The 95,408-nt window shown below is 65.8% G+C and carries 96 protein-coding genes (1 of these 96 only partly in view); 61 read left to right on the top strand and 35 right to left on the bottom strand.

Annotation, left to right across the window (positions count from 1 at the left end; all coding sequences use genetic code 11):
* Positions 1-115: 115 nt before the first annotated feature.
* Positions 116-1,048, bottom strand: a complete 933-nt coding sequence (locus QO010_RS20510) for a hypothetical protein (RefSeq protein WP_307352327.1) — start codon at positions 1,046-1,048, stop codon at positions 116-118.
* A gap of 169 nt (positions 1,049-1,217) precedes the next feature.
* Between QO010_RS20510 and obgE the strand changes: the two genes are divergently transcribed.
* The 12 genes from obgE to QO010_RS20450 all read left to right on the top strand — a co-directional run bounded on the left by obgE (position 1,218) and on the right by QO010_RS20450 (position 12,306).
* Complete coding sequence (obgE, locus tag QO010_RS20505; protein WP_307352326.1) at positions 1,218-2,255, top strand: GTPase ObgE; 1,038 nt, start codon at positions 1,218-1,220, stop codon at positions 2,253-2,255.
* Positions 2,256-2,271: 16 nt separating this feature from the next.
* Positions 2,272-2,721 (top strand): hypothetical protein, encoded by a 450-nt coding sequence (locus QO010_RS20500; protein ID WP_307352324.1) that lies wholly within the window; start codon positions 2,272-2,274, stop codon positions 2,719-2,721.
* Positions 2,721-3,890: a glutamate 5-kinase gene (gene proB / locus QO010_RS20495; protein ID WP_307352323.1), complete on the top strand. Its 1,170-nt coding sequence runs from the start codon at positions 2,721-2,723 to the stop codon at positions 3,888-3,890. Before QO010_RS20500 ends, proB begins: the two co-directional genes overlap by 1 nt.
* Before the next feature lie 63 nt (positions 3,891-3,953).
* Positions 3,954-5,195, top strand: a complete 1,242-nt coding sequence (locus QO010_RS20490) for a glutamate-5-semialdehyde dehydrogenase (RefSeq protein WP_307352331.1) — start codon at positions 3,954-3,956, stop codon at positions 5,193-5,195.
* Positions 5,192-5,860, top strand: coding sequence for a nicotinate-nucleotide adenylyltransferase (locus QO010_RS20485; RefSeq protein ID WP_370873805.1), 669 nt, complete (start codon positions 5,192-5,194; stop codon positions 5,858-5,860). Before QO010_RS20490 ends, QO010_RS20485 begins: the two co-directional genes overlap by 4 nt.
* A 15-nt stretch (positions 5,861-5,875) precedes the next feature.
* Complete coding sequence (gene rsfS, locus QO010_RS20480) at positions 5,876-6,337, top strand: ribosome silencing factor (RefSeq protein ID WP_370873804.1); 462 nt, start codon at positions 5,876-5,878, stop codon at positions 6,335-6,337.
* 159 nt (positions 6,338-6,496) lie between these two features.
* Positions 6,497-6,961 carry a 23S rRNA (pseudouridine(1915)-N(3))-methyltransferase RlmH gene (gene rlmH, locus QO010_RS20475; RefSeq protein WP_307352322.1) on the top strand — a complete coding sequence of 155 codons (465 nt, stop codon included), beginning with the start codon at positions 6,497-6,499 and terminating at the stop codon, positions 6,959-6,961.
* Positions 6,962-7,005: 44 nt separating this feature from the next.
* The gene (locus QO010_RS20470; protein WP_307352320.1) at positions 7,006-8,109 is read left to right on the top strand and encodes a murein hydrolase activator EnvC family protein; all 1,104 of its coding nucleotides are present in this window, start codon (positions 7,006-7,008) and stop codon (positions 8,107-8,109) included.
* An 89-nt stretch (positions 8,110-8,198) separates the two neighbouring features.
* Positions 8,199-9,581, top strand: a complete 1,383-nt coding sequence (locus tag QO010_RS20465) for a S41 family peptidase (protein WP_307352328.1) — start codon at positions 8,199-8,201, stop codon at positions 9,579-9,581.
* Between the two features lie 302 nt (positions 9,582-9,883).
* Entirely contained in the window at positions 9,884-11,029 is a 1,146-nt protein-coding gene (locus QO010_RS20460; RefSeq protein ID WP_307352319.1) for a divergent polysaccharide deacetylase family protein, read from the top strand.
* A 42-nt stretch (positions 11,030-11,071) separates the two neighbouring features.
* Positions 11,072-11,551, top strand: a complete 480-nt coding sequence (locus QO010_RS20455; protein WP_307352318.1) for an RNA pyrophosphohydrolase — start codon at positions 11,072-11,074, stop codon at positions 11,549-11,551.
* Complete coding sequence (locus QO010_RS20450) at positions 11,548-12,306, top strand: alpha/beta fold hydrolase (RefSeq protein WP_307352316.1); 759 nt, start codon at positions 11,548-11,550, stop codon at positions 12,304-12,306. The genes QO010_RS20455 and QO010_RS20450 overlap by 4 nt, the downstream gene beginning before the upstream one ends.
* Here QO010_RS20450 and QO010_RS20445 read toward each other — a convergent pair.
* Positions 12,303-13,718, bottom strand: coding sequence for a peptide MFS transporter (locus tag QO010_RS20445; RefSeq protein WP_307352314.1), 1,416 nt, complete (start codon positions 13,716-13,718; stop codon positions 12,303-12,305). The genes QO010_RS20450 and QO010_RS20445 overlap by 4 nt on opposite strands.
* Positions 13,719-13,999: 281 nt before the next feature.
* Here QO010_RS20445 and QO010_RS20440 point away from each other — a divergent pair, with 281 nt between their 5' ends.
* A complete protein-coding gene (locus tag QO010_RS20440; protein ID WP_307352312.1) occupies positions 14,000-14,395 on the top strand; it encodes a VOC family protein in 396 nt (131 codons plus the stop codon).
* Here the strand turns inward: QO010_RS20440 and QO010_RS20435 are convergent.
* The 7 genes from QO010_RS20435 to QO010_RS20405 all read right to left on the bottom strand — a co-directional run bounded on the left by QO010_RS20435 (position 14,392) and on the right by QO010_RS20405 (position 20,412).
* Positions 14,392-14,637 carry a CBU_0592 family membrane protein gene (locus QO010_RS20435; protein ID WP_307352310.1) on the bottom strand — a complete coding sequence of 82 codons (246 nt, stop codon included), beginning with the start codon at positions 14,635-14,637 and terminating at the stop codon, positions 14,392-14,394. The genes QO010_RS20440 and QO010_RS20435 overlap by 4 nt on opposite strands.
* Positions 14,638-14,706: 69 nt before the next feature.
* On the bottom strand, positions 14,707-15,417 hold the full coding sequence (locus QO010_RS20430) for a hypothetical protein (RefSeq protein WP_307352308.1): 711 nt from the start codon (positions 15,415-15,417) through the stop codon (positions 14,707-14,709).
* A 117-nt stretch (positions 15,418-15,534) separates the two neighbouring features.
* Positions 15,535-15,801 carry an ATP synthase F1 subunit epsilon gene (locus QO010_RS20425; RefSeq protein WP_307352306.1) on the bottom strand — a complete coding sequence of 89 codons (267 nt, stop codon included), beginning with the start codon at positions 15,799-15,801 and terminating at the stop codon, positions 15,535-15,537.
* Positions 15,802-17,391 (bottom strand): F0F1 ATP synthase subunit beta, encoded by a 1,590-nt coding sequence (gene atpD, locus QO010_RS20420; RefSeq protein ID WP_307352305.1) that lies wholly within the window; start codon positions 17,389-17,391, stop codon positions 15,802-15,804.
* Between the two features lie 25 nt (positions 17,392-17,416).
* Entirely contained in the window at positions 17,417-18,289 is an 873-nt protein-coding gene (locus QO010_RS20415) for a F0F1 ATP synthase subunit gamma (protein ID WP_307352304.1), read from the bottom strand.
* A 27-nt stretch (positions 18,290-18,316) separates the two neighbouring features.
* A complete protein-coding gene (atpA, locus tag QO010_RS20410; protein ID WP_307352302.1) occupies positions 18,317-19,852 on the bottom strand; it encodes a F0F1 ATP synthase subunit alpha in 1,536 nt (511 codons plus the stop codon).
* A 5-nt stretch (positions 19,853-19,857) separates the two neighbouring features.
* Complete coding sequence (locus tag QO010_RS20405; RefSeq protein WP_307352299.1) at positions 19,858-20,412, bottom strand: F0F1 ATP synthase subunit delta; 555 nt, start codon at positions 20,410-20,412, stop codon at positions 19,858-19,860.
* Between the two features lie 233 nt (positions 20,413-20,645).
* Between QO010_RS20405 and QO010_RS20400 the strand changes: the two genes are divergently transcribed.
* On the top strand, positions 20,646-21,557 hold the full coding sequence (locus QO010_RS20400) for a hypothetical protein (RefSeq protein WP_307352298.1): 912 nt from the start codon (positions 20,646-20,648) through the stop codon (positions 21,555-21,557).
* A gap of 7 nt (positions 21,558-21,564) precedes the next feature.
* On the opposite strand, the gene bla is transcribed toward QO010_RS20400, so the two are convergent.
* Entirely contained in the window at positions 21,565-22,401 is an 837-nt protein-coding gene (bla, locus tag QO010_RS20395) for a class A beta-lactamase (protein WP_307352296.1), read from the bottom strand.
* Positions 22,402-22,532: 131 nt separating this feature from the next.
* The gene (locus QO010_RS20390) at positions 22,533-22,856 is read right to left on the bottom strand and encodes a DUF8200 family protein (RefSeq protein ID WP_307352292.1); all 324 of its coding nucleotides are present in this window, start codon (positions 22,854-22,856) and stop codon (positions 22,533-22,535) included.
* Positions 22,857-23,203: 347 nt separating this feature from the next.
* Here QO010_RS20390 and QO010_RS20385 point away from each other — a divergent pair, with 347 nt between their 5' ends.
* The gene (locus QO010_RS20385) at positions 23,204-24,496 is read left to right on the top strand and encodes an acyl-CoA dehydrogenase family protein (protein ID WP_307352290.1); all 1,293 of its coding nucleotides are present in this window, start codon (positions 23,204-23,206) and stop codon (positions 24,494-24,496) included.
* Positions 24,493-24,891: a GFA family protein gene (locus tag QO010_RS20380; protein ID WP_307352288.1), complete on the top strand. Its 399-nt coding sequence runs from the start codon at positions 24,493-24,495 to the stop codon at positions 24,889-24,891. Before QO010_RS20385 ends, QO010_RS20380 begins: the two co-directional genes overlap by 4 nt.
* Here QO010_RS20380 and QO010_RS20375 read toward each other — a convergent pair.
* Both QO010_RS20375 and QO010_RS20370 read right to left on the bottom strand, forming a co-directional pair.
* A complete protein-coding gene (locus QO010_RS20375; RefSeq protein WP_307352285.1) occupies positions 24,888-26,027 on the bottom strand; it encodes an alpha/beta hydrolase in 1,140 nt (379 codons plus the stop codon). The genes QO010_RS20380 and QO010_RS20375 overlap by 4 nt on opposite strands.
* A gap of 66 nt (positions 26,028-26,093) precedes the next feature.
* Positions 26,094-26,714 carry a TetR/AcrR family transcriptional regulator gene (locus tag QO010_RS20370; protein WP_307352283.1) on the bottom strand — a complete coding sequence of 207 codons (621 nt, stop codon included), beginning with the start codon at positions 26,712-26,714 and terminating at the stop codon, positions 26,094-26,096.
* Positions 26,715-26,840: 126 nt separating this feature from the next.
* Between QO010_RS20370 and QO010_RS20365 the strand changes: the two genes are divergently transcribed.
* Together QO010_RS20365 and QO010_RS20360 are read left to right on the top strand one after the other, a co-directional pair.
* Positions 26,841-27,659 carry a UDP-2,3-diacylglucosamine diphosphatase gene (locus QO010_RS20365; protein ID WP_307352281.1) on the top strand — a complete coding sequence of 273 codons (819 nt, stop codon included), beginning with the start codon at positions 26,841-26,843 and terminating at the stop codon, positions 27,657-27,659.
* The gene (locus QO010_RS20360; protein WP_307352279.1) at positions 27,659-28,753 is read left to right on the top strand and encodes a glycosyltransferase family 4 protein; all 1,095 of its coding nucleotides are present in this window, start codon (positions 27,659-27,661) and stop codon (positions 28,751-28,753) included. The genes QO010_RS20365 and QO010_RS20360 overlap by 1 nt, the downstream gene beginning before the upstream one ends.
* 189 nt (positions 28,754-28,942) lie before the next feature.
* On the opposite strand, the gene phnE is transcribed toward QO010_RS20360, so the two are convergent.
* Genes phnE through phnC form a run of 3 tightly spaced genes read right to left on the bottom strand, consistent with a single transcriptional unit; the run spans position 28,943 to position 31,588 of the window.
* Positions 28,943-29,779, bottom strand: coding sequence for a phosphonate ABC transporter, permease protein PhnE (gene phnE, locus QO010_RS20355; protein WP_307352277.1), 837 nt, complete (start codon positions 29,777-29,779; stop codon positions 28,943-28,945).
* A 7-nt stretch (positions 29,780-29,786) separates the two neighbouring features.
* Positions 29,787-30,797 (bottom strand): phosphate/phosphite/phosphonate ABC transporter substrate-binding protein, encoded by a 1,011-nt coding sequence (phnD, locus tag QO010_RS20350; RefSeq protein ID WP_307352275.1) that lies wholly within the window; start codon positions 30,795-30,797, stop codon positions 29,787-29,789.
* The gene (phnC, locus tag QO010_RS20345) at positions 30,794-31,588 is read right to left on the bottom strand and encodes a phosphonate ABC transporter ATP-binding protein (protein ID WP_307352274.1); all 795 of its coding nucleotides are present in this window, start codon (positions 31,586-31,588) and stop codon (positions 30,794-30,796) included. The genes phnD and phnC overlap by 4 nt, the downstream gene beginning before the upstream one ends.
* A 335-nt stretch (positions 31,589-31,923) precedes the next feature.
* On the opposite strand from phnC, the gene QO010_RS20340 reads away from it, so the two are divergent.
* The 7 genes from QO010_RS20340 (at position 31,924) to QO010_RS20310 (ending at position 37,665) form a co-directional block, all read left to right on the top strand.
* The gene (locus QO010_RS20340; protein ID WP_307352272.1) at positions 31,924-33,180 is read left to right on the top strand and encodes a type III PLP-dependent enzyme; all 1,257 of its coding nucleotides are present in this window, start codon (positions 31,924-31,926) and stop codon (positions 33,178-33,180) included.
* A 98-nt stretch (positions 33,181-33,278) separates the two neighbouring features.
* Entirely contained in the window at positions 33,279-34,328 is a 1,050-nt protein-coding gene (locus QO010_RS20335; protein ID WP_307352270.1) for a 1,9-bis(guanidino)-5-aza-nonane synthase, read from the top strand.
* Positions 34,329-34,393: 65 nt separating this feature from the next.
* Positions 34,394-34,807 (top strand): hypothetical protein, encoded by a 414-nt coding sequence (locus QO010_RS20330; protein WP_307352268.1) that lies wholly within the window; start codon positions 34,394-34,396, stop codon positions 34,805-34,807.
* Between the two features lie 3 nt (positions 34,808-34,810).
* Positions 34,811-35,299, top strand: coding sequence for a hypothetical protein (locus QO010_RS20325; protein WP_307352266.1), 489 nt, complete (start codon positions 34,811-34,813; stop codon positions 35,297-35,299).
* 75 nt (positions 35,300-35,374) lie between these two features.
* A complete protein-coding gene (locus QO010_RS20320) occupies positions 35,375-36,151 on the top strand; it encodes an acid phosphatase (protein WP_307352261.1) in 777 nt (258 codons plus the stop codon).
* Between the two features lie 99 nt (positions 36,152-36,250).
* Complete coding sequence (locus QO010_RS20315; protein WP_307352260.1) at positions 36,251-36,730, top strand: transcriptional repressor; 480 nt, start codon at positions 36,251-36,253, stop codon at positions 36,728-36,730.
* Positions 36,727-37,665, top strand: coding sequence for a thioesterase family protein (locus QO010_RS20310; RefSeq protein WP_307352257.1), 939 nt, complete (start codon positions 36,727-36,729; stop codon positions 37,663-37,665). The genes QO010_RS20315 and QO010_RS20310 overlap by 4 nt, the downstream gene beginning before the upstream one ends.
* Positions 37,666-37,790: 125 nt before the next feature.
* On the opposite strand, the gene QO010_RS20305 is transcribed toward QO010_RS20310, so the two are convergent.
* Positions 37,791-38,648 carry an alpha/beta fold hydrolase gene (locus tag QO010_RS20305; RefSeq protein WP_307352255.1) on the bottom strand — a complete coding sequence of 286 codons (858 nt, stop codon included), beginning with the start codon at positions 38,646-38,648 and terminating at the stop codon, positions 37,791-37,793.
* A 285-nt stretch (positions 38,649-38,933) separates the two neighbouring features.
* Between QO010_RS20305 and QO010_RS20300 the strand changes: the two genes are divergently transcribed.
* The gene (locus tag QO010_RS20300; RefSeq protein WP_307352253.1) at positions 38,934-39,794 is read left to right on the top strand and encodes a crotonase/enoyl-CoA hydratase family protein; all 861 of its coding nucleotides are present in this window, start codon (positions 38,934-38,936) and stop codon (positions 39,792-39,794) included.
* A gap of 216 nt (positions 39,795-40,010) precedes the next feature.
* On the opposite strand, the gene QO010_RS20295 is transcribed toward QO010_RS20300, so the two are convergent.
* From QO010_RS20295 to QO010_RS20280, 4 genes are all read right to left on the bottom strand, one after another.
* A complete protein-coding gene (locus QO010_RS20295) occupies positions 40,011-41,219 on the bottom strand; it encodes a pentapeptide repeat-containing protein (RefSeq protein WP_307352251.1) in 1,209 nt (402 codons plus the stop codon).
* Positions 41,220-41,333: 114 nt separating this feature from the next.
* Positions 41,334-42,293, bottom strand: coding sequence for a magnesium transporter CorA family protein (locus QO010_RS20290; protein ID WP_307352249.1), 960 nt, complete (start codon positions 42,291-42,293; stop codon positions 41,334-41,336).
* A gap of 67 nt (positions 42,294-42,360) precedes the next feature.
* Positions 42,361-43,044, bottom strand: coding sequence for a CHAP domain-containing protein (locus QO010_RS20285; RefSeq protein ID WP_307352247.1), 684 nt, complete (start codon positions 43,042-43,044; stop codon positions 42,361-42,363).
* Between the two features lie 75 nt (positions 43,045-43,119).
* On the bottom strand, positions 43,120-44,211 hold the full coding sequence (locus QO010_RS20280; RefSeq protein ID WP_307352245.1) for an acyltransferase family protein: 1,092 nt from the start codon (positions 44,209-44,211) through the stop codon (positions 43,120-43,122).
* Between the two features lie 140 nt (positions 44,212-44,351).
* Here QO010_RS20280 and QO010_RS20275 point away from each other — a divergent pair, with 140 nt between their 5' ends.
* The gene (locus QO010_RS20275) at positions 44,352-45,149 is read left to right on the top strand and encodes a TerC family protein (RefSeq protein WP_307352243.1); all 798 of its coding nucleotides are present in this window, start codon (positions 44,352-44,354) and stop codon (positions 45,147-45,149) included.
* A gap of 289 nt (positions 45,150-45,438) precedes the next feature.
* On the opposite strand, the gene QO010_RS20270 is transcribed toward QO010_RS20275, so the two are convergent.
* Positions 45,439-47,598 (bottom strand): primosomal protein N', encoded by a 2,160-nt coding sequence (locus QO010_RS20270; RefSeq protein ID WP_307352241.1) that lies wholly within the window; start codon positions 47,596-47,598, stop codon positions 45,439-45,441.
* Between the two features lie 261 nt (positions 47,599-47,859).
* Here QO010_RS20270 and fsa point away from each other — a divergent pair, with 261 nt between their 5' ends.
* The 3 genes from fsa to QO010_RS20255 are packed head-to-tail and all read left to right on the top strand — an operon-like array spanning position 47,860 to position 50,120.
* Positions 47,860-48,513, top strand: a complete 654-nt coding sequence (gene fsa / locus QO010_RS20265) for a fructose-6-phosphate aldolase (RefSeq protein WP_307352239.1) — start codon at positions 47,860-47,862, stop codon at positions 48,511-48,513.
* Positions 48,514-48,525: 12 nt separating this feature from the next.
* Positions 48,526-49,206 (top strand): DUF484 family protein, encoded by a 681-nt coding sequence (locus QO010_RS20260; protein ID WP_307352237.1) that lies wholly within the window; start codon positions 48,526-48,528, stop codon positions 49,204-49,206.
* A 14-nt stretch (positions 49,207-49,220) separates the two neighbouring features.
* On the top strand, positions 49,221-50,120 hold the full coding sequence (locus QO010_RS20255) for a tyrosine recombinase XerC (protein WP_370873806.1): 900 nt from the start codon (positions 49,221-49,223) through the stop codon (positions 50,118-50,120).
* Here the strand turns inward: QO010_RS20255 and QO010_RS20250 are convergent.
* Positions 50,117-50,491 carry a VOC family protein gene (locus QO010_RS20250; RefSeq protein ID WP_307352233.1) on the bottom strand — a complete coding sequence of 125 codons (375 nt, stop codon included), beginning with the start codon at positions 50,489-50,491 and terminating at the stop codon, positions 50,117-50,119. The two genes, QO010_RS20255 and QO010_RS20250, sit on opposite strands and share 4 nt — an antisense overlap.
* Positions 50,492-50,614: 123 nt before the next feature.
* Between QO010_RS20250 and QO010_RS20245 the strand changes: the two genes are divergently transcribed.
* Together QO010_RS20245 and QO010_RS20240 are read left to right on the top strand one after the other, a co-directional pair.
* Positions 50,615-51,055: a hypothetical protein gene (locus tag QO010_RS20245; RefSeq protein ID WP_307352231.1), complete on the top strand. Its 441-nt coding sequence runs from the start codon at positions 50,615-50,617 to the stop codon at positions 51,053-51,055.
* Between the two features lie 2 nt (positions 51,056-51,057).
* A complete protein-coding gene (locus QO010_RS20240) occupies positions 51,058-51,435 on the top strand; it encodes a GFA family protein (RefSeq protein ID WP_307352230.1) in 378 nt (125 codons plus the stop codon).
* On the opposite strand, the gene QO010_RS20235 is transcribed toward QO010_RS20240, so the two are convergent.
* A complete protein-coding gene (locus QO010_RS20235) occupies positions 51,432-52,043 on the bottom strand; it encodes a TetR family transcriptional regulator (RefSeq protein ID WP_307352229.1) in 612 nt (203 codons plus the stop codon). The genes QO010_RS20240 and QO010_RS20235 overlap by 4 nt on opposite strands.
* 74 nt (positions 52,044-52,117) lie before the next feature.
* On the opposite strand from QO010_RS20235, the gene QO010_RS20230 reads away from it, so the two are divergent.
* Positions 52,118-53,320, top strand: a complete 1,203-nt coding sequence (locus QO010_RS20230) for a serine hydrolase domain-containing protein (RefSeq protein WP_307352227.1) — start codon at positions 52,118-52,120, stop codon at positions 53,318-53,320.
* A 230-nt stretch (positions 53,321-53,550) separates the two neighbouring features.
* On the opposite strand, the gene QO010_RS20225 is transcribed toward QO010_RS20230, so the two are convergent.
* Both QO010_RS20225 and QO010_RS20220 read right to left on the bottom strand, forming a co-directional pair.
* Positions 53,551-54,174, bottom strand: a complete 624-nt coding sequence (locus QO010_RS20225; RefSeq protein WP_307352226.1) for a hypothetical protein — start codon at positions 54,172-54,174, stop codon at positions 53,551-53,553.
* A gap of 47 nt (positions 54,175-54,221) precedes the next feature.
* The gene (locus QO010_RS20220) at positions 54,222-54,830 is read right to left on the bottom strand and encodes a hypothetical protein (protein ID WP_307352224.1); all 609 of its coding nucleotides are present in this window, start codon (positions 54,828-54,830) and stop codon (positions 54,222-54,224) included.
* Positions 54,831-54,858: 28 nt separating this feature from the next.
* Here QO010_RS20220 and QO010_RS20215 point away from each other — a divergent pair, with 28 nt between their 5' ends.
* Positions 54,859-55,308 (top strand): GFA family protein, encoded by a 450-nt coding sequence (locus QO010_RS20215; RefSeq protein ID WP_307352222.1) that lies wholly within the window; start codon positions 54,859-54,861, stop codon positions 55,306-55,308.
* A gap of 104 nt (positions 55,309-55,412) precedes the next feature.
* Entirely contained in the window at positions 55,413-55,748 is a 336-nt protein-coding gene (locus QO010_RS20210) for an EF-hand domain-containing protein (RefSeq protein WP_307352220.1), read from the top strand.
* Here QO010_RS20210 and lepB read toward each other — a convergent pair.
* Entirely contained in the window at positions 55,745-56,530 is a 786-nt protein-coding gene (gene lepB / locus QO010_RS20205) for a signal peptidase I (protein ID WP_307352218.1), read from the bottom strand. The genes QO010_RS20210 and lepB overlap by 4 nt on opposite strands.
* 244 nt (positions 56,531-56,774) lie before the next feature.
* Here lepB and QO010_RS20200 point away from each other — a divergent pair, with 244 nt between their 5' ends.
* Complete coding sequence (locus tag QO010_RS20200) at positions 56,775-59,006, top strand: ATP-binding protein (RefSeq protein WP_307352217.1); 2,232 nt, start codon at positions 56,775-56,777, stop codon at positions 59,004-59,006.
* Between the two features lie 372 nt (positions 59,007-59,378).
* Here QO010_RS20200 and QO010_RS20195 read toward each other — a convergent pair whose 3' ends face one another.
* The 3 genes from QO010_RS20195 to QO010_RS20185 all read right to left on the bottom strand — a co-directional run bounded on the left by QO010_RS20195 (position 59,379) and on the right by QO010_RS20185 (position 62,283).
* A complete protein-coding gene (locus QO010_RS20195) occupies positions 59,379-60,377 on the bottom strand; it encodes a GlxA family transcriptional regulator (protein ID WP_307352216.1) in 999 nt (332 codons plus the stop codon).
* A gap of 13 nt (positions 60,378-60,390) precedes the next feature.
* Positions 60,391-60,663, bottom strand: coding sequence for a DUF4242 domain-containing protein (locus tag QO010_RS20190; protein ID WP_307352215.1), 273 nt, complete (start codon positions 60,661-60,663; stop codon positions 60,391-60,393).
* A gap of 105 nt (positions 60,664-60,768) precedes the next feature.
* The gene (locus QO010_RS20185; RefSeq protein WP_307352213.1) at positions 60,769-62,283 is read right to left on the bottom strand and encodes a recombinase family protein; all 1,515 of its coding nucleotides are present in this window, start codon (positions 62,281-62,283) and stop codon (positions 60,769-60,771) included.
* Between the two features lie 176 nt (positions 62,284-62,459).
* On the opposite strand from QO010_RS20185, the gene QO010_RS20180 reads away from it, so the two are divergent.
* Positions 62,460-63,200 carry a hypothetical protein gene (locus QO010_RS20180; RefSeq protein ID WP_307352212.1) on the top strand — a complete coding sequence of 247 codons (741 nt, stop codon included), beginning with the start codon at positions 62,460-62,462 and terminating at the stop codon, positions 63,198-63,200.
* Between the two features lie 55 nt (positions 63,201-63,255).
* Here QO010_RS20180 and QO010_RS20175 read toward each other — a convergent pair whose 3' ends face one another.
* The 3 genes from QO010_RS20175 to QO010_RS20165 form a co-directional block, all read right to left on the bottom strand.
* The gene (locus tag QO010_RS20175; protein WP_307352210.1) at positions 63,256-63,789 is read right to left on the bottom strand and encodes a hypothetical protein; all 534 of its coding nucleotides are present in this window, start codon (positions 63,787-63,789) and stop codon (positions 63,256-63,258) included.
* Positions 63,786-64,139: a helix-turn-helix domain-containing protein gene (locus tag QO010_RS20170; RefSeq protein WP_307352208.1), complete on the bottom strand. Its 354-nt coding sequence runs from the start codon at positions 64,137-64,139 to the stop codon at positions 63,786-63,788. The genes QO010_RS20175 and QO010_RS20170 overlap by 4 nt, the downstream gene beginning before the upstream one ends.
* 71 nt (positions 64,140-64,210) lie before the next feature.
* Complete coding sequence (locus tag QO010_RS20165; RefSeq protein ID WP_307352206.1) at positions 64,211-65,539, bottom strand: hypothetical protein; 1,329 nt, start codon at positions 65,537-65,539, stop codon at positions 64,211-64,213.
* A 277-nt stretch (positions 65,540-65,816) separates the two neighbouring features.
* Here QO010_RS20165 and QO010_RS20160 point away from each other — a divergent pair, with 277 nt between their 5' ends.
* Complete coding sequence (locus QO010_RS20160; protein WP_307352204.1) at positions 65,817-67,454, top strand: recombinase family protein; 1,638 nt, start codon at positions 65,817-65,819, stop codon at positions 67,452-67,454.
* Positions 67,455-67,774: 320 nt separating this feature from the next.
* On the opposite strand, the gene QO010_RS20155 is transcribed toward QO010_RS20160, so the two are convergent.
* The gene (locus QO010_RS20155; protein WP_307352202.1) at positions 67,775-68,044 is read right to left on the bottom strand and encodes a hypothetical protein; all 270 of its coding nucleotides are present in this window, start codon (positions 68,042-68,044) and stop codon (positions 67,775-67,777) included.
* 547 nt (positions 68,045-68,591) lie between these two features.
* On the opposite strand from QO010_RS20155, the gene QO010_RS20150 reads away from it, so the two are divergent.
* The 6 genes from QO010_RS20150 to QO010_RS20125 all read left to right on the top strand — a co-directional run bounded on the left by QO010_RS20150 (position 68,592) and on the right by QO010_RS20125 (position 76,757).
* Complete coding sequence (locus QO010_RS20150) at positions 68,592-69,929, top strand: metallophosphoesterase (protein WP_307352200.1); 1,338 nt, start codon at positions 68,592-68,594, stop codon at positions 69,927-69,929.
* Complete coding sequence (locus tag QO010_RS20145; RefSeq protein WP_307352198.1) at positions 69,922-70,950, top strand: GTPase-associated system all-helical protein GASH; 1,029 nt, start codon at positions 69,922-69,924, stop codon at positions 70,948-70,950. Before QO010_RS20150 ends, QO010_RS20145 begins: the two co-directional genes overlap by 8 nt.
* Complete coding sequence (locus QO010_RS20140) at positions 70,951-71,949, top strand: TRAFAC clade GTPase domain-containing protein (protein ID WP_307352196.1); 999 nt, start codon at positions 70,951-70,953, stop codon at positions 71,947-71,949. It abuts the gene before it with no gap.
* Complete coding sequence (locus tag QO010_RS20135) at positions 71,942-72,817, top strand: TRAFAC clade GTPase domain-containing protein (RefSeq protein WP_307352194.1); 876 nt, start codon at positions 71,942-71,944, stop codon at positions 72,815-72,817. Before QO010_RS20140 ends, QO010_RS20135 begins: the two co-directional genes overlap by 8 nt.
* Complete coding sequence (locus tag QO010_RS20130; protein WP_307352191.1) at positions 72,814-75,498, top strand: GAP1-N1 domain-containing protein; 2,685 nt, start codon at positions 72,814-72,816, stop codon at positions 75,496-75,498. Before QO010_RS20135 ends, QO010_RS20130 begins: the two co-directional genes overlap by 4 nt.
* A gap of 338 nt (positions 75,499-75,836) precedes the next feature.
* On the top strand, positions 75,837-76,757 hold the full coding sequence (locus tag QO010_RS20125; protein ID WP_307352189.1) for an ArdC family protein: 921 nt from the start codon (positions 75,837-75,839) through the stop codon (positions 76,755-76,757).
* An 89-nt stretch (positions 76,758-76,846) separates the two neighbouring features.
* On the opposite strand, the gene QO010_RS20120 is transcribed toward QO010_RS20125, so the two are convergent.
* A complete protein-coding gene (locus tag QO010_RS20120; RefSeq protein WP_307352187.1) occupies positions 76,847-77,104 on the bottom strand; it encodes a helix-turn-helix domain-containing protein in 258 nt (85 codons plus the stop codon).
* A 100-nt stretch (positions 77,105-77,204) separates the two neighbouring features.
* On the opposite strand from QO010_RS20120, the gene QO010_RS20115 reads away from it, so the two are divergent.
* The 17 genes from QO010_RS20115 to QO010_RS20040 all read left to right on the top strand — a co-directional run.
* On the top strand, positions 77,205-78,017 hold the full coding sequence (locus QO010_RS20115; protein ID WP_307352186.1) for a hypothetical protein: 813 nt from the start codon (positions 77,205-77,207) through the stop codon (positions 78,015-78,017).
* A gap of 71 nt (positions 78,018-78,088) precedes the next feature.
* On the top strand, positions 78,089-78,595 hold the full coding sequence (locus QO010_RS20110; protein WP_307352184.1) for a hypothetical protein: 507 nt from the start codon (positions 78,089-78,091) through the stop codon (positions 78,593-78,595).
* Positions 78,596-79,031: 436 nt separating this feature from the next.
* Positions 79,032-80,687 (top strand): sensor histidine kinase, encoded by a 1,656-nt coding sequence (locus tag QO010_RS20105; protein ID WP_307352182.1) that lies wholly within the window; start codon positions 79,032-79,034, stop codon positions 80,685-80,687.
* 242 nt (positions 80,688-80,929) lie between these two features.
* Entirely contained in the window at positions 80,930-82,081 is a 1,152-nt protein-coding gene (locus QO010_RS20100) for a trans-sulfuration enzyme family protein (RefSeq protein WP_307352180.1), read from the top strand.
* A 233-nt stretch (positions 82,082-82,314) separates the two neighbouring features.
* Positions 82,315-82,746 carry a GlcG/HbpS family heme-binding protein gene (locus QO010_RS20095; RefSeq protein ID WP_307352179.1) on the top strand — a complete coding sequence of 144 codons (432 nt, stop codon included), beginning with the start codon at positions 82,315-82,317 and terminating at the stop codon, positions 82,744-82,746.
* Positions 82,747-82,824: 78 nt separating this feature from the next.
* Complete coding sequence (locus QO010_RS20090) at positions 82,825-83,778, top strand: 2-phosphosulfolactate phosphatase (RefSeq protein WP_307352178.1); 954 nt, start codon at positions 82,825-82,827, stop codon at positions 83,776-83,778.
* On the top strand, positions 83,775-85,379 hold the full coding sequence (locus QO010_RS20085; RefSeq protein ID WP_307352177.1) for a flavin monoamine oxidase family protein: 1,605 nt from the start codon (positions 83,775-83,777) through the stop codon (positions 85,377-85,379). The genes QO010_RS20090 and QO010_RS20085 overlap by 4 nt, the downstream gene beginning before the upstream one ends.
* Positions 85,380-85,400: 21 nt before the next feature.
* On the top strand, positions 85,401-86,063 hold the full coding sequence (locus QO010_RS20080; RefSeq protein WP_307352175.1) for a GntR family transcriptional regulator: 663 nt from the start codon (positions 85,401-85,403) through the stop codon (positions 86,061-86,063).
* A gap of 11 nt (positions 86,064-86,074) precedes the next feature.
* Positions 86,075-86,542: a RidA family protein gene (locus QO010_RS20075; RefSeq protein WP_307352173.1), complete on the top strand. Its 468-nt coding sequence runs from the start codon at positions 86,075-86,077 to the stop codon at positions 86,540-86,542.
* 113 nt (positions 86,543-86,655) lie between these two features.
* The gene (locus QO010_RS20070) at positions 86,656-87,033 is read left to right on the top strand and encodes a hypothetical protein (RefSeq protein ID WP_307352172.1); all 378 of its coding nucleotides are present in this window, start codon (positions 86,656-86,658) and stop codon (positions 87,031-87,033) included.
* A gap of 4 nt (positions 87,034-87,037) precedes the next feature.
* Positions 87,038-89,713 carry a type IV secretory system conjugative DNA transfer family protein gene (locus QO010_RS20065; protein WP_307352170.1) on the top strand — a complete coding sequence of 892 codons (2,676 nt, stop codon included), beginning with the start codon at positions 87,038-87,040 and terminating at the stop codon, positions 89,711-89,713.
* Between the two features lie 100 nt (positions 89,714-89,813).
* Positions 89,814-90,056, top strand: coding sequence for a hypothetical protein (locus tag QO010_RS20060; RefSeq protein WP_307352169.1), 243 nt, complete (start codon positions 89,814-89,816; stop codon positions 90,054-90,056).
* A 318-nt stretch (positions 90,057-90,374) separates the two neighbouring features.
* On the top strand, positions 90,375-90,653 hold the full coding sequence (locus QO010_RS20055) for a hypothetical protein (protein ID WP_307352167.1): 279 nt from the start codon (positions 90,375-90,377) through the stop codon (positions 90,651-90,653).
* Positions 90,654-91,177: 524 nt separating this feature from the next.
* A complete protein-coding gene (locus QO010_RS20050; protein ID WP_307352166.1) occupies positions 91,178-92,401 on the top strand; it encodes a radical SAM protein in 1,224 nt (407 codons plus the stop codon).
* Positions 92,402-92,413: 12 nt separating this feature from the next.
* Positions 92,414-92,950 (top strand): beta-barrel domain-containing protein, encoded by a 537-nt coding sequence (locus QO010_RS24075; protein ID WP_503128611.1) that lies wholly within the window; start codon positions 92,414-92,416, stop codon positions 92,948-92,950.
* The gene (locus QO010_RS20045) at positions 92,947-95,037 is read left to right on the top strand and encodes a peptidase domain-containing ABC transporter (protein ID WP_307352164.1); all 2,091 of its coding nucleotides are present in this window, start codon (positions 92,947-92,949) and stop codon (positions 95,035-95,037) included. The genes QO010_RS24075 and QO010_RS20045 overlap by 4 nt, the downstream gene beginning before the upstream one ends.
* A gap of 43 nt (positions 95,038-95,080) precedes the next feature.
* Positions 95,081-95,408, top strand: partial view of a hypothetical protein gene (locus QO010_RS20040; protein WP_307352162.1) — the start only. 1,604 nt of this gene lie beyond the right edge of the window; the window shows 328 of its 1,932 coding nt (coding positions 1-328); the start codon lies at positions 95,081-95,083; the stop codon falls past the right edge of the window.

The raw sequence follows: 95,408 nt of genomic DNA, 5'->3' as shown, positions 1-95,408 counted from the left end.
CCGCCAACCTCGTCCTCAGCCGAGGCCAGCCATGGGTCACCCAAATGACAGCCACAACATAGTTGCTCCGTCGGCTTCGCCGCCACCTCGCCCAACGGGCGAGGAATTTGTGAACCTAAGCCGCCTTGGCGCCCTGTTTGGCGGCGGGGGCCGCGGGCAGACGGAAGCGGCGTTCGGCGGCGACCACGCGGTCGTGCAGGGCGTCGAGGTCCGACAGCAGCGAGTAGCTGGCGTAGATGGGGATTTCCAGCAGGGCCACCTGGGCCCGGCTCATGAAGTCGCAATAGCGGTTCCAGGCCGGGTGGGCGTCTCTGGCCCTCGTCGCCCGGTCGCCCAGCGGCTGCCACAGGCTCTCGGAAATCAGCTGGTCGCGGGATTCCCGCATCATCTGCAGAGCGCTGTAGAGAAACAGGAAGGCCGGGGTTGCGGCCCGGCTGAACGAGGGCTGGACCTGCAGGTGCCACATGCGGAAGGCCTGCAGGAAGGTCTTGCGGCGCTCGGGATCCGGCGGCAGCCAGTCGGCCTTTTCGTTGATCACCTCATCGGCCGAGGCGGCGCGCTTGACCAGCTCGTCGGGCGAGCGGCCGGCCGCCAGCACCTTGGCCAGCGCCGAGGGCGGCAGGTTCAGACGCTTGGCGACGTCGGTGTAGCTCACGGTCTGGCCGCCCAGCGAGGTCCACTGGCCATAGGAGCTCTGGGGGGTCTGGCCCCGGCGGGCGCGCAGGGCGGCGGCCTCTTCCAGGATGCGCTGCTGCTCGGCGGCCTTGGCCTGCATCTGGCGGTCGAAGGCGACGATGTGCTGCGCCTCTTCCTCGTCGTTCAGCCACTGGGCGCGGCCGGGACCGAAGGTGCGTTCGAAACGGTTGAGCAGGACCAGGCGATGGTCGGGGCTGGGCCTGGGACCCAGGTCCATCAGGAAGCGGCCAAAGTCGCGCCATTCCGCGGCGAGACCGACGCCGCGTTGCATGAGGATGTTGCGATGGGCGCGCGCCTCGACCTCGAACTTTTGATGGAGTTCGCGCGGCGTCAGGCCACGGATCTCGATCATAAGCCGCGCTCGGGCTTCTTCGTCAGGAACCAAAGCTGCCACTCCCCGATAACCCATTCTGGGTTCTCTGCACTATTGGTGGCAGAGGGAGGCTAACAAACTGTGAGGCTTGCGAAAAAATCGCCGTCTCGCCTCGACTTTGCCGCCGCCTGTGGACAAAACACCCCTCATGAAGTTCCTCGACCAGTGCAAGGTCTATATCCGCTCCGGCAACGGCGGCGGCGGCGCCGTGTCGTTCCGGCGCGAGAAGTATATCGAGTTCGGCGGCCCCGACGGCGGCGACGGCGGCCGGGGCGGCGATGTCTGGATCGAGGCGGTCGAGGGGCTGAACACCCTGATCGACTATCGCTACCAGCAGCATTTCAAGGCCGGCACCGGCATCCACGGCATGGGCCGCAACCGCCACGGCGCGGCCGGCGACGACATCGTCATGAAGGTGCCGGTCGGCACCCAGGTGCTGGAAGAGGACAAGGAAACCCTGATCGCCGATCTGGATACGGCCGGGACGCGGGTGCTGCTGGCCAAGGGCGGCAACGGCGGCTGGGGCAACGACCGCTTCAAGGGCCCGATCAACCAGGCCCCCACCCACGCCAATCCCGGCCAGGAGGGCGTCGAGAAATGGGTCTGGCTGCGGCTCAAGCTGATCGCCGACGCCGGCCTGGTCGGCCTGCCCAACGCCGGCAAGTCGACCTTCCTGGCGGCGGTCTCGGCGGCCCGACCCAAGATCGCCGACTATCCCTTCACCACCCTGGCCCCCAACCTCGGCGTCGTCGACCTTTCCCCCAACGAGCGCTTCGTGCTGGCCGATATCCCCGGCCTGATCGAGGGGGCTTCGGAAGGCGCAGGGCTGGGCACCCGGTTCCTGGGCCATGTCGAGCGCAGCGCCGTGCTGATCCATCTGGTCGACGCCACCCAGGACGACGTGGTCGGCGCCTGGCGCACCATCCGCGGCGAGCTGGAGGCCTATGGCGAGGGCCTGGCCGACCGCGAGGAGGTGCTGGGGCTCAACAAGGTCGACGCCCTCGATCCCGAGACCCGCGAACTGAAGGCCGCCGAACTGGCCGAGGCGGCCGGGGTCCAGCCCCTGCTGGTGTCGGGCGTTTCGGGAGAAGGCGTGACTCAGCTGCTGCGCGCCGCCTATCGTCAGATCGCCGCCTCGCGCCAGACCGGCGCGGCCGACGACGAGGCCGGCTGGGCGCCGGTTTGAGCCTGGAGTCGCACCGATGATCCTTCTGGCCCTGACGATCCTGGCCGCCGCCGCCCTGCCGCCCCCACCGGCTTCGGCGCCGCCTGTGGCGCCCCCCGCTCCGGCCTCGCCGCCGCCGGCCGCCGCGCCCGATCCCGCCATCGCCGCGGTCAGCGCCAAGGTCGATGCGATGATGGCCGACTACAAGGGCAAGCCGCTGCTCAAGCTGGTCCAGCGGCTGGGCCCGGTCGAAACCACCCGCACGGCCAGCGACGGCCAGGTGGTCTTCTGGCGCACCCGCACCGAGCCGGGCACCAAATGCGGCCTGAACCCCGCCTCCGGCGCCTTCAGCTGCAGCCCCGTCTGGGGCAAGGAATGCCTGCTGGCCGTGGCCGTCAATGTGCCGGGCGATGTGGTGGCCTGGAAGCTGACCGGCGAGGTCGCCGCCTGCGAGCTGTTCCTGAAGCCCCCGCCGCCGCCCGCCTGATGGCTGCTGCCGACACGCCCGCCGCCCGGACTCCCGCAGGGTGTCTGGCCGCCGCCCGCCGGGTGGTGGTCAAGGTCGGCTCGTCCCTGCTGATCGATGGGGAGACGGGCGCCGCCGACCGGGCCTGGCTGACCAGCTTCGCCGCCGACGCCGCCATGCTGCGCGAGCGGGGCCAGCAGCTGCTCGTCGTCTCGTCCGGCGCCGTGGCCCTGGGCCGCCGGCGTTTGAACCTCACCCGCCGCGCCCTGACCCTGGCCGAGAAACAGGCCGCCGCCGCCGCCGGCCAGTCGCTGCTGATGCGGGCCTGGGAGGAGGCCTTCGAGCCGCACGGCGTCCCCGCCGCCCAGGTGCTGCTGACGAGAGACGACACCGAGGTGCGCCGCCGCTGGCTGAACGCCCGGGCCACCACCGAGACCCTGCTGGCCCTGGGCGCCCTGCCCGTCGTCAACGAGAACGACACCGTGGTCACCGAGGAGATCCGCTACGGCGACAACGACCGCCTGGCCGCCCGGGTGGCCCAGATGATCGGCGCAGACCTCTTGATCCTGCTCTCCGACATCGACGGCCTCTACACCGCCGACCCACGCCGCGACCCCACCGCCCGCCATCTGGACTATGTCGCCAGCCTCACCCCCGAGATCGAGGCCATGGCCGGCGGGGCCAATGCCGGCGCCGGGGTGGGGACCGGCGGCATGGCCACCAAGCTGGCGGCCGCCCGCATCGCCCAGGGCGCCGGCTGCGCCACCGTCATTACGCTTGGGAGCCGCCCCTCGCCGCTGGCCGCCATCGCCGCGGGCGAGGCCGCCACCCTGGTCGGGGCCGCCACATCGGTCGCCGCCGCCTACAAGAACTGGATCGCCGGCTCGCTGGCCCCGGCCGGCAAGCTGAAGGTCGACGCCGGGGCCGCCACGGCGCTTGGCCAGGGCAAGAGCCTGCTGGCGGCGGGCGTGAAGGCCATCGAGGGCCGTTTCGACAAGGGCGATGCGGTGCTGATCGTCGGCCCCGACGGCCGCGAGGTTGGCCGCGGCCTGACCCGCTACGACGCCCAGGACGCCGCCCGCATCGCCGGTCTTCGGTCCGACGCCATCGAACCCGCCCTGGGCTACACCGCCGGGCCCATGGTGCATGCGGACGATCTCGCCCTGTCCAGCCGCCCGGAAAGCGGTTAAGGCTCAAACTGAGCATAACGGGAGGCGGACTTGGACGGCTCTGTCCAGGATCTCAAAGCCGACATGGCGGCGATGGGGCGGGCGGCGCGCGAGGGCGCGAAAGCCCTGCGCCTCGCCACGGCTGAGCAGCGCTCGGCCGCCATCCTGGCCATGGCCGCCGCCATCCGCGCCGACTCTGAAGCCATCCTGGCCGCCAACGCCCGCGACGTCGCCAAGGCCAAGACAGCCGGCCTGACCCCCGCCCTCACCGACCGCCTGGCCCTCGACCCCGAACGGCTGGAGGCGGTCGCCCAGGCCGTCGCCGACATCGCCGCCATTCCCGATCCGGTCGGGGCCGAGATGGCCCGCTGGACCCGGCCCAACGGCCTGGACATCGCCCGCGTCCGCACCCCCATCGGCGTCATCGCCATGATCTATGAGAGCCGGCCCAACGTCACCGCCGACGCGGCCGCCCTTTGCGTGCGCTCGGGCAACGCGGTGATCTTGCGCGGCGGCTCCGAATGCCTGGCCAGCAACCTGGCCCTGCACGCCGCCGTGGTGAAGGGCCTGAAAGCCGCCGGCCTGCCCGCCTCCGCCGTCCAGGCCGTGCGCACCGCCGACCGCGCCGCCGTGGGCGAGATCCTGGCCGGGCTGGACGGCCAGATCGACCTGATCATCCCCCGGGGCGGCAAGAGCCTGGTCGCCCGGGTGCAGGCCGAGGCCCGCGCGCCAGTGCTCGGCCACCTCGAAGGCCTCTGCCACGTCTTCGTCCATGCCGGCGCGGACCTGGCCAAGGCCCGCGACATCGTCGTCAACGCCAAGATGCGCCGCGTCTCGGTCTGCGGCTCGGCCGAGACCCTGCTGATCGACCGCGCCGCCGCCGAGCGCCTGCTGCCCCCCATCGCCGACGCCCTGATCCAGGCCCGCTGCGAACTGCGGGGCGATGCCGCCGCCAGGGCCATCGAGCCCAGCATGGCCAAGGCCACCACCGCCGACTGGACCACCGAATACCTCGCCCCCATCCTCGCCGTGGCCATCGTCGACGGGGTCGAGGGCGCCGCCGCCCATATCGCCGCCTACGGCTCCGGGCACACCGACGCCATCGTCACCGAGGACGCCGCCGCCGCCGAGCGCTTCGTCGCCCTGGTCGATTCCGCCATCGTGCTGGTCAACGCCTCCACCCAGTTCGCCGACGGCGGCGAGTTCGGCTTCGGCGCCGAGATCGGCATCGCCACCGACCGCCTGCATGCGCGGGGCCCGGTGGGCGCCGAGCAGCTGACCACGTTCAAATACGTGGTGCGCGGCACGGGCCAGATCCGGGCTTGAGCCGCGCCGCCACCTTCGCCGGCCTGGCCAAGCGCGCTCCGGGCGTGCGCCACGGCGCCCTGCGTCTGGGCTTCGACCTCCAGCCCGGCATGACCGTCGGCCTCTACGGCGGCTCGTTCAATCCGGCCCATGAAGGCCACGCCCATGTCGCCGAGACGGCGATGACCCAGCTGGGGCTGGACCGGGTGATCTGGCTGGTCTCGCCGCAGAACCCCTTGAAGTCCAACCACGAGACCGCGCCTCTGGCCGAGCGGCTGGCCGGGGCGGCGAGGATGGCCAAGGGGCCGGGGATGATCATCTCCGACGCCGAGAGCCGCATCGGGGCCCAGTACACCCTCGACACCGTCACCTTCCTGCGGGCCCGCTTCCCAAGAGTGCATTTCGTCTGGATCATGGGGGCCGACAGCCTGGCCAGCTTCCACCGCTGGAAGGGCTGGACCCAGATCATGCGCACCCTGCCGGTCGCCGTGGTCTCGCGGCCCTGGGCGGCCCTGAAGGCCCGGGGATCGCCCACCGCCCGCCGGTTCGCGGCGGCCCGGCATCCCGCCAGGGAGGGGCCGATCCTGGCCCGGATGACCGCCCCGGCCTGGGTCTATCTGCGCGGGCCGTTCAACTTCGCCTCCTCTACCGCCCTGCGCGAGCGGCTACGCCAAGGGGACCGCTGACGGATCGGCCAGAACGTGCTATGGGTCCTTTTGCGTGACCATCCTAGGAGCACTCCGCTGAACCGCGAGTCCGCGCCCACGGCGCACGAAGCGTCGGCCGCCGCCGATACTTCTTCCCCGACCGGCCCCCTCAACCAGGGCAGCGTCGAAGACCTGATCATGGCCCGGCTTGACGACGACAAGGCCCAGGACATCGTTCTCATCGATCTGAAGGGCAAGAGCCCGGTGGCCGACAGCATGATCATTGCGTCGGGCCGCTCGCACCGTCACGTCGGCGCCCTGGCCGACCACATCCTGCGCGCCCTCAAGGACGCCGGCTGCGGTCGCGCGCGGGTCGAGGGCCTGCCGCATTGCGACTGGGTGCTGATCGACACCGGCGACCTGATCATCCACCTGTTCCGGCCCGAAGTGCGCAGCTTCTACAACATCGAGAAGATCTGGGCGGTCGATAGCCCGCACCGAGTCAGCGCCAACTAAGCTCAGTACCGGCCCTCAATTCCGCTCATCCCCGCGAAAGCGGGGACCCAGGCTTTTTGCTGTTCGGGGCGGTTCGGACAGGTCTGGGCGGTGGCAAGGCTGAAACGAAAAACACCTGGGTCCCCGCTTTCGCGGGGATGAGCGGTTTTAGGGTAGCCGTTGAAAATCGTCCTCCTCACCGTTGGGAAACTGGGCCGCTCACCGGAGGCGGAGCTTGCGCGAGACTACGCCCAGCGCGCCACCGCGACCGGCCGCGCCCTGGGCCTGGGGCCGGTCGAGGTCGTCGAGGTCGAGGCCCGCAAGAGCGGCAAGGCCGCCGAAGCCGAGGTGCTCGGCCCCCACCTGGCCGAAGCCTACGTCATCGCCTGCGACGAGGGCGGAACCGCCCGCCGCTCCCGCGACTTCGCCGCCCATATCGCCCGGCTGCGGGACGATGGGGTGCGCAAGGTCGTGATCGTGGTGGGCGGCGCCGACGGCCTCGACCCCACCATCCTGGCCGCCGCCCGCGAGAAGATGGCCTTCGGGGTGCAGACCTGGCCCCACGCCCTGGTCCGCGTCATGCTGGCCGAGCAGACCTACCGCGCCTGCACGATCCTGGCCGGAACCCCCTACCACCGCGACTGAGTCCCCTGACGCGCGAAGCCAGGTCTGCTAGGACGTGTGCTGACATGCGCCTGCGCTCCCTCGCCCTGCTGACCTTGCTCGCCACCGCCGCGACGGCCGGCATGCTGTGGGCGCAGGAGCCGGCCGATGCGCCCTCGCCGCGGCTGATGGCCATCTATGCCGGCTCGCCCGAGGACGCCGTCGGCCAGAGCGAGGCCCGGCGCGAGATCGAGGCCCTGCGCGAGGAGTTGCGGCGCCTCGCCAGCCGCCAGGCGCTCAGCGCCCGCGACCTGGCCTCGGCCCGCGACCGCCTCTCCATCCTGCATATCCGCGAGACCTCGCTGCTGACCGAGCTGGGCCAGGACCGGGGCCGGCTGTCGCGACTGCTGGGCGCCCTGCAGTTGTTCCGCCGCGACCCGCCGCCGGCCCTGCTGGTCCGGCCGGGCGACGCCCGCGACGCGGTGCGGGCCGCCATCCTGATCCGCGCCATGACCCCGGAGCTGAAGCGCCGGGCCGATCTGCTGGCCGGGGAGAGCCGCGAGATCGCCGCGCTTCGCCGCCAAGCCGCCGCCGCCAACGCCGACCTGTTCAGCGCCGAGAGTCTGGTCGCCGACCGCCGCAGCGATATCGACCGGCTGATGGCCCAGCAGGCCGATATCGAAACCCGCTATGCCGACCAGGCCGACACCGCCGGCCGCGCCCTCGGCAGCCCCGGCAATCTGATCGACAGCTTTCCCCGCGCCGCGACCGCCACAGGCCAGGGACCAGGCCGGCTGCTGCGGCCCCTGGAGGGAGCGGTCATCGGCCGGTTCGGGGCCAGCCTGCCGGCCGGGGGTGCCTCCACCGGGCTCTCCATCCGTGCCGGCCCTAATGCAAACGGGGGCGCCCAGGTCGCCAGTCCCGCTCAAGGGGTGGTTGAATTCGCTGGGCCGGTGACCGGCTGGGGGGTCATCCTGATCCTGAGGATCGGCGGCGACTACCATCTGGTGCTGGGCGGGCTCAGCGAAGTCACCGTCGGCCCCGGACAATCGGTCGCGGCCGGCGCGCCGGTCGGGCGCATGGGGAAGTCGGGCGGGGAGCTGTATATGGAGCTTCGGCTGAACGGCGCGCCGGTCGATCCGGCGCCCTGGTTGGGGGCAAAAACGACCCGGATCGCATCGGGTCGTTAAACTTTGTTCCGCGATCCTGGCGGGGGTCGCAACCGGAAACGAAAGCGGCCATGCTGGCGCCGCATTGGGAGTCTTGAGTTCAGGCCATGATCAAGAAGAATCTGCTCGTTGGCGCCTGCGCCTTTGTCCTTGGCGCCGGCACGATGGCCTATATCGGCCAGACCGCCCAGGCGGACCAGCCCAGAGCCAAAACCTACCGCATGCTGCAGCTGTTCGGCGACGTGCTCGACATCGTCGACCACCAGTATGTCACCGAGGTCGATGACACCAAGCTGATCCAGTCGGCGCTGGACGGCATGCTGACCTCGCTCGACCCGCACAGCGGCTTCCTGGCCCCCGACAGCTTCGAGGACATGCAGGACACCACCCGCGGCGAATACGGCGGGCTGGGCATCGAAATCACGTCCGAGGACGGGGTGGTCAAGATCATCTCGCCGATGGACGGCACCCCCGCCGCCCGGGCCGGCCTGCAGCCGGGCGACTACATCACCGCCGTCAACGGCCAGAGCGTGCTGGGCCTGCCGGTCAACGAGGCGGTCAAGCAGATGCGCGGCCTGGCCGGCGAGAAGGTCACCCTGACCATCGCCCGGGACAAGACCGATCCCTTCGACGTCACCATGACCCGCGAGGTCATCAAGCCCAAGTCCGTCACCGCCCGCATGGAAGGCGACTATGGCTATGTTCGCCTGTCGGGCTTCAACGAGAAGGCCACCGACGAGGTCGTCGCCGCCATCAAGGACCTGCAGGCCAAGAACCCCAAGATGAAGGGCCTGGTCTTCGACCTGCGCAACAATCCGGGCGGCCTGCTCGACCAGGCGGTCGGCGTGGCCGACATCTTCCTGGACGGCGGCGAGGTGGTCAGTCAGCGCGGCCGCGATCCGCGCGACATCGAACGCTACAACGCCAAGCCGGGCGACATGCTCAATGGCCTGCCGGTGGTGGTGCTGGTCAATACCGGCTCCGCCTCCGCCGCCGAGATCGTCGCCGGCGCCCTGAAGGACCGCAAGCGGGCCGAGGTCGTGGGCCTGACCAGCTTCGGCAAGGGCTCGGTGCAGACCGTCATCCCGCTGCGCGGCGGGGCCGACGGGGCGGTCAAGCTGACCACGGCGCGCTACTACACGCCCTCGGGCCGCTCGATCCAGAAGATCGGCATCGAACCAGACCTGGAAGTGGCCCAGAGCCAGCAGCAGGCCGAACTGATCGCCACCCAGAGCTTCCAGTTCAGCGAGGCCAGCTTCCGCACCGCCCTGGACAGCCAGGACGGCGCCGAGCGCAAGGGCATGCACCAGCCGGCCGAAGCGCCGCCGGCCGGCTTCGACATCAAGAAGGGCGACTTCCAGCTCAGCCGCGCCCTCGACGTGCTGAAATACGGCTCGGTCGCCGCCACGCCCAAGCTGCCCAAGGTGATGCCCAAGATCGCCTCGGTCATCGACCCGTCGAAGAAGCCGACGGTCGCGCCGGCGCCGAAGTAAGGGACGGAGCGCCAATTCCTCGCCCGTTGGGCGAGGTGGCGGCGAAGCCGACGGAGTGGGCCGTGGAACACACGGCGTTTCCGGATTGAGCGCTGTCGGAGTGGGCGTGCCTGAAACTTGGGTGCAGTCCCAAGAGCCCACTCCACCACTTCGTGGTCCCCCTCGCCCAATGGGCGAGGAATTTAGAAAGCTCGGACCCACCAGTAATCCCTTCATTAACCATACCGCGCCACCCTGCGCCCGTGTTCTCAAAGCGCCAGATTCCCTCGTATCCCCAGGCCCGTGCGGCTACGCCCGACCGCATGGCGTCCGCGCGCGCCCTGGCGGCGCAGGTGGCGGCCAATCCGTTCCTGAGCGCCGGCGGGGCGGGGCTGCTGTTCCTGACCAGCCTGGTGCTGCTGATCACCCTCACGGGCGATCCCAAGGCCGGCGTGCCGCTGGTGCGGCTGTCGCTGGCCCCGGCCGCGGCCAAGGGCGGCGCCCTGCCCGGCTGGCGCGAGGGCCTGGCTCCCGAACCGACCGGCGAGGCTCCGCTGGTCACCGACGTCATCGACCTCTCCACCGGCGCCCTGCCCGGCGACCTGGCCCCGGTCAGCGGCCAGGCGGTCATCACCCTGCCGGGCGGCGGGATGAGCGCCGCGGCCGACCCGGCCCTCTCGGTCGGCGTCAACTCGCCCCTCGCCCCCGCCCCCATCGCCGGCCTCTTCCAGCCCGGCCCCGGCGGCGGCCTGCTACCGATCGTCGGCGCCAACGGCCTGACCCCGGCCCAGGCCTATGCCCGCCCCTTCACCGCCGACGGCCGGCCCAGGGTGGCCCTGATCGTCAGCGGCCTTGGCCTCAACGCCGCCAACACCCGCCGCGCCATCGAGGAACTGCCGCCCGAGATCACCCTCTCCTTCTACCCCTATGCCGAGGGGCTGCAGGCCTGGATCGACATGGCCCGGGCCAACGGCCATGAGGTGCTGCTCGAAGTCCCCATGGAGCCGCCGGACTATCCGGCCAACGATCCGGGCCCCTACACCCTGCTGTCGACCGGCTCGGCCAGCGAGATCACCAAGCAGCTCGACTGGGTGCTGTCACGGGCCACCGGCTATTTCGGCCTGACCAACTATCAGGGCGGCCGCTTCATGGCCCAGCCCGCGGCCATGACCACCTTCGCTTCCCAGCTCAAGCAGCGGGGCCTGGGCTTCATCGACGACGGCAAGGGCGCCCGCCGCGGCATGGGTCCGCCCCGCGCCTCGGCCGACCGCATCGTCGACGAGGACATGTCGGCCGCCAGCACGGGCCAGCAGCTGGCCGCGCTGGAGGACATGGCGCGCTCGGGCGGCCAGGCCCTGGGCTCGGGGCTCTGCTTCCCGGTGACCATCGACGTCGCCAAGACCTGGGCCCGCACCCTGGGCCAGCGCGGCTTCCAGCTGGCTCCGGCCTCGGCGCTGATGAAGCGTTGATCCCGGCTTGCTTCGGGGGCGTCGGGCGTGGTGTCTGACCCCATGGATTCGCCTGACGATTTTCCCGAACACCGGCCCAATGTCGGGGTCGTGCTGTTCAATGCGCAGGGCCTGGTCTGGCAGGGTCACCGCGAGGGCGATCCCGACCCCAATCTCTGGCAGTTCCCGCAGGGGGGCGTGGACGACGGCGAAGACCTGGAGACCGCCGCCCGCCGCGAGCTGGCCGAGGAGACCGGCGTCACCTCCGTCAGCCTGCTGGGTCGCACCGACGGCTGGCTGGCCTACGACTTCCCGGCCGGCTACCAGCCCCACCGCAAGCAGTCCTGGCGCGGCCAGAAACAGGCCTGGTTCGCCTTCCGCTTCGAGGGCGAGGACGACGAGGTGAAACTGGACCAGCATCACAGCATCGAGTTCGACGCCTGGCGCTGGGGTCCGCTGGCCAGCGCCCCGGACCTGGTGATCCCCTTCAAGCGGGCGGTCTATCTCCAGGTCGCCGCCGCCTTCAGCCGGTTCGCCGCATGAGGCCGGTGATCATGATCCATGGGGCGTTCTGCGGCGGCTGGATATTCGACAGCTTCCGCCAGCCCTTCGAGGGCGCGGGCCTGACCGTGCTGACCCCCGACCTGCCCGGCCACGCGGCCGGCGACAGCCGCTCGGTCGTGGCCGGCAAGTCGATGAGCGACTATGCCAAGGCCGTCGCCGATCTCTGCCGGTCCTGCGAGAGCCCGCCCATCCTGATCGGCCATTCCATGGGCGGTCTGGTCGCCCAGATGGCGGCGGCGAAGGCGCCGGTCGGCGGCCTGATCCTGCTGGCGCCCTCGCCCGGCTGGGGGATCGGCGGCTCGACCATGGAAGAGGCGGTTTCGGCCATGAGCCTCTACGCCCTGGGGCCCTTCTGGCTGCAGGCCATCGAGCCCGACCACGGCCTGGCGGCCGCCTACAGCCTGGACCGCTTCGAGCCGGGCACGCGGCGGGCGGTCACCGAGCGCATGGTCCCCGAGAGCGGCCGGGCCCTGTGGGAAGTGCTGAACTGGTGGCTGGACCCCTTCATGACCACAGCCGTCACTCCGACCAAGGTCCCGGCCCTGGTCCTCTCCGGCGAGAACGACGTCATCCACCCGCCCAGCACCGTGCGCCAGGCGGCCCAGAAGCTGGGGGCCGAATTCCGCGCCCTGCCCGGCATGAGCCACTGGCTGCCCGGCGAGCCCGGCTGGCAGGACGTCGCCGCCGCCAGCCTGCGCTGGATGGCGGAGACCGTGGACATGGAAGCCGCCTAGGGCGCGACCGGCGCCGGCCCGCCGCCGACCTGGTCGGTGTGGAGCAGCCGGGCAAACACCCGGCCGACCAGCAGGAAGACCACGAAGGCCCCGCCGGCTATGGCCGCGTGCATCAGCCAGAACTGGGTGGCCGGCATCTTTTCCAAAAGCCCGCCCAGGATGCCGACCGTCTGGTTGCCGGCGAACAGGTGCAGGTAATAGATGCCGATGATCGAGGCCTGGGCGGCCTTGGGCGCGGCCCGGGCATAGAGGGCCAGCGACACCGGCAGCATGTTGGCGAAGGCGATGCTGTTGAGCACGTGGAAGCCCACGCACCACAGGATGTCGACCTTGGTCCCGGTGGCGGCGGCCTGGGCGGCGCCGGCCGCCAGGCACAGGACGCCCAGGACCGAGATGCCGGTCCCGATGGTCAGCTTGCCCAGTTCGTCCGGCTCTTTGAACCTGGTCTTCCAGACGCGCCAGAACACCACCATCCCGGCCAGGAAGGACACCGAGACGATGGCGTCCAGGGTGATCAGCCAGGTGGTCGGGACCTTCTCGCCGTTGAACTCGAGGTTCACGGCGGTGTCCGCCCAGCTGAGATAGGCGTTGAAGATCTGCTGGTTGCACAGCACCGAGGCGGTCAGCACCGGCAGCAGCAGCACCAAGAGGCCAATGGTGCGCCAGTCGCGGGCGGACATCGTCGGCTTGGCGGGCGCGTCGGCCCCCATTCCAACCTGGGCTTTGCGCGGCGGGTCCATCGGCAGGTGGCGGCGGCCGAACAGATAGATGACCAGCGCCAGCAGCATGCCCACGCCCGCAACCCCGAAGCCGTAGTGCCAGCCGACCTTCTCGCCCAGGGTGCCGGCGATCAGCGGCGCGGCGATCACCCCGGCGTTGATGCCCAGGTAGAAGATCTGGAAGGCGTCGGCCCGGCGCAGGTCGCCGTCGGGATAGAGGGAACTGACCTGGCCGGCGATATTGCCCTTGAAGCAGCCCGTGCCCAGCATCAGGCAGGCCAGGGCCAGCAGGAAGCTCTGGTCGAAGGCCATCAGGAAGTGGCCGGCGGCCATCAGCACCGCCCCCAGGATGACCGTGCGGGTCTTGCCCAGCACATTGTCAGCCAGCAGCCCGCCGAAGAACGGGGTGAAATAGACCAGGCTGGTATAGAGGCCGAAGATCGCCGAGGCGGTCGCCTGGGTCGAGGCGCCCGGGTGGTAGAGCCACTCGATGAAGCCGTGGAAGACGCTGTAGCCGCCAATGTTCTCGACATGCGGGGTCAGCAGCAATTGCTTGGTCATGTAGAGGACCAGCAGGGACTGCATGCCGTAGTAGGAGAACCGCTCCCACGCCTCGGTGAAGGCCAGATAGCCCAGGCCCTTGGGATGGCCGATGAACGCGCGATCGCTCTTGTCGGCGGTGACAGCTGTCATACGATTTTCAACTCCCCGCGGCGGACCCCTCCGCCGTTCGATCATTCGTGGCCGAAGCACGTCGCGCCGCAGCCCGGCGACATTAGAAGAAACTCGCGCGGAGGGAAGAGGCAAGCGGGGCAGGAATTGGCCAGGTTCCCGCCGATCGTGGGACAGGCTTGCGGCAGCCAGCGCCCGGCTCGGGGCGGGCGCACCCAATTATTTCGGCCAATCACCCTTTCGGGCGATAGGCAGCCCGCCTCCGGGGGCTATACCGGACCGGCATCCAGGGAGGATTTCACATGTCGAAGCTCGATCTCGCAACGTCCGGCAAGCCGGTGACCTATGTCTATGTCACCGATGTCGACCGCGGCCTGGCCTTCTATCGCGACACCCTGGGCCTGAGCGTGGTCGAAGGCAGCGCCGATCCCTATGGCTGCTTCCTCGACCTGCCCGGCGGCCTGCTGCGGCTGACCAAGATGGGCGACCATCAGCCCTCGCCGCACCCCGTGCTGGGCTTCGAGGTCGCCGACATCGCCGGGACCGTCGCCGGCCTGCGCGGGCGCGGGGTGACGATGGACATGTTCGAGGGCTTCGGCCAGGACGCCGACGGGGTCGCCACCATGCCCGATGGCATGAAACTGGCCTTCTTCAAGGACGCCGACGGGAATGCGCTGACGCTGTCGCAGCCGGCCTAGCTGCGCCGCTTCCACAACAGTCGCGTCAGGCCGAACAGCGAGATCAGCGCCCAGGCGCCCTCGACGATCGCGGCGGACATGTTCCAGGCCTGGGTCAGGCTGAGCAGGATCAGGCCCGAGCCGACGCCGTTGGCCGTCAGGGCCGGGGCCTTCTGCGGGTCGAGCCGGCCGGTGGAAGTCAGCCCGTAAGCGATCAGGATAGTGGCCGTCCCGATCACCCCCACAATGTCGTACCAAGCCATGCGGCAGCTCCCCAAAAGCAAACGCCCTCCCGCGAGGGAGGGCGCGCCATGTCTTCGATCCCGACGCCCTTAAGAGGCGGGCGGGCTGGCCTTGTAGCGGTAGAGCAGTTCGGTGTGGTCGGTCCTGCCGGTCATCGGCTTGCCGCCGGGCTTGCGGACGGTGATCAGGACGATGGCCTCGCTGGTCTCGGGCGTGTCGTAGGTCCAGGAGCGGGTCGTGCGCTCCAGGCCTTCGTCATACTTGTCGTTGCGATACAGGTTCCAGTTCCGGGCCATGGCCCAGTTGTGCAGGTCGATGATCACGTCGGTGATGCCGTCGATCGGATGGTCGATATCGACATTGCAGACGCCGGGATTGGAGCCGACCGGGTGGACGGTGATGGTGTAGCCGCCCTTGGCGTACTGCTGGACCCAGTTGTCCTTCTTCAGCTTGAAGCCCAGCGGCTTGGCCAGCTGGGCCAGGTCGCCGCCCTTGGCCAGCGGCAGGCAGACGCGCTCGAGCACATTCAGCACGGCCAGCGAGGTGGCGTCGGTGGGGGTGCGCGGCGGCGGGGGAGGCGGCGCTTCGGGCGCGGGAGGCGGCGCCGGCGCGGGCGGCGGGGCCACCGCTTCCATGGTGGGGGGCGGCGCCTGGGCCGGGTCCGACACCGGCGGCGGCGGCGCGGGCGGCGCGGGTTCAGCCGGCATCGGCATGGGCGCCGGCGCGGGCGCGTCCTGGGCGATGGCGGTGGAGCCGACAGCGGCTCCCAGGGCGATCAGGCTGATCAGCGCAGCGCGCATGGTCTGGTGGTCCTTCATCTCAAGACGAGCGGCATGAAAGACCGCCCAGCGTTCCCTCGCAACCCGTCTTAGAGCGGATTTGCGGCTCAGTTGCGGCAGAGTCGCAACTATCTCAGCTTAGGCGGTTACCAGCGTGGCCTGCTCGGCCAGGATGGTCAGGCCCAGCGGCGTGACGTCGGCGAAGCCGCCTTCGACGTCATAGACCGTCTTGGCGCCGTCGTTGGTGACCACGACCTTGCCGGGGCGCAGCGCCGTCATGAACGGCGCATGGCCGGCCAGGACGCCGAAGTCGCCTTCGGCGCCCGAGGCGTCGACCTGGTCGACGAGGCCGGAGAAGACCTCGCGCTCAGGGGCGACCAGGGCGAAGTGGAGCTTTTCCGCCACCTAGGCCTCCATGGCCAGTTGCTCGCCCTTGGCCAGGGCTTCGTCGAAATTGCCGACCATGTAGAAGGCGGCTTCCGGCAGGTGGTCGCCTTCGCCGTCGCAGACCTTCTTGAAGGAGGCGATGGTTTCTTCCAGCGGCACGAACTTGCCTTCCTGGCCGGTGAACTGCGAGGCCACGAAGAAGGGCTGCGACAGGAAGCGGCTGATCTTCCGCGCGCGGGCGACGGTCAGCTTGTCCTCTTCCGACAGCTCGTCCATCCCCAGGATGGCGATGATGTCCTTCAGCGAACGATAGGCCTGCAGGATTTCCTGCACCCGGCGGGCGACCTGGTAGTGCTCCTGGCCGACGACCAGCGGGTCGAGGATGCGGCTGGTGGAGTCCAGCGGGTCCACGGCCGGAAAGATGCCCTGGGCCGAGATATCGCGGCTCAGCACGGTGGTGGCGTCCAGGTGGGCGAACGAGGTGGCCGGCGCGGGGTCGGTCAGGTCGTCGGCGGGCACGTAGATGGCCTGGACCGAGGTGATCGAGCCCTTGTTGGTCGAGGTGATGCGCTCCTGCAGGTTGCCCATCTCGGTGGCCAGGGTGGGCTGATAGCCCACGGCCGAGGGGATGCGGCCCAGCAGAGCCGACACTTCCGAGCCGGCCTGGGTGAAGCGGAAGATGTTGTCGATGAAGAGCAGCACGTCCTTGCCCTCTTCGTCGCGGAAATACTCGGCCTGAGCCAGACCCGTCAGGGCGACGCGGGCGCGGGCGCCCGGGGGCTCGTTCATCTGGCCGTAGACCAGGGTGCAGCGGCTGCCTTCGGTCGTGCCGGTCTTGGGATCGACGTTGACGTTGGACTCGATCATCTCGTGATAGAGGTCGTTGCCTTCGCGGGTGCGTTCACCCACCCCCGCCAGCACCGAATAGCCGCCATAGGCCTTGGCGATGTTGTTGATCAGCTCCTGCATGGTCACGGTCTTGCCCACGCCCGCGCCACCGAACAGGCCGATCTTGCCGCCCTTGGTGTAGGGGCAGAGCAGGTCGATGACCTTGATCCCGGTGACCAGCACCTCGGCCGAGGTCGACTGCTCGGCGAACGAGGGGGCCTCGGCGTGGATCGGGCGGTAGAAGGGGGTGTCGATGGGGCCGGCTTCGTCGATCGGCGCGCCGATGACGTTCATGATGCGGCCGAGCGTCGCCGGGCCGACCGGCACGGTGATGACGCTGCCGGTGTCGATGACGTCCTGGCCGCGGACCAGGCCCTCGGTGGTGTCCATGGCGATGGTGCGGACGATGTTCTCACCCAGGTGCTGGGCCACTTCCAGCACCAGGCGGAAGGCTTCGCCGGTCCGCTGGTCGGTGTTGGTGGTTTCAAGGGCCGAGAGGATGGCCGGCAGGTGGCCGTCGAACTCGACGTCGACCACGGCGCCGATGACCTGGCTGATGCGGCCCTTGCCGGCGATGGTCTTGGGCGCGGCGGCGGTGGTCGCCTTGGCGGCGACCTTGGGCGCAGCGGCAGCCTTCTTGGCGGCGGCGGGAGCCTTAGCGGCGGCGGCCTTCGGAGCGGCGGCCTTGGTCGCGGCGGGCTTCTTGGGGGCGGTGGCCATTGTCTATTTCACTCTTCTCGTATCGTCAGAGGGCTTCGGCGCCGGAGATGATCTCGATCAGCTCCTTGGTGATCTGCGCCTGGCGGGTGCGGTTGTACTGGATGGTGTAGCCATTGATCATGTCGCCGGCGTTGCGCGTGGCGTTGTCCATGGCCGTCATCTGGGCGGCGAAGAAGCCGGCCTGATTTTCCAGCATGGCCGAGAGCAGCTGCACGGTGATGTTCCGCGGCAGCAGTTCCTCGAGGATGCCCTCGGCGTCGGGTTCGTATTCATAGGCGGCGCCCTTGAGGTCGATGACCGGCGCGCCGGCGTCGACCTGGGCGGGGATCAGCTGCTTGCCCGTCGGGACCTGGGTCACGACCGACTGGAAGCGGCTGTAGAACAGGGTGGCGACATCGGCCTGGCCGGACTCGAACAGGCCGGCGATTTCCTCGCCGATCTCGCGGGCGACCGCCATGGAGGGGGCGGGCCCGACCAGGTGGCTGGAGATGATCCGCTCACCGAACAGCCGCTTGAGCGGCGGCACGGCCTTGCGGCCGATGGTGATGATCTTGACGTCCTTGCCCTCGGCGATGAGCCTGGCGATGAAGTCGCGCGCCGCGCGGGTGATCGAGGAGTTGAAGCCCCCGGCCAGACCGCGGTCCGAGGTCGCCACGATCACCAGCTGCTTCTGGCTCGAACCGGTGCCGACCAGCAGCTTGGGCGCGCCGTCGCCGGAGACGCCGGCCGCCAGGTTGGCGATCACGGCGGCCATGCGGGTGGCATAGGGACGCGCGCTTTCGGCCGAGTCCTGCGAACGGCGCAGCTTGGCGGCGGCGACCATCTGCATGGCCTTGGTGATCTTCTGCGTCGCCTTAACGCTGGCGATGCGGTTGCGCATCTCCTTGAGGCTAGCCATGTCGCGTGCTCCGGACCCCGACCTCTATCAAGCGAAGGTCTTGGTGAGGTCTTCGAGGACGCCCTTGAGCTCGGCTTCGAGCTCGTTGGACAGCGCCTTCTCGGTGCGGATCGCATCCAGCAGCTTCTGGTGCTTGGTGTGCAGGCGGGCCAGCAGCTCCTGCTCGAAGCGACCCACCGAAGCGGTGGGAATGCCGTCGAGATAGCCGCGGGTGCCGGCGTAGATCGAGCAGACCTGCTCTTCCACGGCCAGAGGCGAATATTGGGGCTGCTTGAGCAGTTCGGTCAGGCGCTCGCCGCGGGCCAGCAGGCGCTGGGTCGAGGCGTCCAGGTCCGAGCCGAACTTGGCGAAGGCGGCCATTTCGCGGTACTGGGCCAGCTCGCCCTTGATCGGGCCGGCGACGGTCTTCATCGCCTTGATCTGGGCCGAGGAGCCCACGCGCGACACCGAGATGCCGACGTTCACGGCCGGGCGGATGCCCTGGAAGAACAGGTCGGTTTCCAGGAAGATCTGGCCGTCGGTGATCGAGATCACGTTGGTCGGGATATAGGCCGAGACGTCGTTGGCCTGGGTTTCGATGACCGGCAGGGCGGTCAGCGAGCCGGAGCCATTGTCTTCGTTCAGCTTGGCGGCGCGTTCCAGCAGGCGGGAATGCAGATAGAAGACGTCGCCCGGATAGGCTTCGCGGCCCGGCGGACGGCGCAGCAGCAGCGACATCTGGCGATAGGCGACGGCCTGCTTGGACAGGTCGTCATAGATGATCAGGGCGTGCATGCCGTTGTCACGGAACCACTCGCCCATGGCGCAGCCGGCGAACGGGGCCAGGAACTGCAGCGGGGCCGGCTCGGAAGCCGTGGCGGCGACGACGATGGTGTAGTCCAGGGCGCCGTTTTCTTCGAGCGTCTTGACGATCTGGGCGACGGTCGAGCGCTTCTGGCCGATGGCGACATAGATGCAGTAGAGCTTGGCGCTCTCGTCACCCGTCGCATTGACCGACTTCTGGTTCAGGATGGCGTCGATGGCCACGGCGGTCTTGCCGGTCTGGCGGTCGCCAATGATCAGTTCGCGCTGGCCGCGGCCGATCGGGATCAGGGTGTCGATGGCCTTGAGGCCGGTCTGCACCGGCTCATGCACCGACTTGCGCGGGATGATGCCCGGAGCCTTGACGTCCACGCGGCGGCGTTCGGCGACGTTGGTCAGCGGACCCTTGCCGTCGATCGGCTCGCCCAGCGGGTTGACGACCCGGCCCAGCATGCCCCGGCCGACCGGCACGTCCACGATCTCGGCCAGGCGGCGGACTTCGTCGCCTTCCTTGATCTGGGCGTCGGAGCCGAAGATCACGACCCCGACGTTGTCGCGTTCGAGGTTCAGGGCCATGCCCTTCACCCCGGCGCCCGGGAACTCGACCATTTCACCGGCCTGGACATTGTCCAGACCGTAGACGCGGGCGATGCCGTCACCGACGGACAGGACCTGCCCAACGTCGGAAACGTCGGCTTCCTCGCCGAAGCTGGCGATCTGGGACTTGAGGATGGCCGAAATTTCGGCGGCGCGGATATCCATCGTGGCTACGCTCTCTTGAGGGCGAATTTCAGGGAATCGAGTTTGGACTTCAGGGACGCGTCGAACAGGCGCGACCCGACCCGCACCTTGATCCCGCCGAGAATGGCGGGGTCGACGCGGGTGGAGATTTCAGGATCCTTGCCCAGGGCGGTGCGCAGGGCGGCGGCGACGCCGCTGGCCTGGGCGGCGCTGAGGGGAACGGCCGAGACGACTTCGGCGGAGACGACGCCGCGGTGCTTGGCCGACAGTTCGATAAAGGCGCCGATGACGCTGACCAGTTCGCGGGCGCGGCCGTGGGCCGACAGAAGGCCCAGGAACTTGACGGTGGTCGGATTGAACCTGGCTTTCAGGGCGACGGCCTTGAGGCCCTTGCCCTTGTCGTCGGCAGTGAAGGCCGGCGAGGCCAGCAGCCGGCGCAGGTCGGCGCTGTCGGCAATCATGCTCTTGAGCGACTTGAGGTCGCCCTCGACGGCGGCCAGGGCCTTGCCGTCGTTCGCCAGATCGAACAGGGCCTTCGCGTAGCGCTGGCCTGCTTCGGTCGCCTTGCTGTCGTCCGCCACTCTAAGAATCCGTCCGGTGCGTCGTGGGCGCCGCAGGCAGAGGAACTCTACCGCGACTTTAAAGGCTTGAATGCGCTCGAGAAAAGCACGTGGGCGTCAAGGTGCGTCTGCACCCCTCACCCGAAGCCGCGCGCCTGATAGCATGCGTTGTTGTGCACCGCAACGCCGGGGGGACAGGACAGGGCGGCGCAGCGAAGATAAGCTGGCGTCCTGGTGCGATTTCGGGGGCTGCGATGCGGCGTTTCCTTTACCTGCTGGCCGCCCTGGCGGTGTTCGCGACCCCGCTCGCTCAAGCCCAGCAGCGGGCCAACCCCAAGGCGGATGTCAGCGTCGCCAGGCCCACCTGGCCGACCGGGACCGGGCCGCGCGTGGTCATCGACGCCGGCCACGCCAACTTCCACCAGGTCGACGGCCGCTACGCCCCCTTCGCGGCCCTGCTGCGCAACGACGGCTTCCGGGTCGAGGGTCAGGACAAGCCCTTCACCACCGAATCGCTGGCCGGGATCGACGTGCTGGTGGTGGTCAACGCCATCAACCCCCTTACTAAGAAGGAGGGCCGGCCGCTCAGCGCCTTCACCGACGACGAGATCGCCGCCGCGAAGACCTGGGTCGAAGGCGGCGGGCGCCTGCTGCTGGTCGCCGACCACATGCCCTTCGCCTACGCCTCCGCCAAGCTGGGCGCGGCGTTCGGGGTCACCGAATGGGACGACGGCTTCGCGATGCAGAACAACAAGGCTCTCGACCTCTTCGACCGCTCGTCAGGCCTGGCTGACCAGCCGATCACGCGCGGGGCCGGCGGGGATTCGCCGGTGACCAAGATCCGCACCTTCACCGGCTCGGCCTTCGTGGCGCCGGGCGCGACGCCGCTGATCGTGCTGGACAAGCGCTTCGAGGTGCTGACCCCCGACAAACCCTGGGACTTCCAGCCATCGACCCCGCACATCCCCGCCGATGGGCTGCTGCAGGGCGCTTCGCTGACATTGGGCAAGGGCCGGGTGGTGCTACTCGGCGAGGCGGCCTTCATGACCTCGCAGCTCAAGGCCGACACCGGCGAGGTGGCCGGGTTCGGGGCCGAGGGGGCCGAGCAGAATCCGCAGTTCGTGCTCAACATGATGCACTGGCTGGCGGGGGCGCCAGGGTACTAGGCGGCGGCTATTGGGCCCAGGCCGCCACGATCCGTCCGACATCGGCCAGGACGTCCTCGGGCGAGCGGGGCGGGTTGGTGGGCTCATGATAATAGGCGGCGATGAGGATCGGCTTGCGGCCCGGCGGGCGGACGATGGCCAGGTCGTTGGTCTGATCGGGCCCGCCGCCGGCCTTGGTCCCCACCACCCAGTCCTTGGGCAGGCCGGCGCGCAGGCGCCTGGCGCCCGGAGTGGAGGTTTGCATCCAGTTCTCGAGCCGGAAGCGGGAGACCGCTGAAAGCGACTTGCCGAGCAGCAGGCTCTTTAGAGACCGGGCCATGGCGCGGGGCGTGGTGGTGTCGAGATCGCCGCTGCGCAGGTTGAGTTCGGTTTCGCGGCGGTCCAGGCGGAAGGCCTTGTCGCCCAACGACCGGGCGAAGGCGGTGACGGCGGGCGGGCCGCCCAGGCTGTCCATCACCAGGTTGGCGGCGGTGTTGTCGCTGGCCTGGATCATGGCCGCGCAGAGGTCTTCCACGGTCATCCTGCCCTCGCCGACCCTGGCGGTGGTCACCGGCGAATAGGGCAGCAGGTCGGCCTGTCCGAAGGCGATGCGGCGGTCCAGCGATTCGGCCCGGCGGTCGACCCGGGCCAGCACGGCGCCGACCGCCAGCACCTTGAAGGTCGAGCACATCAGGGCCCGCTGGTCGGCTCTATAAGAGAGCGTGCGGCCCGAGCCGGTGTCCAGGACGAAGACCTGCAGGGTTCCACCGCCATCCAGGGCGGCGAAGTCGGGAGCGGCCAGGGCTGGGCTGGCGGTAAGCGCCAGAAGACCGGCGGCAGCGGAGCGGCGCGTGAGATGAGCCATGCGCCGAGCTTGTCAGACTCTACGGCCAACAAAAAGATCGGCCGGCGGATGTCTCCGCCGGCCGGGTGCGCAATTGGCGAGTGTGCTCGAGGAAACAAGCCGGACCGATAAGCGTCCGGGGGGTAGAAGACTTAGTTGGCGGCGACCGACTGGCCGGCGATGCCGTTGCACTTGGCCAGGTTGGCGTCCGACAGCGACTTGGCGCCGCCGAAGGCGCTGACGGCGCCCACGGACTTGACCAGATCCTTGCAGCCGGCGGTGGTCACGGTGCGGTCCGAGGTGGCCAGGGCGGTGCAGGTGACGCCTTCGCAGGTGAAGACGGCGCCGCCGGCCAGAACCTTGGTCTTGGCGGCCACGGGGGCCTGCAGGGTGACGGTGACCTTGCCTTCGGCGAAAGCCGTGCCGGCGAAGGCGAGCGAGAGAGCGGCGACGGCCGCGAGAGTTTGGAGCTTCATGGGAGAGCCCTCCAGAAAGTCGAGGAAAAAGGTGACGCTTGGATCGAGTTACTTTTTGGCTGCCCGGCCCGCCCCCTTTGGATGCATCCCCCGGTATCCCCACCGAACGACACAGGACGAACTAAGCAGCGTTAGGATATCAACGGTAATCTAGAGCGCAAGCGGAATCTTTGCAGTGTTTAGATAATTTGCGAATTGGTCGCATGGGGGCTTTCAGAACGCTGTTCGCCCACCCATATGACGGGGTCGCCTCCCGCGATATCGACCACGCCTGACGCCGGGTCACGGTTGAAGGCCCTGTCGGTCGGCGCATACTGCTCCCAACGAACGAGATTGGGAGAGACGCCGTGGACTTCGCCCTGGACCAGAAGCTGGTCGACTATCTGGCCGAGCTGGACGCCTTCATCGAGGCGGAAATCATGCCCATCCAGCGCCGTGACGACAACGAGCGCTTCTTCGACCACCGCCGCGAGCACGCCCGCACCGACTGGGACAACAACGGCCTGCCCCGCAAGGAGTGGGAGGAACTGCTGGCCGAGGCCCGGGCCGTCGCCGACAAGGCCGGCCACCTGCGCTACGCCTGGCCCGAGGACATGGGTGGCAAGGCCGGCACCAACCTCGACATGGCCGTCATCCGCGAGCACCTGGCCGCCAAGGGGCTGGGCCTCTTCAACGACCTGCAGACCGAGCACAGCATCGTCGGCAACAACCCCTTCATCCTGATGTTCAAGGAGTTCGCCACCCCCGAGCAGATGGAGCGGGACGGCGAGAAGGTCCGCAGCGGCAAGATGCGCACCATCTTCGGCCTGACCGAGCCCAACCACGGCTCGGACGCCACCTTCATGGAGACCCGGGCGGTCCCGCACGTGAAGGACGGCAAGCCCGGCTGGCTGATCAACGGCGAGAAGATGTGGTCGACCGGCATGCATGTGGCGACCCACGGCATGATCTTCGCCCGCACCAGCGGCAAGGACGGCGATGCGCTGGGCATCACCTGCTTCATCGTCCCCGCCGACCAGATCAAGGTCGAGGAGTGGATGTGGACCTTCAACATGCCCACCGACCACCCCCGCGTCTCGCTGACCGACGTCTGGATTCCCGAGGACAGCTACTGGGGCCAGATCGACCGGGGCCTGGGCCTGGGTCAGTCCTTCGTCCACCAGAACCGCATCCGCCAGGCGGCCTCGAGCCTGGGCGCCGCCGTCTACTGCATAGAAGAGAGCGTCAAATACGCCCGCAAGCGCAAGCCGTTCGGCAAGCCGCTCAGCGACAACCAGGCCATCCAGTTCCCGCTCGTCGAGCTGGCCACCCAGTGCGAGATGCTGCGCCTCTTGATCCGCCAGACCGCCTGGCAGATGGACCGCATGGAGCACAAGCAGGTCGAGAAGGAACTCTCCGACAAGGTCTCGATGTGCAACTACTGGGGCAACCGCCTCTGCTGCGAGGCCGCCGACCGGGCCATGCAGGTGCATGGCGGCATGGGCTACAGCCGCCACAAGGCCTTCGAGCACATCTACCGCCACCACCGCCGCTACCGGATCACCGAGGGCTCGGAAGAGATTCAGATCCGTAAGGTCGCCGCCTTCCTGTTCGGCTATCTTGGCCCCAGGAAGAAACAGTTCGCGGAGCTGGGACTATGATCGAGGGTGGATGCCTTTGCGGGGCGGTGCGCTACACCGCGCCCGATCCCGTCATGCAGGCGGTCTGTCACTGCAAGAACTGCCAGAAGCAGGCGGGGACGGCCTATTCGGTGGTGATCGGCGTGCCCCGCGACGGGCTGAAGATCACCGGCGAGCCGAAGGTCTACGAGGATACCGGCGACAGCGGCGCCAAGGTGCTGCGCAAGTTCTGTCCCAATTGCGGCTCGCCCATCGTTTCCGAACCGTCGCCGGACTCGCCCCTGGTCTTCCTCAAGGCCGGGACGCTCGACGACACCAGCGCGGTGGCGCCGGGCGTCCATATCTACACCCGCAGCGCCATGGCCTGCACGGTGATCCCGGAGGGGACGCCGAAGTTCGAGACGATGCCGGGCTAGGTCAGACTCTCCAGCCAGCCCAGAATTCTCGGGGCCGCTCGCAGGATCGAGCCGTTGTGGTCGACGGGTCCGACATCGATGGCCCGCGCGTCGGCGCCTGACGCCTGGAACATCCGCGCCGTGGTCAGGGATTCCTGCGGAGCGACATCGCGATCGGCCGCGCCGTGGAAGAAGCGGACCGGCGCGCGCGGGGTGAAGTGGCTGACCTCGTTGGCCGCCAGCGCCTCCAGCAGCCAGTGCCGGCCGTCATGGTCGAAGGCGTCCAGGAAGCCGGGGCTGAACAGCTCGCGCGGGTTGGCGGGCAGGGCCGCGACGATGGCGTCCGGCTTGTGGGGCTGGTCATAGAGGCTGCGGGTCAGGGCCGCCATCGGCCCGGTCAGGGCGCTCTCCAGCGGCTGGCCGTAGCGGGCGGCCATGCCGCGGGCCAGATAGGACAGATAGAGCGAACACTGCGGCGCCCCGCCCTTCAGCGCCGCCCCCAGGCTGATGGTGCGCAGGTTGAAGGCGCCGGCGACCGGGGCGCTGCCCAGCACCGCCCGCCCGGCCGCTTCCAGCGCCTGCTGAGCCGCCAGGCAGGCATGGCCGCCCTGAGAGAAGCCGGTCAGGAACGGCGGCCTGTCCGGAACCCCGGCGATCCCCCGCGTGGCGTCCAGCAGGTCGATCACCGCCCGGGCGGTATCGTCGGCGGCATAGTAGGTGTGGGTCAGGCCCGACTGCCCCAGCCCCAGATAGTCCGGCGCCACGGTTGCGAAGCCATTGCCGGCGCAGAGGATGGCGGCCGCCACGCCCTCGGTGGAAAGGTTCGAGGGCACGTCGGCCCGTGTGGTGGTCGTGCCGTGCTGCCAACTCACCCGGCCCCGCGCCGGCCCGCCGCGCGGCAGGGCCAGCAGGCCGCTGAGCCGGATCGGCGTCCCCCGCGCGTCATGCGAGCCATAGCCGACCCGATAGCAGTCCACGGCATGGCGAACCCCCACCCCCTTGACCCCGGCCAGTTTCAGCAACGCCACGCTCTGCAGCCGGGAATAGGATTTCAGCGGGGTCAGGGCGACGTCGGACGGTGCGGTCAGGGACGGCGGCCTCGCGCAGCCCGCCAGGCCAGCCGCCGCCAATCCCGACAGGAAAGTCCTGCGCCGCATGAGATCACCCCCGCGCTAGTCCGGGGCAATCTGCTGACCCGCGGGGATTGGGTCAATTGCCAGCCGCTACTCCTCCCACAGCCCCGTCACCCCGCCCTTGCGGTTCAGCATGTGGGTGGCCCGCTTGATCACCTCCAGCAGCCGCCCGACCCGCTCCTCGCGGTCATAGGTGAAGTTCGCCCGCGCCATCCCTTCCAACAGGAACCGCGCCAGGTCCCGGCTGGCCTGGAACCTCGGCCCCGCCCCGGCGTGCAGCATCTTGAGGAAGTGATCGCCGATCTGCCCCCGGTCGAACTCGGCCTGGGCCGGGGCCAGCAACTCCGCCACCAGACGGTCCGACCGCGCCGCCGCCTCCAGCTCGGCGAAGGCGACGAAGACCGGCCTTTGCAGCAGGTCCCAGTAGGTCTCGATGGCGTGCTCGGTCACGTCGTTGCCGGGCGGCAGGCTGTCGGTGGCCTGGCGGAACAGCAGCGAGCGCTGGGCCTGGATGTGGGCGATCACCGCCGCCACCAGGGCCTCGCGGGTTTCGAAATGGTAGAGCATGGCCCCGCGGGTGATCCCCACGGCGTCGGCGACGGCGGCGTTGGTCAGGACCAGATAACCGGAGCGGGCGATCAGACTCACCGCCTCGTCGAGGATGCGGGCGCGGGTTCGGCGCGATTTGGGCGTGTCTCTCGGCTCAGCCATCCCCCTCGACTTAGGGGCCGCGATGTTGCGCCGCAACGCAAACCTCCCCCGTTTCATCAAAGCGACATGCAATCAGCCTAGCGCACGAGCCATCCGCGCCGGGGAGGCGCCCTCTGGGGGAAGCGCATGACCGACCAGGTCCGCCGCTATCGCACCGTCTTCATCTCCGACATCCATCTGGGCACGAAGGGCTGCCAGGCCGAACTGCTCCTCGACTTCATCAGGTCGATCGAATGCGAGACCCTCTATCTGGTCGGCGACATCATCGACGGCTGGAAGCTGAAGGGCGGCTGGTTCTGGCCCCAGGCCCATAACGACGTGGTCCAGAAGGTGCTGCGCCTGGCCCGCAAGGGGACCAAGGTCATCTATGTGCCGGGCAACCATGACGAATTCGGCCGCGGCTTCGCCGGCATGAAGTTCGGCGGCGTCACCGTGGTCAAGGACGCCATCCACAAGACCGCCGACGGCCGCCGCTTCCTGGTCACCCATGGCGACGAGTTCGACGGGGTGGTGATGCACGCCCGCTGGCTCGCCTTCGTCGGCGATTGGGCCTATAGAACCCTCCTGATGCTGAACACCTTGCTGAACCGGATTCGGCGACGCATGGGGCTGGGCTACTGGAGTTTGTCGGCCTATCTGAAGGTCAAGGTGAAGAACGCGCTTCAGTTCATCGAGAACTATGAAGAGGCCATTGCTGAAGAGGCCCGCCGCCGGCGCGTCGACGGCGTGGTCTGCGGGCATATTCACAAGGCCGAGATGCGCGATATCGGGGGCGTCCTCTACATGAACGACGGCGATTGGGTGGAAAGCTGCACGGCCCTGGTCGAGCACGCTGACGGCCGGATGGAAATCCTGCACTGGGCCAAGGAGCGATCCTGGTCGACCATCGACCGCAGGATGCCAATTCCTGCCGGGTCTGGCCTGGCGGAGCCCGCCGCCGCCTGATGCGCATACTGATTGCTACAGACGCCTGGGAGCCCCAGGTCAACGGCGTGGTCCGCACCCTCACCCGGGTGGTCGCCGAGATGCGCGAGGCCGGTCACGAGGTCGAGGTGATCCACCCCGAGCAGTTCCACACCGTGCCCCTGCCCACCTACAGCGAGATCAAGCTGGCGCTCGGCGCCTACGAGCCGGTGCAGGAACGCCTCAAGAGCTTCGAGCCCGAGGCCATCCATATCGCCACCGAAGGGCCCATCGGCCTGGCGGCCCGGCGCATCTGCCTGGAATGGAAGCTGCCCTTCACCACCAGCTACCACACCCGCTTCCCGGAATACGTCTCAGCCCGCCTGCCGCTGCCCCTGGCGGCCGGCTACGCCTACATGAAGTGGTTCCACAAGCCGTCCGGCCGGCTGATGGTGGCGACCCCGACCATGCAGGAGGAGCTGGAAAGCCACGGCTTTCGCAACATCTCGCCCTGGTCGCGGGGTGTGGACACCGAGCTCTTCCATCCGAAACTACGCGAGCCCGATATCTTCAAGGACCTGGCCCGTCCGATCTTCCTCAATGTCGGCCGGGTGGCCGTGGAGAAGAATATCGAGGCCTTCGCCAAGCTGGACCTGCCCGGCACCAAGGTCATCGTCGGCGACGGTCCCCAGCGCGAGGAACTGGCCGCCAAATATCCCGAAGTGGTGTTCACCGGCGCCAAGTTCGGCGAGGAGCTGGCCCGGCATTTCGCCTGCGCCGACGTCTTCGTCTTCCCCTCGCTGACCGACACCTTCGGCCTGGTGATCCTGGAAGCCATGGGCGCGGGCACCCCCGTCGCCGGCTTCTCGGCCCCGGGGCCCATCGACATCATCCCGGGTTCGAATGCGGGGGCCCTGGCGCCCGGCAAGGTCGACGGTCTGGCCGAAGCCTGCCTGGAATGCCTGAAACTGGACCGGGCGGTCGTGCGCAAATTCGCCGAGGGCTACAGCTGGAAGAGCTGCGCCGAGGAGTTCGTCAAGAACCTGCAGCCCTATCCCGAGCCGGAAAAAACCCGGTTCTGGCGGCGGCTGAGAAGGCTGGCGCGGTTGCGGCGGAAACCGAAAGCCGCCGCGTAACTCCTCTCCCTCTGGGAGAGGTCGACTCTGAGCGCGGTAGCGCGAAGAGCGGGTGAGGGCCTACCTGCAGCGAATGCCGGTGAACGCAGCAGCGGCTGAACCGCCGCAAGGCTCCCCCTCCGTGGGACACCGCCTTCGGCGTGTCCCTCGCTCCTCCTCGCAAGCGAGGAGGAGAGGCGCGAACCGCCCCTACAGCAACCGCGTCCGGATCGCCTGGCTCAGCAGGTCGATCCCCGACACCGCCACCACGATGACCAGCACGATGCAGCCGGTCTGGTCGTAGGCGAAGCTGTTGGTGGAATCGATCAGCACCTGGCCGATACCGCCGGCCCCGATCAGGCCGAGCACCGTGGCGGCGCGGCTGTTGCTCTCGAAGCGGTAGAGGGCGTAGCCGGTCCACAGCGGGGCCACCTGCGGCAGGACCCCCCAGGCGATTTCCTGCAGCTTCACCGCGCCGGTCGCCCGCACGCCCTCGACCGGACCCTTGTCGATGGATTCCACCGCCTCGGCGAACAGCTTGGCCAGCACGCCGCCGGTGTTGAACATCATCGCCATCACCCCGGCAAAGGGGCCCAGGCCCACGGCGGTGATGAAGATGACCGCCAGCACCAGGTCGGGAATCGACCGCACCAGGTCCAGAACCCGGCGCACGGGCTGCTGAATCCACACCGGCGTGATGTTACGGGCGCCCAGCAGGCCCAGCGGCACCGCCACTACGATGGCCAGGAAGGTGCCCCACAGCGCCATCTGGATCGTCTCCCACATCTTGGCGATGTAGAGCGGCCATTTGGCGGTCAGCAGCGCTTCCGGGAAGTCCGCGCGCATGGGGTTGAAGGGCGCGAAGAACTCCTTGGCGAAGCTCTGCATGTTGCCTGACCCGGAGAGCAGGTCAGGGAACTTGTTGATTTCGGCCGGTCCGAAGCTGACGATCAGCAGGACAGCCAGGCCGCCCCAGATCAGGACATCGAAGCCCCGGGCCGAAAGCGAGCGGGTGGGCGGAGAAAGGGCGGTCGTTTCCTGAGTCATGGCCGGCTCAGTTGGTCCCGCCCGGCGCCTTGGCGGCGGCGGCCGCGGCCTCGGCGTTGACGGCGTCCAGCGCCTTCTGAGCGGCGGCGACCCTGACCGGATCCTTGGCCTTCTGCGCCAGGCCCAGCTCCTCGCCGGCCTCCATCTTGCGGACGAACAGCAGGTGGGTGTCGTCGGCCGGTTTGAAGCCGCCGATGCTCAGCCTCTTCATGTTCTCGCGCTGCTTGGCGGCTTCCGGGGTGTCGCCCTGGCCGTAGGTCAGGAAGAACTGCCGCAGCTTCTCCTTCACCGCCGGGTCGAGGTCCTTGCGCCAGACGATGGGATCTTCCGGCAGGGTCTCGGACTGCCAGATCACCTTGAGCATGCCGGTCTGCTTGTCGCCGCGCGCCAGGCTCAGCTGCAGGGCGGTCGAGTTGCTGACCGCGACATCCAGCTTGCCATTGGCGACCGCGAACATGTTGGCCTGGTAGTTGGTGGCGGTCAGCACGGTCTTGAAGCACTCGGACGGATCGATGCCCGCCGGGGTGAAGAACAGCGCCATCGGGGCCAGATTGCCGGACGTCGACTTCACGTCACCCATGCCCAGGGTAAATTTCTTGTCGCACTTGAGCAGGTCGGCCGCCGTGATCGGGCTGTCCTTGCGCACGACGATGATCGAGCGGTAGCCGTCCGTCCCGGAGTCGTCGAAGGTGCGGGCGAACACCTCGCCGTTGGACCGGCGCACCGCGTCCAGCCCGGACCGGTTCGAGAACCAGCCCAGGTCGGTCTGCTTGAAGCGCATGGCCTCGATCAGCGCGCTGTAGCTGGAGGAGAAGAAGGGCTTCACCTTCAGGCCCGTCGACTTCTCCATGTCCAGCAGGATCGGATGCCAGTAGCTCTCCATGTTCTGGGCAGACTCGGTGGAGAGGATCGAGAAGGTCACCTCGTTCTTGGCGGCGGGCTTTTCGCCGCCGCCACAGCCCATCAGGACGGCGATCGACAGGGCGGCGGTGACGCCAAGCAGGGCGCGACGGATCATTGCGGGGCTCCTTCCCAGAAGACGTCTTCGAATTCCGGGCCGTAGATTTCAATCAGTTGGGTCTTGCCGAGGCTCGCCGGCGGACCGTCATAGACGATCTTGCCCGCCTTCAGCGCCACCACCCGGTCGCAGTAGCGCAGGGCGTAGTCGACCTGGTGCAGGGTGACGATGACGGTCAGGCCGTCTTCCCGGTTCAGGGCGCGCAGGATGTCCATCACCTTGCGGGCCGAGACGGGGTCCAGGCTGGCCACGGGCTCGTCGGCCAGAATGATCTTGGCCTTCTGAACCAGGGCCCGGGCGATGGCGCCGCGCTGCTGCTGGCCGCCCGACAGGGTGTTGGCCCGCTGGCCGGCATAGTCGGAGACCCCGACCCGGTGCAGGGCCTGCATGGCCGCGGCCTTGGTCTCGGCCGGCCACTGGCCCAGCATGCCGCGCCAGAAGCCGATCCGGCCCAGCGAGCCCAGGGCCACATTGCTGAACAGGGTCAGCCGGCCGACCAGGTTGAACTGCTGGGCGATGAAGCCGATGCGGATGCGGGCGTCGCGCACCTTGTCGCTGACCCGGCCCCGGTGCTGGACCTTGCCGCCGAACACGTCGATGGCGCCGTCGCCGCCGTCGATGGTCTGCAGACCGTCGATCGAGCGCAGCAGGGTGGATTTGCCGGACCCCGAGGGCCCGATCAGGGCGATCATCTCGCCCTTGGCGACGCTCAAGCTGACCTTGTCCAGCGCCCGGCGCTGGCCAAAGGTCTTGGAGATGTCGCGTATGGATAGGACGGCTTCCGACGTCATGGCTTTGCTGGAGACAACCCTTGCAGCGTGCGCGCCGCCAGGAGCGGCGAGGCGGGTGGACCTGTGTTCTTCGCATCGACGGACGGCTGTTAAGCCACTCTGTCCGATGGCGCTCTAGCACACAAGCAGGCCCCTGATGAAAGAGGCATGCGACGGTTTGATGACGCTGAGGGCCAGTGAGGCGAAATGTGGCGGGCCCGGCCCACAAACTGTCACATAAAAAAACTTTACATTGGGGGCCCCGACCCCTATTTCGCACGGCTCCGGCGGACCCCGTGTCCTATCTGCGCTGCTAACGCCGGTCTGGGTTCAACAATCTATGGGGGTTACGTGAATTGCACACGTACCATAAACCCCTGGACCTGGTCCGTGAGCGGTCTCCGGAACGTCCCGTCGCCCTTGTGCGACGAGATGCCGTAGCCGCAGCGGCGCGCTGGTTCCAGGACAAGTTTAAAGGCGAGATCCTCTATGCCGTGAAGGCGAACCCTTCACCGTGGGCGATCGAGACCTTGTACGCCAACGGCGTCACCGGATTCGACGTCGCGTCGGTTCCGGAAGTGAAGATCGTGGCCGAGCACGCCCCCGGCGCGCGCATGGCCTTCATGCATCCGGTCAAGAGCCGGCGGGCGATCTCGGAAGCCTATTTCGATTACGGCGTCCGCACCTTCGCCCTCGATACGCATGAAGAGCTGGCCAAGATCCTCGACGCCACGGGCGGCGCCAAGGACCTCAACCTCATGGTCCGCATGGCGGTCGATGCGGAAGGGGCCAACTTCTCGCTGTCCGGCAAGTTCGGCGTCGACGCCTTCCACGCCCCTGCCCTGCTGATGGCCACGCGCCGCGCGACCCAGGAGCTGATGGGCGTCTCCTTCCACGTCGGCAGCCAATGCATGCGCCCGACTGCCTACCAGGCCGCGATGGCCCAGGTCAGCCGCAGCCTCGTGCGCGCCGGCGTCTTCGCCGACGTGGTCGATGTCGGCGGCGGCTTCCCGAGCGTCTATCCCGGCATGATCCCGCCGGACATGGACGACTATTTCGCGGCCATCGAGCGCGGCTTCAACGAGATGCCCGTGTCGGAAACCACCGAGCTGTGGTGCGAGCCCGGCCGGGCCCTGGTCGCCGAATCGACTTCGCTGCTGACCAAGGTCGAGCTGCGCAAGGGTGACGCGCTCTATCTCAACGACGGCAGCTACGGCTCGCTGTTCGACGCCGCGCACGTCAAATGGCCCTTCCCGGTCAAGCTCTACCGCGGCGACGGCGAAGACGCCCATGAAGTCGAGGGCGAGCTGAAGCCCTACCGCTTCTACGGCCCGACTTGCGATTCGCTGGACCATATGCCGGGCCCGTTCTGGCTGCCCGGCGATGTGCAGGAAGGCGATTACATCGAGATCGGCATGATGGGCGCCTATGGCGTGGCCATGTCGAGCCGCTTCAACGGCTTTGGCGACACCGAGACCGTCGAGGTCCAGGACGCGCCGATGGCCTCGATGTTCGGCTTGGCCCGCCGTTCGATCCCGGCCCCGAAGACCGCGCAGCGCAGCAATGTCGTGCGGCTGTCGCGTCCCAAGGGCGGGAAACGTCGCCGCAAGTAGGCGTTTACAAGCTTAGAGATCCTCCAGGCCCGTCGCTCCGTCCGGGCCTGGAGTGATATTTTGGACGGGCGCTCATATCCAAAGGGAAACCTGAAGCGATGAACGCTCCCGTTCGCAACAACATCAAGGCCGAGCTGCTCTCCAACGTCGTCGAGCATGTCGACATCACCGCCTATGACGCCCGGCCGGTCATCGACGCCATGCGCAAGATGAGCTTCACCAGCCGCGACACCGCCCGCGCCGCCGACATCCTCAACATGGCCCTGGAAGACAGGACCTGCTCGCCCTGGCTGATCCTGGCCGGCTCGACCAGCGCCGGCGGCTGCATGCATGTCTACCGCGACATGGTGAAGTTCGGGATGATCGACGCGGTGGTCGCCACCGGCGCCTCGATCATCGACATGGATTTCTTCGAGGCCCTGGGCTTCAAGCACTATCAGGCCGCCGGCCCGGTCGACGACAACGTGCTGCGCGAGAACTATATCGACCGCATCTACGACACCTATATCGACGAGGAAGAGCTCCAGGCCTGCGACCACACCATCCTGGAGATCGCCAACCGCCTCGAGCCGCGCGGCTATTCCAGCCGCGAGTTCATCTGGGAAATCGGCAAGTGGCTCTCGGAAGGCAACGCCAAGAAGCCCGGCAGCCTGATCCAGACCGCCTATGAAGAGGGCGTGCCGATCTTCTGCCCCGCCTTCGTCGACTCATCGGCCGGCTTTGGCCTGGTCAAGCACCAGAAGGAGCGGGCCGCCGCCAGGCAGCCCTACCTGATGATCGACGCCGTGGCCGACTTCCGCGAACTGACCGACATCAAGATCGCCGCCGGCACGACGGGCCTCTTCATGGTCGGCGGCGGGGTTCCGAAGAACTTCGCCCAGGACACCGTGGTCTGCGCCGAGATCCTGGGCGTCGAGGCCGAGATGCACAAATACGCCGTGCAGATCACCGTCGCCGACGTCCGCGACGGCGCCTGTTCTTCCTCGACGCTGAAGGAGGCCGCGAGCTGGGGCAAGGTGGACACCACCTTCGAACAGATGGTCTTCGCCGAGGCCACCACGGTCGTGCCGCTGATCGGCTCGGACGCCTATCACCGGGGCGCCTGGAAGACCCGCGAGAAGCGCCGCTGGAACAAGCTGTTCGCGTAAAAGCCATCTGGCATAGCCCGAGCGCTTGGGCTTAGGCTGGGGTCCTCTTCGTGGGGGACCCCAGCATGCGCACCGCTCTCATCGCCACCCTGGCCGCCCTGGCCCTGACCGCCTGTGTTCCCAAGGTCGAGACCGAGGGCGGCGCCGCGGCCACCGCCGCCGCGGCGGCCCTGCCGGCCTACGCACCCGCCTATCCGGGCGCGACGATCGTCACGGCTTCCAAGACCACCGTCGGCGGCGTCCAGGCCGTGGGGGTCAGCTTCGCCACCACCGACACGCCCGAACAGGTCGTCGCCTTCTACAAGGGCAAGCTGGGGGCCAGCGGGCTGGGCCCGGTCAAGGAAATGAACCTGGGCATGGGCCAGATGCTCGTCGTCCAGGACGCCGCCACCGGCAAGAGCGTCCAGGTCATGGCCATGAAGGCCGGCGACCAGACCAGCATCCAGGTCACCCAATCCTCCGCCAAGCCGGAGAGCTGACCCATGCGCGCCCCCTTCGCCCTCTGCGCCGCCCTGCTCGCGGCAAGCCTCGCCGCCTGCGGCAAGCCGCCCGCCAAGGCGCCGGCCGCCACGGTCGCCGCCGGAACCGAGAGCGGCCAGGTGACGGTCAAGACCCCCGACGGCCAGGTCGCCGTCATCAAGGGCGGCGCGGCGGCCGTCGCCGCGGCGCCGGGCCGGGCCCCGCCGGCCTACGCCCCGACCTATCCGGGCGCGGCCGTCCTCTCGCGGATCGAAACCGGCGATGTCACCATCCTGCGCTTCACCACCAAGGACGCGCCCGACCAGGTCATGGCCTTCTATCGGGACGCCGCGGCCAAGGCCAAGGTGCCGGTCTCGGCCGACATGGACATGGGCGGCAGCAAGATGTTCGCCGCCGAGGAGGAGGGCGGGGCCCGCGGCATGCAGCTGACCGCCGCTGCGGCGAACGGCCTGACGACGGTGCAGCTGACCTACCACGCGCCCAAGGGGTGAGGGGTCACACAGGCATGGTTGATCCCCGGGGGTGACTTCCGGCATGGTCGCCGCCTGCCTCGGGAGGGAGCCGCCATGACGCCGCGCAACACCATCGCCACCATCGCCGCCGTAGTCCTGCTCGCCGGGGGTGGCGTCTGGGCGGCCTTCGCGGCCGACGCGCCCCCCGCCAGCTATCTGCCGGCCCCCCTGGACACCACCCACATCCTGCCCCCGGCCCCGACGGCGGGGACCAGCCGCTACGAGGCCGACCGCACCATCTTCCTGCAGACCCGGTCGCTGAAGGGCAGCGACCGCTGGACGATGGCCATCGGCGACGCCGATTCGGCCAGTATCCTGCAGCAGTTCAGCTGCTCGGCCGGGGTGACGCTGGACAAGGATACGGCGCCCAGGCTGGCCGCCCTGCTGCTGCACATCCGCAAGGACGTCGGCGATTCCACCAACGCCGCCAAGGACTTCTACAAGCGCCAGCGCCCCTTCCGGATCGACGAGGGCGAGACCTGTGTCGCCAAGCCCGACAGCCTGGACTATCCGTCCGGCCACGTGACCTGGGGCTGGTCGGTGGGGCTGATCCTGGCCGAGCTGCTGCCCGATCGCACGCCACAGATCCTGCTGCGGGCCCGGGCCATCGGCGAGAGCCGGGTGGTCTGCGGGGTGCACAACGCCAGCGCCGCCGAAGCCGGCCGCACCAACGCCTCGGCCGTGGTGGCCGCCCTGCACGGCCAGGACGCCTTCCGCAAGGACCTGGACGGGGTGCGCAAGGAGATCGCCGCCCTGCGCAAGACCGGCGCGGCGCCGGACGCCGGGATCTGCAAGGCCGAGGCCGACCTGCTGGCCAAAGACCCCTACTGATTCCTGATGGTCGCGCGCTAGCCGCCGCAACCGGTTCCCACTTGCGGCTATCGCGCTCCGCAACTTGCCTAGGGGGCCGCGCATCTCTACCTGAAGGGCATGGCGCACGACTGCGAGCATGAGCACGACGCCCGGGGGCTGGCTGGGGCCGCCCTCGGCCACGCCCTGCAGGACGCCGATGTCCGCTGCTCCACGGCCGGCGAGCGGCTGACCGCCCCGCGCAAACGGGTGCTGGAGCTGCTGCTGGCGGCCGGCCAGCCGGTGAAGGCCTACGACCTGATCGCCGCCTTCGGGGCCGACGGCGCCCCGGCCAAGCCGCCGACCGTCTACCGGGCCCTGGACTTCCTCTCCAAGCAGGGCTTCGCCCATCGCATCGAGAGCCTCAACGCCTATGTCGCCTGCCGGCGCGAGGCGGACGGGCACGCCGCCGCCTTCCTGATCTGCGACTGCTGCGGGGCGACCCGCGAAATCGAGCCGGCCGGCCTGGGCGAGATCCAATCCATCGCCGGTGAGGCTGGCTACGCCCTCTCCGGCGTCACGGTCGAGGCCCATGGCCTCTGCGGAGACTGCCGCACGTGACGACCTGGCCAGGCGTCGAGGTCTGGCGCGGGGGCGTCAACACCTGGGAATGCGACGAGATGGGGCACATGAATGTGCGCTTCTACGGCGTCGCGGCCATGCAGGGGCTGGCGGGACTGGCCGCCGAGCTGGGCATGCCCCAGGCCTTCGCCGCCGACGCCGGGGCCACCCTGATGGTCCGCGAGCAGCATATCCGCTTCATGCGCGAGGCCCGGGCCGGGGCGGCCCTCTACATGACCGCCGGGGTGGTCGAGATGGGCAAGGACGAGGCGCGGTTGCTGCTGCTGCTGGTCCATGCCGACACCGGCGCCCTGGCCGCCAGCTTCCAGATCGTGGTCGCCCATGTCACCGCCCGCGACGCCCGCCCCTTCCCCTGGCCGGCCCGCACCCGTGAGCGGGCGGCGGCCCTGACCGTCGCCGTGCCGAAAGAGGCCCAGGCCCGCGGCCTCTCGCTCGATCCGGTCAGGTCCAGGGCCAGCGTAGCCCGGGCCGACGAACTGGACCTCACCCGCATCGGCCTGGGCGCCTTCGCCCCGCAGGACTGCGACGTCTTCGGCCGGGCCGGGGCCGAGCAGTTCATCGGCAAGGTCTCCGACGGCGTCGGGACCCTGGTCCACGGCTTCCGCGCCACCGTGGTCGAACACGCCCCGCCCACCTCCGGCGAGATCGGCGGGGCGGTGGTGGAATACCGCCTGCTCTATCTGGACTGGCCCCGGGCCGGCGCCCGCTTCGACATCCGCTCGGGCCTGGTGGGGGCGAACGACAAGGTCATGCGCATGGTCCACTGGATGCTCGACCCCCAGAGCGGCAGGCCCTGGGGCGTCAGCGAGGTGGTGGCGGTGACGTTCGATCTGCAGACGCGCAAGGTGATCCCGATCACCGAGGCGGCGCATGCGGTGCTGATGGGGCAGGCGAAGGTCGGGCTGGCGCTCTAACCTGCCGGGGAAGCTGCGCCGGTCAGGGTAATTTCGGTGACAGTTTACTTTATTCGCCCTTGGATCACGGTCAGGCGTGAGGGGGCTCAGAGCGAATAAAGTAAACTGTCACCGAAATAGGCCGCCTACAGGGATGCCGCCTCCGTCAGTGCGTCGCGCACCAGATCCGGCCGTTCCATCGGCAGGAAGTGGCTGGTCCCTTCGATCGTCTCGATCCGCACATTGCCCGGCAGCCCCGCCGCCCGCTCGCCGATGTTGAAGGTCGAACCCGTTTCCGCCCGCAGGATGTGGATCGGGACGGTGATCTTCCCGAACGCGCTGAACACATTCCCCTGGGGCGAGGAGAAGTTGGCCGCCTCCCAGCCCGGGGTGCAGGTCAGGCCCACGCCCTCGGTGTTCTCCGTAAAGCCGTCCTGGACATAGTCGACCAGCATCGCCTCGGACCAGGTCTTGAACGCCCCGCGTCCCCGATAGGACTCCACGACATCCTGCCGACTGGCGAACTGGCCGCGCCGCCGCAGCGCCCCTCTAGCCAGCGGCGTATCCCGCAGGATCTCGGCCGAGACCGTCGCTGGCATCAGCACCGGATCGAACAGGGCCAGCGCCTTGACCGCTCCCGGCCGCTCGGCAGCGGCCATCAGGCTGGCCGCCCCGCCCATGGAATGGCCGCCCAGCACCAGGGGCGGGGCGTCCAGGGCGTCCAGGAGCGCGATCAGGTCGTCGCGGAAGCCGTACCAGCTGTTCTGGGCGCTCGGATCGGCCGGCAGGCTGGTCAGGCCGTGGCCGCGCTGGTCGACCGACAGGATGCGGTAGTCCTTGGCCAGCGGGGCCAGGATGGAGCGGTAGGTCAGGGCGTTGAAGCCGTTGGCGTGCAGGAAGAGGATGTCCAGCGGTCGCTCTTCGGGGCCCAGCTCGATGCCGGCGATCTCCCCGCCCGAAATGGCGATACGGCGGCGCCGATACGGAATCTGGTCGGCGTCCATGGCCATCCCCTCGTCTGGCCTTCGTCATGGCCGAACTGACGCGGCGTCAGCAACCCCAAACCCGTCATCCTGGGCCTTGTGCCCAGGATCCCGTGTTCCGCTCGCTGCAAAAGTAGCGGTTGAAACGCCGCGCTGGACGGCTGTCTGATCGTGCGGCGGAGAGCGGGATTCTAGGCACAAGGCCTAGAATGACGACGGAGGAGGAGCGAGCGCGGCGTCCCTTCCCCACTCTTGCCTTCCCCGGCGTCCAGCGCGGATGATGCAGGCAACGAGAGGAAACCACCGATGAACGCCATCACCGCCACCACCGAATTCACCTGTTTCGACGTTACGATCGAGGCCGGGGTCGCCCACATCGTCATGAAGCGGGCCGCCGAGATGAACACCATGAACAGGGCGTTCTGGAACGAGCTGCCGGTCATCGTGCGCGACATCAGCGACAATGCCCTGGCCCGCTGCATCGTCATCTCCTCGACCGGCAAGCATTTCAGCGCCGGCATGGACCTGTCGGTGTTCGACGGGGTCGGGGACAGCAGCGGCCGGCCGAAGGACCCGCACGTGGCCGGCGAGATGTTCCGCCGTCATGTCCATCAGCTGCAGGACGTCTTCTCGGTCCTGGACGAGGCCCGCATGCCGGTGATCGCCGCCATCCACGGCGCCTGTATCGGCGGGGCGGTCGACATGACCAGCGCCTGCGACATCCGCTACTGCAGCGCCGACGCCTATTTCTGCATCATGGAGATCAATATCGGCATGACCGCCGATGTCGGCACCTTCCCGCGCCTCTGCAAGCTGATCCCCGAGGGCTGGGTGCGCGAACTCGCCTATACCGGCCGGCGCCTGCCCGCCGAGCAGGCCAAGGCCATCGGCCTGGTCAACGAGGTGCTGCCCGACCACGACGCCGTGGTCGCCCACGCCCTGGCCACGGCCCGCGAGATCGCGTCCAAGTCGCCCCTGGCCGTCGCCGGTTCGAAGGTGATGATCAACTACGCCCGCGATCACACCATCAAGGACGGGCTGGACTATATCGCCGTCTGGCAGACCGGCATGTTCAGCGGCCCGCACATGGCCGAGACCTTCAAGGCCAAGGCCGAAAAGCGCGAGCCGGTCTTCCCGGACCTGATGCCGCTGCGCAAAGGCATGTAATCCCCAAGACCGATGCGGCCGAAACTGCAGCAAGGTTTTTGTCCACGAACAACACGAACAACACGAACAAGCTGAGCCGATCCCGCGCCCGACCCGGAGGGTCCTCAGATTCGATAGGCCTTCGGCCGAAGCCGCCTATGGCTCCGTTCGTGTTGTTCGTGTTGTTCGTGGACAAATCTTAAAAGGCAGAGACCCACCCGCAGCGCAGGCCGCAGATCAGACCTCCATCTCCGCCCCGCGCAGGTCGGCGCCGTCGAGCCTGGCCATGGCCAGGTCGGCTTCGAACAGCCGCACCCGGCGCAGGTCCGCGCCGCGCAGGTCGGCCCGGGCCAGGCGCGCGCCGGTCATGTCGGTGCGCAGGTAGCGGCCCTCGGCGATCATCAGCGGGCCGAGATTGGCCTCGCGCAGGTCGGCCCGGTCGAGCTGGGCCCGCATCAGCTTGGCGCCGCGCAGGTCGGCGCCCTTGAGGTTGACCCCGCGCAGGTCGGCCCCGGTGAGGTCGGCCCCCTGCAGATGGGCCCCCTCCATGTTCAGGCCGAAGAACACCGCCCCCGGCGCGGCCAGCCCTGTCAGCCGGCGGCCACGCAGCGTGCGGGCGGGGCGGAAATCGATGCCGACGGCCTTGGCGGCCTCGCCCTCGGCCCCGTCGGTGACGCAGAACCGCTCATGGGCGTCCAGCACGTCGCCCAGCGGCCGGTCGTCGACATAGACCACCGGCGGCGGACCGTGCAGGCTGCCGGTCAGGTCGGCCTTTTCGAGATTGGCCCCTTCCAGCTCGAGATCGACCAGAATGGCCCGGCGCAGCGAGGCGCCGCCCAGGTCGGTGTTGAACAGGCTCGCGCCGGTCATGTCGGCGCCGTCCAGGATCGCCTTGACCAGTCGCGCCCCGCCCAGCCGGGCGCCCTTGAGGTTGGCGTCCGACAGGTCGACGGCGATGGACTCGGAGGTCTGCACCCCGGTCAGGTTGGCCCCCTCCATCACCGCATAGTCCAGCTCGCCCTTGCGCCGGTCGTGGCGCAGGATGCGAAAGCCGTTGGTCATGTCCTGGGTGGCGATCAGCCCCTCGCGCAGGTCGGCGCCCGAGAGGTCGGCGCAGGAGAGGTTGGCGCCGCGCAGGCAGGCGCCGCGCAGGTCGGTCTTCAAGAGGCTGGCGTTGCGCAGGTCGGCGTCGCGCAGGTCGGCCCCGAACAGCACCGCCCCGTTCAGCCGCGCGCCGGAAAGATCGACGGCGTTCAGCCGGGCGGCGGTCAGGTCGGCCTCGGAAAGGTCGACCCCGGCCAGGACGAAGTTGCTGAGATCCGCATGGGCCAGATGCGCCCGCCGGCCGCCGGCCCGGCCGGTCAGATAGCGGCTATGGCCCTCGAGAACCTCCTTGAGGCCCGCATGGTCGAAGTTTCGAGACAGGCTGGCGGAGGTGGATGACATAGGGCGGAGAGGATGGCTCCTGCCCCTTAAAGAACGGTTCTTTTTCCAGAGACCAAAGGGGTGAATCGGTCCGGAACCGCTGTTTTTGGCACGGTAAACGCCGAAACCTCGCGGCTACAGCCAGCCCTTGCGCTTGAACCACCACAGCGGGATCAGCATCGAGACCAGCATCAGCCCGATGGCGAACGGATAGCCGCCCATCCAGTTCAGCTCGGGCATGTGTTTGAAGTTCATGCCGTAGATCGAGGCCACCAGGGTCGGCGGCAGGAAGACCACCGAGGCCACCGAGAAGATCTTGATGATGGCGTTCTGCTCGACATTGATCAGGCCGAGCGCCGCGTCGAGCAGGAAGGTGATGTCCCCCGACAACCGCCCGCCATGGTCGGCCAGGGACTGCACGTCCCGCTGCAGCGAGCGCAGCCGGCCGCGCTGCTCCTTGTCGCCCTCGAAGGCGTCGACCAGGCCGCTGTAGCCCAGGATGCGGGTCAGGCTGATCAGCGAGGCGCGGGTCTTGCCGTCCACCGACTGGGCCCGGCCCAGGCGCGTCAGCAGGGCCGAGAAGGCCTCGGTCTTGCCGGGCCGGCGGAAGATCTCCTGCGAGACCAGCTCCACCTCGGCCGAGGTCTCCTCCAGGATGTCGGCGACGCGGTCGATGATGGCGTCCAGCAGGCCCAGGAATACGCCGGTCCCGTCCTGGCAGACCTCGGGCTCGCGGCCCAGCTGGGCGGCGAACAGCTCGAAGGCGCCGGGCCGGTCGTAGCGGATGGTGATCAGCCGGCCCTTGAACAGCACGAAGGTCACCGGCGCCAGCACGGGGTTGTCGCTGGCGTGGGCCAGGACCACGGCGGTCATGAAGCTGGCCCCATGATCCTGATAGAGGCGTGAGGAGGTCTCGATCTCCTGCATGTCGTGCTGGGTGGGCAGCAGCAGGCTGGTGGCCGCCTCGATGGCCAGCTCCTCGTCGCGGGTCGGATTGACCAGGTCCAGCCAGACCGTATCGGCCGGCATGGCCCAGGAGGGGCCGACCTCGACCGGTTCGATCCGCGCCTGGCCGCGGCGCAGCAGGGTCAGCATGGAACAGCCTCTCGCATCCGCCGGACATGGCCCGGCGGCGTGTTGGCGTCAATCGCTGGAAGGAATCCTACTTGTCCGACTTGTCCGACTTGTCGCCGCCGCCGGTGGCCGCCTGGATCAGGGCGGCGAGGGCGTCGGTGGTGTCGGCCGCCTGGTTCAGGATTTGCATCGGCGCGGCGGACTGCACCACCTGGCTGGCGGCGGACTGCACGGCGGCGAAGGCGTTGTTCTGGGTGACGGCCAGGCGGGCGTTGAGCTGGGCCATCTGCAGGGCCTGGGCGTTCGGATAGATGAAGCCGTAGGTCGGGTAGGTGGTGGTGCCCAGATCGCGGATCGGGTCGTACCAGACCTTGACCTGGCTCCAGTCGCCGCCCGGCGAGACGTCGATGACGGTGACGTCCTTCTCGACCTGGCCCCGGGCGCCGCCGATCATCGACCAGTTGGCGTGGGTGATCTGGATGACGCGGTCGGTGACGATGCGGCTGACCACGGCCACGTGGCCCAGCTTCATGCGGTCGGTGGGACGGAAGCAGAGCACCGAGCCGACCTTGGGCGCGAAGCCCTTATCGTAGACGCCCGTCGCCTGGTCCCACCAGGTGCGGGCGTCGCCGAAGATCTGAATGCCGGACATCAGGCGCGCGAACGGCACGCACTGCCAATAGACGCCGGCGGCGGCCTGGGCAGCGGGAATGAGACTGAGCACCAATGCGGCGGCCAGGGAACCGATCTGGGTTCTGGTCCGTTGACGCATGCTGGTGGGCTCCCCCTGTTTCCGACGCAAGGGGGATACCCCTACTACGGCCGAATGAAAAGACTCTTTAAGCCGTCAGACGGCGACCGACTGTCGCGTCTTCCAGGCCCCGGCAATGAGTTTCATACGCTCCCGGGCCGGCTTCTCGACCAGATGATACGACAGCGCCGACAGTGGAACGATAGCTGCGAGGAAGATCAGCCACACGGGCAGTGGCAGTCTATCCCCTTCGAGATTCAACAGTCGGGCAGCGAGATTAACGAATAGAATCTTCCAGGGCACGCAGATCATGTAGGTCGAGTAGCTGATCTCACCCAGATACACGAAGACCGGCTGCGATCCGAAAGTCGAACCGTGCTGGGCCAGGCCCGCCAGGAAGAGGATCAGCCCGCCAAAACCGGCCACCATCAGGGGTCCGGGCGCTCCAAAAGAGGCGCCGATCAGCAATCCGGCGCCCATCAAAGCGGCGCCCAGGGCGGCCGAACGGGCGCTGCGGACCGCGCCGGCTCGCCATAATGTGAACATCGCGCAGCCCAGGGCGAAGCAGGGCACGATGCGCAGCGCGCCCCAACGAATCGTCGCCTCGGTCAGCGGAAACCCGGCCAGGGCCTGGAACAGCGGATAAAGGACGGCCAGGAAGGCCAGCGTCAGGCCCAGGGCCAGCCACGGCCTGTGGCGCAGCCGCCAGAAGGCCCAGGCGAAGGCCGGGAAGGTGACATAGGCGAACCACTCGGCCGAGATCGACCAGGCCGGATGGTTGAAGGCCGCGTCGGGGGCCAGGCCCCAGGCCTGCAGCATGAGCAGGTTGGCGGGCAGCGAGCGCCAGGACAGCAGGTTGTCGTCGACCGCGATACCGGCCGCCGTCGCCGCCACGGCCAGGGCGATCAGCCCGAACAGGGTGACGATGTGCAGCGGATAGACCCGCGCCAGCCGGTTCCACAGGAACGATCCATAGCGGAAACGGCCCTCGCCGAAGCTGGTCAGATAGACATGGCTCAGAATGAAACCCGACAGCACGAAGAACAGCTCGACCCCCAGCCCGCCCCGGGTGACGAAGGCCGGCGTGGCCGTCGTGGCCAGGTTTTCCCAGTAGGTGAACAGCACCACCCACAGCGCCGCGAAGAAGCGCAGCGAGGTCAGCGGACGGATATTGGCGGCGTCAGGCATGGCGGCCCCGTTTCATTTTCGGCCAGTTCCGCCGGACCCCAGCAAATCGCGCGCCACGCGAAATTTGCGAGAAGGCTTCAACCGTTCGCCCGATCCCCTAGATAGAGGGGTCATGCGTCAAAGGAGCCTCGCAGGAATTGATGGACAGTCTGTTGCATCTGGTCGCCGATCCCGCCGCCTGGCTCGCCCTGGTCACCCTGGTGGTCCTGGAGGTGGTGCTGGGGATCGACAACCTGGTCTTCGTGGCCATCCTCTCCAACAAGCTGCCCGAGCATCAGCGCACCAAGGCCCGGCGGATCGGTATCTCCCTGGCCCTGGTCATGCGGATCGTCCTGCTCTCGACCCTGGTCTGGCTGACCGCCCTGACCAAGCCGGTGTTCGATCTGGGCCTGACCGGACCGACCCATGACGGCGGCCACCCGACCTTCGAGACCGCCTTTTCCTGGCGCGACCTGATCCTCATCGCCGGCGGCCTCTTCCTGCTCTGGAAGGCCACGCGGGAAATCCACCATGCCGTCGACCCCGCGCCGCAGGAGGGCGACCCGGGGTTCACCAAGGCGGTGGTCCAGAACTTCGGCGCGGCCATCGTCCAGATCCTCATGCTGGACATCGTCTTCTCGATCGACTCGATCCTCACGGCCGTGGGCATGACCGACGACCTGCCGATCATGATCACCGCGGTGATCCTGGCGGTGATCATGATGCTGATCGCCGCCGACCCGCTGTCGAACTTCATCAACGCCAACCCGACCGTGGTCATGCTGGCCCTGGGGTTCCTGCTGATGATCGGCGCGGTGCTGATCGCCGACGGTTTCGGCGTGCATGTCCCCAAGGGCTACATCTACGCGGCGATGGCGTTTTCAGGCGGGGTGGAAGGGCTGAACATGTTGGCGAGGGCAAGGCGGGCGAAGGCGGCGCAGGATCCGACGGAGCTGTAGAAGCCTTCCCCCTCGATGGGAGGCTATCGCGCCTGGAATTTCGATGAGCCGGTCCGCGAAAATCCTCCCCCGGAGGGGGAGGGGGACCATGCGGAGCATGGTGGAGGGGGTTTACGCTGCCGCTGAGCGTCAGGAGAGAATGCGGCGGATCGGCTGAGGACTTGCTTTCGGGCGTGGTCGGCGGCGGCAACCCCCTCCACCACCCTCCGGGCGGTCCCCCTCCCCCTCCGGGGGAGGATTTGCGGAGAACCTCTCGGCCCGTTCTCCATGCGCTCTTGGATGGGAAGCGCTAGAGGAAGCTGTAGGGATCCACGTCAAACACCGCCCGCACCGAACTCGGGACCTTCACCCGCGCCCGCCAGGCCGACAAAAACGCCTGCAGGTCCACCGACCGGTCGGCCCGCACCAGCAGCCGCTTCCTACGCCGCCCCCGCACCAACGCCAGAGGCGCATCGGCCGGGCCGAACACCTCAACTCCCTCGGCATTGGGAACCGCCGCCGCCAGGGCCCGCACATAGTCCTCCAGCACCACCGGATCGGTTCCCGAGGCGATCACCGCCGCCAGCCTCCCGAACGGCGGCAACCCCGACAGCTCCCGCGCCGTCATCTCGGCCTCGATGAAGGCGTCGCGGTCCTGGGCCGCCAGGGCCTGCATGACCGGGTGGTCCGGGGCATAGGTCTGCAGCATGGCCCGGCCCGGCCGTTCCTTGCGCCCCGCCCGGCCCGAGGCCTGGGCCAGCAGCTGGAAGGTCCGCTCTCCGGCCCGCAAATCCCCGCCGCGCAGGCCGAGGTCCGCGTCCACCACCCCCACCAGGGTCAGGTTCGGGAAGTTGTGGCCCTTGGCCGCCGCCTGGGTGGCCACCAGGATGTCGATCCGCCCATCCTCCATCGCCCCGACCAGCTCACGCGCCGCCTCGGCGCTCTCGACGGTGTCGGAGCTGAAGACGGCGATGCGGGCGTCGGGGAAAAGGCTGCGCGCCTCTTCCTCCACCCGCTCCACGCCCGGTCCCACGGCGACCAGGCTGTCCTGCGCCCCGCAATGGGGGCAGCGGTCGGGCTTGGGCATGGAAAAGCCGGTCAGGTGGCAGACCAGCCGGCCGGTATAGCGGTGCTCGACCAGCCAGCTGTCGGTGTCCGGCGCGGTCATCCGCTCGCCGCAGGCCCGGCACAGCACCAGCGGCGCATAGCCCCGGCGGTTGAGGAACAGCAGCACCTGCTCGCCGCGCTCCAGGGTCTCGATCATGGCGTGGACCAGCGGCGCCGACAGCCAGCGGCCGGTCTCGGGCGGGGTCTCGCGCAGGTCGATCAGCGACACGTCCGGCATCTGGGCCACGCCGTGCCGCTGGTTCAGCTTCAGCCAGCGATAGCGGCCCTGCTGGGCGTTCCACAGGCTCTCCAGCGAGGGCGTCGCCGAGGCCAGGATAATGGCCGCCTTCTCCAGATGGGCCCGGGCCACCGCCAGGTCGCGGGCCTGGTAGATGAAGCCCTCCTCCTGCTTGAAGGAGGCGTCGTGCTCCTCGTCGACCACGATCAGCTTCAGATGCGCGAAGGGCAGGAACAGCGCCGACCGCGCCCCGACCACGATCCGGCAGCGGTTCGCCTGCACCGCTTCCCAGGTCCGCCGGCGGCGGGGCGGGGGCACGGCGCTGTGCCACTCGGCCGGGGCGACCCCGAACCGCTGCTCAAAGCGGGCCAATACCGCCTGGGTCAGGGCGATCTCGGGCAGCAGCACCAGCACCTGGGCGTCGGGGTCAGCGGCCAGAACGGCGGCGACGGCCTCCAGATAGACCTCGGTCTTGCCCGACCCGGTCACCCCGTCGAGCAGGGCGGCCTGGAAGCCGCCCTCTGCGATCATCCCGGTGAGGGCGTCGGCGGCGGCCCGCTGGCTGGGGTTCAATGTCGCGCCGGGCAGGCCAAGGTCGGGCGGGTCGAAGGCCGCGGGCGTCTCGACCAACCGCAGTTCCAGCACCCCTTCCTCGACCAGTCCCTTGATCACCCCGGCCGAGACACCGGCCGCGGCAGCCAGGGCCGGCGGGGCCAGATGATCCTGGGCCGCGTCCAGCACCCGCTGGCGGGCGGGCGTCATCCGGGCCGGCTGGGTTCCGGTCAGGACCAGCTGCTTCTCAGGCTTGGGCTTGGGCGCCCTTAGCCCCCGCAGCGCCATGGCCAGCGGCCAGGCCGGGGCGTCGACCGCATAGCGCGCCGCCCACTGCACGAAGGCCAGGGTGCTGGCCGGCAGGGGCGGATCGGCCAGCTTCTCGATCACCGGCTTGAGCGGCCGGTTATGCCCCGCGCCGTCTCGCACCGAGACCACCACGCCCCGCATCACCCGGGGCCCCAGCGGCACGGCCACCTGGTCGCCGACCTCCAGGCCCATGCCCTCCGGCTCGGCATAGTCGAACGGTTCGGGGAGCGGCATGGGGATGAGGACGGCGGCTATGCGGGGCATGGCTGCCCCTTGCTTCTCCCTTCCTCCTCGATGGAGGAAGGGCGGGGATGGTGGTGGTGGCAGTGCGCTTCCGGAAGAATGCGGGGAGGCGACCACGCCACCCCCCACTTTTCGCCCATGTCCCGAGCCCTCACCACCAACCCTGCCCTTCCTCCATCGAGGAGGAAGGGTTCCGGTGCGGCTGTCGCTGATTCGCCAAGAAGGTGGCTCCCGCTTCTCCGAACCGCTAAAACCCCCAGCCCAACCCCAAAGGCCCGACCGATGCAGCTCTTCCTCGACACCACCGACACCGCCGTCCTCGCCGAGCTGGCGAAAACCGGTCTGGTGGACGGCGTGACCACCAATCCTACGCTGATCGCCAAGTCGGGACGTCCCATGCTGGAGGTCATCGCCGAGATTTGCGGTCTCGTCGAGGGCCCGGTGAGCGCCGAGGTCGCCGCCATGGACGCCCCGACCATGCTGGAGGAGGGCCGCAAGCTCGCCGCGGTCGCCACCAATGTGGTGGTCAAGGTGCCGCTGACCAAGGAAGGCCTGATCGCCACGGCCGAATTCGCCCGCGAAGGCATCCAGACCAACGTCACCCTCTGCTTCTCGGCCGCCCAGGCCCTGCTGGCCGCCAAGGCCGGCGCCACCTACATCTCGCCCTTCCTGGGCCGGCTGGACGACCACGGGGCCGACGGCATGGGGCTGATCCAGGAGATCCGCACCATCTACGACAACTACGATTTCGACACCGAAATCCTCGCCGCCTCGATCCGCACCGCGCAACACGTCACCCAGGCGGCCCTGCTGGGCGCCGACTGCGCCACCATCCCGCCGGCGACTTTCGACGCCCTCTTCAAGCACCCGTTAACCGACAAGGGTCTTGAACAGTTCATGGCGGACTGGGCCAAGACGGGTCAGTCCATCCTCTAGGAGGGACTCACCATGTCGGATGCGGCCAAGGCTCGGATCGAGCGCGACGAGGCCATCCGCGACATCCGCGACTTCCTGCGGGCTCATCCCGAGACGTTGCGCCAGGACGAAGCCCTGCTGTCCGAGCTGGGCCTGAGGCTCGACGCCGCCAATCTCGTCGATTTCGGCCCGGCCGCCATCGCCAAGGTCAGCGCCGCCCACAGGCGCGAATCGGGGGTGCGCAAGCAGCTCGAGGCGCTCGCGAAAGCCAACTTCGCCGCCCAGGCCCAGACGCATGCGGCGGTCATCGACCTCCTGGAAGCCAGGAACCATTCCGATCTGGCAAGACGCGTCGACGAACTGGCCACGCTCAGGCTTGGCCTGGCCGGCGCCTCGGTCGCCCTGGAGGGCCCCGCCCGCATTCCCGCCGGCTGGGTCGCCCTGGCCGAGGGCCAGGTCGATCTGGTCCTGGGCCCGCAGAAGGTCGCCCGCATGGGCTTCCACGCTCCCGCCCTGCCGCTGTTCGGCGAGCGGGCCGGCTCGGTCAAGTCCATGGCCCTGGTCCGCCTGGGCCTCTGGTCCCCCAGCCGCCAGGGCATCCTGGCCTTCGGCTCGCCCGATGCCCAGGGCTTCACCTCGGACATGGGCTCGGAGCTTGTGGCCTTCCTGGCCCGGGTGTTCGAGCGCACGGCCGAACGCTGGCCAGTCCTGTGACTCCGCGCCAGGCCATGGAAGCCTGGCTGCAACACCTGACGCATGAGCGCCGGGCCTCGCCCCGCACGGTCGAGGCCTATGCCGGCGCCGTCGGCCCCTATCTCGCCTTCCTCGACCGTCATCGCGGCGAATCCCTCACGCTGGCCGACTATGGGACCCTGACCGCCGGCGACATCCGCGCCTACCTGGCCTGGCGCCGCTCAGGCGATCACCCGCTGTCGGCCCGCTCGCTCAGCCAGGCCCTGTCGGCGGTGCGCGGTTTCCACGGTTTTCTCGACCGACGCCTGGGCACACCCTGCCCCGCCCTGACCCTGGTGCGCGGCCCCAAGGTCCGCCCCGGCGCCCCTCGCCCGGTCAGCGAGGACCAGGCGCGCGGCATGCTGGAAGAGGCCGGGACCGATGACGACCTGGCCCCCTGGGAACGCGCCCGCGACGAAGCAGTGCTGACCCTGCTCTGGGGCTGCGGCCTGCGGATCTCGGAAGCCCTCAGCCTGCGCCGCGCCGACGCCCCGCTGGCCGACACCTTGCGGATCACCGGCAAGGGCGGCAAGACCCGCCTGGTCCCGGCCCTGCCCGTGGTGCGAGCGGCGGTCGACGCCTATCTCAAGGCCCTGCCCTTCATTGGCCTGGACCCCGACGAGCCCCTCTTCCGCGCCAGACGCGGCGGCCCCTTAAGCCCCCGCCACGTCCAGGCCACCGTTCAGCTCCTGCGCGGGCGCCTGGGCCTCTCCGACCGCGCCACCCCCCACGCCCTGCGCCACAGCTTCGCCACCCACCTGCTGGGGGCCGGCGCCGACCTGCGCTCGATCCAGGAACTGCTGGGCCACGCCTCGCTGTCGACCACCCAGCGCTATACCCAGGTCGACGCGGCGGCGCTGATGGGGGCCTATGCCAAGGCCCACCCGCGGGCCTAGCCCAGCCTGTATCCACACAGCTTGTTGCCATCCGGGTCGCGGAAATAGGCGAAATAGGCCGTCGCCCCGCGCGGCCCCGGCGCGCCCTCGTCGGTTCCGCCCAGTTCCAGCGCCTTGGCGTGGAAGGCGGCGACCTCTTCGGGCGTGTCGAAGCTGAAACCGCCCATCACCCCGTTGCCGACATTGGCCTTGCCGCCGTCATGGGGGTTGAGCACCCCGAACATCCCGGTTCCCCGGCCGGCATAGAGCCGCCCGCCCTGGGCCGGCTCGTGCACGCCGCGCATGCCGATCGAGCCCAGCAGGGCGTCGTAGAAGGTCTTGGCCCGTTCCAGATCGTTGGTGCCGACCGTGATGTAGCTGACTGCCGCCATGGCGTCCTCCCGTTGTGGCTTTGGGGTAAGTTTATCATCAAAACGGACTCCGACAACGGCCGACGAAGCCCTGGACCCCGCCACCGTCCGGCGCCAAGCTGGCGGCCTGTCGGGGGCCGCGCCATGAAGATCCTGTCCATCGTCTTCGCCGGGCTGACCCTGGTGGTCGCCGGCCTGGTGTTCTGGCTGAGCAAGGTGGCGGGCGGCGGCTTATCCTTGCTGGACCTGTTCCTCGACGCCTTCGCCGTGGTCAAGCTGACCCTGATCCTGCTGGTCCCGGTCCTGATCCTCGCCGTCTTCCTGCCCAACGGCCGGGGTCAGGCCGGCGGGGTCCTGAAGGTGCTGATGTGGAGCGCCCTTGGCCTGGCGGCGCTGGTCACCGCGGAGCGGGTCCTGAACATCCAAAACGCCGTGCAACGCACCCACACCACCAACCTGCAGGTCGTCGCTCCCAGCCTGGCCGAGAGCCTGATGCCGCTGGTCCTGGGTCTGCTGATCGCCGCCATCGCCGCCTGGAAGATCGCCTCGGCGCGCCCGCCCTCGCCGGCGCCTGCGTTCGACTGATCATGACGATCGAAAGCTCCTGCCACTGCGGCGCGGTCAAACTGACCTGCACCCTCGCCCCGGCCGAGGTCACCGACTGCAACTGCTCGATCTGCCGGCGCTACGGGACGCTCTGGGCCTACTACTCGCCGCGCAATGTGACGATCGAGCCGGCCCAGGACGCCACCGACATATACATGTGGGACGATCGCTCCATCGAGTTCCACCGCTGCAGGACCTGCGGCTGCGTCACCCACTGGGCGCCGGTCGACCGGACCCATGACCGCATGGGCGTCAACGCCCGGCTGATGCCGCTGGAGACGGTGGCGGCGGCGCGGGTGCGCCGGCTGGATGGGGCGGGGACCGAGCGCTACGTCGATGAGGATGGGGGCGAGAACTAGTTTTCGGCGGCTCGCCGGCCCGCCAGCGCCGCGAAGGCCGCCCGGATGGTGTCGTCCGGCATCAGATCCGGGGTCAGGAAGCGCTGGAACAGCAGGCCCTCGATCAGGGCGTTGATCACCCGCACCAGCTGGTCCAGCGGCATCGGCGCCTCGTCCGGCTCCAGCTGGGTGGCCAGCCAGGCCGCGCCCAGTTCGAAGCCCGAGGCCATGGCGTCGTGGAACCGCTGGCCCACCTCTGCATGGGTCAGGGCGTAGGCGCGGAAGGTCAGGGCCCCCACCGCCGCCGCCCGCCGTTCGGGAATGGCGGCGATCACCGCCTCGGCCACCGCCGCCATCTTGTCGGCGAAGCTGGAGCCGGGCGCGAAGACCGGCCGGATGGGGCCCCACTGCCGCTCGGCCAGGGCCATGTAGAGGCCGTCGCGGTTCCTGAAGTTGCCGTAGATGGCCCCGGTGGTCATGCCGGCCCTGCGGGCGATGTCCTGCAGGCTGGTGCGTTCGAAGCCCTGCTCGCGGGTCAGGGCCAGGGCGGCGTCCAGCAGGGCGGCGCGGGTGCGCTCGCGCTTGTCGCCCTTGGGCCGGCGGCGGGGGTTTGCGGAGTCCGCGGTCATCCGACGCATTCTAGTGGCTTGCTATTTTATAATCGATCTATTTTATAGCGCCGAAATTCTCCGGGACGGACGGCATGACGACGCAGGACTCCATCACCAAGGCCATTGAGGCCTATGTCGCGGCCGAGGAAGTGGCCGGGGCCGCCGCCCTGGTCTGGCGGAATGGCGCGGTGGCCCAACTGGCCACGGTCGGCTGGCGCGACCGCGAGGCGGGCCTGCCGGTCGAGCGCGACACCCTCTTCCGCATCGCCTCGATGACCAAGCCGATCACCTCGCTGGCGGCCCTGATCGTTCTGGAGGAAAAGGGCATCGGGCTCGATACCCCGATCGCCAGCGTGGCCCCCGAGTTCGCCGCCATGCGGGTGCTGCGCGCGCCGGGGGGGCCGCTGGACCAGACTGACCCCGCCGCGCGGCCGATCACCTTCGACGACCTGCTGACCCACCGCTCGGGCCTCACCTATGGCGGCGTCTACCCTGGCCCCCTCTCCGACGCCTACGCCCAGGCCCTGGGCGGCGACATCGACAGCCCTGTGAAACCCGACGACTGGATCGCGGGCCTGGCCGCCCTGCCGCTGATCGCCCAGCCGGGGACGGCCTTCAACTACGGCTATTCCACCGACCTGCTGGGCCAGCTGATCGCCCGCATCGACGGGGCGCCGCTGGGCGAAGTGCTGAAACGGCGGGTCTTCGAGCCGCTGGGCATGAAGGACACCGGCTTCACCGCCCCGGCCGACCGCCGCGCCACGCTCTATGGCTGCGACGAGACCGGCAGGCTGGTGCGCCGCCTCACCGCCGCCGGCGGCTCGACCCTGCCCGAGCGGCCGGCCGACATGGAATACTGCTCGGGCGGCCAGGGCCTGTGGTCGACCCTGGACGACTATCTGGCCTTCGCCCGGCTGTTCATCGGCGAGGGGCCACAGCTGCTCCGGCCGCAAACCCTGAAGCTGATGACCACCAACCGTCTGACCGACGACCAGCGTCTGGGAGCCCAGATGTTCGGCATGCCGACCTTCGGGACCGGCCACGGCTTTGGCCTGGGCCTGGCGACGGTGATCGACCCCGCCACCGCCTCGTACACGCGCGGCAAGGGCGGCATCGGTACGGTCAGCTGGCCGGGCGCGTTCGGCGGCTGGTGGCAGGCCGATCCCACCGACGGCTCGGTGATGATCTTCCTGGTCCACAACATCATGGAGCCGGCCCTGATGGCCCAGGGGATCGGGCTGAACGTCTATGGCCTGATCGCCCAGGTCCACGCCCTGGGCTCGGCCAAGGCCTAAGTCCGATCGACATTCATCGATCCCTGAGATTCACACTCCCACCTAAATTCCGTCATGGCCGGCCAAAGTGCCTGCCACCCATAGACTCGGTGCGTCAAGCCGCTACCGGACAGCGCCGCCGCCAACCGTCATTGCCGGTGTTTATGGGTCGCCGGGACAAGCCCGGCGATGACGGTTGAAGGGTGGTTTGGAGCTATCCCACCTGAATGTCGACCGATCCTAGCCGGCCGTCAGGGCCGCCAGCCCGTGGGCAGGTCGGCCAGCTCGCCGGAACTGGCCCAGTGGCGGTCGCGGATGGCGCCGGTTTCGCCGGCGGTCTGGATCCGCAGCACCCGGCCGTCCGGCGCCAGCCACCAGCCGACACAGCCTCCCCGGGCGCCGTTCATGCAGATCTCGATCTCGGGGAACTGCACCAGCGCGCCCCAGCAGGCGTCGACGGATGGCTCCGGCCCCCGGCATTCCGGCGGCGCCACGCGCGCGGGCTTGAAGCCCCTGGCCAGCAGCTGCCGCCGCGCCTTGCGGTAGTCCCCGCCGGTCTCGGGCATGTCGGCGACCGCGACCAGGGGCGCGGCGGTTGGCTCTGGCGCCGGCCGGGGGTTGGAAACCCTGGCGGAGGTCTTGGCCGGCTTGCCGACGGAGGTTGGCGCAGCGGCCTCCCTGGGATGGGCGATCCGGGGCTCGGAGATGCGGGCGGGGGGCGGCGCTGACGCCTCGGCTTCCACCGGCGCGGCCGCCGGCGATCCGCCGGGCGTCAGCAGGGTCATGGTCACCAGACCCAGGGTCAGCAGGACCTGGGCCAGCAGGACCAGGTCAAGATGGCGGGCGGGCAGGGCCATGCCGAAGAGCGGTTTCATGCCGCCAAGAAGGCCGCATTCGCCGCGCCGGGACAAGCCCGACGGGCCTATTTCCGCAAGGCCGGCTTGACGGCCCAGGCCTCATCGGCCGCCGCCTGCGGGTCGCCGGCGACATCGCGGCGGGACAGGGAAAGGCCTTCCAGCTCGAGCCTGGCGGGGCGCAGCAGGCGGGACTTGAGGTTGAAGCCGACGAAATACAGGGCCCGGTCGGTGCGGGTCTGGCCATCGGCGACATAGACCGTCTGCACCACGACCGGCAGGCGGCCGCGCCTGAGATCGGTCTTGCGCAGGCCGGACTCGAGCCATTCGGACTGCAGGCGCGGATTGCCGGTGGTCTCGGCCGGGGCGCGGCGGATCTGGGCGGGGAACCACAGGGTCTGGGTCTGGATGACCTGATCGGGATTGGCCGAGGCCAGCCGCAGCCGCGCGCCGTCCTCCTCCGGCTCGGCGATCATCAGGAAGCTTGCCTTAAGCACCTGGGCCTTGGCCTCCGCCTGGCGTTCGGCCCGGGCGGCGGCCCGTTCGCGGTCCTCCTGGGTGCGCTCGCGATGCGAATCCCAGTAACCCAGCCCCGCGATCAGCAGCGCCGCGACCCCCACGATCTCGGCCAGGGTCAGCCAGCGGAGCCGCAGGCGGTTGAGGAAGTTATCCTTCATGATTACCGGAATCGCAAAGGAGACCCCGATGAGTCAACCAAGCCTCCCTTGGGCCGGCGGCTGCCGCTGCGGCCAGGTCCGGTTCCAGATCACCGCCCCGCCGATGCTGACCATGGCCTGCCACTGCACCGGCTGCCAGCGGATGACCGCCAGCGCCTTTTCCCTGAGCCTCGCCGTCCCCGGCCCGGGGTTCGCGGTGACAGAGGGCCAGCCGGCGATCGGCGGGCTGCATGGCGAGGTCCGGCACTTCTTCTGCCCCCACTGCATGAGCTGGATGTTCACCCGCCCGCCCAGCCTGGACCTGGTCAATGTCCGCGCCACCCTGCTGGACGAGGCCGGCTGGTTTACGCCCTTCATCGAGACCTACACCAGCGAGGCCCTGCCCTGGGCCAGGACCCCGGCGGTCCACAGCTTCACCCACTTCCCGCCGCTGGAGGCCTATCAGGGCCTGATGGCCGAGTTCGGCGCCGGGGCTTAGGGCCGGCGAAATGGCGTGTCTGGACAGGAATTCACTTGTCCCGCGCCGGCGGTTTGGGTTTGGCTGCCGAAGTTAAGTCCCATTGCCGACCCCAAGGTCTTGCCATGACTGCCGCCCGCGCCCCGAAGAAGAGCGAATCCCTCGAGATCCGTATCCCCTATCCGACCAAGCAGGCCTTCATGGCCCGCTGTCAGGCCGATGGCCGCACGGCCAGCGAGGCGCTGCGCGACTTCATCGACCAGCACCTGGACGCCCCGGCCCGCCGCCGGCCCGTGAGCCGCAGAGCCCATTGGATCGCCGGCGCCGTGATCGCCGCGGCGATGGTCGGCGTGGCGGTTCCCTCGCTCGCCCTGCCCGCGCTCAGCCACAACGCCAGCTTCGAGAAGCTCGACGCCAACCATGACGGCGTGCTGAGCCGGGCCGAGTTCGAACGGCGCTAGCCCACCCCCTTCAGCAGCCGGTTCCAGCGCAGGTCCAGCCAGGTCCAGGGCTTGAAGATCGACGCCCCGTCGTTCCACGAGACCATGACGATCCGCGCCTTGCCGGCCAGGTTCTCGGCGGGGATGAAGCCGACGCCGACCGATGACGGCCAGCGGCTGTCCAGCGAGTTGTCGCGGTTGTCGCCCATGGCGAAATACATCCCGGCCGGCACGACATAGACCCCGGTGTCGTCGCCCGGATGGCCGGGGCCCTGGTCGAAGGTCATGTAGCTCTTGCCGTCGGCCTTGGTCTCGCGCTCGCGCATGACGGTCAGGCCGATCATGCCGGGATCCTGGGTCGGGCCGGCCTGGACGCGGGGAATGGCCTTGCCGTTGACGAAGACCACGCCGTTGCGAACCTGCACCCGGTCGCCGGGCAGGCCGATGATCCGCTTGATGTAGGCGACGGACGTGTCGCGCGGCAGCTGGAACACCGCCACGTCGCCACGCCTGGGATCGCGCCCGAACAGCCGGCCCTTGGGCAGCGGCGGGCCGAACGGGATCGAGAACCGGCTCCAGCCGTAGTCGAACTTGGTGATGACGATGTAGTCGCCCTTCAACAGGCCCGGCTCCATCGACTCCGAGGGGATGGTGTAGGGCTGGAACAGGATCACCCGCACCACCAGGGCGATCAGCAGGGCGATCCCCACGGTCTTGGCGAGGTCGATCAGCTCGGCGGTGGCGGTCTTCGCGGTCGCCTCGGAAGGCTTGGTCTCGAGACCCTGGGCGGCGTCGTCGGTCATGGTCGGTCCTTGCGGCGATGGGAGGCCCCAGGCTCGCGGCGGCCAGGCCGCACCGCAATCGAAGGCCTGTCGGGACGGGGCGGCCATCGTGTCCGGACAGCGGGCGCCGGCGATTTCCCGCCAGGCGGGCCAAGTAACCGTCCAGATGTCGCGACCTTTTGCCGCTGGTCGCTACAGTCTTCCTTAAGCGCGCGCCGGCAGAATGGGCCACCTCGCAGACGAGCGGAACCGCCAGCGCCAGCCGATGCCGAAAACGTCCACGTCCCTGACCCTGGATGACTTGCCGATCGCCATGGCCATGCTCGACGCCCGCCACGTCGTGCTGGAGGCCAACCCGGCCTTCCGCGCCCTGCTGGGCGAGGCTTGCCTCGGCGAGCGGCTGCGCCAGGCCCTGGACAGGGTCGGCGCGGCCATCGAGGACGGCGAATTCGGCAAGGTCTTCTGTCTGGAGAGCGAGGGCCTGCGGCGGGCCTTCCGCCTGTCGCTGCACGGGCGCGAGAGCGGGGCCCTGGCCATCCTCAGCGACGTCACCGCCGCCCGCGAGGCGGCCGAGCGGAGCCGGGTGGCCGAGGACGTGCGGGTGCGGCTGATGCACGACGCCGAGATCGGCGTCTGGCGCTACGACCCGGACCTGGAAACCTATTATTTCTCGACCGAGCTTTCGCTGGGCCATGGCGACATCGGCCGGCCGGTGCCGCTGGCGGCCCTGCAGCTGCTGCAACACCGCGACGACCGGGCCATCGACCAGGCCATCCGCGAGCGGATCACCCGCGAGGGCGGGACCGCCGAGGCCGAGATGCGCTATCTGTCGGCCGACGGCGGCTGGACCCATCTGCGGGTCCTCTATCGCTCCGGCGCCCAGCTGGCCTCGGGCCGCTACGAGATGCACGGGGTCAGCCAGAGCATCACCTCGCTGGCCAAGGCCCGCGACCTGGCCAACGCCAACGCCCAGCGGCTGGACCTGGCGCTCAAGGCCTCGCGCGCCGGGGTGTTCGAATACGACTTCAAGAGCCAGCGCTTCTGGCTGTCGCCGGAATGCATCGCCCTGGTCGGGGAGGCGGCGGCCGCGATGGTCGACACCGACACCCTGGCCCTGTTCCATCCGGACGACCGGGCCGCCGTCCTGACCCTGACCGTCCGCCCCGCCGACGGGGCGACGGCCGATCCGGTCGATGCGCGACTGGTCGACGCCGATGGTGGCGGGCGTTGGGTCAGGCTGTGCCTGGAAGTGGAATGGCGGCCGGACGGCACGCCCCGGCGCGGGGTGGGCCTGATCGTCGACATCGACGAGGCCAAGCGCCAGGAGATCGCGGTGGCCGAGGCCCGGCGGGCGGCCGAGGAGGCCACGGCGGCCAAGTCCGACTTCCTGGCCTCGGTCAGCCACGAAATCCGCACCCCGATGAACGGCATCGTCGGCGTGCTCAACCTGCTCAAGCGCGACCCCGGCGCGACAGACGCCGGACAGCTGCTGGACGAGGCCCTGGGCTGCACCCAGATGCTGTCGCAGCTGATCAACGACGTGCTGGACTTCAGCAAGATCGAGGCGGGCAAGCTGACCCTGCACCCCGCCCCGGTCGACGCCGCCGCCGAGGTTGAGAGCGTGATCCGGCTGCTGGGCCCGCAGGCGGAAAGCAAGGGCCTGACCCTGCGCGCCGAAATCGCCGAGGCCCTGGGCTGGGCCCAGATCGATCCGGTGCGGCTCAAGCAGTGCCTGTTCAACATCGTCGGCAATGCGGTGAAGTTCACCGAGACCGGCGGGGTGGTGGTGCGGGTCTCGGTTCCGGCCGGGGAGGGTCCGCGACGGTTGCGGTTCGAGGTCGAGGACAGCGGCGTGGGCGTGCCCGAGGCGGCGCGGGCGCGGCTGTTCGGCCGGTTCGAACAGGCCGAGACGGGTTCGGCGCGCCGGTTCGGCGGCACCGGCCTGGGGCTGGCCATCAGCCGGCAGCTGGCCCGGATAATGGGCGGCGACCTGGACTATGCCAGCCGCGAGGGCCACGGCTCGACCTTCTGGTTCGAGGTCGCCGCGCCGAGCGCGACGGCGCCCGCCCAGGCAACGGCCGACGAGGCCGGGTCGACACCCCTGGCCGGGCTGAAGGTTCTGGTGGTCGACGACAACCGGGTCAACCGCCTGGTGGGCGTCCGGACGATCGAAGCCCTGGGAGGCCAGGCCGACGCGGTCGACAGCGGACCGGCGGCCATCGAGGCGGTCCGGACCGGCGGCTTCGACCTGGTGCTGATGGATATCAACATGCCCGGGATGGACGGGCTGGAGGCCACGCGGCGCATCCGCGGCCTGGGCGGGCCGGCCGCCGCCACGCCCATCCTGGCCCTGACCGCCGACGTCATGCGCCACCAGCAGCAGGCCTATCTGGCGGCCGGCATGAACGGCATGGCCCCCAAGCCCTTCTCGCCGGCCCAGCTGCTGGCCGAGATCGCCCGCCTGACGGAACAGGCCGCGGAAAGCCTGTCGGCCTAGGGCCAATCGACATTCAGGGTCTGTGATCGGAAATGGGGCCGCCTCTAGCGGCTTCACCCGAATCTCGGCGTCTCGCGGAGGCGTGGGTTTTCGGGTCGCTTCGCGACAGGAAGAGAAGGCAGAAGAGAAGAGGAAGCGGCCGTGGCGGTGGCCGACGCGCCGTGTATCCACTGCTGGCGGGGTCTTGTTGAGGCGCTTCGCGCCTCGATGGATATCAGCGGATCAACGACGACTGACCTCGGGACAGCGCCGTCGCTCACGCTTCTTCCCTGCCTTCTCTTCCTGTCGCGAAGCGACCCCAAAAACCGACATCCATGCCGCCCGCGGCGTTGGCGGCCGAGACCGGACCGGCTCTTCGAATGTCGATCGGCCCTAGGCCCCCTGCCCCCGCACGCTCATCGGCGCGAAATGGGCGCGGTATTCGGTGGGGGTCATCCGGGTCTGGCGTTTGAACAGCGCGCGGAAGAAGGCGATGTCGTCATAGCCGACCGCCGAGCTGATCGACTGGATGGCGCCCTCGCCCCGCTCCAGCATGGCCTTGGCCGCCTCGATGCGCAGGGCCTGGAGGTAGGCGGCGGGCTGGCGGCCGGTGGCGGCCTTAAAGCGGCGGGCGAAGGTGCGTTCGGTCAGGCCGGCATGGGAGGCCAGGGCCTGGACCGACAGATCGGTCGGATAGTGGGCCGCCAGATGCGCCTCCACCGCCCGGATGCGGTCGTCGTCATGCGGTTTGGAGACCGGCAGCACGGCGTATCCCGTCTGGAAGGTGCGGGGCATGGGCAGCAGCAGGGCCTTGGCGGTCTGCACCGCCACCTCATGGCCGCACAGCTTTTCGACCAGATAGAGCGACAGGTCGATGGAGGCGTAGAGACCGCCGCTGCAGAAGGTGCGGCTGTCCTCGGTGACGAACAGGTCAGGACGCCAGCGCACGCCCGGGAACCGCGCCGCCATCCGCTCGGCTACCGCCCAGTGGGTGGTCGCCATGCGATCTTCCAGCAGGCCCGCCTCGGCCAGATAGACCGAGCCCATGCAGACCCCGGCCACGAAGGCCCCGCGCTCGTAGTGGCGAGCCAGCCAGGGCAGCAGGGCGGCGTGCTCCTTCAGCCTGCTGTCGCAGTCGAGGCCCGAGGTCGGGACGACGATGATGTCGGTGCGCTCGACGTCGCCGATCGCCGCCTGGGGCGTGATGGAGAAACCGTGGGGGGTGACCAGGGGCCCGCCGTCCAGCGACACGGTGGTCACCCGGAAGGCGGGCCGGGGCGCCTGGTCATGCAGCTCGTGCCACAGCGCGCCGGCGGCGCTGAAGATCTCCACCGGCATGATGGCCGTGGACGGCAGGCCGCCGTCCAGCAGCACCACGGTGACATCGAGCACACCCCCCATTTGATCAGCCGGCGGTCGCGGGGCTGATCACCCCGCCGATCTCGGTGACCTTGTTGGCCGGAAAGCCGCTCAGGCGGGAATGCTCGTGGATCAGCGCCTCGTCCTCGGCCAGGTAGACGCAGAAGGTCTTGTCCGGGGTGACGTGGGATTCCAGCCACTGCACCTTGGGGCCCAGCTGGGCCAGGGCGGCGTTGGAAACCTTGGCGGCCTCGGCCAGCTGGTCGGGGGTAAAGGCGCCGACGCCAGGGATCTCGCGTTCGATCAGATACTTTTTCATGGGAGGACTCCGTTGGAACGGCGGCGACCATGCGCTTGCCGATCCGACCCCGACAGATAGTGATCCGGACAATGACAGGGGGCAATCGGGGTCTGGCGCTCGTCCTTAATACCGCTCATCCCCGCGAAAGCGGGGACCCAGAGGTTTTGTAGCCAATTCGTCGTCATTTCCGAAAGGGACCTGCAGGAGGATGATCTCCACGCCCTCCTTTCCGATCACGATGCGGTCGGTGATCGTCTCGACGATTTGACGTCGGTGTTCCCAGGGAAGATCAGGCCATTTGTCTGAGAGGTCTTTGGCATCCTCCAAGACCTCATCACGAGACAGCATGCCGATCTTGAGCACGTCCCGCTCAGCTTCGAGGCGCGGCAGCTCGTCCTCGATCTGAGCGCGCCGCTCGGACAGCGGCTTGTGCCGACGCCCGAAGTCGACCTTGTTGAGCGCGCCAGCGTGATACAGATCGAAGAGTTCGTTCTCGCTGCCGACGATCTTCTTGAGTTCGCTTTCGGCGGCGTCGATCAGGAGTTCTTTCTCGCGCAACATTTCGTTTGCGGCGGCGTGATGCGCGCTCATTTCCTCCGGTGAGAGGAGGAAATCGGCGAGTTCGCTCCGATACAGGGTTTCGAGATCGTCCACAGGGATCTTGTTGAGGCAGGCGGCGCAGACGTATTTGCCACGCCGGGCGGGGACATACATCTTCGCGCCGCACTCGCAGACCGCAAACCCCGCGAAGAGGTAGCTGGTTTTCTTCGCGGGCCGCCGACCCGTTGCCCGGGCGGCCAGGAGGCCGTTGCAGCGCTCCCACAACTCCTCTGACACGATGGGCTCGACCGGCGTCCAAATCCACTCGTCCTCGGGCTTCAGTTGCCAGCCCGCCCCGCTCTCGCCCACGGTCGTGTAGTTGGCGCGGTAGAGGCCCTTGGCGGTGGGGTCTTCGATCATGCGGCCGACTGCGCCGTCCGAGAATGAAGCGCCGTTTCGAGTCCGGTATCCCCGCTCGTTCAAGATGCGGGCGACGGTCTTTTTGCGCTGGTGCTCCGCGAAAAGTTCGTAGGCGAGGACGCGCACGGGCGCGGCCTCGGTATCGACCTCAAGCTTCTTGTCGCGCCAGCGGTAGCCGTATGGAGCCGCACCGCCGATGGGCTTGCCGAGCTTGGCGCGGATCGGGATGGAGGCTTTGACCCGGTCGGCGATCTCCTCCCGCTCCCACTGCGCCATGGCCGCAATCATCGTGAAGAAGAGCCGGCCTGCTGGGGTGGAGGTGTCGATGCTCTCGGCCAGGGAGATCATGTCGGCGTTGCAAGCCCGGAAGACCTCGGCGAATTCGAGCAACTCCTTGGTGTTGCGGGCCAGACGCGCGAGCTTGGAGAACACCAGGCCGGTTATGGCCCCGGTGCGGATGTCGGTGAGCATCCGCTTTGCAATCGGATGGGCCATCACGGACTTTCCGGAGACTGCATCGAGCCGGTAGACCTCAGCGACGTGCCAGCCCTTGAGTTCGGCATATGCGCGGGCGCGCTGCTCGTGGTGCTCGGGGCTTTCGCCGCGCACCTGGTCCTCGGTCGAGACCCTGATCCAGATGCCGATGGACTTGATGTCCTGGCTGGCGGGGCTTGCCATGACGCTCTCCCTTTGAGAACAAAGAGAATACACTGAGCGCAACGGAAGTTGAATCCCAAACCTGTTTCTTGAATCGAGGGCAATGCCTTCAATTACTGCCGTCCTATCGGTGACGGTTCGGCGCTGGTAGCATCCAAATAGCGGAATAGGCGCTCCTGCCGCCAAAGATTTTTGGAATGAACGACATGGCAGGTTGCTCACCGGCCCAGGGCGCATGGGAACTTTGCACCAACCTTACCTGCATGATCGATTGGCTCGACCATTGGCAGACCCTTGTTGCAGGGATAGCTGCTGTCGTAGCCGCTGTGGCCAGCATTCACTATCTGCGCCGGCAAATCGCCCAAACAGCGGAAATGGAGGAGACACGAAGAAAACGTCGACTCGCAGCGGCGCGGTCGCGACTTCATCTCGCCCTCAGCGACATCGTCCACTACGCTGAGGAATGCATCGCGCTGCTCAAGCAATATCTCGATGCGACAGGCGGACCTCGCACAGCGATGAACGCTCTTGCGTCATTGCCCAGACCCGTATTGCCAGAACAGGCTGTCCTCGTTTTCGAGCCCGTGATCGAGGCGACCGATGATGATGAGTTCGCAGGTGTGATCACTGACATGATCTCTCGAATGCAGGTCATGAGCGCGCGAATGGGAAGGTTGCCTGCAGAGGGGCGGCGGTTGGGTGTACCCAACCTGCACTCCTATTTGCTGAACGCGGCCGAAATTCACGCCTATGCGTCAAGCATGTTCGATTACGCGCGGCGCGAAGCCCAGACGCCGCCCCATTCGCTAGACTGGGCGCTGGTGCGAACTGCCCTGAATCTCAGTCACCTCTACCCTGACGCCTATGAAGACCTTCATGCTTTTGTCGGGCGCGCGGCGGAGCGGGCAGAGCATCAAGCGCCTCAGGAGTTGGCATGAGCACGCCGCAGCTTTGCGGCTGCGGCGTGCGAAAGAACAGGAACGAACAGCTGGGCTATGCGGCGTCCCGCAGCGCCTCAAGCAGCCCGAGCGAGCCGAAGTGGTAGTGCGTGAGGACGAGGGCGGCCGCGTTGAAGATCGACAACCGCTTGTCCTCACTGTCGCCGTTCTTGCGGTCCTTGGGCGTCCGGTATGCGAGCCCCGGCAGGTGGCGGCCGATAGCGAGCGCGATCTCATGCCGGGTCCGCGCACCCACGCCGGCGAACGCCGCCTGCACGTCCGCTTTCGTGAAGACTGCTAGCTCCAGGCCCTGGTCGGCGGCGAGGGTCACGATTGACAGGCTGAGCCGCCGGATGCGGCCGGAGCGAAGCGAACTGCCTTTGTCGAACGCCTCAAGGACGAGGGTCTCCGGCTTGAGGCGCTCCAGCAGACCCTCGATCTTGCGCAGGCACGCGGCGTTCTTGTCCTTGCTGACCGAGTGCAAGCCGGACTCGAAGAGCGTGAACGGGCCGTCGAAGCAGGCCCAGCCGAAGCCGCGGGCGGTCGGATAGACGGCGAGCACCAGGCACGGCGCAGGTCGCGGCTTCATAGCGCCTCAGCGTTATCCTCCCGCCAGCGGCCGGGCATCTCGTCCAAGAGGTCGCGCTTGGCCTGCGAACGGGTATCCGTTTTGTCCTCAAGGCTCTCGTAGAGGCGCTTGGCGCGAAGCATCACGCCCTCCTCGACCGCCTCGAAGAAGCCGGGGAACATCTCGCGCGGCGCAAGACCGAACACGATCTGAAGCGCGAGCACGCCCTCAAGGTTCGGCACGCGGTCGCCGAGTTCGAAATGCGAGACCGCGCTCCCCGAGCGCTGATTGATCAAGAGCGCCAGCTCCTCTTCGCTCAGAGCATGGCGCTGACGGAACGTGCGCACGTAGTTGAAAGAACGGTGGGTCATAGGTGAAAGAACTTATCTGGTAACAAGCCCATCATCCGACGCGCGCAAACATCGGACACGGCGTCATTTTTTCACGCTGCGTGAACTCCCGACCCGCTTGTGGAAATGTCTGGGGGTAGCGGCAATCCAAAGCGCCGAGCGAGCGCATCGCACTTCGCTTTCTCGGTCTGCGGCACGGCGTAGACGCCGCTGGTCTTGATCGTCAGCAAGCGCAGGCGTCTGCGGACGAACCCGCCAATCCATTTGTTCGACATGGGCCGCCCGAGTTCTTCGGCAGCGAGCGCATTGAAGCGGTCCGCTACGTCCTTGATTGCGGCATGGGGGCCGGGTGACGCGGCGAACGTCTCGCTGATCGCGGTGAGCATTGCGGCTTCGAGGGTGTCAGCGCGCTCTTGAAGGCCGCGCGCCTCCTCGCCCGCAAGCTCGCGACAAATCTGGGCCCGCAGGTCGGCATCATCGACAAGCGACAGCAGAGCGAGCGAGGTCTGCCGGTAACGAGGAGCAACGCCGAGCGCCGCCCGCGACGGGTCTGGACCAGTCGAGAAGCGTGAGCGGAGCCGCCAAGCCAGGAGCAGGTTACGAAGTTGGAGCGCTTCTCGCTTGAAGCTCTCGGGTAGGTGTATGGGCACATCGGTTCGAAGCGTTCGGCCGCTCGTCTCGACGGTGAGGAAGCGACTTTCGAGCGCCAGGTCGGAAAACTGCTCGCGCATCGCGATGAGCTTGGGGCCGAAGACGCGGAAGGCTTGGGGGTTCAGCTCCCGGTTCCGGTTGGCCATGGTCCGGAGCACGGGCATGCCGCGCGTGGTGCCGTTGTTGAGCACCTTGGTGAGCTGGGTGGTGGCGTCCGAGAACCGGAAGTCCGCCTCGTCAAGAACGAGCGTCCCTTGAAAGGCGTCCTGGATATGAAAAATGGGCGAGACAGTGGATGCGCCCGAGGCGAGGAAGGATTTGTAGCAGAGCGAGCCGATGGTCAGCAGCGCGCGGGTCTTGCCGGTGCCGAAGTCGCCACGAAACCGCAGATACGGCAGATCGGAGAAGGCGTCGTACACCCAGGACAGCAGGACATAGTGCGCGGCGATCCGTTCGAAGGTCTCCGGCAGATCGACGTAGCGGTGAATGAAGGTCTGGACCCGGCCGAGCACGTCCCCTTTTTCCATGAAGTCCCCGACGTCCGACGGCAGCAGCACGCAGTCGTTGACGATCAGGTTGTTCGACGCCGAGTACGGGATCAGGCGTTCGCCTTTCGGTAGCTCGACCTGTGACTCGATGCTTACGTGTCCATCAGGACGAGCGACAGCGAAGGCGGTTGTGCCGTTAGCGGGATCGAACAGCAGCTCGATGAGCGTGCCGTCGTCGAGCACGCGCGAGATCGTGGGAATGGCTGTGTTGTCGAGGGACATGCGCCAAGCGTACGGGCGCGACCGATATCGCGGGAGGCGTCGGATTCGGACGTGGTCAAGGAATGACGCCTCCCTCCCTACGCACCATACCGGCATGCTGAGTGGGTAGTGCGTCGGTTCGTGGATTCGACAGAATAGCGTCGGCGCCCTAGATTCAGAGTCTCCCCGCCATGTCCTACCAACACGCCAGCGACCACGTTTTGCGCCGCGCAGCCGCGCGTCCTCGTCATGGCCAACTCGGTGACTTTAGGGACGTTGGGGACTTCGCCCATAGCCTATGAAATATTTCGTCTACTGCCGAAAATCGCAGGAGGATGAAGACCGTCAGGTTCAATCCATCCCGTCGCAGCGGAGCGAGGTGGCGCGCCGGTTCGCCACCGAACCCGACGTCCTGATCCTCGACGTATTCGAGGAGGAGAAGAGCGCGAAATATCCGGGCCGACCGGTGTTCAACGGTCTGCTCGCTCGTATCGAGCAAGGCGAGGCCGACGGGATCATTGCCTGGCACCCGGATCGGCTCGCGCGCAATTCCATAGACGGCGGCCGGATCGTCTATTTGCTCGACACCGGCATGCTGAAAGACCTCCGGTTCGTGACCTACACCTTCGAGAACAACTCGCAGGGCAAGTTCATGCTGCAGATCATGTTCGCGCAGTCCAAGCACTACTCCGACGCCCTCTCCGACAATGTCCGGCGTGGCAACCGCATGAAAATTGAAAACGGATGGCGGCCGAACTTTGCCCCCTTGGGATACTTGAACGAGCGGGCCACCAAGACGATTGTCCCGGACCCGGTTCTCTTTCCCCTGGTACGTCAGATGTTCGACCTGGCGATTTCCGGCGCGCACTCAGCCAAGCAAATAGCCCGGATCGCGCGTGAGGAGTGGGGCCTGCGGACGCCCAAGCACAAGCGCAGCGGCGGGACGCTGATCGGCGTCAGCACCGTGCATCGCATCCTGACCAACCCTTTCTATACGGGCGTGATCGTCTGGAACGGCAACACGTACCCGGGCAAGCACGAGCCGGTCGTCACTCAGGACGAGTTCGATGCCGTCCAGCGCGTGCTCCGGCGGCCAGGTCGCGAGAAACCGAAGCATCACCGCTTTGCCTACACCGGCATGATCCGCTGCGGCCGCTGCGGGCTCATGGTGACGGCCGAGCACAAGACGAACCGCCACGGCTCCCGCTACCTTTACTATCACTGCACCAAGCGCATGACCGGGCCGCGCTGCCCGGAGCGATCGGTCGAAGTGGCGGACCTTGAAGCCCAATTGACCGAATTCCTGGCCACCCACGCAATCGAGCCCACCGTCGCCGCTTGGCTCGACGGGCAACTCAACCTTGAGGCCGGTGAAGAACGGGAGTTGGAAGTAGCGCGCCGACGCTCGCTTGAGCGCTCGTTGGCGGATGTTCAGTCCGAGCTTCACGAACTCACCAGCCTGCGAACCCGCGCGCTCATCGGGGATGACGAGTTCATCACCGGTCGCACGCGATTTCAGGCCGAGATCGCCCGCCTCAGGGGAAAGTTGGCGGCCGAAGATGGCGAACGGTTCGAACCCGTCCGGGAGGTTCTATCGTTCAGTATCTTGGCCATGCTTTGGTTCCTTGAGGGCGAGGACGAGGACCGCCGGCTCATCGTTCAAACAGCCGGTTCGAACCCCACGCTGGCGGCGAAAAAACTGAGCATCGACGCCGCCAAACCGTTCGTGCGGTTGGACGATTTGATCGACTGTCTACGTGTGCGGGGAGGCCTGGACGACGTTAGAACCCCACAGGGCGACGAGCGAGCGCAACTCTGGAAGCATATCGATGCAATCCGCGAGGCGCTGGGCGCGCCCGAGTGCGCGCACATCATCCCGAACATCAGGAATCTGCGGGCTCGCGCTGATCGGCGCAGTCATCGAGAAGCCGCATAGCGCCAGACGGCAACGGTCGTCGTAGGCGGCGGCAAAAGAAAAGGAGCCGGTCGGCAATCGGGCGCGCCAACTCTCGCGTCAACCGCTCGCCGAACGCCCGCTCCCAACGGCTGATGAAGTCATCAATGCGCTCGTCCGATATCTGCATACCCTCATGGTGACGAGGGCTGGGCCAGAGCGAAAGACGCCGTTCTTTGGCTCGGTCAGGGAGTGCGAATACCGACCCCAGCAGGGTGATTGTGCCGAACGCCCCGACCCTAGTCGGAGCCCTTTCTCGAACAGCGACCGAATGGGTTCCTCGTCAAGAGGTCGTCAGGTCACTAAACCTCGGGGGGTACCAATTCCAATTGTCCTGCGGCATTACGAATAATCGCCAGTGGCGGCACCTCTGGCCCCGCTCCGCCCTGCAGTAGATAGAGTGGCCCGGCATATCCCGGACAATCGGTTGCGTAATCGAAACGCACGCCGAAGGTCCATCCAGCCAAGTCATCGGCCGTTTCATCGTCGTGCATCCACAGTGCATCTCGAATTTCTTGGCTGCTTGAAATTTCCAACCACTCTGCCGGTGTAATTTGATACGGTATATTCATACTCCGAGACTCTACAATACACTTACGTTTTCCGCGAATCTGGTGAATGGGTTTGCTCGCTATCTGTAATCTTCAGTATTGGGACGGGAGCGAGAGGACGTCCGCCTAAACGCACATCGCACCTACCGATGGCAACAGCTCGAACGTCCCTGAAGTCTCGAAGTCCCTAATGCCTTGGTGGACAATCGCACAGGGCAACTACGAGCAATCAGCATGCCGTCTCCAATGCGCCATGAGCAGACGTTGGCGCGCCCCCAGGAACACGACCTTCAACACCTAAATCGAGAAGACACTCTCGTCCCGTCTAGATCGTTCGAAAAGTTGCGGAGTCGACGTCGAACTCGAGGCGCTGATCCCGCACATGCTGGAGACTTACATCCAGTAGGACCGGAATGTCCGGTCCTAGCGGAACGGGCACCAGCATTTAGCGGCGGAGTAGTCCATTCGGGTAGTTAGTTGATAGCCGTTCGTGATCATTTCGAGGGAATGGGCGGACCGCAGCGTTCGGGCTAAGATGAGCCGCTAAGGAATCAGGCTCAGAATTGACATGCCAATTTTTGTCCACATCTCCGATATTCACTTCGGTCAGGAAAAGCGTACTGGCGAGGTCATTGTCAATAATGACGTCAAGGAAAGGCTGATCACGGACGCCCGCCGTACACTAGATGCGATTGGGAAATACCCGGCCGCCGGGATCATCGTGACCGGAGACATCGCCTATGCAGGCAAAGTCGACGAGTACAAAAGAGCCGCCGAGTGGTTGGATCGACTAGCGGAGGCGATTGGGTGCTCGAAGGCGTCCGTGCACTTGGTCCCCGGCAATCATGACATCGACCGCGACGAGATCGGCAGCGGGCTGGAGCTCATGCTTCGGGAGGTTGGCGAGAAGGGCGAACCTCTCCTCGATCACTACCTTGCCAGGGAGCCGGATCGGAAGGAGATGTATGCCCGGTTCGCTGCGTACATCCCGTTTGCAGAAGGCTACAACTGCCCCCTCGACCGAAATGGCGGTCTCGCTGGAGATAAGCCTGTGCATCTCGGTGACGGAAAATCGTTGCGCTTTATCGGCTTGAACACGGCGCTAACCTGCTCCAAGGGCAAAGGCGAAGAGGGACATCTCATTGTCGGGGAACGACAGCGCGTGCTTCCGATGGAGGCAGGCCAGGAGCTCGTCGTCTTGGCCCACCACCCGATGCGCTGGCTGTTAGATGGCGCGGATGCGTTTTCCTACATCAAGAACCGCGCCCGGCTCCTGATCACCGGCCACGAACACAACCCGACGGTCGACGTCGAGGGCACGCCAGATGGCGGCAAGTTGCTCGTTCTGGCGGCCGGCGCGACCGTTCCGCCATCGAATGAAGTGCTCCTCTACACCTACAACGTCATCGAGTTCGGCCTCGACGCTACGGGAGAAAAGTTAGTAGTGACCGTCCACCCGCGCTCGTGGGATCATGAACGGAAGAACTTTGTGGCCGACACCTCGCCTCTGAAGGGGCAGGACCCCACCTTCACACTGGATTGTCCCAACTTCTGTAGCGGTCTCGACGGTGGCGCGTCGGCTCAAAGCGAGGATGATGTCGCACAGCCGCAGGAGACGGTTGTCGCCGCTCCTGCAGCACCTTTGGAGGCCCAATCGACGCCTATGCCCGATGACTTTGCATTGGTGTTGCTGAAGTTCTTCCGCGACCTGACGCCCGGTCAGCGGCTGAAGGTGCTCGTGCGACTGGGCGAATTGCCTGACGACTGGACCGAAGAGCTCTCTCATGCGATCGAACGCCAAGTGGTAGACGACTTGGGGAGCAGCGGCAGGTTGCAGCCCCTGTCCGAGGCCATCGAATGGGTGCTGTCCGAGGAAGAAAATGGGGGGAAGACCGAACATGGCTGACGTCGCGAAACACGTCCGAATTTTCGAAGCCGTTCCAACGGACGATTTCGTCACGAAGCGGATCGCCGTCACGAAGGATCTCGGCGCGAAGTTTCTGAAAGACAAGGATATCGACGCGCTGCTTGGCGTCGTCGATGGCGTCGCCCAAGCCTGCGCGCCACGTAGCGCAATGCCGGAGGGACTGGTGAGCACCGTGGAGGGTGCGATCCGAGCCCAGAGCACGTCCTTTGTCAGCGAGGGCAACGAGGTCCAACTCGTCACGATGGCCCTGTTGGGCCTCAACCACGCCATTTCGACCTCGTCACCAGCCGCGACGCTCTCAATTTCCGACGTCCTCGCCACGGGCGCTTGGCTTGCGCTTTCGCTTCAGCCGCCCTCTGGCGATCCGAAGCTTGAGGAATTGCGACAAGAGGTCCTGGCGGCCGGTCGCACGCTCTCGTTGGCCAGCGCTTCGCACGCGAGGAAACGACGGGTGGTCGATGAGGCGAAAATCGAGACGTTCGCGGAGGATTTTTCTGACGTCAGCCCGAAGATCCTCGCTGGGCTGAAGGGGCCCGTGGGCGCGCTGCGCGAGAATGCGATTCTTGACCGTGAAGAGATCGACTTCCTGTGGTGGGCGATGGGCGACTACAGCACGCTCATGGCTCAGCGCCTGTCGTCGCTGTCGGCGCCTACGGCCGCTCTCGCTGCCGGCTGGGACGCCGCCCAGATCCTTCGCCGGCTACCAGCAGAAGCTCATCGCCACGTGGTCCTGCGCCACGTCCGCGAGTACGAGCCCGTTGCCCTCAGCGCTATTTCGGCGGGGCTCGGCAGCGACGCCGACAAATTCGTGGCCGCGTTCAAAGACGGTCGTATCGCGAAATTTCCTGCGATTTTTGGACTCCTGGCGACGATCGCGAAAGCCGCCGACGCCCCGACTGGTAACGGCGAGAAAGCGGCTCTTGCCGATTGGGCCGGACGCGCATTGCTCGAGGCCGGTTTCCTGCGGACGCTAAGCCTCGTGCCCGGGGCAAAAATCTAAATGCTCGCCACCTGCCGCATCCCGGAATGCACATTCGCCGAAACGGGCGTGTGCCTGGAGAACAACCCTCCGGATCAATGTCCAAATCGGATCGCGGCCGATGAAGACGGCGCGGCCTCAACGGCATCTGTGCCGCCGCCACTGTCCGCGCCCGAGGAAAAGCCGCGATTTCCGTCCAGCTTGACCATGGGCCTGACCGAAGCCGGCGAGCTAATGTCAGAGCGCTACTGCCGCGTTGTGGGCATTCTCGGCGCGCCGGATTCCGGCAAAACGGCGTCGTTGGCGAGCCTGTTTCTCCTGCTAGGCGGCAACAAGCTCAGCGGTTTCGAGTTCGGCGACAGTCGGACATTGATGGCGCTCAACGAAATCGCCCAGGGGGCCCGGCGCTTCAACGAGGGTTCCCCGCCCGAACAGATGACGGTGCACACCGAGCTTAATGAAGATCGGGACGCAGGCTTTCTCCATCTCCGGCTGAAGCGTATTGCCGATGAAGCCGTCTTTGACCTTCTGATGCCCGACCTGCCAGGAGAGTGGTCCGACACCTTTATCGACCGCAACCGGGCGGATCGGCTCGATTTCCTTAAATCTGCGGACTGCATCTGGATCATGGCCGACGGCCGCCAGCTCGCGACGCTGGACTCTCGGCGAACGACCCTTCGCCGACTGGACCTCCTGCTTGGACGCGTCGCCGCCCTCTTGGAGCGCGCCGTGCCGATTCTATTGGTGCTGACCCATCGCGATTCTGGCGAGGTCAGCGACGAGGATATGGCTGCGTTGAAGGCCTCGGCGGCGGCAAAGAGCCTGGAACTCGAGGTGGTTCCGATCTCGTCGTTTCGACGCCGCGGCGGTCAGACAAGCCCAGGGTTCGGGATCGCGGATCTGATCACAAAGACCATTGGAGCCGACCCCGACCCAACCGTGTTCTGGCCGGATTCCGACCAATCGGCTGAGCCACGCCAAATGCTGCGGTTCGGGTCTGCGGGGACCGGCCATGAATAACGGCTCCATCGTCATGATCGGCTGGCCGGATTCCGGCAAGACGAACTACTTGGCGGCGCTGTGGGACGCGTTGCGCACCGGCCAGGGGAAGATCGTGGCGCCCATTCCGCCTGACGAAATTCGCTACGTGGAAGAAGCTCTCGCCTTCCAATCCAAGGGCGAATTTGCTCCGCGATCAGACAAGAACATCGAAGAGAGCCGCCGGGATTTCTCGGTCACGGTCAGGCTGAAAGACGAGCCGAGTTCGGAGCCCGCTTACATCGTCGTGCCTGACATCACCGGCGAACTGTGGAAGCACGCTGTCGAAACCACGGAAATCGCCGCCGAATGGTTGGACGAGCTTCAACGAGCGAGCGGCGCGATTTTGTTCGTCCGCGTCCTATCGGAAGACAACTGCGCGCCGCTGGACTGGGTCACGAGTGAGAAATTCCTGACAATGCGGAAGTTGTCGGAAGCGCAGCAAAAGAAGGCGAAGGGCATCCCGACGCAGATCGCCCTTTGCGAGATGCTGCGCTTCCTTGAACACACCCTGCCCACCGGGTCGAACGGCGAAAATCCGAAGGTTGCGGTCGTCGTCACGGCCTGGGACCTCGTTGACGCTCAAACCGCCGGCAGAGGGCCGGAAGCCTACCTGCGCAAAGAGTATCCGCTGTTTTCAGGGCGTCTTGCCGATACCGGCCTCTTGGACATCGCCGTGTTCGGCGTGAGCGCCCTCGGAGGCGACTTCGCCGACCCGGCGTTCAAGGAGAAGTATTTCAAGGGCCAAGTCACGGGATACGTCACCACGGGCGCTGGAAAGACACAGATCGTTGAGCCAGATATCACTGCGCCGATCGCCTGGATCATCGCTGGCGACGAGGACCAATGACAGTCGGCGCGCTCAACCAGCAGCAGGTACATGGCTACCAAAGCGGGCATGGCCTTCTCTACGGCACTGCCAAGCTTAGTCGCGAAGATCAGGATTTGGTGGATCGCCTATCCGATATCGCCGGGCCCCTGAGGCCTAGCGAGACATTCGAGCCCTATCTCACGCTGTATCCGCTACCGAGCGAAACCTACTACGTCGTCGCCCGAACCTGGCAAGATCTGGACACACCTCGGGCCGGCTGTGTCCTGACCCGCAGTATCTTCATCTCGATGGACGAGTGGGAAAACAGCGCTTCTGTGCTCGAATTCCTTGGCGAGCTTGAGCGGCCGAGCCGCCAAGCCCCGCAAAAACTCGCCTCGCGCCCTCCCCGTCCCCGCGAACTGCCCCCCGTCCGAGACTCGCGGGTCACCGAACTTGTCGAGGCTCTGTTTCTCGAGAGCCGCCGACCGATCGTGGTGTTCGATGCGCCTGAAGCGGAGACGATCGCGCTTCGGATCGTGACGGCGCTGTGGCCCAGTCGCCGCAAGAACTTTTCCTCCTGTACATGGTGTTTGTCGCCTCGCCGCCTGCGCGGCCGCGACTTCGACCTGGTTTTCGCGCCATCAGACGCACGGGGCCGTTTCAGCGATTGGGGCGGACGCCGGATCGAGGCGAAGGGCAAGTCGACCGAGGCGAGGCACCGATGGACAGCGGGCTTAGTCGAGACCGTCTTCGGGGATGGGCTCCCGAGCTTAGCATCCTGGGATGAACTGGGCATCCTACGGGGAGATCAGGTCGGCGACGAAGGCGCTCTTCGGCTGTCCCTCATGTGGCGGGAGCTCGAGAGCAAGGCGAAGTCCACGCCAAACGCGGTCCTCGGGATGTTGGACATACTGAACTCCCACAGCGTTCGCCCTACAACGGCTCGCGACCTTCTTGAGCCGCTCGTTGCCAACGCCGTGACGCTTGCGCTCACGGATCAATCACCCGACGCCTCGTGGCGCTTCTACATCAACCTCCTTGGCAAATTCGCGGACCGGCTACCAAGCAAGGCAACGCTTCGCAAACTCAGAAACGCCAGCGCGCACTTGGCCGCTAACGCCCCGGGGAGCGCCGTATCAATGCTTCGCGACCTCGACGAGCAGGGGCGCGACCTGCCGGCGGTTCTCGCCGCGGGCATGGGAGACGGCCTTGCGAAAGGTCGCCTTTGCTCCCCTGATGCGCTGGCACCGAACGCCGTCGGGCGTCGCGAACTCTTGAACCTCATCGCGTACAGCAAGCCGTTCGCAGCAAGCCTGGCCGCCAGCGTCAAGGATTGCCCGGATTTGTGGGCGGGCCCAGCCGTCAACGCGCTTGAAGCACCCGACCAAGACCTCGTAAAGCGCGCCCGTAGAAACCTGCTCCCGGTTTTGGACGCTCCTGAACACGCCGTCCTCTTGGTGCCGCTTCTCGATGACGCCTCGCCGAATGAGTTCTCCAACATCATCCGGACGATCGCCAAGGCGACCGACTTCGAGATCGAGGAGTTCGATCGACCGATCGTGGGCGCCGCGCGCACCGAGCTCGCAGTTAAGAAACTCCGTGAAGCAATCCTTGCCGCGCCCAAGAGTGCGGCCGCTGATCGGCTCCTGGGCAGCACCCTGCGCCTCGACCCTCGCGATGCACACTGGCTGCTGGCTAACGTGCCTGATGACCGTGCTCGGAGCGTGCTCGCGGATCTCGTGGACAGCGCCGACGACGGCGCAGTTCAGACACTTATGCGCGACCGGCCGGTCGGAAGGACCGTTCTTTCCCAGCTTCTCGACGAGCCGCAGCACAATGCCTGGAGGATCGCTCGCCTGCTCCGGTGGGGCCATGTTGAGGCTGACGAGTTTGTGGAAGTCGGGTTACAGATCCATGGATATCTCAACGGCGCGGAACAGCACCGGCTGGGGATGGAGATCTTACGGAGGGCCTTAGCCGAGCTTCCGCCGAGTAGCCATCAGGACGTCGCCCGAATACTCGCGGCGCTCTCAGGTCCTATCGACGCGAGTGACCTGATCGTCCTGCTTACGCAGCCGCAGGCGAACCAAGATCGACTTCGCGCCAACCTCGCAGCGCTGGCCGGGTGTCCCGAATTCGTGCGCCGAAAAGCGGCCTCTCGGGTCGACCAGCTGACGACACGGCTCGTCGCACGCGGCACCAGCACGTTCGACGAGTCTGCCTACGTTCAATGGGCGGACTTGATCCAGTTTTCACACCACATATCGAACCAGTCGCACCTCAACGCGTCGATCGAGGCGCTGTCCTATGCGCTAAAGCAAACGCGGTGGCCACTGAGCGCTCTCATCTTGGCGACTTTCCCCACGGTTTACAGGCAATTGCTTGCCTCAAAAGGCGAGAGCGATTTCGACTTCATCCCGGCCTTGCTTATGTTGCCGCTGACATTCTTCAGCGACTGGGACCGCGCGAAGACAGCGCGGCGTGAACTTGTGGATGCGTTCATGTCTTCCAGTTGGCCGCCCGCCAATCTAGTCTTGACGGCACTGGACGCTCAGATTGACCAAAAGATCCTGCGTCGCGTGAGCCGAAACCGTAGCGGTGGGCGTTACATCGACAGCATCTGGGCGGACGCCGGCCGCCTGAAGCCCCGACTCGCAAGCTCTGTGAGGGACGCGGTCACGCGGTTCAAAGAGAACCCGCGACTCGAAGATTGGGATTAGCAGAAGCTCGCGCCTCTGGGAGAGCCCATCTTCTTCCTGCTGAAAAGGCATTGTCAGCGCAAATTCACCGGGCGGTAATTTCGGGAGGCCAACCGCGCCTAACTGGAGATTTGTTGAGTTCGGGCTGATAGCACCCTTGAACCCTACATGGGCACGCATCTCTTGCCGAGAGCGAATCTTCCCAGCGCCGGCTGTGAGTCAAAAAACGACGCCGTGCGCTTCGTCTCCGTCTGCGAGACCATAGCTTCGGACGCACAACGCATTCGGCCCTCGTGGCCAGGCGGAAGGATCTGAGGCTCTTCGCTTCGGTCCCTCCCGCCTGTCCACGGGAGGTAGCGATGAGCACCCAAGTTCCTTCAACGTCACGTCTGGATGTGTACCAGGCCGTCACCGATAAGATCGTTCAGGCGATCGAAGCGGGAGCCGGCGAGTTCGTCATGCCCTGGCATAGCCACGGCAAGCCGATCACAAGACCCACTAACGCCGCTACCTCAGCCGGCTACCGAGGCGTCAATGTCGTCGCGCTGTGGGCCGAGGCCATGCTCTGCGGCTACGGCTCGGGTACCTGGGCCAGCTACAAGCAGTGGCAGAGCCTTGGGGCCCAGGTGCGCCGAGGCGAGCGCGGCACCGTCATCGTCTTCTACAAATCCCTCGACCAGCGGGACGGAGAAGACGGCAATGATCCACCTGATGGCCGCCGCCTTGTTGCCCGGGCGTATCGGGTCTTCAATGCGGCTCAGGTCGATGGGTGGTCACCGGCTACGCCGGAACCCGCATCACCGGCCGAGGCCATTCCCTTCGTCGAGGAGTTCGTGTCGAGCGTCGGGGCCAAGATCCGGCACGGCGGCGAGGTTGCTCGCTACCTGATCCGAGAGGACCAGGTCGAGATACCGGACCGGAGCCGCTTCCACGGCTCGCCCACCATCACCCCGACCGAGTCCTACTACTCCACGCTCCTGCATGAGTTGGTCCATTGGACCGGCGCGGCGGACCGGATGGATCGGACCTTCGGGGAGCGCTTCGGCGACGACGCCTATTCGGTCGAAGAGCTGGTGGCGGAGCTTGGGGCCGCGTTTCTGTGCGCCGACCTTGAGATCACAAATGAGCCGCGACCCGATCATGCCGCATACCTGGCTCACTGGCTTGCGGTTTTGAAGCGCGATCCGAGGGCGCTGTTCACTGCAGCGAGCCAAGCATCATTGGCGGCCGAGTATCTCTGGAAGACCCAGCTCCTTGCTGGCGACCAGCGGGAAGAATGACTGGAAGCGCTCCGTTTCGGCGGGGCGTTTTTTCTTGGGCAAACGCCTGGGATCGCTGTCCGGACACGGCAGCGCCTATTGCGGCAGGGCTAGATGCTCACGCTATCCGGAAGCTTCTTGGCAACGGCCGCGAAGAGAACGACCGGGTCGATCTTCATGGCTTTGGCAACGGCGTAGAACTCGATGACGTCGAGGCGTCGGACACCCCGCTCGATCTGGGAGACGAATGACTGTGTCCGTCCGAGGCGCTGCGCCAACTCTATCTGGGTGACGCCCGCTTCTCTGCGAGCCGCGACGAGCACCGCAAGCATCGTCGCATAGGCACCGGTGAAGACCGATTTTGGCATGGAAAGCTGGGACCTGACGCAAACCCAGCCCTTCCGGTATAGGTGATCTTCTGATAGTCGATGTTCGACTAACTGAATTCCGACTATTGGGGTACCACTTGTGAGCGCGGACGGGGCAGTAGGCACGCGGGCGGGCGCGAGCACAGAACTGGCCAATCTGTACACGCCTCTGGCCTCGCTCGCGGCGCTGCACAACGAGCAATCGACTCGCCGCCTAATCCGAGAGGTTCTCAGCTTTTCGAGGCCTCAGCCGCGAGCGCTTCAACTCCTTCGCGCCCGGCCCCTTCTGCTCTTCCGCGCCCTCGCCACGCCGAATTTCGAGACGCTGCGCTTTCTCGACCTTGCCAGGCGCGTGGGCCGGCCGCCGTTGATTCTAGAGCTGCGGGACGATTGGTTCACGCCCACCGTCAACCTGTCCAAGCGGCGGCTGGGCAAGCTGAGAATCTATCGAACGGCGGACAACTCAGCGGCGGGCGCAACCCGATCGGTCTCGGTCGTGTCGTTCAACGAGCGTGGGCGGCAGCGGATCAGCGACATGATATGTGGCGACGGGACGCCATTCATCGACATGCACCACGGCATGCTGTCGGCGGTCGGTGGCGAAGAACTATCCGGCCGAGTCATCGACATCGCGAGCCTGTGCCAGTCCGATGGTCCACGCAGCCACTACGAGCGGATCTTCGCCTTCTGCACCTGCTTTGGCGCGCTGGCCGAGACCTTCTCGCTGTCGGGTCCCGAAGGGGCCTTTACGACCGAGGTTGTACTGCCGGCCTTCGAAGCGACCATCGCTCGTTTCGGCGCGCGCCCTGCTGTCACTGAGCTGCTGCCGCACGGATCGGCCACCGATCCGCACTGGGAGAGCTATCCAGCCTCCATCCTGCCACTTGCCCTCAAGGCTGCGGGCCGGCGGTGACCAGAACATGGATCGCGGCAGCGCGCACATATGCGAAGCGGCTGGGACGATGGTCCGCCGGGCACCTGGCGGTGCGCCTTGAGGAATACGCGTTCGACTACCTCCTCTATCCTTTCATGCTCTACCGAGGCGGTGGTCTGCTGGTCGGCTGGCTCCGCGACCTGTTTGGTCAGGATGCGCCGGCGATGCCTGCGACCGGATATTGGTTTGGGCTTGGGCTCATGACGGCGGCGTCCATCGCGCTCAATCTGATCTATGTCCGCGCCTATGACCGGATGCGGACGGACTGGTTCGGGTTCGAAGCGCTCAAGAGGGCGCAGGAGAACCTGATCCCTTCTCGATTCCGCGTGGGGCCCTGGCGAACGGCCGCTCGGTTCACGGCGTTCGTGTATCTGAGCGCCTGGCATAACCCGCTCTTCGCCACGCTCTTCATGCGCAGGGCCTCTGCTTCGTATGCAATGTCAGAGGGTGACTGGCCGGTGTTCTGGTCGGCGGTGCTGATCGCCAACCTTGGCTGGGCAGGGATCGTGAGCGGAGCGGTAGAAGCCGCGAAGGCCGTCCTACGGCTCATCGGCTGAGCGGCGTATCCACCGGCCTGCTCCGAGCCCGCATTCACCAAATGCTATGATGCGTCTATCGCCTATGCGCGGATGCACCCTTTCAGTTCTGATCGCCCTTCTGGCTATCGCGCTACTTTTGGGCGCGGCGGTCGCCCGCTACCTCGCCTACTCGCAGGGCGACTACCTGATCACCGCATCGGTTCCGTGCGATCCGACGAGCGGCTCCTGCTTTGTCACGAAGTGTGGGGAAGACGCCGAGGCCAGCTGTGATGCGACGCCGTATGCCAAGGCAACCTTGCAGGCGCGGGAAGCGCCAACGTGCCTTGAGGAGCACTCCTGCACGGCTTTCTCTTGTGCCGGTCGAGAGACCTGCACCGTTGCGTTCTGCAGCGACGACACGGCGGCTGAGGGCGAGCGCTGCACACGCCCGAGCGGGGCGGCCCACCCCTGACCTATGCCGGCAGCCCTCATCCACGTGCAGTACTGCTACGACTATGTCACCGCCCAGATACCGTTGGGGCTCCTTCTCTACACCCATGTCCCGCCGGCGATCCTGGCGCTACTGTTCGGGGGCTACGTCCTCTTCAAAGCCCGTAGCCCGGCAAGTGTCGCGCTCGCGGCGGTCTGTGCGGGCTTCGCGGCCTGGTGCCTGCTCGACCTCGTCAGCTGGTTCGTGTTCCTCGGCTCGGCCGCCGTGATGTGGGCGTGGTCGCTCCTCGATCTTACGGCGCTGCTGTTCTTCGTCGGTGCATACTGGTTCCTCCACGCGTTTCTGCGCGGGAAACCGCCCCCAGACTGGCACCTGATTGGCGGCCTGGTGCTCATCCTTCCGACGGCGCTCTGGACCGGCGTTGGGCAAACCCTTCTCGGCTACAACGCCGACACCTGCGAAGCGATCGAGCACGTGCTCCTCACCCTCTACCCCTACTTGGTGCAGGGCATCGTCATCGTGGCCGCGGCCATCCTCGCCGCCGTCCACATCCGGAAGTCACCGAGAGCGAAGAGAGGTGAGGCCCTGGTCGCATCCGCTGGCGTGCTGGCATTCCTCGGCTTCTTCATGGCGAGCACGCTCGCGGTCACGGTCCTCGTCAAAGAGACGGCCGTCGAGTACGCCTACAACTTCGAGATATACGGCCTCCTGGGGATGCCGGTCCTTCTCGGCGCCCTCGGATACCTCATCGTCCGATACCACGCGTTCAACCTGCGAGCCTTCGGCGCGCAGGTGCTGGCGGTCGCAATCATCGCCCTGATCGCGTCCGAGTTCGCATTCGTGACGTCCACCGCCAACCGGGTTCTGGTCGCCGTGACGCTCGCTCTGACCGCGTCGGCAAGCGGCCTTCTGGTCCGGAGTGTCGCGCGCGAAATCCGGCAGCGCGAGCGGATCGAAAAGCTGGCGGCCGACCTGACCGCGAGCAACACGCAACTTTCCGAGTTCATGTCGCTCGCGACGCACGAGATCAGAAATCCCGCCACCTTCATCAAGGGAGCGGCGACCAACGCCCTCGACGGCGACATGGGCCCGCTGTCCGCTTCGGTACGCGACATGGTGCAGAAGATCTATGTGCGGGCGGGCGACATTCTCCATCTCGGAAGCCAGTACCTGGACAAGTCCAAACTCGAACTCGGCCAGCTCACCTACGATGTCTCGCCGGTCGACCTGGGAACAATCGCCGCCGACTTGGTCCAGGAGTTCCAGCCCGCCGCCGAGCAAAAAGGGATCAGGCTCACACTCTCCAAAGAGGGCTCAAGCCACATCGTCCAGGGCGACGCCGGCAAACTGAAGGAGGTGCTGGGCAATCTCATCGACAACGCCATCAAGTACACGCCGCAAGGCTCGGTGACCGTACGGCTGAGCGCAGCGCCGGCGGTGGTGAGAATTGAGGTTGTCGACACCGGGGTGGGCATTCCGGCTGAAACAGCGTCGAAACTGTTCCAGAAGTTCTCCCGCGCCGATGCGCTGAAGGCCAACCTTCTGGGCACCGGCCTTGGTCTCTACCTAGCCAGGGTGTTCGTCGAAGCTCACCACGGTCGCGTCTGGGTGGAATCTGAGGGTGTCGGGACAGGATCGACGTTTGTTGTTGAGCTACCCGCATCAGGATCACCGATCTAAGGTGCGGCGCATCTCGACGCCGAAGATAGCGTCCCATCCAGCGCCCATCGCCGCTCCCGTTCGGCGAAAATGAAACCTAACGACTCAACCCATCATACGCGAACGGATCCCTTCCCCGATGCGTTGAATTGGTATAGCGACGGTGGCGGTTGAGATGATGCACGACCCGTTCTCTGGATGCTCAACAAGTAAGGTGAGGGTGCCTCCTAGTTCAGTAGTTTTATATATAGCAAGGGGTGAAAATGAAAAGGGAAACCAAGCTTGCCATGTATGGGCGGCTGAGCGGAACTCCAAGTGGAGTAGCTCCGCCCATTGTGCGCTCGAGTACCGTCATTTTTCCAACGCTATCCGCCTTGGCAGCGGCAAAAAAAGAGCACGAAACTGAGGAAGGATCCTTCCTATATGGTAGATTTGGTACCCCGACCTCGGATGCGTTGCGAATGGCGTTGGCTGACCTTTTCGGAGCCAAGACCGCCGTTCTATTCCCTTCTGGAGTAGCCGCCCTGGCCAGTATATTGACTAGCGCCCTCTCGGCTGGCGATCATCTCCTTATCGCTGACAATGTGTTTCATAGAACCAGAGAGATTGCAGACGAGTTGCTGGCATCAAAAGGAGTGATTGTAGAATATTTTTCTTCAAAAATTTCAAATATACGCAATCTTATTCAAGATAAAACTAAAGTAATATTTGCCGAATCTCCAGGGTCTGTGACTATGGAATTGATGGATGTTCCGGACCTTGCCCTAGCAGCTCGCCAGTTCGGGATAACGCTTATCACGGACGACACATATTCGTCTGGATATCTCAACAGCCCGATTGAACTCGGATCTCACATCTCGATTGTCTCTGCTACGAAATACCTGTGCGGACATGGTGACGTGATGATGGGGGTGGTGACTTCCAGCGCCAATGCCAGCCTTAATGTGAAGCGCGCCTCCCGCCTCTATGGCCAAGTAGTTTCGCCAGATGACGCCTATCTAGTTCTTCGAGGGATGCGAACTTTGGGCGTCCGCCTTAAACGACAGGGTGAGTCCAGCGTCGCGCTAGCCCACTGGCTCCGTCGCCTGGACGGCGTGGAAGCTGTCCTTCATCCAGCGCTGAAAGACCATCCCGGCCACGACTGGTGGCGGCGAGACTTCTCGGGTGTGAACGGCCTTGTGACAGTGATTTTCAAAGAGTCTCTAACGCCAAAAATACCAAACTTTATTGATAGGCTTAAAATTTTCGGCATAGGGGCATCTTGGGGCGGCTTTGAAAGCCTGGTGCTTCCATGTGATTTATCTGGGCAGAGATCCGTCGATGCCATTCCGGACGGAACAGTGGTCCGGTTTCACGCAGGACTGGAGTCCATTTCGGATCTTATCGACGACCTGGAACAAGCGTGGCGAGACTAGAGAGTTGGTCGGCCTCCTTTAGGTCGCGGTAGCTGTCCGCAACATAGATCGGTACTCGGCAGAATTGGACCTCTGCACCTCCCGGACGCCTCGCCTCCAATCGCGGCTTGCGAACCAACGAACAAGCTGTGGCGCCCATTCGACGATGGGGATCCTCCGGTAGAAAATGACAATCGTACAACCTTGACTCGTACTCTCTCTTTGGTATCGTTACCTGCACAGGTTGAAACACTATGTCCCAAAAAATCTCTCCCACCCGGCAGGTATCGGTCATCACTGCGCAGGCGGCCCTCAATGCGCTGAGCACTGCGCTGACCGAAGGCGCAAACGCTCAGGTTCGGGTCTCCGTAGCGATAGTGGACCCCGGTATGAACCTTCTGGCATTCATTAAAGCGGATGGCGCGACAGCACATAGCGCTGAAACAAGTCGGCGGAAGGCAAATACTGCAGCGTCAACGGGTCGGGCGACAGGCTGGATGCCCGCCGATTTGGCGCTGACACTCCCAATGGCGGCCGGCAACCTCCTGACCAATATCCCGGGAGGCATTCCACTAAGGTTCGACGGCCAGCTAAGCGGTGGCCTGGGGATTGCTGGGGGGACGGTTGAGCAGGACGCAGCGATCGCCCAAGCAATCCTGAAATCTATCGGTGCCGACAGCATTTAGCCCGCCGTATTGTCTCACCCTGGCGACACAGCAAGCGGTCCTGTCCCGCCGCGGGATGGTATTCCTCGGAGAGGCACCTTGCTGGAAACACCTCCTCAATCCGTGGTGTGGACCGGTTCGCTCAACCACTACAGAATCCTTGGCTCACAAGCGCCCACTGGGTTTGAGAGAAAATTCGAGCACTTTCCTACTGATATTGCACAGCATACATGTGCGGTATTTGTTGATATCCTGCGAGCCACAACTACGCTTGTTGGCGTGGCTGCCGCCGGCTGCAAGGGCATCTATGTTGACATCAAACCAAAGACTGGAGATTACCCCTTCGTTCCGCCACATGGGCTCGCCCACTTAGGCAGGTGGGTATTCGGCGGCGAATTGGATGGTAAGCCCATCATTGGCAAGGATGAGCAAGGACATCCTATACCAGGAATAATAGGGAATTCTCCCTGTTCAATTACCAAGACAGATTTCGCCGATACCTATCTCAGATTCTTTTCCACGAACGGTTCCCGAGCACTAGGCGTGCTGGTGGCGGCGCACTTTAGGTCTATTCATGCCTTAAGTCTTGCCAATATAGAAACGACCGTAGACGCAATTTTGAGGCGAAAGCCGGATCGCATTTGGTTTACTTGCGGAGGATTTTACGGAAGCGGGTCTCTGGAGGACAATATCGCGTCCGGAATAGCGATCAACAGCCTCCTATCGCGAGGCTTTACGTCGCCAGAGCTTTTGGACGACGAAGCACATCAGATGCTCGTACTTGGTAGATACTACCTAGAGAGGCAGTTTTTTCGTGCTGACGCCGTCGAGATAAAGCTTCGAGAAGCCCAAGTTGGCCGGCTCATGCATGACATCGGGCATCAGGCCGATATTGGCGCCGCAGTATCGGGTCGTGGTCTACGCGATCCAGATTTGTGGTCTAAAATGGCCGAAATAAGTTTAGTTGCCGACCCTTCAGATCGGCCGTTTGTCTATCCCGAATTGGTGGTTGACGGTGCCAAATCGGCCAGCGCGGGAGACCCTCGCGGATGACAAATCTGACGAACTCGCTGCATGAGGCGCCGTTCTCCCTGGACGCAGCATTCGCATTTCCACGCGACATAGGCTCTCACGACGTGCCAGGCGCCCGGAAAAAGATCTGTATCGTCGGAGGAGGAGTAGCTGGCCTCGTTGGTGCTTACGAACTCGAAAAGCTGGGGCATACGGTCACGATCTACGAAGCTTCCGATCGCACGGGCGGTCGAATTAGGACTCACCGATTCCCAGATGGCACCTACGGTGAGTTGGGTGCGATGCGGTTACCGGCCAATCATGCCTGTACTTTGCACTATATTCGGGAGTTGGACCTAAAGACACGACCCTTTGTAAATCATAATCCTAACGCCTTCTATCTCATCCGCGGTGAACGGGTAAAGATTAGGCATTTTCCTGTAGTAACGAGCCGTTTTGACGTTCTTCCCAACGAGCAACGTGATCCACTCAGAGTATTTGAGGACACGATGAAAGTGGCGATGGCTTCATTAACAACGCCGGACAAATGGGAAATGTTTGGCTCCAATCTCAAATCGGAACGTACCCGTGAGTATGACGAAATATCCCTGCGGCAGTACCTTCGGATGGTTGGCCTAAGTGAAGAGGCTGTGGAGTATATTGGCCATTGTACGGGAATGATTCAGTATGAACGCGCCTCATTCCTAGAAACGTTGATCGACTATTTTGGTCTATTTCGAGTTGATCAGCTTGAGATCATTGGCGGCATGGATCTACTCGTCTCACGGCTGGTCTCCGAAATATCAGGAAAAATTCATTTAGGAACGTTAGTTCGGCGCATTGAGATCGATGATAAGGGAGTTTTCGTTTACAGCTCCAGCCAGGGTAATCCCCAAAAGGAAAGATTTGACTACGTTCTTTGTACTGCACCAGCCGCCCCTACAGCAAGAATTCAGTTCTCCCCCCCGCTCCCATGGACTAAGGCGCGTGCGTTGAACGGTCTTTCCTATGCTAGCGCTGCGAAGACCTTGGTTCATGCGAAGCGACGCTTTTGGGAGCTCGATGACGAAATTTTCGGCGGCGGCTCCTTTTCAGACCTACCCTTCCAGCAATGCTGGTACCCGTCAGACAACGCTGCGGTGGCCTCCGAAGACTATCGCGCCGGCTACACAGGATCTGAAGCCGAGGAAGAAAGTATCAGCCACGCACCGAGGTTGTGGAAGGGGAAGAGCTCAGCAGTCTCGCGTTCGCCAGGCGTGCTGACCGCTTCCTACGCTTGGGAAACAAACGCCAGACGGCTGGCATCGTTGCCAACAAACGAGCGGGAGATGGACGTTCTCCAGGGTATCGAGGCTTTGCACCCCGGTCGGGTGAATTTGATCGATGATATCGTTCACATCGCTTGGGACGACGGGGGAAGTCCGGGCGGCGGAGCCTTTGCCTATTTTGCACCTGGAGAGCATTATAGGTACCAAGCTGCCCTTACGGACCCTCATCCTGCGGTTAGCCCCCGAGTATTTTTCGCCGGAGAACACATCTCTGTGGCACACGCTTGGATTCAGGGCGCAATTCAGACCGCGTTAATCGGGGTGAAAGGGATTCTGTCCGCAGCTCCACCGTCATCGTCGTTGGAAAATATGTAACGCTGAACATGAGGGGGAATCATGACTTCCGCGGTTGAAGTAGAAACAACAGATCATAGCGCCGCACTTCGGGCGCTCAAGCAACTGCTGGGCGCAGGTGTCCTTTCCCAGGGGGAGGTAGTGAACCCCGAGCTTCTCGCTGAAAGGCTGAAGCTGTCTATTAGGGGAATGGCTTTGGCTATTTCAACTCTCGTTGCGCAAGGCCTACTTGAGCGCTGTGCCGACGATAGAGTTATAGTGCGAACAGTCACGGCGGGGGAGATGGCAGAGCTTCTCGACCTCCGCGCTGGCATCGAAGGCCGCGTGGCTGCGCATCTCGCGGTGATAGCCACCGATGAAGATGTCGCGTGCCTTCGTGCCGAGATAGAAGAACAAAGACGCGCCGCTGTGACCGGCGATAAGGCATTATTTATGGAACATGCCGCCGAGTTTCATTGCATGCTGGCGGAGAGAGCGCAATTTTCCTATGCAGCTCACATCATGAGAACTTGGCAGGATTTACAGAAGATCATTGGCCTGACAGCACTTCATGACAAGCAAACCATGCAGAAAATTGCACGTGAGCACGCGGAATTGCTCAATCATGTGGAAGCTCACGAGCCGATGTTGGCGCGCGAGTGTGCTGTTCAACACCTGAAGGAGACCGCCACCCGGCTGAGATTGAGCAACGCGGTGGTTGCTTGAGCTAGAAGGGAATGAACTGGCGCATCGCTGAAATCATGTTGGAGCGTGGTTTCCCTTTACCGCGGCTAACGTACGAAAATCGCTTTCTGCCCGGCCGCAGACTTGGGAGTCTTGTCTTTATATCATCCGTAACACCGCGTCAGCACGACGGTACGGAATTGGTGGGGCAAATCGGTTCATCCATCGGGATCGAGCAGGCCAAAGAAGCTGCGCGTTGGTGCGTCGCCAATTCCTTGGCGTGCCTCTACGACACCCTGCTTCAGGATATTCATAACGTTGCAGGTGTGGTCGATGTGCTTGTTTTCATGAATTCAGTCACGTCTTTTACTCAGCACAGCGAAGTAGCCGATGCTGCCTCGGAATTGTTCGAGCTAACTTTCGGCGACGCGGGTAAACACTCTAGAGGAGCGATCGGCGTTGCCTCACTGGTCCGCAACGTGCCCGTTGTTCTAAAGGCCACCTACAGCATGTCGGAATGAATACCCGATCTCAGTCAAAGCGTGGGAACGAATCGAGCGCACGAACAATCTGGGATTGTTTTTAGGCCACATTTCTCTATTAGGCAGATTTCTCAGATTGAGCGGGGTGTCCCTTGAAACTCCTACTTCGCCGCGACCAACGCGCCGGCCTATTGGGCGGCAAACCAGTCTTCTCCCTCAGTGTCCGAGCAGACCTCACGGAGGAAGAGCAGGCCAACATCCGCAAATACAAGCTCGGTGAGACCGAGCTGTACGCCAGCCACGAGATCAGTGGTGGCAGCGGTTTGCTCGGCGTCGCCACCCGCTTCGCCTACAAGGCCATGACCATCAACGTCTCCGTCAACGACCTGGTCGGCGGCAAGAAGGTCGAGTGCAAGGACATCGTGGAGATGCTGGCTATCGAGGACCAGATCCGCGAGGCGGCTAAGACCTTCGCCCAGGTGCTGAGCGCCGCCGCCCAGTTTGGTGGCGAGGAGGTCGTGGTGATCTAGGCCCATGGATTGGGGCAATCTCCGCAACTGGCTCTCGGGCGATAGCCGGACACGCGAACTCGACGAGACCCGTCAAGCCTGGCACGAGACCCAGGCGCTCTGGCAGGCGTCGCCGCTTTCGCAGAACGACCCGTCCGACCTGGCGCTCTCCTTCGTCAAGGAGATCATGCGGCGGGCGGATCGGACACCGGCACTTCCCATCCTGGTGTCCCTCTGCGAAGCGGCCGAGGCGCTCTTCCGCGCTGAAAGCATCGGACCGATCAAACCGATCTGGCCGGCCATCGAGAGCGACGTGTCGGTCGGTGTCGAGTTCCGCCGGATGCTCGCCCGCAGACGGCGCTACGCCGCCGACTTCAACCGCCTGCATGGGATCGTCACCGGCCAGCTTGGAGCCGCCTGCGACGCGCTCATCGAAGCGCTGCCTGAAAGTTGCTTCAGAGATTGGGACCAAGAGAACCCCTCGTTCGAGGTGCCGCTCATCGAGCTGGTCGATCGTCCGGCCGATCTCGTCCAGCACCTGCTCCTGTTCCCGTATGACGACGAGACCATGCGGCTGGAACTCTTCCTCAGCCTCAGGGAGCGGTACGCCACCAACCTCCTTGTCGCGTCCGGATTTCCGCCTGACGCCAACATCCACGAGCTGTCGCACCGGCTCATCATTCCCACGCGGCAGACGAAGAAGACCCCAGCGGAGCTGGTCGAGATGTATCTCTCCGGCTCGCCGTTCGCGTCTCTCATGGAGTTGCCGGTCCCGTTCCACGTCCCCGAGGAAGCTCGGTTCGAGCACTGCCACATCGTAGGCGGCACGGGGCACGGCAAGACCCAGCTCATGCAGCGCATGATCCACGGGGACCTGGTCGCCGCACAGACCGAGCGGCGGTCGGTTGTGGTGATCGACAGCCAGGGCGATCTCATCAACCGGCTGTCCCGGCTCTCGCTCTTCTCCCCCGAGACGCCCGGCAGCCTGGCCGACCGCCTCATCCTCATCGACCCAGCCGACGTCGAGTTTCCCGCAGCCCTAAACCTGTTCGATGCGCATCTGGAGCGAGTCCAGACGTATCGCCCGGTAGACCGCGAGAGGATCCTCAATGGCGTCATCGAGCTCTACGAGACGTTCTTCGGCGCGATGCTCGGCGCGGAGCTGACCCAGAAGCAGGGCGTCATCTTCAAATACCTGGCCCGACTGATGATCACGATCCCCGGTGCCACCATCCACACCCTCATGCAGCTCATGGAGGACGGGCGGCCGTTCAAGGCGCAGATGGAGCAGCTTGACGGCTCCGCCCGCTACTTCTTCCAGACCGAATTCTTCCATCCTTCGTTCGCGGCGACTAAGAAGCAGATCCTCCGGCGTCTGTGGGGCGTGCTTTCGACGCCGGCCTTCGAGCGGATGTTCGCACAGCGCCAGAACAAGCTCGATCTCTTCGAGGCGATGCAGGACGGGAAGATCATCCTGGTCTCTACCGCCAAAGACCTCCTCAAGACGGAGGGTAGCCAGCTCTTCGGCCGCTTCTTCATCGCCATGCTGGCCCAGGCGGCGCTTGAGCGTTCGACGGTCGATCCGGCCGACCGCACACCCACGATGGTCTATGTCGACGAGGCCCAGGAGTATTTCGACGACACTATCGAAACCATCCTCAACCAGGCCCGCAAATACCGCGTCGGGCTCACGCTCGCGCACCAGACGCTCGACCAGCTGTCGCCCCGGCTGCGCTCCGCGATCCACGCCAACACGTCGATGAAATGCGCCGGCGGTGTTTCGGCGAAGGACGCCCGCGCGATGGCCGACGAGCTGCACACCTCCTCCGACTTCATCGAGAGCATGAAGCGCCGGCAGGGAACGTCCGAGTTCGCGGTGTGGCTGAAGCACCAGACGCCGTACGCGATCCGCCTGTCCGTGCCACTCGGTTTCCTGGAGCGCCAGCCGATCCTTGTTGAAGAGGAGTATGAAGCGCTCCTGGAGCGCAACCGCGCGGCGTACTGCGGCACGCTCGACGAAGTCTCGTTCGCACGGCCAAGCGTTGCGGAGCCGGAGTCTTTTGCCCCAGAAGTTGCGCGGGACGAGACGCCGCCACGTGCCCGCGACCCCAGACCAGAGTCGGTCGATTCCACGCCGCCAATCCAAGAGCCGGCTGAGACGCCCGCACCAAGGGCACCAGGTCCGCCGCGGCCCGCACCAGCCGAAGCCGGCAAAGGCGGCTCGCAGCACCGCTACGTCCAGCACCTCATCAAGCGGCTCGCCGAAGAGCGCGGTTTGCGGGCGGTGATCGAAGAGGCGGTCGAGGGCGGCCAGGTCGACGTGGGACTCCACCAGGGTGAGCTGTCGGTCGCGTGCGAGATCTCCGTCACCTCAACGCCGGAATACGAGGCACAGAACCTGGCAAAGTGCCTCCGGGCGGGGTTTGCCCGCATCTGGGCCGTAGCGCCCGACGCCAAGCGCCGGCGCGCCATCCGGCAATCGGCGGAAGCCCGGCTCGCTCCAGAGGACTTCGCCCGGGTCGAGTTCCTCACCACGGAGGAGATGGTAGCGGCACTTGATGCACTCTCAGTGCCAGAGCCCGAGGAGAAGGTGGTGCTCGGGTATCGAGTGACGAGTTCGCGGAGGGCCATTTCCCCTGGCGAGGCCACCGAGCGGCGGGCGGCAGTCGCCCGCATCTTGTCGCGGGCGAAGGAAGAGTGACGGGATTTCTGCCGGTTAGCCCCGCGGCGCACGAAGCGTGCCATAGACAACCCATTCGCGTATGTGTAGCGTATTCTCGCCGCAATTTCTGAGGGAAGTCATGAAATCTAAGCTTCATGAAATGCTTGAGAGCGAAGCCGCCGAGTCTGCTGGTCAATCGGAGATGGTGGTCCGCTTGCTGGAACCGTCCGAACTCGACCATGTGAGCGGCGGCAGCCATATCCAGCATGGTGGCACCTATGAACAAACCGGGGCCCCCGTTTACGTGCAAAATGGCGGCTCCTATACCCAAGGCTCTGGCAGCTACAGCCAGTCGGGGGAGGACGACTACCTGCAAGACTAAAAGAACTGGCGCGCGGCGTGGCTGGGTGATTCAGGATGTGGGCTGAGCGGGCTCAGAGAGCCGCCATCTAAACCGAATAGTACCGAGCGACCTGATCGACGCGCCAGAGGTGTGGCTTGGGTTGCTGGCCTCGGAGACCAAATCCAGGGAAAGCCGCACAAGACCGACCTTCGCGCGGCGATGAATGTGATCTGCTATGGACGGCCTGCTTGGGCGCTACCTGACACCTGGGTCGTTCCCGCCGCGCTCCTCAGCAAAGGGATCGACAACCTAGGCGCGTTTATATACCGTTGTTCGACAAGCAAGCAGGAGATTGGAATGGCTAAGACAGAACTCCGCAAATCTCTTGAAATCGAAGCTGCTGAGGGCAGTGAGCCTTCGTCGATTGTGATGCGGCTCCTTGAATCTTCCGAGCTGTCGTACGTGAGCGGGGGAAGCCATATCCAATCCGGGGGAGGCTCATTCACGCAGAATGCAGGAACTCACACACAAACCGGAACAGGCTCCTTCACCCAAAACGCCGGTGGCTACAATCAGAGCAGTTCCGGGAACTACAGCAAGTATTCCTGGGATGACTATTTGGAAGGCGACGGTTAACCGCGGATTTCGGTCTACCGCAACGGCCTATCCGGTCGCGTCCAGATAGCGACCGTTTGCGGAGCAGTAGTCCAAAGTGAAGGCGACTCAGCCAACGCTGGCGGTCAGGGGCCTCGACAACTAGAGCGGCATGGAATACCGTTGTTCTCCGCATCCCAGAGGGGGAAAAGATGTCTGGATCGAACCTTCGAAAGGCTCTCGAAGCTGAGGCCGCCCAAGGTCAAGAAGCCTCTTCAATCGTACTGCGGCTCCTTGATCCGTCCGAGCTGGCCTACGTGAGTGGTGGGTCCCACACCCAGATTGGGTCAGGCTCCTTTTCGCAAAACTCCGGTACCGCCCATGGGCAAAACGGAAGCGGGAATTTCAATCAGTCTGGCGGCTCCTACACGCAAACTGGCAGCGGCAGTTACAGCAAGCTCTCCTGGGACGACTACTTGGAGGGCGACGGTTAGGGATTGCGCGGACATTCGCATTCTTCCCGCGCCCTTTCCAAGACCTCCCTTTAACTGATCGGCGGGACCCAAATGGGCGCAACCCACAACATCACTGCGCCCGATGAGAACGTGGTTCTCGATGGGCGGTATCAGCAAATTGAAGTCATCTTGAAGGTGGCGGAACGGTGCAATTTGGCCTGTTCCTACTGCTATTACTTCTTTGGCGGAGACGAGTCCTACAAGGACCGACCCCCGTTGATGTCTCTTGACACCATTGTCTCTACCGCGCGTTTTTTGCGGGACGGGATGCTAGATTTGAACATCCCGACGGTGAAGGTTGTCTTCCATGGCGGAGAGCCGCTCCTTCTCAAGCCGTCGGTATTCGATGCCATGTGCGAAGCGATACGCGAAGAGTTTGGCACCGTCGCCAACCCTCGCTTTCACGTTCAAACCAATGCGCTTTTGATAAACGACCGTTGGCTTGAAGTACTCTCTAAACACCAGGTCAATGTCTGCGTCAGCATTGACGGCGAAAAGGCTCTTCATGACGCGTATCGGTACGATCGAAAAGGCCGCCCGACATTTGACAAGACCATCGAGAAAATAAGGCTCCTGAAGGAACGCGCTTCCGAGCACCCATGTCTGAAGCCATCGGTGTTGATGGTTCTCCGGGCTGGATACGACTACCGTGACATCTTCAAGTTCTTGGTCGATGACTTGGGAGTTTCGAGTGTTGGCGTTCTCTTGCCGGACTCAAGTCACGAAGACGGGATTCCGGACGGGAGACCCGCGGAAGAGTACGGTGACGCACTTTGGGACTTGTTTGAGGAATGGTCCCGGCGTCCTGCGGTAAGGTTCCGGGAAGGTGAAAAGGCGCTGGCCCCTTTCAGCAAAATGATCCCGGGTCCATTTACGGGTCGCGTCAGAAATCCCGTCATCATTGTCCAGTCTGATGGTTTTCTCTCGATCGACGATTCGTATATTCCCGCAAAGTCTTGGCGGCAGAGCATGCCAACGACGTCGGTATCCGACACGACGCTAAGAGATTGGCTCTCTCAGCCTATATTCCGCAACATTGAGGGAGCTTTCGCGAGCCTACCTGACGGCTGCCGAGGCTGCACGTGGGCAAACATGTGTGGCGGAGGAGACTTGGAAAATCGGTATAGTAGTGAACGTGGTCTCAACAATCCGTCTATATATTGCAATGGCCTACAGACCTACTACGAGCGAGTGGTAAGGTATCTGGCTCGGAACCAATACCCACTTGACGATATCATGTCGGTCCTCGACGCCGAGTACGTTGGACTTCGATAGCGGCGAGGCGAGGTGGAACTATTTAGGAAACGGGCTCTCGACGCACAGCGGCATAAACTCGCGGGAACCCCGCTTGGGCGCTCTCCTATTGGAAGTCTGTATGTATGGCTGTTTATCGTGCTGGCAGCTGGTTCCCTGGTGTTTGGAGCAGTGGCCGTGCCCATTCCCAGCCAAAATAGAGCTCCGGGGTGGCTCACCTCGGATCAAGGCATTGCCGGCGACCAGGACCACCTGCGGGCCATCGTTCCAATTTCAACCGATGCCGTCGGTCGCGTTAGAGCGGGTGATAAGCTTCGGGTTTCCTTCAGCGCTTTCCCAACAGCCAAGTATGGGACGTTAGCTGGTATGGTGACCCGTCTTGAACACGGTGTTGCACCAGGTGGACCACTGAGCCCTTCTGACCTGGGGACCGCGATCTACGCCAGCATAGAGTTCGATCCGGACAGCAATTCCAGAATCCCTCCCGATCAGTTGCGGCCGGGCATGGGGATCTTCGTTACTTTGCCGGCCAGCTCGGAGACGCTTTTCGAGCGCGTTTCATCTCGATGACAGCCCGTCCTGCCCGGGTGCCCTCGGTCTTGCAGATCTCCTCAACGGAGTGCGGCATCGCTTGCTTAGCAATGGTTGCCGAGTATCACGGCGCCCCGATCAACTACGGCGGGCTACGCGAACGCTATCCGGTGTCCGCGCGCGGTATGAACCTTCGTCGGATGATGCAAGTCGCCGACGAACTCCAGCTCAGCGCGCGGCCCCTTCGGGTCGCCCTGGCTGGCCTTTCGCAGGTCCTATTACCCGCCATCCTGCATTGGGATTTTGATCATTTCGTAGTTCTTGAGCGCGTCGGGCGGGCCTCCGTCACGATCCAAGACCCAAGGAGCGGTCGAGCGGAAATCGCTCTGGATGAATTCTCGAACCATTTTACCGGCGTGGTTTTGGAATTGTCGCCTCGAAATTCATTCGCATCGGGGGCCGTCCTCAAGCGATCGAGGCTAGCCCTTTCAACGCTGCTTTCAGGCTATAGAGGCCACCTGAACGGCAACCTCCAGAACATTTGCCTCGCCGCATTGGCGCAGGTAATCATTCTCTCTCTTCCGCTCGTAATACAGTTGATTGTGGATCAGGTTTTGCCCAATTACGATCTTGGGCTTCTCACTTGGCTGTGCCTAGTCTTTCTGGCGCTGTCTGTTCTTGCCACGGCGAGCGATTTGATACGATCCCTAATGCTCTCCGCCTTCGGCGCTGAGCTATCGTTTTTTCTCTCGTCAAAGGCGATGGGAAAAGTATTTAGGTTACCAATTCCCTGGTTTGAGCGGCGCCAGGTAGGGGATGCATTGACCCGGCTCAATTCGGTTCGGGATGTCCAATCATTTATTACAGTGGACGTAGCGGCGATGACGCTTGACGGCGTGTCGGTCGCCGCACTGGTTATGGTGATGCTTGTGTACAGCCCTCGGCTCACCATGATCGTGGTTGCTAGCTTTTTGTTCTACGCGGCAGTGTTGCTTGTGGCCCTGCCGATACTGCGGAGGCTCCAAGAACAATCCATCGCGGCTGGTGGCGAGGAGCACGGGCATGTCGTCGAAACGCTGCGTTCGATGAGGTCGCTCAAGGCGTTTGGCCAAGAAGCGGTGAGGGAAGGACAATGGCGAAACCTACTGGCGCGCTCGCTGAACGCCAGCGTGAAGGTGACGAGGATGCGGGCGGCCATAGCGGCAATCCAGTCTGTCCTCTTTAACGCTCAAGGAGCCGTCATCATCTTTCTGGCAGTGACAGCATTTCTGAATGGAACCGGCATGACGGTCGGCATGTTGCTGAGCTTTCTCTTCTACCGCCAAGCCGCGACCGACCGCGCCTCATCTCTGTTCCGAGGGTTGACCAATTTCAGAATGCTTGAACTCTATCTAGATCGCCTGAGCGATATAGTTATGGCGAAATCAGATGAAAACACTGGCCTCGGTGATGGCGAGATAGACGGTGTAGGTAGCATTGAATTCAGCGGCGTCTCCTATCGCTACGGCGACGGAGAAGTTCTTCGTATTGTCAATGCGACGTTCCAAATCGAGAAAGGCTCGCTAGTTGCGTTCGCCGGCCCGACGGGCGGTGGCAAATCGACGTTGGTCAAGCTTCTCCTGGGTCTTTACAGGCCCACAGCCGGCCAAATCTGCATTGATGGGCGCGCCATTGACGAGATCGGATGGAACGAGTGGCGACGGCACGTTGGGACCGTACTTCAGGACGATACGCTGTTTGCCGGCTCGGTCGCCGATAACATCTCCTTTTTCGATCCACATGTGGATCTTGAACGCGTGCGAGAGGCGGCGACGATGGCGGAAATTGCTGCCGATATCGACGGCATGCCCATGAAATATTGGACCTGGCTCGGAGACATGGGGTCTACCTTGTCGGGAGGACAGCGGCAGCGCGTCTTGCTGGCGCGCGCTCTTTATGTGCGGCCTGAGGTGCTCGTCCTTGACGAGGGGACAGCTAACCTGGACGAGCAGACCGAGCGGGCGGTGCTGGCCACCATTTCCAAGCTACCCATCACGCGAATTGTGGTGACTCACAGGCCTCAGACGTTGGCTACAGCAGATCGCATTCTCTGGGTGGACCGTGGGATTGTTTCGGAGCGTGCATAGCCGGGGGGGAGCGTGGGGCCGCTCGCTGGCGTCTCTGTGTTTTGTGCTGCTCGTGTCCCTATCGTTTCTCTTTGTCAGCGGTGATCGCGCCTACTCCGAAGCGGCGGCTGTCCGACTGAAGATCGAGCCCACTGAAGCGGGTGTGCTCGTGCATTACGAGCTTCCTGGACCGGTCAGTGAATTTAGACTTGAGGCCGCCGCAGAGGCCGGGGTCGTCGCTCAGTTTTCCGTCGTCGGAGTCGGCTTCGAAATCAGCGATGGCACGGTCCATCGTGCGGATGGCGGGTCATTCACGCGCTTTGATCTCCTGGTTCGCGCAGACTCCGCCGAACAGGATCGTGTATATGCGGCGTCAGTGCGTTTGGGGAAAA

The sequence above is a fragment of the Caulobacter ginsengisoli genome, assembly GCF_030814835.1.
GTDB classification, from domain to species: Bacteria; Pseudomonadota; Alphaproteobacteria; order Caulobacterales; family Caulobacteraceae; genus Caulobacter; species Caulobacter ginsengisoli.
Note: the sequence above shows the minus strand (reverse complement) of the source record. Positions and strands in the feature narration are given on the sequence as shown.

Bases quoted from the DNA above. Each gene is read 5' to 3' on its own strand.
- QO010_RS20510 (WP_307352327.1), bottom strand. From the start codon at position 1,048: ATGATCGAGATCCGTGGCCTGACGCCGCGCGAACTCCATCAAAAGTTC.
- obgE (WP_307352326.1), top strand. From the start codon at position 1,218: ATGAAGTTCCTCGACCAGTGCAAGGTCTATATCCGCTCCGGCAACGGC.
- QO010_RS20500 (WP_307352324.1), top strand. From the start codon at position 2,272: ATGATCCTTCTGGCCCTGACGATCCTGGCCGCCGCCGCCCTGCCGCCC.
- proB (WP_307352323.1), top strand. From the start codon at position 2,721: ATGGCTGCTGCCGACACGCCCGCCGCCCGGACTCCCGCAGGGTGTCTG.
- QO010_RS20490 (WP_307352331.1), top strand. From the start codon at position 3,954: ATGGCGGCGATGGGGCGGGCGGCGCGCGAGGGCGCGAAAGCCCTGCGC.
- QO010_RS20470 (WP_307352320.1), top strand. From the start codon at position 7,006: ATGCGCCTGCGCTCCCTCGCCCTGCTGACCTTGCTCGCCACCGCCGCG.
- QO010_RS20460 (WP_307352319.1), top strand. From the start codon at position 9,884: ATGGCGTCCGCGCGCGCCCTGGCGGCGCAGGTGGCGGCCAATCCGTTC.
- QO010_RS20455 (WP_307352318.1), top strand. From the start codon at position 11,072: ATGGATTCGCCTGACGATTTTCCCGAACACCGGCCCAATGTCGGGGTC.
- QO010_RS20450 (WP_307352316.1), top strand. From the start codon at position 11,548: ATGAGGCCGGTGATCATGATCCATGGGGCGTTCTGCGGCGGCTGGATA.
- QO010_RS20445 (WP_307352314.1), bottom strand. From the start codon at position 13,718: ATGACAGCTGTCACCGCCGACAAGAGCGATCGCGCGTTCATCGGCCAT.
- QO010_RS20440 (WP_307352312.1), top strand. From the start codon at position 14,000: ATGTCGAAGCTCGATCTCGCAACGTCCGGCAAGCCGGTGACCTATGTC.
- QO010_RS20435 (WP_307352310.1), bottom strand. From the start codon at position 14,637: ATGGCTTGGTACGACATTGTGGGGGTGATCGGGACGGCCACTATCCTG.
- QO010_RS20430 (WP_307352308.1), bottom strand. From the start codon at position 15,417: ATGCGCGCTGCGCTGATCAGCCTGATCGCCCTGGGAGCCGCTGTCGGC.
- atpD (WP_307352305.1), bottom strand. From the start codon at position 17,391: ATGGCCACCGCCCCCAAGAAGCCCGCCGCGACCAAGGCCGCCGCTCCG.
- QO010_RS20415 (WP_307352304.1), bottom strand. From the start codon at position 18,289: ATGGCTAGCCTCAAGGAGATGCGCAACCGCATCGCCAGCGTTAAGGCG.
- atpA (WP_307352302.1), bottom strand. From the start codon at position 19,852: ATGGATATCCGCGCCGCCGAAATTTCGGCCATCCTCAAGTCCCAGATC.
- QO010_RS20400 (WP_307352298.1), top strand. From the start codon at position 20,646: ATGCGGCGTTTCCTTTACCTGCTGGCCGCCCTGGCGGTGTTCGCGACC.
- bla (WP_307352296.1), bottom strand. From the start codon at position 22,401: ATGGCTCATCTCACGCGCCGCTCCGCTGCCGCCGGTCTTCTGGCGCTT.
- QO010_RS20390 (WP_307352292.1), bottom strand. From the start codon at position 22,856: ATGAAGCTCCAAACTCTCGCGGCCGTCGCCGCTCTCTCGCTCGCCTTC.
- QO010_RS20380 (WP_307352288.1), top strand. From the start codon at position 24,493: ATGATCGAGGGTGGATGCCTTTGCGGGGCGGTGCGCTACACCGCGCCC.
- QO010_RS20375 (WP_307352285.1), bottom strand. From the start codon at position 26,027: ATGCGGCGCAGGACTTTCCTGTCGGGATTGGCGGCGGCTGGCCTGGCG.
- QO010_RS20370 (WP_307352283.1), bottom strand. From the start codon at position 26,714: ATGGCTGAGCCGAGAGACACGCCCAAATCGCGCCGAACCCGCGCCCGC.
- QO010_RS20365 (WP_307352281.1), top strand. From the start codon at position 26,841: ATGACCGACCAGGTCCGCCGCTATCGCACCGTCTTCATCTCCGACATC.
- QO010_RS20360 (WP_307352279.1), top strand. From the start codon at position 27,659: ATGCGCATACTGATTGCTACAGACGCCTGGGAGCCCCAGGTCAACGGC.
- phnE (WP_307352277.1), bottom strand. From the start codon at position 29,779: ATGACTCAGGAAACGACCGCCCTTTCTCCGCCCACCCGCTCGCTTTCG.
- phnD (WP_307352275.1), bottom strand. From the start codon at position 30,797: ATGATCCGTCGCGCCCTGCTTGGCGTCACCGCCGCCCTGTCGATCGCC.
- phnC (WP_307352274.1), bottom strand. From the start codon at position 31,588: ATGACGTCGGAAGCCGTCCTATCCATACGCGACATCTCCAAGACCTTT.
- QO010_RS20335 (WP_307352270.1), top strand. From the start codon at position 33,279: ATGAACGCTCCCGTTCGCAACAACATCAAGGCCGAGCTGCTCTCCAAC.
- QO010_RS20330 (WP_307352268.1), top strand. From the start codon at position 34,394: ATGCGCACCGCTCTCATCGCCACCCTGGCCGCCCTGGCCCTGACCGCC.
- QO010_RS20325 (WP_307352266.1), top strand. From the start codon at position 34,811: ATGCGCGCCCCCTTCGCCCTCTGCGCCGCCCTGCTCGCGGCAAGCCTC.
- QO010_RS20320 (WP_307352261.1), top strand. From the start codon at position 35,375: ATGACGCCGCGCAACACCATCGCCACCATCGCCGCCGTAGTCCTGCTC.
- QO010_RS20315 (WP_307352260.1), top strand. From the start codon at position 36,251: ATGGCGCACGACTGCGAGCATGAGCACGACGCCCGGGGGCTGGCTGGG.
- QO010_RS20305 (WP_307352255.1), bottom strand. From the start codon at position 38,648: ATGGACGCCGACCAGATTCCGTATCGGCGCCGCCGTATCGCCATTTCG.
- QO010_RS20300 (WP_307352253.1), top strand. From the start codon at position 38,934: ATGAACGCCATCACCGCCACCACCGAATTCACCTGTTTCGACGTTACG.
- QO010_RS20295 (WP_307352251.1), bottom strand. From the start codon at position 41,219: ATGTCATCCACCTCCGCCAGCCTGTCTCGAAACTTCGACCATGCGGGC.
- QO010_RS20290 (WP_307352249.1), bottom strand. From the start codon at position 42,293: ATGCTGACCCTGCTGCGCCGCGGCCAGGCGCGGATCGAACCGGTCGAG.
- QO010_RS20285 (WP_307352247.1), bottom strand. From the start codon at position 43,044: ATGCGTCAACGGACCAGAACCCAGATCGGTTCCCTGGCCGCCGCATTG.
- QO010_RS20280 (WP_307352245.1), bottom strand. From the start codon at position 44,211: ATGCCTGACGCCGCCAATATCCGTCCGCTGACCTCGCTGCGCTTCTTC.
- QO010_RS20275 (WP_307352243.1), top strand. From the start codon at position 44,352: ATGGACAGTCTGTTGCATCTGGTCGCCGATCCCGCCGCCTGGCTCGCC.
- QO010_RS20270 (WP_307352241.1), bottom strand. From the start codon at position 47,598: ATGCCCCGCATAGCCGCCGTCCTCATCCCCATGCCGCTCCCCGAACCG.
- fsa (WP_307352239.1), top strand. From the start codon at position 47,860: ATGCAGCTCTTCCTCGACACCACCGACACCGCCGTCCTCGCCGAGCTG.
- QO010_RS20260 (WP_307352237.1), top strand. From the start codon at position 48,526: ATGTCGGATGCGGCCAAGGCTCGGATCGAGCGCGACGAGGCCATCCGC.
- QO010_RS20255 (WP_370873806.1), top strand. From the start codon at position 49,221: ATGGAAGCCTGGCTGCAACACCTGACGCATGAGCGCCGGGCCTCGCCC.
- QO010_RS20250 (WP_307352233.1), bottom strand. From the start codon at position 50,491: ATGGCGGCAGTCAGCTACATCACGGTCGGCACCAACGATCTGGAACGG.
- QO010_RS20245 (WP_307352231.1), top strand. From the start codon at position 50,615: ATGAAGATCCTGTCCATCGTCTTCGCCGGGCTGACCCTGGTGGTCGCC.
- QO010_RS20240 (WP_307352230.1), top strand. From the start codon at position 51,058: ATGACGATCGAAAGCTCCTGCCACTGCGGCGCGGTCAAACTGACCTGC.
- QO010_RS20235 (WP_307352229.1), bottom strand. From the start codon at position 52,043: ATGACCGCGGACTCCGCAAACCCCCGCCGCCGGCCCAAGGGCGACAAG.
- QO010_RS20230 (WP_307352227.1), top strand. From the start codon at position 52,118: ATGACGACGCAGGACTCCATCACCAAGGCCATTGAGGCCTATGTCGCG.
- QO010_RS20225 (WP_307352226.1), bottom strand. From the start codon at position 54,174: ATGAAACCGCTCTTCGGCATGGCCCTGCCCGCCCGCCATCTTGACCTG.
- QO010_RS20220 (WP_307352224.1), bottom strand. From the start codon at position 54,830: ATGAAGGATAACTTCCTCAACCGCCTGCGGCTCCGCTGGCTGACCCTG.
- QO010_RS20215 (WP_307352222.1), top strand. From the start codon at position 54,859: ATGAGTCAACCAAGCCTCCCTTGGGCCGGCGGCTGCCGCTGCGGCCAG.
- QO010_RS20210 (WP_307352220.1), top strand. From the start codon at position 55,413: ATGACTGCCGCCCGCGCCCCGAAGAAGAGCGAATCCCTCGAGATCCGT.
- lepB (WP_307352218.1), bottom strand. From the start codon at position 56,530: ATGACCGACGACGCCGCCCAGGGTCTCGAGACCAAGCCTTCCGAGGCG.
- QO010_RS20200 (WP_307352217.1), top strand. From the start codon at position 56,775: ATGCCGAAAACGTCCACGTCCCTGACCCTGGATGACTTGCCGATCGCC.
- QO010_RS20190 (WP_307352215.1), bottom strand. From the start codon at position 60,663: ATGAAAAAGTATCTGATCGAACGCGAGATCCCTGGCGTCGGCGCCTTT.
- QO010_RS20185 (WP_307352213.1), bottom strand. From the start codon at position 62,283: ATGGCAAGCCCCGCCAGCCAGGACATCAAGTCCATCGGCATCTGGATC.
- QO010_RS20180 (WP_307352212.1), top strand. From the start codon at position 62,460: ATGAACGACATGGCAGGTTGCTCACCGGCCCAGGGCGCATGGGAACTT.
- QO010_RS20175 (WP_307352210.1), bottom strand. From the start codon at position 63,789: ATGAAGCCGCGACCTGCGCCGTGCCTGGTGCTCGCCGTCTATCCGACC.
- QO010_RS20170 (WP_307352208.1), bottom strand. From the start codon at position 64,139: ATGACCCACCGTTCTTTCAACTACGTGCGCACGTTCCGTCAGCGCCAT.
- QO010_RS20165 (WP_307352206.1), bottom strand. From the start codon at position 65,539: ATGTCCCTCGACAACACAGCCATTCCCACGATCTCGCGCGTGCTCGAC.
- QO010_RS20160 (WP_307352204.1), top strand. From the start codon at position 65,817: ATGAAATATTTCGTCTACTGCCGAAAATCGCAGGAGGATGAAGACCGT.
- QO010_RS20155 (WP_307352202.1), bottom strand. From the start codon at position 68,044: ATGAATATACCGTATCAAATTACACCGGCAGAGTGGTTGGAAATTTCA.
- QO010_RS20150 (WP_307352200.1), top strand. From the start codon at position 68,592: ATGCCAATTTTTGTCCACATCTCCGATATTCACTTCGGTCAGGAAAAG.
- QO010_RS20145 (WP_307352198.1), top strand. From the start codon at position 69,922: ATGGCTGACGTCGCGAAACACGTCCGAATTTTCGAAGCCGTTCCAACG.
- QO010_RS20140 (WP_307352196.1), top strand. From the start codon at position 70,951: ATGCTCGCCACCTGCCGCATCCCGGAATGCACATTCGCCGAAACGGGC.
- QO010_RS20135 (WP_307352194.1), top strand. From the start codon at position 71,942: ATGAATAACGGCTCCATCGTCATGATCGGCTGGCCGGATTCCGGCAAG.
- QO010_RS20130 (WP_307352191.1), top strand. From the start codon at position 72,814: ATGACAGTCGGCGCGCTCAACCAGCAGCAGGTACATGGCTACCAAAGC.
- QO010_RS20125 (WP_307352189.1), top strand. From the start codon at position 75,837: ATGAGCACCCAAGTTCCTTCAACGTCACGTCTGGATGTGTACCAGGCC.
- QO010_RS20120 (WP_307352187.1), bottom strand. From the start codon at position 77,104: ATGCCAAAATCGGTCTTCACCGGTGCCTATGCGACGATGCTTGCGGTG.
- QO010_RS20105 (WP_307352182.1), top strand. From the start codon at position 79,032: ATGCCGGCAGCCCTCATCCACGTGCAGTACTGCTACGACTATGTCACC.
- QO010_RS20100 (WP_307352180.1), top strand. From the start codon at position 80,930: ATGAAAAGGGAAACCAAGCTTGCCATGTATGGGCGGCTGAGCGGAACT.
- QO010_RS20095 (WP_307352179.1), top strand. From the start codon at position 82,315: ATGTCCCAAAAAATCTCTCCCACCCGGCAGGTATCGGTCATCACTGCG.
- QO010_RS20085 (WP_307352177.1), top strand. From the start codon at position 83,775: ATGACAAATCTGACGAACTCGCTGCATGAGGCGCCGTTCTCCCTGGAC.
- QO010_RS20080 (WP_307352175.1), top strand. From the start codon at position 85,401: ATGACTTCCGCGGTTGAAGTAGAAACAACAGATCATAGCGCCGCACTT.
- QO010_RS20075 (WP_307352173.1), top strand. From the start codon at position 86,075: ATGAACTGGCGCATCGCTGAAATCATGTTGGAGCGTGGTTTCCCTTTA.
- QO010_RS20065 (WP_307352170.1), top strand. From the start codon at position 87,038: ATGGATTGGGGCAATCTCCGCAACTGGCTCTCGGGCGATAGCCGGACA.
- QO010_RS20060 (WP_307352169.1), top strand. From the start codon at position 89,814: ATGAAATCTAAGCTTCATGAAATGCTTGAGAGCGAAGCCGCCGAGTCT.
- QO010_RS20055 (WP_307352167.1), top strand. From the start codon at position 90,375: ATGGCTAAGACAGAACTCCGCAAATCTCTTGAAATCGAAGCTGCTGAG.
- QO010_RS20050 (WP_307352166.1), top strand. From the start codon at position 91,178: ATGGGCGCAACCCACAACATCACTGCGCCCGATGAGAACGTGGTTCTC.
- QO010_RS20045 (WP_307352164.1), top strand. From the start codon at position 92,947: ATGACAGCCCGTCCTGCCCGGGTGCCCTCGGTCTTGCAGATCTCCTCA.